Origin of the sequence: Pseudomonas sp. B8(2017), assembly GCF_002113575.1 — a bacterium.
Classification (GTDB): Bacteria; Pseudomonadota; Gammaproteobacteria; order Pseudomonadales; family Pseudomonadaceae; genus Aquipseudomonas; species Aquipseudomonas putida_Z.
This window is the reverse complement of sequence record NZ_NEIO01000003.1, coordinates 1-115,343: the sequence shown is the minus strand read 5'-3', so window position 1 is coordinate 115,343 and position 115,343 is coordinate 1. Positions and strand designations below refer to the sequence as shown.

85 protein-coding genes (1 of these 85 running past the window's edge) are annotated in these 115,343 nt (G+C 64.5%); 34 read left to right on the top strand and 51 right to left on the bottom strand.

All coding sequences use genetic code 11. From position 1 onward, the window contains the following. A protein-coding gene (locus CAG22_RS06535) for an AraC family transcriptional regulator (protein WP_085704998.1) crosses the window boundary here: on the bottom strand, positions 1–389 show its 5' portion. It extends 673 nt beyond the left edge of the window; 389 of the gene's 1,062 nt are visible here — the first part of the coding sequence; its start codon is at positions 387–389; the stop codon falls past the left edge of the window. 152 nt (positions 390–541) lie between these two features. On the opposite strand from CAG22_RS06535, the gene CAG22_RS06530 reads away from it, so the two are divergent. Beyond that, positions 542–853: a DUF962 domain-containing protein gene (locus tag CAG22_RS06530; protein WP_025340141.1), complete on the top strand. Its 312-nt coding sequence runs from the start codon at positions 542–544 to the stop codon at positions 851–853. An 82-nt stretch (positions 854–935) separates the two neighbouring features. Here the strand turns inward: CAG22_RS06530 and CAG22_RS06525 are convergent, their stop codons facing one another. Beyond that, on the bottom strand, positions 936–1,748 hold the full coding sequence (locus CAG22_RS06525) for a UDP-2,3-diacylglucosamine diphosphatase (RefSeq protein ID WP_085704996.1): 813 nt from the start codon (positions 1,746–1,748) through the stop codon (positions 936–938). 131 nt (positions 1,749–1,879) lie between these two features. On the opposite strand from CAG22_RS06525, the gene CAG22_RS06520 reads away from it, so the two are divergent. Together CAG22_RS06520 and CAG22_RS06515 are read left to right on the top strand one after the other, a co-directional pair. Further along, a complete protein-coding gene (locus tag CAG22_RS06520; protein WP_085704994.1) occupies positions 1,880–2,647 on the top strand; it encodes an AraC family transcriptional regulator in 768 nt (255 codons plus the stop codon). Between the two features lie 184 nt (positions 2,648–2,831). Further along, entirely contained in the window at positions 2,832–3,722 is an 891-nt protein-coding gene (locus CAG22_RS06515) for a DMT family transporter (RefSeq protein ID WP_085704992.1), read from the top strand. A gap of 1 nt (position 3,723) precedes the next feature. Here the strand turns inward: CAG22_RS06515 and CAG22_RS06510 are convergent, their stop codons facing one another. Further along, on the bottom strand, positions 3,724–4,005 hold the full coding sequence (locus CAG22_RS06510) for a SelT/SelW/SelH family protein (protein ID WP_025340145.1): 282 nt from the start codon (positions 4,003–4,005) through the stop codon (positions 3,724–3,726). 67 nt (positions 4,006–4,072) lie between these two features. Here CAG22_RS06510 and CAG22_RS06505 point away from each other — a divergent pair, with 67 nt between their 5' ends. Continuing rightward, positions 4,073–6,259, top strand: coding sequence for a patatin-like phospholipase family protein (locus CAG22_RS06505; protein ID WP_075045975.1), 2,187 nt, complete (start codon positions 4,073–4,075; stop codon positions 6,257–6,259). 122 nt (positions 6,260–6,381) lie between these two features. Here the strand turns inward: CAG22_RS06505 and CAG22_RS06495 are convergent, their stop codons facing one another. Together CAG22_RS06495 and recQ are read right to left on the bottom strand one after the other, a co-directional pair. Next, the gene (locus tag CAG22_RS06495; protein ID WP_013973685.1) at positions 6,382–6,819 is read right to left on the bottom strand and encodes a MarR family transcriptional regulator; all 438 of its coding nucleotides are present in this window, start codon (positions 6,817–6,819) and stop codon (positions 6,382–6,384) included. Between the two features lie 150 nt (positions 6,820–6,969). Continuing rightward, positions 6,970–9,117, bottom strand: a complete 2,148-nt coding sequence (gene recQ / locus CAG22_RS06490) for a DNA helicase RecQ (RefSeq protein WP_025340147.1) — start codon at positions 9,115–9,117, stop codon at positions 6,970–6,972. Positions 9,118–9,363: 246 nt separating this feature from the next. Between recQ and CAG22_RS06480 the strand changes: the two genes are divergently transcribed. The 3 genes from CAG22_RS06480 (at position 9,364) to CAG22_RS06470 (ending at position 11,994) form a co-directional block, all read left to right on the top strand. Next, a complete protein-coding gene (locus tag CAG22_RS06480; RefSeq protein ID WP_025340148.1) occupies positions 9,364–9,951 on the top strand; it encodes a YecA family protein in 588 nt (195 codons plus the stop codon). A gap of 7 nt (positions 9,952–9,958) precedes the next feature. Beyond that, a complete protein-coding gene (locus tag CAG22_RS06475; RefSeq protein WP_085691674.1) occupies positions 9,959–10,324 on the top strand; it encodes a YbaN family protein in 366 nt (121 codons plus the stop codon). Between the two features lie 311 nt (positions 10,325–10,635). Beyond that, positions 10,636–11,994, top strand: a complete 1,359-nt coding sequence (locus CAG22_RS06470) for a TolC family outer membrane protein (protein ID WP_075045977.1) — start codon at positions 10,636–10,638, stop codon at positions 11,992–11,994. Positions 11,995–12,164: 170 nt separating this feature from the next. Here CAG22_RS06470 and CAG22_RS06465 read toward each other — a convergent pair whose 3' ends face one another. From CAG22_RS06465 to CAG22_RS06455, 3 genes are all read right to left on the bottom strand, one after another. Then, positions 12,165–12,764 carry a tRNA-uridine aminocarboxypropyltransferase gene (locus CAG22_RS06465; RefSeq protein WP_085704990.1) on the bottom strand — a complete coding sequence of 200 codons (600 nt, stop codon included), beginning with the start codon at positions 12,762–12,764 and terminating at the stop codon, positions 12,165–12,167. Positions 12,765–12,928: 164 nt separating this feature from the next. Next, positions 12,929–14,494 carry a PAS domain-containing methyl-accepting chemotaxis protein gene (locus CAG22_RS06460; protein WP_085704988.1) on the bottom strand — a complete coding sequence of 522 codons (1,566 nt, stop codon included), beginning with the start codon at positions 14,492–14,494 and terminating at the stop codon, positions 12,929–12,931. Between the two features lie 139 nt (positions 14,495–14,633). Next, positions 14,634–15,527 carry a LysR family transcriptional regulator gene (locus CAG22_RS06455; protein ID WP_025340153.1) on the bottom strand — a complete coding sequence of 298 codons (894 nt, stop codon included), beginning with the start codon at positions 15,525–15,527 and terminating at the stop codon, positions 14,634–14,636. 225 nt (positions 15,528–15,752) lie between these two features. Here CAG22_RS06455 and speB point away from each other — a divergent pair, with 225 nt between their 5' ends. Together speB and CAG22_RS06445 are read left to right on the top strand one after the other, a co-directional pair. Next, positions 15,753–16,703 carry an agmatinase gene (gene speB, locus CAG22_RS06450; protein ID WP_025340154.1) on the top strand — a complete coding sequence of 317 codons (951 nt, stop codon included), beginning with the start codon at positions 15,753–15,755 and terminating at the stop codon, positions 16,701–16,703. A gap of 266 nt (positions 16,704–16,969) precedes the next feature. Further along, on the top strand, positions 16,970–18,349 hold the full coding sequence (locus CAG22_RS06445; RefSeq protein ID WP_025340155.1) for a sodium:solute symporter: 1,380 nt from the start codon (positions 16,970–16,972) through the stop codon (positions 18,347–18,349). A gap of 183 nt (positions 18,350–18,532) precedes the next feature. On the opposite strand, the gene CAG22_RS28720 is transcribed toward CAG22_RS06445, so the two are convergent. Both CAG22_RS28720 and CAG22_RS06440 read right to left on the bottom strand, forming a co-directional pair. Further along, a complete protein-coding gene (locus tag CAG22_RS28720; protein WP_009683677.1) occupies positions 18,533–18,661 on the bottom strand; it encodes a PA1414 family protein in 129 nt (42 codons plus the stop codon). Positions 18,662–18,785: 124 nt separating this feature from the next. Then, positions 18,786–19,679 (bottom strand): LysR family transcriptional regulator, encoded by an 894-nt coding sequence (locus tag CAG22_RS06440; RefSeq protein ID WP_015271294.1) that lies wholly within the window; start codon positions 19,677–19,679, stop codon positions 18,786–18,788. A gap of 106 nt (positions 19,680–19,785) precedes the next feature. Here CAG22_RS06440 and CAG22_RS06435 point away from each other — a divergent pair, with 106 nt between their 5' ends. Next, the gene (locus CAG22_RS06435; protein ID WP_085704986.1) at positions 19,786–20,958 is read left to right on the top strand and encodes an MFS transporter; all 1,173 of its coding nucleotides are present in this window, start codon (positions 19,786–19,788) and stop codon (positions 20,956–20,958) included. A 127-nt stretch (positions 20,959–21,085) separates the two neighbouring features. Here the strand turns inward: CAG22_RS06435 and CAG22_RS06430 are convergent, their stop codons facing one another. The 5 genes from CAG22_RS06430 to CAG22_RS06410 all read right to left on the bottom strand — a co-directional run bounded on the left by CAG22_RS06430 (position 21,086) and on the right by CAG22_RS06410 (position 25,830). After that, positions 21,086–22,012, bottom strand: a complete 927-nt coding sequence (locus CAG22_RS06430) for a DMT family transporter (RefSeq protein WP_085704984.1) — start codon at positions 22,010–22,012, stop codon at positions 21,086–21,088. A gap of 106 nt (positions 22,013–22,118) precedes the next feature. After that, positions 22,119–22,514, bottom strand: coding sequence for a hypothetical protein (locus CAG22_RS06425; protein ID WP_013973698.1), 396 nt, complete (start codon positions 22,512–22,514; stop codon positions 22,119–22,121). 334 nt (positions 22,515–22,848) lie between these two features. Then, positions 22,849–23,649, bottom strand: a complete 801-nt coding sequence (locus CAG22_RS06420; RefSeq protein ID WP_025340162.1) for a LuxR family transcriptional regulator — start codon at positions 23,647–23,649, stop codon at positions 22,849–22,851. Positions 23,650–23,734: 85 nt separating this feature from the next. Further along, a complete protein-coding gene (gene eutH / locus CAG22_RS06415) occupies positions 23,735–24,967 on the bottom strand; it encodes an ethanolamine utilization protein EutH (protein WP_085704982.1) in 1,233 nt (410 codons plus the stop codon). A 98-nt stretch (positions 24,968–25,065) separates the two neighbouring features. Continuing rightward, positions 25,066–25,830: an SDR family NAD(P)-dependent oxidoreductase gene (locus CAG22_RS06410; RefSeq protein WP_085704980.1), complete on the bottom strand. Its 765-nt coding sequence runs from the start codon at positions 25,828–25,830 to the stop codon at positions 25,066–25,068. 156 nt (positions 25,831–25,986) lie between these two features. Here CAG22_RS06410 and CAG22_RS06405 point away from each other — a divergent pair, with 156 nt between their 5' ends. Beyond that, entirely contained in the window at positions 25,987–26,259 is a 273-nt protein-coding gene (locus CAG22_RS06405) for a hypothetical protein (RefSeq protein WP_085704978.1), read from the top strand. 125 nt (positions 26,260–26,384) lie between these two features. Here CAG22_RS06405 and CAG22_RS06400 read toward each other — a convergent pair whose 3' ends face one another. Next, a complete protein-coding gene (locus tag CAG22_RS06400; RefSeq protein WP_039612590.1) occupies positions 26,385–27,746 on the bottom strand; it encodes a DEAD/DEAH box helicase in 1,362 nt (453 codons plus the stop codon). 103 nt (positions 27,747–27,849) lie between these two features. Here CAG22_RS06400 and CAG22_RS06395 point away from each other — a divergent pair, with 103 nt between their 5' ends. Beyond that, the gene (locus CAG22_RS06395; protein WP_085589141.1) at positions 27,850–29,151 is read left to right on the top strand and encodes a mechanosensitive ion channel family protein; all 1,302 of its coding nucleotides are present in this window, start codon (positions 27,850–27,852) and stop codon (positions 29,149–29,151) included. A gap of 144 nt (positions 29,152–29,295) precedes the next feature. Here CAG22_RS06395 and CAG22_RS06390 read toward each other — a convergent pair whose 3' ends face one another. From CAG22_RS06390 to CAG22_RS06375, 4 genes are all read right to left on the bottom strand, one after another. Then, positions 29,296–30,672 carry a cytosine permease gene (locus tag CAG22_RS06390; protein ID WP_085704976.1) on the bottom strand — a complete coding sequence of 459 codons (1,377 nt, stop codon included), beginning with the start codon at positions 30,670–30,672 and terminating at the stop codon, positions 29,296–29,298. Positions 30,673–30,744: 72 nt separating this feature from the next. After that, positions 30,745–31,626 carry a carboxylate/amino acid/amine transporter gene (locus tag CAG22_RS06385; protein ID WP_025340169.1) on the bottom strand — a complete coding sequence of 294 codons (882 nt, stop codon included), beginning with the start codon at positions 31,624–31,626 and terminating at the stop codon, positions 30,745–30,747. Positions 31,627–31,950: 324 nt separating this feature from the next. After that, on the bottom strand, positions 31,951–32,550 hold the full coding sequence (locus CAG22_RS06380) for an FMN-dependent NADH-azoreductase (protein WP_085704974.1): 600 nt from the start codon (positions 32,548–32,550) through the stop codon (positions 31,951–31,953). A gap of 110 nt (positions 32,551–32,660) precedes the next feature. Then, positions 32,661–32,975 (bottom strand): hypothetical protein, encoded by a 315-nt coding sequence (locus CAG22_RS06375; protein WP_012051530.1) that lies wholly within the window; start codon positions 32,973–32,975, stop codon positions 32,661–32,663. 48 nt (positions 32,976–33,023) lie between these two features. Between CAG22_RS06375 and CAG22_RS06370 the strand changes: the two genes are divergently transcribed. From CAG22_RS06370 to CAG22_RS06355, 4 genes are all read left to right on the top strand, one after another. Continuing rightward, positions 33,024–33,947, top strand: a complete 924-nt coding sequence (locus CAG22_RS06370) for a LysR family transcriptional regulator (protein WP_012273620.1) — start codon at positions 33,024–33,026, stop codon at positions 33,945–33,947. Positions 33,948–33,960: 13 nt separating this feature from the next. Then, positions 33,961–34,773 (top strand): alpha/beta fold hydrolase, encoded by an 813-nt coding sequence (locus tag CAG22_RS06365; RefSeq protein ID WP_085704972.1) that lies wholly within the window; start codon positions 33,961–33,963, stop codon positions 34,771–34,773. Then, on the top strand, positions 34,767–35,324 hold the full coding sequence (locus tag CAG22_RS06360) for a peptidylprolyl isomerase (RefSeq protein WP_025340172.1): 558 nt from the start codon (positions 34,767–34,769) through the stop codon (positions 35,322–35,324). Before CAG22_RS06365 ends, CAG22_RS06360 begins: the two co-directional genes overlap by 7 nt. A 62-nt stretch (positions 35,325–35,386) precedes the next feature. Then, the gene (locus CAG22_RS06355) at positions 35,387–37,219 is read left to right on the top strand and encodes an ABC transporter ATP-binding protein (RefSeq protein ID WP_075045990.1); all 1,833 of its coding nucleotides are present in this window, start codon (positions 35,387–35,389) and stop codon (positions 37,217–37,219) included. A gap of 126 nt (positions 37,220–37,345) precedes the next feature. On the opposite strand, the gene CAG22_RS06350 is transcribed toward CAG22_RS06355, so the two are convergent. Then, the gene (locus CAG22_RS06350; protein ID WP_085589207.1) at positions 37,346–38,473 is read right to left on the bottom strand and encodes a GNAT family N-acetyltransferase; all 1,128 of its coding nucleotides are present in this window, start codon (positions 38,471–38,473) and stop codon (positions 37,346–37,348) included. Positions 38,474–38,736: 263 nt separating this feature from the next. On the opposite strand from CAG22_RS06350, the gene CAG22_RS06345 reads away from it, so the two are divergent. Continuing rightward, a complete protein-coding gene (locus tag CAG22_RS06345) occupies positions 38,737–39,981 on the top strand; it encodes a putative porin (RefSeq protein WP_025340175.1) in 1,245 nt (414 codons plus the stop codon). Between the two features lie 199 nt (positions 39,982–40,180). Here CAG22_RS06345 and CAG22_RS06340 read toward each other — a convergent pair whose 3' ends face one another. Both CAG22_RS06340 and hrpA read right to left on the bottom strand, forming a co-directional pair. Beyond that, the gene (locus tag CAG22_RS06340; RefSeq protein ID WP_085704970.1) at positions 40,181–41,302 is read right to left on the bottom strand and encodes a beta-ketoacyl-ACP synthase III; all 1,122 of its coding nucleotides are present in this window, start codon (positions 41,300–41,302) and stop codon (positions 40,181–40,183) included. 237 nt (positions 41,303–41,539) lie between these two features. Beyond that, complete coding sequence (hrpA, locus tag CAG22_RS06335) at positions 41,540–45,445, bottom strand: ATP-dependent RNA helicase HrpA (protein ID WP_085704968.1); 3,906 nt, start codon at positions 45,443–45,445, stop codon at positions 41,540–41,542. 534 nt (positions 45,446–45,979) lie between these two features. Between hrpA and CAG22_RS06330 the strand changes: the two genes are divergently transcribed. Beyond that, positions 45,980–47,344 (top strand): glutamine synthetase family protein, encoded by a 1,365-nt coding sequence (locus tag CAG22_RS06330; protein ID WP_075045994.1) that lies wholly within the window; start codon positions 45,980–45,982, stop codon positions 47,342–47,344. Between the two features lie 24 nt (positions 47,345–47,368). After that, on the top strand, positions 47,369–48,676 hold the full coding sequence (locus CAG22_RS06325) for an FAD-binding oxidoreductase (protein WP_085691686.1): 1,308 nt from the start codon (positions 47,369–47,371) through the stop codon (positions 48,674–48,676). Between the two features lie 103 nt (positions 48,677–48,779). Here CAG22_RS06325 and fadD1 read toward each other — a convergent pair whose 3' ends face one another. Both fadD1 and fadD2 read right to left on the bottom strand, forming a co-directional pair. Next, positions 48,780–50,477 (bottom strand): long-chain-fatty-acid--CoA ligase FadD1, encoded by a 1,698-nt coding sequence (gene fadD1 / locus CAG22_RS06320; protein ID WP_025340179.1) that lies wholly within the window; start codon positions 50,475–50,477, stop codon positions 48,780–48,782. Between the two features lie 357 nt (positions 50,478–50,834). Further along, positions 50,835–52,523 carry a long-chain-fatty-acid--CoA ligase FadD2 gene (gene fadD2, locus CAG22_RS06315; protein ID WP_085691687.1) on the bottom strand — a complete coding sequence of 563 codons (1,689 nt, stop codon included), beginning with the start codon at positions 52,521–52,523 and terminating at the stop codon, positions 50,835–50,837. 219 nt (positions 52,524–52,742) lie between these two features. Between fadD2 and CAG22_RS06310 the strand changes: the two genes are divergently transcribed. Together CAG22_RS06310 and CAG22_RS06305 are read left to right on the top strand one after the other, a co-directional pair. Then, complete coding sequence (locus tag CAG22_RS06310) at positions 52,743–53,687, top strand: alpha/beta hydrolase (protein ID WP_085704966.1); 945 nt, start codon at positions 52,743–52,745, stop codon at positions 53,685–53,687. A 34-nt stretch (positions 53,688–53,721) separates the two neighbouring features. Then, positions 53,722–54,192 carry a MaoC family dehydratase gene (locus CAG22_RS06305; protein WP_012273633.1) on the top strand — a complete coding sequence of 157 codons (471 nt, stop codon included), beginning with the start codon at positions 53,722–53,724 and terminating at the stop codon, positions 54,190–54,192. A gap of 126 nt (positions 54,193–54,318) precedes the next feature. On the opposite strand, the gene CAG22_RS06300 is transcribed toward CAG22_RS06305, so the two are convergent. The 6 genes from CAG22_RS06300 to CAG22_RS06270 all read right to left on the bottom strand — a co-directional run bounded on the left by CAG22_RS06300 (position 54,319) and on the right by CAG22_RS06270 (position 57,878). Beyond that, positions 54,319–55,557: an RNA polymerase sigma factor gene (locus tag CAG22_RS06300; RefSeq protein ID WP_085704964.1), complete on the bottom strand. Its 1,239-nt coding sequence runs from the start codon at positions 55,555–55,557 to the stop codon at positions 54,319–54,321. Continuing rightward, the gene (locus tag CAG22_RS06295) at positions 55,557–56,042 is read right to left on the bottom strand and encodes an SRPBCC family protein (RefSeq protein ID WP_015271313.1); all 486 of its coding nucleotides are present in this window, start codon (positions 56,040–56,042) and stop codon (positions 55,557–55,559) included. The genes CAG22_RS06300 and CAG22_RS06295 overlap by 1 nt, the downstream gene beginning before the upstream one ends. Positions 56,043–56,063: 21 nt before the next feature. Next, on the bottom strand, positions 56,064–56,408 hold the full coding sequence (locus CAG22_RS06290; protein WP_046614687.1) for a YciI family protein: 345 nt from the start codon (positions 56,406–56,408) through the stop codon (positions 56,064–56,066). 44 nt (positions 56,409–56,452) lie between these two features. Beyond that, positions 56,453–56,878: a nuclear transport factor 2 family protein gene (locus tag CAG22_RS06285; protein ID WP_085589164.1), complete on the bottom strand. Its 426-nt coding sequence runs from the start codon at positions 56,876–56,878 to the stop codon at positions 56,453–56,455. 157 nt (positions 56,879–57,035) lie between these two features. Continuing rightward, a complete protein-coding gene (locus tag CAG22_RS06280) occupies positions 57,036–57,368 on the bottom strand; it encodes a type II toxin-antitoxin system HicB family antitoxin (RefSeq protein ID WP_015271315.1) in 333 nt (110 codons plus the stop codon). A gap of 252 nt (positions 57,369–57,620) precedes the next feature. Then, positions 57,621–57,878 carry a DUF2790 domain-containing protein gene (locus tag CAG22_RS06270; RefSeq protein ID WP_004375752.1) on the bottom strand — a complete coding sequence of 86 codons (258 nt, stop codon included), beginning with the start codon at positions 57,876–57,878 and terminating at the stop codon, positions 57,621–57,623. A 354-nt stretch (positions 57,879–58,232) separates the two neighbouring features. Here CAG22_RS06270 and CAG22_RS06265 point away from each other — a divergent pair, with 354 nt between their 5' ends. Beyond that, positions 58,233–58,601 (top strand): GNAT family N-acetyltransferase, encoded by a 369-nt coding sequence (locus CAG22_RS06265; RefSeq protein ID WP_085691690.1) that lies wholly within the window; start codon positions 58,233–58,235, stop codon positions 58,599–58,601. On the opposite strand, the gene def is transcribed toward CAG22_RS06265, so the two are convergent. The 3 genes from def to CAG22_RS06250 all read right to left on the bottom strand — a co-directional run bounded on the left by def (position 58,556) and on the right by CAG22_RS06250 (position 60,386). After that, a complete protein-coding gene (gene def / locus CAG22_RS06260) occupies positions 58,556–59,092 on the bottom strand; it encodes a peptide deformylase (protein WP_013973724.1) in 537 nt (178 codons plus the stop codon). The two genes, CAG22_RS06265 and def, sit on opposite strands and share 46 nt — an antisense overlap. Further along, complete coding sequence (locus CAG22_RS06255; protein ID WP_025340186.1) at positions 59,089–60,048, bottom strand: YihY/virulence factor BrkB family protein; 960 nt, start codon at positions 60,046–60,048, stop codon at positions 59,089–59,091. The genes def and CAG22_RS06255 overlap by 4 nt, the downstream gene beginning before the upstream one ends. Positions 60,049–60,206: 158 nt before the next feature. Next, complete coding sequence (locus tag CAG22_RS06250; protein WP_015271319.1) at positions 60,207–60,386, bottom strand: CsbD family protein; 180 nt, start codon at positions 60,384–60,386, stop codon at positions 60,207–60,209. 186 nt (positions 60,387–60,572) lie between these two features. On the opposite strand from CAG22_RS06250, the gene CAG22_RS06245 reads away from it, so the two are divergent. Then, the gene (locus CAG22_RS06245) at positions 60,573–60,953 is read left to right on the top strand and encodes a hypothetical protein (protein ID WP_013973727.1); all 381 of its coding nucleotides are present in this window, start codon (positions 60,573–60,575) and stop codon (positions 60,951–60,953) included. Here CAG22_RS06245 and CAG22_RS06240 read toward each other — a convergent pair whose 3' ends face one another. Next, on the bottom strand, positions 60,954–61,790 hold the full coding sequence (locus CAG22_RS06240; protein WP_013973728.1) for a S1 RNA-binding domain-containing protein: 837 nt from the start codon (positions 61,788–61,790) through the stop codon (positions 60,954–60,956). A gap of 130 nt (positions 61,791–61,920) precedes the next feature. Here CAG22_RS06240 and CAG22_RS06235 point away from each other — a divergent pair, with 130 nt between their 5' ends. Next, the gene (locus CAG22_RS06235) at positions 61,921–62,781 is read left to right on the top strand and encodes a DUF6279 family lipoprotein (protein WP_075046003.1); all 861 of its coding nucleotides are present in this window, start codon (positions 61,921–61,923) and stop codon (positions 62,779–62,781) included. 127 nt (positions 62,782–62,908) lie between these two features. On the opposite strand, the gene aceK is transcribed toward CAG22_RS06235, so the two are convergent. Further along, positions 62,909–64,624, bottom strand: coding sequence for a bifunctional isocitrate dehydrogenase kinase/phosphatase (gene aceK / locus CAG22_RS06230; RefSeq protein WP_085589175.1), 1,716 nt, complete (start codon positions 64,622–64,624; stop codon positions 62,909–62,911). A 248-nt stretch (positions 64,625–64,872) separates the two neighbouring features. On the opposite strand from aceK, the gene CAG22_RS06225 reads away from it, so the two are divergent. Together CAG22_RS06225 and CAG22_RS06220 are read left to right on the top strand one after the other, a co-directional pair. Next, a complete protein-coding gene (locus CAG22_RS06225) occupies positions 64,873–65,748 on the top strand; it encodes a DMT family transporter (protein WP_025340189.1) in 876 nt (291 codons plus the stop codon). Between the two features lie 13 nt (positions 65,749–65,761). Beyond that, positions 65,762–66,220 carry a DUF4265 domain-containing protein gene (locus CAG22_RS06220; protein WP_025340190.1) on the top strand — a complete coding sequence of 153 codons (459 nt, stop codon included), beginning with the start codon at positions 65,762–65,764 and terminating at the stop codon, positions 66,218–66,220. A 3-nt stretch (positions 66,221–66,223) separates the two neighbouring features. Here the strand turns inward: CAG22_RS06220 and CAG22_RS06215 are convergent, their stop codons facing one another. Then, positions 66,224–67,105 (bottom strand): DMT family transporter, encoded by an 882-nt coding sequence (locus CAG22_RS06215; RefSeq protein ID WP_041505660.1) that lies wholly within the window; start codon positions 67,103–67,105, stop codon positions 66,224–66,226. Between the two features lie 639 nt (positions 67,106–67,744). Between CAG22_RS06215 and CAG22_RS06200 the strand changes: the two genes are divergently transcribed. Together CAG22_RS06200 and CAG22_RS06195 are read left to right on the top strand one after the other, a co-directional pair. Then, complete coding sequence (locus CAG22_RS06200; protein WP_085704962.1) at positions 67,745–68,605, top strand: formylglycine-generating enzyme family protein; 861 nt, start codon at positions 67,745–67,747, stop codon at positions 68,603–68,605. A gap of 126 nt (positions 68,606–68,731) precedes the next feature. Continuing rightward, the gene (locus tag CAG22_RS06195) at positions 68,732–71,191 is read left to right on the top strand and encodes a TonB-dependent receptor (protein ID WP_085704959.1); all 2,460 of its coding nucleotides are present in this window, start codon (positions 68,732–68,734) and stop codon (positions 71,189–71,191) included. 209 nt (positions 71,192–71,400) lie between these two features. Here the strand turns inward: CAG22_RS06195 and CAG22_RS06185 are convergent, their stop codons facing one another. The 5 genes from CAG22_RS06185 to CAG22_RS06165 all read right to left on the bottom strand — a co-directional run bounded on the left by CAG22_RS06185 (position 71,401) and on the right by CAG22_RS06165 (position 100,369). Then, positions 71,401–79,896, bottom strand: coding sequence for an amino acid adenylation domain-containing protein (locus CAG22_RS06185; protein WP_371916849.1), 8,496 nt, complete (start codon positions 79,894–79,896; stop codon positions 71,401–71,403). An 85-nt stretch (positions 79,897–79,981) separates the two neighbouring features. Continuing rightward, positions 79,982–92,308: a non-ribosomal peptide synthetase gene (locus CAG22_RS06180; protein ID WP_085704955.1), complete on the bottom strand. Its 12,327-nt coding sequence runs from the start codon at positions 92,306–92,308 to the stop codon at positions 79,982–79,984. A gap of 1 nt (position 92,309) precedes the next feature. Continuing rightward, positions 92,310–98,777: a non-ribosomal peptide synthetase gene (locus tag CAG22_RS06175; RefSeq protein WP_085704952.1), complete on the bottom strand. Its 6,468-nt coding sequence runs from the start codon at positions 98,775–98,777 to the stop codon at positions 92,310–92,312. 274 nt (positions 98,778–99,051) lie between these two features. Beyond that, entirely contained in the window at positions 99,052–99,267 is a 216-nt protein-coding gene (locus CAG22_RS06170) for a DUF3077 domain-containing protein (RefSeq protein ID WP_085704950.1), read from the bottom strand. Between the two features lie 118 nt (positions 99,268–99,385). Beyond that, complete coding sequence (locus tag CAG22_RS06165) at positions 99,386–100,369, bottom strand: TauD/TfdA family dioxygenase (protein WP_085665293.1); 984 nt, start codon at positions 100,367–100,369, stop codon at positions 99,386–99,388. Between the two features lie 181 nt (positions 100,370–100,550). Between CAG22_RS06165 and azu the strand changes: the two genes are divergently transcribed. Then, the gene (azu, locus tag CAG22_RS06160; RefSeq protein WP_085704948.1) at positions 100,551–101,000 is read left to right on the top strand and encodes an azurin; all 450 of its coding nucleotides are present in this window, start codon (positions 100,551–100,553) and stop codon (positions 100,998–101,000) included. A 34-nt stretch (positions 101,001–101,034) separates the two neighbouring features. Then, positions 101,035–102,687 carry a cyclic peptide export ABC transporter gene (locus tag CAG22_RS06155; protein ID WP_085704946.1) on the top strand — a complete coding sequence of 551 codons (1,653 nt, stop codon included), beginning with the start codon at positions 101,035–101,037 and terminating at the stop codon, positions 102,685–102,687. A gap of 245 nt (positions 102,688–102,932) precedes the next feature. Here the strand turns inward: CAG22_RS06155 and CAG22_RS06150 are convergent, their stop codons facing one another. Further along, positions 102,933–103,868 carry an aspartyl/asparaginyl beta-hydroxylase domain-containing protein gene (locus CAG22_RS06150; RefSeq protein ID WP_015271337.1) on the bottom strand — a complete coding sequence of 312 codons (936 nt, stop codon included), beginning with the start codon at positions 103,866–103,868 and terminating at the stop codon, positions 102,933–102,935. A 172-nt stretch (positions 103,869–104,040) separates the two neighbouring features. Beyond that, a complete protein-coding gene (cysK, locus tag CAG22_RS06145; protein WP_013973746.1) occupies positions 104,041–105,015 on the bottom strand; it encodes a cysteine synthase A in 975 nt (324 codons plus the stop codon). A 147-nt stretch (positions 105,016–105,162) separates the two neighbouring features. Between cysK and CAG22_RS06140 the strand changes: the two genes are divergently transcribed. The 3 genes from CAG22_RS06140 to CAG22_RS06130 all read left to right on the top strand — a co-directional run bounded on the left by CAG22_RS06140 (position 105,163) and on the right by CAG22_RS06130 (position 108,503). Beyond that, a complete protein-coding gene (locus CAG22_RS06140) occupies positions 105,163–106,236 on the top strand; it encodes a DUF748 domain-containing protein (protein WP_085704944.1) in 1,074 nt (357 codons plus the stop codon). 229 nt (positions 106,237–106,465) lie between these two features. Continuing rightward, positions 106,466–107,311: a MoxR family ATPase gene (locus CAG22_RS06135; RefSeq protein WP_013973748.1), complete on the top strand. Its 846-nt coding sequence runs from the start codon at positions 106,466–106,468 to the stop codon at positions 107,309–107,311. A gap of 13 nt (positions 107,312–107,324) precedes the next feature. Then, positions 107,325–108,503 (top strand): VWA domain-containing protein, encoded by a 1,179-nt coding sequence (locus tag CAG22_RS06130; RefSeq protein WP_013973749.1) that lies wholly within the window; start codon positions 107,325–107,327, stop codon positions 108,501–108,503. A 114-nt stretch (positions 108,504–108,617) separates the two neighbouring features. On the opposite strand, the gene CAG22_RS06125 is transcribed toward CAG22_RS06130, so the two are convergent. The 4 genes from CAG22_RS06125 to CAG22_RS06110 are packed head-to-tail and all read right to left on the bottom strand — an operon-like array spanning position 108,618 to position 112,290. Further along, entirely contained in the window at positions 108,618–109,535 is a 918-nt protein-coding gene (locus CAG22_RS06125; RefSeq protein WP_085704942.1) for a biotin-dependent carboxyltransferase family protein, read from the bottom strand. Beyond that, entirely contained in the window at positions 109,532–110,218 is a 687-nt protein-coding gene (gene pxpB, locus CAG22_RS06120; RefSeq protein WP_085704940.1) for a 5-oxoprolinase subunit PxpB, read from the bottom strand. The genes CAG22_RS06125 and pxpB overlap by 4 nt, the downstream gene beginning before the upstream one ends. Then, positions 110,215–110,994, bottom strand: coding sequence for a 5-oxoprolinase subunit PxpA (locus CAG22_RS06115; protein WP_085593339.1), 780 nt, complete (start codon positions 110,992–110,994; stop codon positions 110,215–110,217). Before CAG22_RS06115 ends, pxpB begins: the two co-directional genes overlap by 4 nt. Before the next feature lie 9 nt (positions 110,995–111,003). Beyond that, a complete protein-coding gene (locus tag CAG22_RS06110) occupies positions 111,004–112,290 on the bottom strand; it encodes an MFS transporter (protein ID WP_061552661.1) in 1,287 nt (428 codons plus the stop codon). 128 nt (positions 112,291–112,418) lie between these two features. On the opposite strand from CAG22_RS06110, the gene CAG22_RS06105 reads away from it, so the two are divergent. After that, positions 112,419–113,330 carry a LysR family transcriptional regulator gene (locus CAG22_RS06105; protein WP_015271343.1) on the top strand — a complete coding sequence of 304 codons (912 nt, stop codon included), beginning with the start codon at positions 112,419–112,421 and terminating at the stop codon, positions 113,328–113,330. Positions 113,331–113,464: 134 nt separating this feature from the next. Here the strand turns inward: CAG22_RS06105 and CAG22_RS06100 are convergent, their stop codons facing one another. From CAG22_RS06100 to CAG22_RS06090, 3 genes are read right to left on the bottom strand one after another with little or no spacing between them, the layout of a single operon-like run. Then, a complete protein-coding gene (locus CAG22_RS06100; protein WP_015271344.1) occupies positions 113,465–113,986 on the bottom strand; it encodes a DUF2937 family protein in 522 nt (173 codons plus the stop codon). A gap of 9 nt (positions 113,987–113,995) precedes the next feature. Beyond that, positions 113,996–114,769 (bottom strand): class II glutamine amidotransferase, encoded by a 774-nt coding sequence (locus CAG22_RS06095; RefSeq protein ID WP_013973756.1) that lies wholly within the window; start codon positions 114,767–114,769, stop codon positions 113,996–113,998. A 14-nt stretch (positions 114,770–114,783) separates the two neighbouring features. Further along, positions 114,784–115,290, bottom strand: a complete 507-nt coding sequence (locus CAG22_RS06090) for a hypothetical protein (RefSeq protein WP_025340210.1) — start codon at positions 115,288–115,290, stop codon at positions 114,784–114,786. Between the last annotated feature and the right edge of the window lie 53 nt (positions 115,291–115,343).

Sequence of the window (115,343 nt, the reverse complement as noted above, 5' to 3'; positions counted from 1 at the left end):
CCGTGTACGGTCAGTATCAGTGAATAGCCCTCGGGGCCGAGGACGAAGCTGAGGTCGGAGCTTTCGGCGATGATGCGCTGGTAACGCACCAGGCGCTCGAAGCCTTCGGCCAGGGTGCGGCTGGACATCAACGCATAGCCCACCACATGGAACGACGCCGGGCGCACCACCCGCGCCATGTTCAGGCCTATGGCCTCGTTGCCCGACAGTTCCACCGCCAGTTGCCACAGCCGGGTCATGGAGTCCTGGGTGAAGCGCGCGTCGGGGTCGTCGAGGGCAGCGAAATCCAGCCCCAGCTGCTTGAACATGGCCCGGCAGTCCAGCCCTTCCAGCTCGAGTGCCTTCACGATCCCTGATGCCCAGCTGGCTGACGTGGTTCTTTCGCTCATGACAGGCATTTATGCTGACCGCTCCTGCGGTGAACCCCAAGGATATTCAATTGGCGCCTATTGTCACTGATAGGCTTCGCCAGTCACTCTAGACTCGATTCAGGCTCCACGCCGTGCATCTTGTCCAGAAGTATTAATCCCGGAGCACTGTCATGAACCGCACAGCGCAGTTTCGCAGTTTTGCCGAGTTCTACCCTTACTACCTGGGGGAGCACAGCAACCCCACCTGCCGCCGCCTGCACTTCGTCGGCACCAGCCTGGTGATAGCCCTGCTGGCCTATATCATCGGCAGTGGCAAATGGTTGTTGCTGCTGGCCTTGCCCGTGTTCGGCTACGGCTTTGCCTGGGTCGGGCATTTCTTTTTCGAAAAGAACCGGCCTGCGACCTTTACCCATCCGCTGTATAGCCTGATCGGGGATTTCGTGATGTTCAGGGATATCCTGCTGGGCAAGATCAGCCTGTAGATTTTTTGGGGCCGCTTTGCGGCCGTGGGAGCGGCCTTGTGTCGCGAAAGGGCTGCAAGGCAGCGCCCTTGGCCCTCAACCCCTACGCCGGTTCGCGCACCGCCGCTGCTGTTTGCGCCTCCCGCGCCTGTGCCTCGGCCAACCGGTACAGCTCGATCGTGCCATCCCAATGCTCGATCAGCGCCGTGCACGACTCCACCCAATCCCCGCAATTGAGGTACTCCACCTCCCCCACCTGGCGAATCTCGGCATGGTGGATATGCCCACACACCACACCATGAAAGCCGCGGCGGGTGCACTCGTGGGCAATGGCATCCTCGAAGTCGCTGATGAAGTTCACCGCGCCTTTGACCTTGTGCTTCAGGTATGCCGACAGTGACCAATAGCCGTATCCATAGCGGGCACGCCAGTGGTTGAGCCAGCGGTTGAGCACCAGGGTGAACTCGTAGGCACGGTCACCGAGGAACGCCAGCCAGCGGTGGTAGCGGGTAATCACATCGAACTGGTCGCCATGGATCACCAGCAGGCGGCGGCCATCGGCGGTCAGGTGCTCGGCCTCGTCCACCAGCTGGATGTTGCCGAGCATCAGCTTGGAGTAACGGCGCAGAAATTCGTCATGGTTGCCGGTGACGTAGATCACCTCGGTGCCGCGCTTGCTCATGGTCAGCAGGCGGCGGATCACGTTGGTATGGGCTTGAGGCCAGTAGATTCCGCCGCGCAGCTTCCAGCCATCGATGATATCGCCCACCAGGTAGATGCGGTCGGCCTGGTAGCCCTTGAGGAACTGCGACAGGTGTTCGGCCTGGCAGTCGCGGGTGCCCAGATGCACATCGGAAATCCACAGGGTACGCACGCGTTGCTTGCGCGAGGGACGGGACAGTTCGGCATGGGTCATGGGCAGGCTCCGGCGCAGTTTGCTGGAGACTGGCAGGCGCGGATGACAGCGCAGTGGCAAAACCGTTACGAGTGATGGACTGCAGGGAATGAGGCACAATGCGGTTCTGCCCTGCGAGGACGACTCTCCCCATGACCGCCGGCCCGATCCTCTCGCTGCGCCATTACCGCAACAGCCTGATCGCCCACAGCCACGAACACCCGCAACTGGTGTTCGGCCTGCGCGGGCGCCTGGAGTTCGAGGTGCAGGGGCATGGCGCCGGGATCGATCGACAGGGGCTGATCGTGGTACCGGCGGGCGCCCATCACACCTGCACCAGCGATGGCGGCAGCGATTGCCTGGTGCTGGATGTACCAGGGGATCACTGGTTGCGCGAGCAACTGGGCGAACATGCCGACGCCAGCCGCCGCCTGCTCGACCGCCCCGCTGCCCTGGGCCTGGACGAGCGCCAGCAGCAATTGGTGGACTGGCTGGCGACCAGCCCCATGCACGACCCGCTGATTGCCCGGCAAGGGGCAGCGCTGCTGCTGGCCAGCCTCAACCCCACGGCGGCAGCCAGCGTCGCAGCCAGCCAGCGCCTGCCCTATGCCGCCTTCGATGCGCATATCGAGCGGCATGCCGCCTACCCGCTGCAAGTGGCTGACCTGGCGCGCATCGCCGGGTTGTCCAGTGCCCGCCTGCATGCGCGCTTTACCGCGGAATGCGGGATGACGCCGATGGACTACATTCGCCAGCGGCGCTTGCTCAAGGCGCGGCGGCTGGTGATGCAGACCTTGCTACCGATGGGGGAGATTGCGGCGCAGGTGGGGTACAGCTCGCAGAGTGCGTTTTCGGCGGCGATGTTGCGGGCGTTCGGGTGTACGCCGTTGGCATTGCGGCGAGAGTCTGGCGACAATTGACGCCAGTCTTGCGACAGACCGCCTTTGCCTGCGCCTATACACTTTGCCTGTGCCGGCCCTTTCGCGGGTAAACCCGCTCCCACAGGTACTGCGCAGGCTTCAAAAGCGGTGCAGTAACTGTGGGAGCGGGCATGCCCGCGAAGAGGCCGGCACAGCCAGTAGAGATCTTGAGCAAGGACCACCCATGAACCACCGCACCGCCCTCGGCGCCCTGCACATCGGCGCGCTGTTCTTCGGCCTCACCGGCGTCTTCGGCAAACTGGCCGCCAGCGCCAGCCCGGCGATCATCGTGTTCGGCCGCGCCGCCTTCGCCGTGCTCGCCCTGGCCCTGTTCGCCAGCATGACCGGGCCGGGCTGGCAACGCCTGAGCGGCCAGGACGCCCGCCGCCTGCTGCTCGGCGGCGTGCTGCTGGCCGGGCACTGGGTCAGTTTCTTCATCGCGGTAAAGGTCGCCGGCGTGGCCATCGCCACCCTCGGCTTCGCCAGCTTCCCGGCCTTTACCGTGATCCTCGAAGGCCTGCTGTTCCGCGAACGCATCCGCCGCAACGAGGCTTTGCTGGTGTTGTTGGTCAGCATCGGCCTGGTACTGGTCACACCGGCATTCGACCTGGCCAGTGAAGCCACCGGCGGCCTGCTCTGGTCATTGCTGTCGGGGCTGCTGTTCTCCCTGCTGTCACTCACCAACCGCGCCGGCTCCGGCCGCCTGCCTGCAGTGCAGGCGGCGCTGTGGCAGAACCTGGTGGTGGGCTTGTGCCTGCTGCCGTTCGCGGCACCGGACCTGGCCGGCGTAGCCACCATGGACTGGCTGTGGATCGCCCTGCTCGGCATCTTCTGCACCGGCGTGGCGCACAGCCTGTTCGTCGCCAGCCTGTCGGTGATCAAGGCGCGCACCGCCGCCGTGGTGTTCGGCATGGAACCGGTCTACGGCATTGCCGTGGCCTGGGTGGTGTTCGCCGAAACCCCGACCCTGCGCATGCTGCTGGGCGGCGCGCTGATCATCTTCGCCATCGTGCTGTCCAGCCGCCTGGCCGCCGAGCAACCGCCCAGGCAGCGGCCGCTGGCCGAGGGCGCCTGATTCAGCGGTCGTTGTGGCCCAGGTCGCGCTGCGGGTCGATCTGGTCGCGCACCCGCTGCTTCAGCACCTTGGCCTCGGGGAAACCACCGTCGGCCTTGCGCTCCCAGATCTGCACGCCATTGCAGGTAATGCGGAAGATACCGCCGGTGCCAGGCTCCAGGGCCACCCGGCCAAGGTCGTCGGTGAAGGTGCTGAGCAGTTCCTGGGCCAGCCAGGCGGCACGCAGCAGCCATTGGCACTGCGTGCAATACGTGATGACGATTTCCGGTTTGCTGTCGGCCATGGTGAGGCATCTCCAGGTAAGGGGCCGCTTATACTAGCGGTCTTTAGCCCACGGTTTGAGACTCACGATGCGCCGTTTGCTGTTCTGTTTCCTGCTCACCCTCACCTCCCTCACGGTATTCGCCGCCGAACCGGCCAGGCCCAAGGTTGGCCTGGTGCTGTCGGGGGGCGCGGCCCGTGGCCTGGCCCACATCGGTGTGCTCAAGGCCCTGGAGGAACAGGGCGTGCGCATCGACGCCATCGCCGGCACCAGCATGGGCGCGGTGGTCGGCGGCCTGTATGCCTCGGGCTACAGTGTCGAAGAGCTGGAAAAGCTTGCCACCACCCTCGACTGGCAACAGGCGCTGTCCGATGCCCCGCCGCGCAAGGATGTGCCGTTCCGGCGCAAGCAGGATGACCGCGACTTCCTGGTCAAGCAGAAGCTCAGCTTTCGCGACGACGGCAGCCTGGGCCTGCCGCTGGGGGTGATCCAGGGCCAGAACCTGGCGCTGCTGCTGGAAAGCAAGCTGGCGCACACCGCCGACACCCGTGACTTCGACAAGCTGCCCATTCCCTTCCGCGCAGTGGCCACCGACATCGCCAGTGGCGAAAAGGTGGTGTTCCGCCGTGGCCACCTGCCCCAGGTGATCCGCGCCAGCATGTCGATCCCGGCGGTGTTCGCCCCGGTCGAACTGGACGGCCGGCTGCTGGTGGACGGCGGCATGGTCGACAACATCCCGGTGGACGTCGCCCGCGAAATGGGTGTGGACCTGGCCATCGTGGTCGACATCGGCACCCCGCTGCGTGACCGCAAGCAGCTGGCCACGGTGGTCGATGTGCTCAACCAGTCGATCACCCTGATGACCCGGCGCAACTCGGAAGAACAACTGGCCAGCCTGCACCGCGACGACATCCTCATCCAGCCACCGCTGACCGCCTTTGGCGTCACCGATTTTGGCCGCGCCCGGGAAATGATCGAAGCCGGCTACCGCGCCACCCGCCTGCTCGACCCTCGCCTTGCCGCCCTGCGCCAGCCCGAAGGTGACAGCAGCCTGGCCGTGGCCCGCTCGCCGCGCCAACGCACGCCGACGATCACCGCGATCAGGATCGAAAACGACTCCAAGGTCAGCGACGAGGTCATCCGCTCGTACATCCGCCAACCGATCGATGCGCCGCTGGAGCTAGGCCGCCTGCAGACCGACATGGGCACGCTGTACGGCCTGGACTACTTCGACCGGGTGCAGTACCGCGTGGTGCACAAGGGCGACGACAACACCCTGGTGATCAACGCCCGCGGCCGACGCGGTGGCACAGACTACCTGCGCCTGGGCCTGAACCTGTCGGACGACCTGCGCGGCGACAGCGCCTTCAACCTGGGCGCCAGCTACCGGGTCAACGGTATCAACAGCCTCGGTGCCGAATGGCTGACCCGTGGCCAGATCGGCGACCAGCAGGAGTTGTACAGCGAGTTCTACCAGCCCCTGGACGTGGGCTCGCGCTACTTCATCGCGCCGTACCTGGACTTCAGCTCGCAGAACATCGAAGCCACCCTGGACAACGACCCGGTGGCCGAGTACCGCCTGGAGCGTTACGGCTTTGGCCTTAACGTGGGGCGGCAGATCGGTACCAACGGTGAAGTGCGCCTGGGCGTGGGCAAGGCCTGGGGCGAGGCCGAGGTACGCATCGGCGACCAGGACCTGCCCAAGGTCAGTTTCAACGAAGGTTTCTACGAGCTGAAGTACTCGTTCGACACCCTCGACAACGTGTACTTCCCGCACAGCGGCGAGGATATCGGCCTGACCTTGCGCAAGTATGACCAGTCGCTGGATTCCGACCAGGATTACCGGCAGTGGATGTTCAACCTGGACAAGGCCCTCAGCAGCGGGCCGAACACCTTCGTGCTGGGCGGGCGCTACGGGCGCACGCTGGATGATACCGAAGTGGTGACGTCGAGCTTCGTGCTGGGTGGCGCGCGGGAGCTGTCAGGCTTCCGCCAGGACTCGGTGTCGGGGCAGAACGTGAGCCTGATGCGCATGGTCTACTACCGCCGCCTGACACCACGGGCCTACGTTCCGCTGGACTTCCCGCTGTACATCGGCGGGTCGCTGGAGCGAGGGCGGGCGTGGAACAACGACAACGAGTTCGACAGTGGCTACATCAATGCGGCGAGCATCTTCCTGGGGCTGGAGACGCCGTTGGGGCCGTTGAACCTGAGCTACGGGGCCAACAGTGCGCATGAGCAGGCGGTGTACCTGAACCTTGGGCATACCTTCTAGGTGCCGGACACATTGTGGGAGCGGCTTTAGCCGCGAACACCGGCGAAGCCGGTGCCATACACCGCGTTGCATTCTTCGCGGGTAAACCCGCTCCCACAGGCCGCAAAGCGGCCCCAGGCCCCTCAGGATTTCTCCAGGTTGGCCAGAATCTTGGCATGCACCCGCATGCACACCTGCAGCTCCGCCTCGTCCACCCCGGTGAACAGCTCAACCCGCAGTTGATTGGCAATGGTCTCGATCTGGTCGATCAGCGGTTTGGCCGGCGGGCACAGCACAATCTTCTTGGCCCGCCGGTCTTCCAGCACCGCCTGCCGGCGTACCAGCCCCTGCGCCTCCAGGCTGTCGAGCAGGCGCGCCAGGGTCGGGCCTTCGACGCCCACGCTCTGGGCCAGCTCACGCTGGGTCGGGGCCTCTTCGAAACGGGCCAGATGCAGCAACACCAGCCAGCGCGCCTGGGACAGGTTGAGCCCGGCCAGGCGGCGGTCCAGCTCGGCACGCCAACCCCGGGACATCTGGGCCAGCTGCATGCCGAAGCGGTGTTGGTTGTCGGTCAGGGGCATAAGCAACTCATTGAACAGATCTAATTATTAGGCAGCTAACCATGGCCCGCCCCACGAGGCAAGGCTCGGGCACCCTGGAATGTTCGATAATCGTCAAAAAACATGACAAAGGTCAGCAGATGGCAGTTCTGCCTTCGATCCTGTCGTCACTTACAGCTCGAACTCGGCCGCCAGCGCAGCCCGCACGCAGTACAGCACGCCCTCCGGCACCCGCGCCCCGAACAGCGGCGCAATCGCCGATACCGGTGGCAGCTCGCCCTCGCCATCGAGGAAGGCATCCTGCACTTCCATCAACAGGTCTTCCGGCAGGTCCAGGGCCTGTTCCAGGCTCAGTTCCTGGCGGCCCAGCGCCTCGGCCAGCAGGCTGTAGACGTTCTTCTCGCTGCAGTTGAGCTGCCCGGCGATCTGCGCCGGGGTCATGCCGGCACGGGCCAGGCTGACCAGTTCGTGGCGCAGGTCGAGTACCACTTTCGGCGCTTCGTCGGTGCCGCCGCTGTTGTTCAGCACCTCGAGGAAGGCCTGGCCATAACGCTCCAGCTTGCGCGCACCCACGCCGCTGACCTGGGCCATGTCGCTGAGGCTGGCCGGCTGGCTGCGCAGCATCTCCAGCAGCGTCGAGTCGGGGAAGATGACGTAGGGCGGCACGCTGTGCTCCTCGGCCAGCTTGCGCCGCAGGGTACGCAGCGCTTCCCACAGTTCGCGCTCTTCGGCACGCACCAGCTGGCTGGCCGGGCTGCCGCCACTGGACGACGAAGTCCTGGCGGTGGTCTGCGGCTTGAGGTCACGGCGCAGCTGCAAGGTCACTTCGCCACGCAGCAGCGGCCGGCAGCTGTCGGACAGGCGCAGGCCGCCGTAGCCTTCCAGGTCGATGTCGACCAGGCCGCGCGCCACCAGCTGACGGAACAGCGAACGCCACTCGACTTCGGCCAGCCCCTTGCCGACGCCAAACACCGAGAGCTTCTCGTGGCCGAAATTGCGCACCTTCTCGGTGTCCTTGCCCAGCAGCACGTCGACCAGGTGACCGACGCCATAGCGCTGGCCGGTGCGGAACACCGCCGACAGCGCCTGGCGGGCCGGCTCGGTGGCGTCCCAGGTCTGCACCTGGTCGACACAGTTGTCACAGTGCCCGCACGGTTGCTCGAGGGTTTCGTCGAAATAGGCCAGCAGCGACTGGCGGCGGCAGCGGGTTTCTTCGCACAGGGCCAGCATGGCGTCGAGCTTGTGCTGCTCGATGCGCTTGTGGCGCTCGTCACCTTCGGAGTTCTGCAGCATCTGCTTGAGCATCACCATGTCCTGCAGCCCGTAGGCCATCCAGGCATCGGACGGCAGCCCGTCACGGCCGGCACGGCCGGTCTCCTGGTAATACGCCTCGAGCGACTTGGGCAGGTCAAGGTGGGCGACAAAGCGCACGTTGGGCTTGTCGATACCCATGCCGAAGGCGATGGTGGCGACCATGATCAGCCCTTCCTCGTTGAGGAAGCGGTGCTGGTTGGCTGCACGCGTCTCGGCAGCCAGGCCGGCGTGATACGGCAGCGCGGGGAAGCCCTGGTCACAGAGGAATGCGGCGGTTTCGTCGACTTTCTTGCGCGACAGGCAATAGACGATACCGGCGTTGCCGCGGCGCTCGCCGAGGAACGCCATCAGCTGCTTGCGCGGCGCCTCCTTGGGCACGATGCGGTAGAAGATGTTGGGCCGGTCGAAACTCGACAGGAAGCGCTCGGCGCCTTGCAGGTGCAGGCGCTGGACAATCTCCTCGCGGGTGCGCATGTCGGCGGTGGCGGTCAGCGCGATGCGCGGCACATGCGGGAACAGTTCGGCCAGCTGGCCCAGTTGCAGGTATTCGGGGCGGAAATCGTGGCCCCATTGCGACACGCAGTGGGCCTCGTCGATGGCGAACAACGAGATATCCAGGTCGCGCAGGAAGTCGAGCATGCGCGGCTGCACCAGGCGCTCCGGCGCCAGGTACAGCATCTTCACTTCGCCACGGCGCAGGCGCCCGGCCAGGTCACGCTGCTGCTCCGGGGTCAGCGTGGAGTTCAGCGCAGCGGCCGGCACACCCAGTTCGTCTAGCGTGGCGACCTGGTCGTCCATCAGTGCGATCAGTGGCGAAACCACCACCGTCAGGCCCGGGCGCAGCAGCCCCGGCACCTGGAAACACAACGACTTGCCGCCGCCGGTGGGCATCAGCACCAGGGCATCGCCACCATTGGCCACGCAGTCGATGATCGCTGCCTGGCGCCCGCGGAAACTGTCGTAGCCGAAGACGTCCTTGAGAACGCGCTGAGCCTGTTCGAGCATGTGCAACTCCACAAATCGCCGTACCATCCCGGATACAGGCTGGACGAAAAACCCGCCCCGCACACGCCAAATGCGTAAGCGGTTTTTGCCAGGTAGCCGGCAAACCCTGCCCCTGGATGAAAAATCGCGGAGTATACCGCAGCACCGCCCCGCGCAGGACACCACGGCGATAGACGTTCCCTTTACCCCGCCGCCGTCGCAAGGTGCTAGAATTCGTTATCGTTTATTCCCCAAGGTAGCCCTGTAATGTCCTTCGCCGAGCAACTGACCCGCCTGCAAGCCTTCCTCGACGCCGACGAGCTGCATGAGGAAGCGCTGGACTATGTCGCCGCCCACGGCTACCTCACCGCCCTTTCGATCAATGCCGAGGAAGTGCCCGAGCGCGAGTGGATCGACGCCCTGTTCGCTGAAGAGCCGCACTACGCCAGCGATGCTCAGCGCACCGAGATCGAGGCCACCCTGGTGGCGCTGAAAGCGCACATCGCCCGCCAGCTGGCCAGCGACGACGAGTTCGAGCTGCCATGCGACCTCGACCTGACCGACGAGCCGGACGATTCCGACCTGCGCGGCTGGTGCATCGGCTTCATGGAAGGCGTATTCCTGCGTGAAGAGGCCTGGTTCGAGAACGCCGAGGAAGAAGTCAGCGAGATGCTGCTGCCGATCATGGTCGGCTCGGGCCTGTTCGACGAGCAGCCGGAGTTCGCCGACATCGCCAGCAACGCCAACCTGCAGGACGACATGATCGTACAGATCCCCGAAGCGCTGACGGCGCTGTTCCTGCTGCTGCATGCCCCAGACGAAAAACCGGCGCTGCTCAAGCCACGCCACCACTAAGTCGCCTGTGCGCTACCTGCTGCTGGCCACCGGCTGGCTCAGCGTCGCGTTGGGGGTGTTGGGGATATTCCTGCCGGTATTGCCCACCACCCCGTTCCTGCTATTGGCGGCCGCCTGCTTTGCCCGCAGCTCGCCGCGCTTTCACCACTGGCTGGTCCATCACCCCAAGCTCGGGCCATGGATCCGTGACTACCTCAGTGGTGAGGGCATCCCCCTCAAGGGCAAGGTCTACGCCATCGGCCTGATGTGGGCCAGCATCGGCCTGTCGTGCTATCTGGTGCCTCTGTTCTGGGCGCGCGCCTTCATGTTGACCAGCGCCGTACTGGTAAGCCTGTACATCCTCAGCCAGAAAACTTTGCACAAGCCAAAGTGACAATATTCTGTCGCCAAATATCAATTTCGCCTAACGACTATTCTCCTTATCCGAAATGATTCTGGAACTCTGCTAAACCCCCGTATTAATTGGCTTTCATGGACTTTCCGCTGCCATTCCCCTGGGTCCTCCTGCGGGCCTATTAGACAATTTATATATTATATGGCAATTTGATATGAAGAAATCTTCTTATCTATCGCGTTGAATGTACTTAGCTGTGTTATTAAAAACCTGCAACACTATATACAATAACTTTATCGTCATTTTTTTGGCGAGCAGCAGGATAAATTCCAGGATCAGGGAGATGTACCATGCGCGTTTTGAACCCCATCACCAGTGCATTACTGTTGGCCCTGGCGAGTGCCAACGTACAGGCGATGTCGATCACCGAGGCTGTCCAGAGCGCCGTGGACTACCACCCGCAGGTCAGCTCCAACCGCAACAGCAAGCTGTCGGCCGATGAAGATGTGAAGTTCGCGCGTGGTGGCTACTACCCTTCCGTGGATCTGGTCGCCGGCTATGGCCGCCAGCGTTCGGACAACACCACGACGCGTGCCGAGGGCAACCACAACAAGGAAACCCTCAACTACACCCAGTCCGAACTGCGCCTGCGGCAGATGATCTTCGACGGCTTCAACACCTCGAATGAAGTGGGCCGCACCGAGGCAGTCTCCACCTCCCGCGCCTACTACACCCAGGCCGTTGCGCAGGATGTCGCCCTGCGTGCAGTCGAGGTGTACCTGGAAGTGCTCAAGCGCCGTGAACTGGTGACCCTGGCCAGGAACAACCTGCAAGCCCACCTGCGAGTCAACGACCAGATCGGCCTGCGCAACGAGCGCGGCGTCGGCAGCACCGCCGACCTTGACCAGTCCCGCGCACGTCGCGCCCTGGCGGAAAACAACCTGGATACCGCCGAAGTCGACCTGGCCGATGCCGAGGCCAACTTCTTCAGCGTCGTCGGCCGCATGCCGGACGAGCTGGAAAGCCCGCAGACCATCAAGGGCGAGGTGCCTGGCACCCTCGACGAAGCCCGCGACGGCATGCGCCAGAACAACCCGTACATCAAGTCTGCCCAGGCTGACGTGAATGCTGCCGAGCAGCAATACGAAGTGGCCAAGTCGACCTTCTACCCACGCTTCGACGCCATTCTGGCCACCGGTGCCAACAACAACACCGGCGGCGAGAAAGGCCATAACAACAACGACTGGCAAGCTGGCGTGGAGATGAACTACAACCTGTTCCGCGGTGGCAGCGACAAGGCTCGCCTGCAGTCCGACGCGCACAAGATCAACCAGGCCCTGGACATCCGCAACAACGCCCTGCGTGAGCTGACCGAAAACCTGAGCCTGGCGTGGAACGCCATGAACAACGCCAGCAAGCAGCTGCCGACTGCGCGTGAATACGCCGAGACCACCAAGCGCGTGCGTGCTGCCTACCAGGACCAGTTCGGCCTGGGCCAACGTACCCTGCTCGACGTGCTCGACAGTGAAAACGAGCTGTACAACGCCGACCGCCGCTACACCGAGGTGCGTTATACCGAGGAGTTCTCGCGCTACCGCGTGCTGGCGACCATGGGCGAGCTGTTGACCAAGCAGCGTATTTCGCTGCCGCCGGAAGCGCTGGCTACCACCGAAGTACGCACCGAGGCACGTTTGCCTGATATGCGTTGATCGGGTTCGAGAGAGCCGGGGCCGCTTTGCGGCCCATCGCCGGCAAGCCAGCTCCCACAGGTACAGCACAAGCTTCACCCTTTGTGTTCCAGCTGTAGAAACCCAAACTTGAGCCCTGCCGCTGCGCCTGTGGGAGCTGGCTTGCCGGCGATAGGGCCCTCACTGCCACCTCACCCCGCACCATGGTTACGCTGGAACGTCTCCAAACCCATGGCCCTGATCTGCCCCTCGATCAACGCCTCGAACGGTGCCAGCAGCGCATCGAAACAGGCAGGCTGCTCCAACGCGTTCAGCGCTCCCACCACCGCCTCGATAGTCGATAACGCCCCCGCCTCCGGCGCCTTGCGCAAGCGGTAGCGTGAAGGCGCGACAGCCCCCAGCGTCACCCGCGGCAACGCCTCCAGCAATGGGTTCAGGTACAACAGCTTGCGCGCCTTGCGCCAGGTGCCATCGGGTACGATCAACAGCAAGGGTTGGTCGTCTGTCTCGCCATAGGCCACCAATTCCCGGGCGTCGTCACCCGGGAACAGCAGGGCTGGCCGGTAACCGGGGGTCGCCAGCAATTCATTCAGGTCATCGAATACCTCGCCTACCCGCAACTCGGCATTGTTCAGGCCAAGGGCGGCCAGGCGGGCGGTATTCAAGGCATGGGCGGTTTCACTGGGGTGCTGCAGCAGGATGACGCGGGTGCGGCTGTCGAGTGCGGGGATCAGTGGGCAGAGGCAATGGTCGAGCGGGCGCTGGCAGCGCTCGCAGCGGGGTCTGGGCATGGGGTTCTCCTTGGCGGGAACAGTTTGCCACAGAACCGGGGCCCGCTTTGCGGGCCATTCGCCGGCAAGCCAGCTCCCACAGGATCACCACAGACCTGGGCCTTGTGCAATACCTGTGGGAGCTGGCTTGCCGGCGAATGGGCCGCAAGGCGGCCCCGGCAATCTCAACGATTGAACCGCTCCGCCAGGCTATGCAGGTACTCCGCCATGCGCTCCAGGTCCTGGCTGATTTCCGCGCCCTGCCTGGCCTGCCCGGCACTCTGGTCGCACAGGTGGGCTATGCGCACGATCTGCTGGTTGATGTCCTCGGCCACATGGCTCTGCTGCTCCGACGCCGTCGCCATCTGCTGGCTCATGCCGGTGATGCGGCTGACCGCCTGGGCAATCCCGCTCAACGCTGCCTGCACCGCCTCGACACTGTGCACGCTGTCCCGAGATATCTGCTCGCCGCGGCTGGCGGTGCTCACCGCGCGCTCTGCCCCGGCGCGCAACGAGGCGATGATCTGGTGGATCTCCTCGGTCGAGGCACGGGTGCGCTGGGCCAGCGATCGCACTTCATCCGCCACCACGGCAAACCCGCGCCCCTGTTCGCCGGCACGCGCCGCCTCGATCGCCGCGTTGAGCGCCAGCAGGTTGGTCTGCTCGGCGATCGAGGTAATCACATCGACCACGCTGCCGATCGACTGGGTCTGCTCGGCCAGGGCATTGACGGCCTGGCCGATGTCGTTGACCGCATTGCTCATGCTGCCCATGGCTTGCAGGCTCTGCATCGCCAGCTCGCTGCCCTGCTGCGCCAGCTGGTCGGCATCGCCCGCTGCGTGCGCCGTGCTCTGCACGTTATGGGTAACCTGCTGAATGGTCGCCGCCATCTGCGCGATGGCGGCGGCGGACTGGTCGGTCTCGCTGCGCTGGCGGTCGAGCATCTGTGCCTGGGCATCGGACAAGTCGGAGGACTGCGCCGCCCGCGACTTCACCCCGACCCCGGCATCCACCAGGCGGGTCAAGGCCGTTTGCAGGCGTGCTTCCTCGCTGATGATGGCAAGATCCAGCTGGCCCTGCAGGCCTGGGTTATCGCTGTAGGTCAGTGCCACCAGCGGGCTGGTGAAGGCCTTGGGGTGCTCGGCCAGCGTGCGGCGGATGGCCTGGTTCTGCCGGTGCTCGACCAGATACCAGGCCAGCAGCAGGCTGGCCATCAGCACCCCGAGCGCCGCGTAGGGCGGTAGCCACAGGTAGCCCGCCGCCGACAGCAGGCCCGCACCGATCAATGGCCAACCGTGACCCAAGCCATGCCCCAGACGGGCCGCCCACGGCACCGGCGCGCTGCCAGCCCGCAAGCGCGCGTACAACGCCTCGGCGCGGCGGATCTGCTCACGGGTGGGCACCGAGCGCACCGACTCGTAGCCACTGATGCGGCCCTGCTCGTAGACGGCCGTGACATAGGCGCTGACCCAGTAGTAATCACCGTTCTTCGCCCGGTTCTTGACTACGCCCATCCACGGTTTGCCTTGTTTGATGGTTTCCCACATGTGGCCGAACACGGCCGGAGGCATGTCCGGATGGCGCACCAGGTTGTGGGGTTGGCCGACCAGCTCGTCGTAGGTGAACCCGCTGATCGCCACGAAAGCGTCGTTGCAGTAGGTGATGCGGCTGTTGAGATCGGTGGTGGAAATCAGGCGCTGATCGTTGGGAAAGGTTCTTTCGTGCTCAGTGACGGGCAAATTCATGCGCATCTTGGGCAATCCTTGCAGGATTAAAGGGAGGAAGTCAGCAGCACACACTGATTTGATATATAGCAGGGCGCCATTATGTTGTCGGTCAGCGGCACCAACAATTTAACGGGGGCCGACGAAATACAGCATGTGCCGGACTTCAACCCACGTTGAGCTGGCTTTTCAGCAGGTCGCGGAAAGTCTGGATCAACGGTTCGCGGCTGCGCCCGCGGCGAATGATCAGCGAGAACGGTGCCTGGTAGCCAAAGGTGGACGGCGACAGCACGCGCAAGTCGCCCTTGTCGACCCAGGCCTGGGCATAGTGCTCGGGCAGGTAGCCGATGTAGGCCCCGGAGAGAATCAGGATCAACTGCGCCTCCATGCTCTCCACCGTCGCCGCGCTGTGCTTGAAGCCATGCCGGGCCAGTTCGGCCTGGCTCCAGTAGCCACGCCCGACCATGCGCTGCTGGGTCACCACCTGCTCGGGGATGCGCCGTTCGGCATACAACGGGTGGCGGCTGCTGCAGTACAGCCAGTGCTGCTCACGGTACAGCGGCTGGTAGAGCAGCCCGCTCATGCGCGAGGAAAACGCCCCGATCGCCAGGTCCAGGCGGTTGTCCTGCACGCCCAGTTGCAGCTCGTAAGGGCTGGACACCGACAGGTGCAGGTGCACCGCCGGGTGTTCCTGGCTGTAGGCGCCGATGGCTTCGGCCAGCGGCAAGGCCTGGTCACCGACCGTGGAGTCGATCACCCCCAGGTTGAGGGTGCCGCGCAACTCGCCCTTGAGGGCGGCGGCGTACTGTTCGAAACCGTCCAGCTCGGCCAGCAGGCGCAGGGTTTCCTGGTGGAACAGCTCGCCCTTGCTGGTGAGGCTGAAGCCGCCACGGCCGCGGTGGCACAGTACGATCCCCAGGGCACCTTCCAGCTGGCTCATGTAGGTGCTGATGGCCGAAGTCGACAGGTTCAGCTCGCGCTGGGCATTGGCAAAGCCCTGGTGGCGCACCACGCTGACGAAGATGCGCAGCAGTTTCAGGTCGGGCAAGGTTGAGGCCATGGTGCAACGGTTCCGCAAGGGTGTTTGCGCGCAGTCTAACCGCTCTGCCGGCCTTTAGTTCAGAAATTCCTGAACTAAGTATTTGCCGGTAGCGATTTTTCCCCGGCACTACCTTCAGCAGACTTGGCCGAAATGTCCCTGCCCGCCGGCAAGACCACACCTGGAAGGCGCGCGGCGGCACAGGTTCGAACAAACAGAACAATCGACCGACTGATGAGGCCCACCGTGGACAAGATCCTCCACCAACCACTGGGCGGCAACGAAATGCCGCGTTTCGGCGGCATCGCCACCATGCTCCGTCTCCCCCACCTGCAAAGTGCCCAAGGCCTGGACGCCGCCTTCATCGGCGTGCCACTGGACATCGGTACCTCGCTGCGCTCCGGCACCCGCTTCGGCCCGCGGCAGATCCGCGCCGAATCGGTGATGATCCGCCCGTACAACATGGCCACCGGGGCTGCACCGTTCGACTCGCTGTCGGTGGCCGACATCGGTGACGTGGCGATCAACACCTTCAACCTGCTGGACGCCGTGCGCATTATCGAAGAAGCGTATGACGAGGTCCTCGAGCACAACATCATCCCGCTGACCCTGGGTGGCGACCACACCATCACCCTGCCGATCCTGCGCGCGCTGCACAAGAAGCACGGCAAGATCGGCCTGGTGCACATCGATGCCCATGCCGACGTCAACGACCACATGTTCGGCGAGAAGATCGCCCACGGCACCACCTTCCGCCGCGCCGTGGAAGAAGGCCTGCTCGATTGCGAGCGCGTGGTGCAGATCGGCCTGCGCGCCCAGGGCTACACCGCCGATGACTTCAACTGGAGCCGCCGCCAGGGCTTCCGTGTGGTCCAGGCCGAAGAGTGCTGGCACAAGTCGCTGGAACCGCTGATGGCCGAAGTGCGCGAAAAGGTCGGCGGTGGCCCGGTGTACCTGTCGTTCGACATCGATGGCATCGACCCGGCCTGGGCGCCTGGTACCGGCACCCCGGAAATCGGCGGCTTGACCACCATCCAGGCGATGGAGATCATTCGCGGCTGCCACGGCCTGGACCTGATCGGCTGTGACCTCGTCGAAGTCTCCCCGCCTTACGACACCACCGGCAACACCTCGCTGCTCGGTGCCAACCTGCTGTTCGAGATGCTCTGCGTGCTTCCAGGCGTAGTGCGCCGCTAAACGAGAGCAACACCGTTCCCTGTGGGAGCGGGCAAGCCCGCGAAGGGGCCAGCACTGACAACCCCTGTGCATGGCAAGGGCTGTGCCCTTGTTCGCGGGCACGCCCGCTCCCACAGGGGACCAGTGCAAGCCTCTAGAAAGTACCCCGGCAGGAGCCATATGGGAGGGCCATTGAGGCCCGCCAACAACACGACAAGACCGCCGGGCGCCGTGAACCCGCCCGCGTGGTCGATCTCGCCATAATAAAGATAATCGGGAGACCCCCAATGGCCTTGGACATCATTGTTGTAATGATCTATACCGCCGGCATGCTCGGGCTTGGCTGGTATGGCATGCGGCGCGCGAAAACCCACGAGGACTACCTGGTGGCCGGGCGCAACCTCGGCCCGGTCCTGTACATGGGTACCATGGCCACCACCGTGCTCGGTGGCGCTTCCACCGTCGGCACCGTGCGCCTGGGCTACGTCCACGGCATCTCCGGCTTCTGGCTGTGCGCAGCCCTGGGCCTGGGCATCATCGCCCTCAACCTGTTCCTCGCCAAACCCTTGCTGCGCCTGCGCATCTTCACCGTGACCCAGGTGCTGGAGCAGCGCTACAACCCGGCCGCACGCCAGGCCAGCGCCGTGATCATGCTGGCCTACGCACTGATGATCGGCGTCACCTCGACCCTGGCCATGGCCACCGTATTGCAGGTGCTGCTCGACCTGCCGTTCTGGGCCTCGCTGCTGCTGGGCGGTGGTGTGGTGGTGCTGTACTCGACCATTGGCGGCATGTGGTCGCTCACCCTGACCGACATCGTCCAGTTCGTGATCAAGACCGTCGGCCTGATGTTCATCCTGCTGCCAGTGTGCCTGTACAAGGCCGGTGGCTGGGACACCCTGGTGGCCAAGCTGCCGGCGGCCAGCTTCCAGCTGACCACCATTGGCTGGGACACCATCATCACCTACTTCCTGATCTACTTCTTCGGCATCCTCATCGGCCAGGACATCTGGCAGCGGGTGTTCACTGCCCGTGACGAGAAGGTCTGCCAGCGCGCCGGCACCACCGCCGGTGTGTACTGCGTACTGTACGGCCTGGCCTGCGCCGCGATCGGCATGGCCGCGCATGTGCTGATGCCCGACCTGGCCAACCCGAACAATGCCTTTGCCGAGATGATCAAGACCACCCTGCCCGATGGCATCCGTGGCCTGCTGATGGCAGCGGCGCTGGCCGCCATGATGTCCACCGCCAGCGCCGGCCTGCTGGCTGCGTCGACCACCCTGACCGAAGACCTGCTGCCCAAGCTGCGTGGCGGCAAGGCGTCGAGCCTGGGCGTCAGCCGCCTGTTCACCCTGCTCACCGGCCTGGTGGTGCTGGGCATCGCCCTGGTGGTGAACGATGTGATCAATGCCCTGACCCTGGCCTACAACCTGCTGGTCGGCGGCATGCTGATCCCGCTGATCGGCGCGATCTTCTGGAAGCGCGCTACCACCGCCGGGGCTATCGCCAGCATGTCGCTGGGCTTTGCCACCGCGCTGCTGTTCATGTTCAAGGATGGGCTGGAGGCCAATACGCCGATCTACTACAGCCTGGCGGTTGGTCTGGTGAGCTTTGTGGTGGTCAGCCTGATGTCGCGTAAATCGGTGGCGGCGGTGAAGCTGGCCTGACCTACAGCCTGGACTGGCCTCTTCGCGGGCTCGCCCGCTCCCACAGGGATACCACAAGCCTTGAAATTCATGGGGTACCTGTGGGAGCGGGCAAGCCCGCGAAGAGGCCGGTACAGGCAACACACAATTGGCAGACACAAAAAGGCCGCTGCACCCACCCAGATGCAGCGGCCTTTGTCTGTATCAGCGACGACGCGGTTGGCGTTTGCGCTGCTCTTCATCAGTCGGGATCGGCACCGGCTGCAAGGGTGGTGGAATCAGCCCCAAGGCGACAGCCAGGTCGTGGAGCCAGTTGGACAGTGGTTTATTCATAATGCCCCCTTGACGGGTCAGCCTCACGGCAATTCAATCCTGCGATGTTTCATACAGATCATAGCCCTATGTCCTGTATTACGCATGCCTCTAAACCTACAGATACGGGCCATTTTGATACGGATCAAGCCGTAACGGCGCATTCCGACGACTGGTTAATCGTTTCGCTTTGTTGCAGGTCGATCCAGGCCTGCAAATTTGCCCCGCGCATCCCCTGGCGCCACATCAACCAGGTGACCGCCTGATCGAACGGCGCCTGCAACTGGTGCACCCGCACCCGGTCGCGCCCGGGCAGGCTGTCGAGCATCGACCTGGCCATCATCGCCACACCCGCGCCGGCGATCACGCAGGCCAGCATGCTCTGGTACGACTCGATTTCCATCACCCGGCCCATTGGCGTATGGGCATGGGCATACCAGGCCTCCAGGCGCATGCGGTACGAGCAGCCCTGGCGGAAGGTGAACACCGCCTTGCCGGCCACATCCTTGGCAGTGTGTACCGCCGGGTGCTCGGGGCTGGTGATCAGCACCAGTTGCTCATCGCACAGCGGCACGCCATCTAGCCCGGCCAGGCTTGGTGGCCCGTCCACCAGGGCCGCGTCCAAGGTGTGGTTGAGCAGGCCTTCCAGCAGCTCGCCACTGGGCGCCGCACGCACCTGCAGGTTAACCGCCGGGTAGGCCTGGTGATAACGCGCCAGCAACCCCGGCAAATGGGTCGCCGCCGTGCTGTACATGGTCCCCAGCACGAAGTCCCCGGCCGGTTGGCCGCCACGCACGGCGGCCAGCGCCTCGTCGCGCAAGGCTGACATGCGGTTGGCGTAATCCAGCAGCACCTTGCCCGCCGGCGAAAGCTGCAGGCGCTGGCGCTCGCGCAGGAACAGCTCGACACCCAGTTGCTCTTCAAGCTGGCGCAAGCGCGTCGACAGGTTCGACGGCACCCGATGCAGGCGCTCTGCGGCACGGGTGACCGAACCTTCCTCGGCCACGGCCTGGAAGATTCGCAGTTGGCTGAATTCCAAGGCATTCTCCAAAACAGAACAACTTGATCATCATTATTCAATTTTATTGAAAAAGAAACCGCCCTAACCTGCCAGCCATCGCTTACATCCGTGCAGGAGACTCGTCATGTCGCCACTCATTCAACTGCTTGCCAGCGCCGTGGCGCTGATGATGGCCATGGGCATCGGCCGTTTCGCCCTGACCCCGCAGCTGCCGCAACTGATCGCCGAAGGCCAGTTCGACCTGACGGTCGCCGGGCTGGTGGCAGCGGCCAACTACCTGGGTTACTTCATCGGCGCGGTCGATGCCATGTTCGCCCGCTCGCCGGGCCAGGTGCGCCTGCGCCTGCACGGTGGGCTGTGGTTGTGCGTGCTGTTGACCCTGGCCTCATGGGCCGCAGACGGGTTCTGGAGCCACCTGCTGCTGCGCTTCGGCACCGGCGTGGCCAGCGCCTGGGTGCTGGTGATGATCACCAGCCTCAGCCAACAGGTGGCCAATGCAAACAACCGCCAGCGCCTGGGTGCCCTGGTGTTCGCGGGGCCCGGCCTGGGCATTGCGCTGACGGGTTTGCTGGCGCTGGTGGCGCATTTGTGGGGGCTGGGCTCGGCAGCACTGTGGCTGATCTATGCCGTGGCCGCGCTGGTGATGCTGCTGGCGGTCCGGCCTTGGCTGCCAAGGGCGCTGCAAGCGGCGCCGGTGCCGTCGGCTGCACGCCAGGGCCACACGCGCAGTGTCGGCATCGGCCGCCTGGGGCTGGTGTATGCGCTGTATGGCGTGGGTTACATCCTGCCGGCCACCTTCCTGTCGCAGATGGCCAACCAGCAGTTCCACGGGCAGTGGCTGGCCGACCTGTTCTGGCCGGCGTTCGGCCTGGCGGCGGCGCTGGGGGTGCTGCTGGTGAGCCTGCGGCGTGGCGGCCGCACCTCGGCCTGGCTCACCGCCACCCTGTGGCTGCAGGGGCTGGGTGTACTGGCCTGCCTGATGGGCGGGGGTGTCGGGCTGGCGTTGGGCGTGGTGCTGTGTGGTGGGCCGTTCCTGGCCTGCATGCAGCTGGTGATGCAACGTTCGCGGGAGCTGGCGCCGCATGCCACGCAGCGCAATGCCGGGCTGCTGACAGCCTGCTTTGCCCTCGGGCAGTTGAGTGGGCCATTGCTGGCGGCGGTCAGCAGCCATTACAGCGGCGGGCTGCAGCCGGCGCTGATGGTGGCTGCGGGTGGGTTGGTAGTGGCTGGGGGGCTGGTGCTGTTTGGTAGCTCTGCACAGCAGGGCAACGCCTGTCAGGCCAAGGCGGCATCCTGAATCGTGGCTGCCTGTGCCGGCCTCTTCGCGGGCTCGCCCGCTCCCACAGGGGCCGCACAGTCTTCAAGACCTGTGCAGCACCTGTGGGAGCGGGCAAGCCCGCGAAGAGGCCGGTACAGGTTATCGATCATCCCACAATCCGCCGCAACTGCTGCTTCACCCAAGGCTCGGCACTCACCAGGACCACCCCCAGCAGCACCATCAACGCGCCAACCACAAAGTTCAGGCTCAGCGGCTCATCCAGCAACAACACGCCGAAGGTCACCCCGAACAGCGGGGTGATGAACGAGAACACTGCCAGGTTCGACGCCAGGTATTTGCGCAGCAACCAGAACCAGGTCAGGTAGCTGATGAACGACACCACAATCCCCTGGAACAGCACGCTGCCCATCGCCAGCGGCGTCAGCGTCACCGCGCCGATCTGGCCGCTGAGCAAGGCAATCAGCAGCAACCCGGCAAAGCCCACCGCCAGCTGATAGAACAGGGTCAGGGTCGCCGGTGCTTCCGACAGCCGCGAGCAACGCACCACCACCGTGGTCGCCCCCCAGGCCAGCCCGGCGATCACGCCAAAGGCATCCCCCAGCAGGGTGCGGCCATCCATGTGCTCGAACGACATGCCGCCGGCAAACGCCATGGCAATGCCGCCGAAGGCCAGCAGGATCCCCAGCCATTGCAGCAGCCGCAGGCGTTCGCTGGGCAACCTGAAATGCAGGCCCAACGCGGTAAACACCGGCGCGGTATAGAGGAACACCGACATGTGCGCCGCCGAGGTCAGCTTCAGCCCCTCGGCAATGAACAGGAACTCCAGGCCGAACAGCCCGCCCGCCACCACCCCGGCACGCCAGGTGCTGCCGACCTGCTCCCAGCCTCCGCGCCAGCACAGCATCAGGCCCACCAGCACGGCGGCGATGCCGTTGCGCAGGGCCGCCTGCATCACCGGCGCGATATCGATGGCGGCAGTCTTGATCAACACCTGCTGGCAACCCCAGATCAGGCACAGCCCCAGCATCACCTGCAAGGCAAAGGCATCGGGGTTCTTGCGGACCGCGCTCATAGGCGGGCCTCTGCGGTGGTCATTGGCATGGGCAAGGGCTCGGCAGTGTTCAGGAACTACCGATTATCGGGTTTCCATGGCCGCCCTTGCCAGCCTCAAAACGACCTCAGGCGATCTGTGCCTTCGCCGACACCTGCTCGAAGGTGGTTTCGTCCAGCGCATCCTCCTGCTCGTCCAGCACCTGGCGCGGGTGCTCGAAGCCGGGAATGCTGCTGTCGATCAGGCTCATCAGCCGCGAACCGCGCTCGGTCAGCACGAAGTTCTCGCCATTGCCGCCATCCTCTTCGGGCCGGGTTTCGATGAAACCACGCTCGAACAACAACCTTTCGTACTCGCAGGCACGGGTTTTCAGGTGGTCCAGGTCGCCCACCGGCTCCCCCTTGGCAGCCAGTGCCGCAGCGTGCTGCTCGGCATAGGGGCGTGGCGTGAAGCTGTGACCGGCGCCGTTCTGCACCTCGTGCAGCAAACGCTCGATCAGGTCCCAGTCGTAGGCGATGCTCATGGCTACGGGCTCCTGCTGTGGACGGAAGGGGTACACAGGTTGGGACCTGCCGAGGTTGCCCGGCGTTCCGAAATATCTCAGCACGCCATGAGCGAGCTGGCTGATAAACGAACACGCCGGCTCTCAGCTGATCGGTTACCGCGCTCAGGTGTAGGAGCGGCCTTGTGTCGCGAAAGGGCTGCGAAGCAGCCCCGGGGTTTCAGCGTAAATGCACAAATTGCTGGGGCTGCTTTGCAGCCCTTTCGCGACACAAGGCCGCTCCTACAAGGGCCCGCACAGGCCGGGAGAAAAGATGTTAGCGCTGGCGCCCAGGCAACCGGCCTGCGCGGCTCGGTTACTGCTTGACCAGATAGTTGATGAACAATCGAAACAGCTCCGCATTACCGGCAATCCCCAGCCGCTGCCAGATGTTGTGCCGGTGTACTTTCACCGTGCCTTCCGAGATGCCCAGCTCGCGGGAGATCGACTGGCTGCTGTGCCCTTGCAGGATCAGCTTGGCCACATGCCGCTGGGTTTCGGTCAGCTGGCCCTGGAGGATATCGACGAAAGCATCTTCCAACTGGCTGTCGGACTCCTGCGGGTCGGCCAGGTCATCGGCATGTGCCAGGCGCAGGTGCTGGCTGAAAATGGCATCGATGACCGGCGTCAACGCTGCCAGCCGCTGCGCTTCCTCGGCCTCGAACGCGCCCTTGTCCAGGCCACGCATCAGCGAATACACCAGGGCGGTCCGTGGCCTTACCGGCACGATGAAACCGATCTCTTCGATCAGGCTGCCGTGGTGCGACGAGACGCAGGGGTGGATGTCGTGGGAGATGGAAAAGCCCGAGGCGAAGAAGCTGTCCGGGGCCAGTTCGCGCATCCGCCACAGGCCACCTGGGTGGTTGTTGGTACAGGCGACGTAGAACGGGTCGAGCAGATAGCCGCCGCGCAGGTAGGCTTTCAGCGTACGTTCGGCGACTCGCTGGTTGTAGCCGTCATGAATCAGCAGCGCGGGTTGGTTGAAGCGAAACAGGTAGGCGCAGCTCATGTCGAAATCGACCACGCCCTTGAGCGCGGTGTCGAGGGCCGGGCCCAGTGCATCGCTGCCGATGCTGCGAATGACCGCACCCAGGCGGTTGGCGTTGTCGCTGTTCATTGCGGAGGCCCGTGCGGTGTGGGAGAAGGCGCAAATGCCGCCCGGCTGTGCAAGCCCGAACGGCATTGAACGATGCCTGGCCCTGTCAGTGCAACGGTGCACTGGCGGGCAGCAGGCCGGCCTCTTCTTCCTGGCGGCCCAGCTCCAGTGCCTTGGGCACCGCCAGCCAGTAGGCCAACAGCATGCCCAGCAGGCCACCGGCGAGCTTGCCGATGATCAGCGGCCCGATCAGCGTGGGCTGGAAGTTGGCCGAGTAGGCCAGGTGATCACCAAAGGTGAAGGCGGCGCACACGGCAAAGGCAATCACCAGCACCTTGTCTTTCGGCGGCATGTCGGCCACCAGGCGGAACATCGCCAGGATGTTGGCCGAGGCCGCGAGGATACCGGCCGCGCCCACCGGCGACAGGCCGAGTTTCGACGCCACCTTTTCGATCGGCTGCGACAGGAAACGCTTGATCAGGTAAACCATCGGGAACGCACCGCACAGCATGATGCCCACGTAGCCGGCAATCTCCAGCGCCCGGAATTGGTCGTCCTTGTCGGCGATGATCGGGGCAAAGCCCCAGCCACCGAACAGCGAAGTGAACGCACCGGTGAAGTACTCGACGATCGACGCCACCAGCACCAGCGTCACGGCGGCATACATCAACTGCCCCAGCTTGAGGAACAGGCTGACCATGAAGTTGGGGAAGTAGCGCAGCGCCGCCGCCAGTGCCACGCAGAACAGGATCAGCGGCGACAGGTTGCGCAGCAGGGTCGGCAGGGTGAAGTGCAGCGCCTGGGTCGCAGCGCCCGCCGTGGCGATGTCCGGGCGCACGCCCAGGCCCATGGCCTGCATGCCCATGGCGATCAACACGATGCTGATCGGGATGCTCAACAACCCGGCCATGATGCCCAGCGCCATGTACTTGTGGTCGGCCTTGTTGAGCATTGCCAGGCCCACCGGGATGACGAAGATCACCGTCGAACCGCACTGGAAGCCAGTGATAAGGCCAAGGATCCAGCCTTCGGGGCTGTGCGACAACGCCTGGGCCAGCTGGTAGCCGCCCAGGTCCGAGGCGATGAAGATCGGCCCGGCGATGCCGGCATCGGCGCCCATGGCCAGGAACAGCGGGCCGATGAACTGGCTGATGAAACTGGAAATGAACGGGATGGCGGCCATGATCCCGGCCACCGGGATGAAGATCGGGCCAATGCTGTGCAGGCCGGCGGTGAACTCCTTGGCCAGCTCGGATTCCGCATTGACGATCGATGCGATCGCGCCGATCACGGCGCACACCATGATCACGTAGATGACGTAAGTGCCTATGTTTTCCATCTGCTGCCTCTGTCTTGTTGGAATTGGCTTTGTGGGCAGAATTGAAGGGTGCTGCGTGTTGTTCTTGTTGGTGCCGGCAGGGTACTGCCGGCCGGGCATTACATGGCGGTGTAGGCGTTGTCGACGAACAGGTGCGAGCCGCTGACGAAGCTCGACTCGTCACTGGCCAGGAACAACGCGGCGTTGGCCACTTCGGCCGGGTCGCACAGGCGCCCCTGCATGGTCTTGATTGCTTCGTCGGAAGCGTCCACGCCAAAACCGCGCAGCAGGTCGAGCTCGCGGCGGCCATGGGCGGTGCCGATGAAGCCTGGGCAAATGGCGTTGCTGCGGATGTTCTGGTCGCGGTATTCCACGGCCAGGGCGCGGGCGAACATGTGGCAGGCGCCCTTGGTGGTGCAATACAGCACCTCCATTGGCGTGCCGACCACCGCCGAGATCGACGAGGTGCAGATCACGCTGCCGCCGCCGGCGGCGAGCATGCTAGGCAACACCGCCTTGGTGACCAGGAACATGCTTTTCACGTTGACGCTCATCAGCCGGTCCCATTCCGCTTCGCTGGTTTCGAGGAACGGGCCGGCGGCGATGATCCCGGCGTGGTTCATCAGCACGGTGATCGGGCCGAAGTGCACCTGGGCCTGGGTTACGGCGCGGTGCACCTGGTCGGCCTGCGACACATCGGCGGCGACGAACAGCGCCTGGCCGCCGTCCGCGTTGATGCGCGCCGCCACGGCTTCGCCCTGGCTGGTCGGCAAGTCGAGGATCACCACCTTGGCGCCCTCGGCGGCGAACAGCTCCGACGCGGCCAGGCCACAACCGCCTGCGCCGCCGGTAATCAGTGCCACCTTGCCTTTCAATCGATCCATGGGTGTGTTCCTCGGTTGTCATGTTTGTGGCTTCAAACTAGAGCCGAGGATGAGCGCGGTAAATATACCCAGGGGTATAGCCACCGGTCGAAGGCGCTGAACTAACGGCCAGGCACATGCCTCCACCGGGCATCACCACCGCCGGAGGTAGGAAGGATGAAACTGCTGCTGCCCATTGCCTGCGCCACCGCCCTGTTCTGCGCCCTGCCCACCTGGGCCTGCACACCGGAAGAAGCAATGCAGAAACGCGAAGAGCTGGCCGGGTTGGTCACCCAGTTGACCGAGCAGAACCCGCAGAAGGCCAAGGAGATCAATGACGAGCTTCAAGGGATGGAGCTGGGGACGGCGAGCAAGGACTTGCCCGACAAGTGTCAGCTGATCGACAAGCGGATCAAGGAGTTGAAAGAGGCGGAGAAAAAGGCTGAATAGTGGTCGCCTGTGCTGGCCCCTTCGCGGGCACGCCCGCTCCCACAGGGATAACACAGCCTTCGATATCTGTGATTATCCTGTGGGAGCGGGCGTGCCCGCGAAGAAACCAACAGCGCTACTGAAGGTTACTCAGCCGCAGGCTTGCGCTTCTTCAGCGGCGCCAGGCCGTCGGCGCTGGCCAGCGGTGCATTGGCCTTCGGCTTGGCGGTTGGCTTGCGCTTGGCGGCCGCCTTCTTGTCACCGGTCTTCTTCTCGACCTTTTTCTTCTTGCTGCCAGCCGCCTTGCCCGAGGCCTTGACCTTCTTCGGCCCGTTGTAGGTGCCCTTCACTTCCTTGATCACCCGGCGCTCGAACTGCTGCTTGAGGTAGCGCTCGATGCTCGACATCAGGTTCCAGTCGTTGTGGGTGATCAGCGAGATCGCCAGGCCTTCGCCACCGGCACGGCCGGTACGGCCCACGCGGTGCACGTACTCGTCACCGCTGCGCGGCATGTCGAAGTTGATCACCAGGTCCAGGCCGTCGATGTCCAGGCCACGGGCCGCAACGTCGGTAGCCACCAGCACCTTGGAGCTGCCCTGCTTGAAGCGGTCCAGGGCCAGCTTGCGGTCCTTCTGGTCCTTCTCGCCGTGCAGCACGAAGGCCTTCACGTCCTTGGCCACCAGATGGCCGTAGATGCGGTCGGCCAGGGCGCGGGTGTTGGTGAAGATGATCGCCTTGTCGAAGGTTTCGTTGGCCAGCAGCCACTGCACGATCTGCTCTTTGTGCTGGTCGTGGTCAGCGGTGATGATCTGCTGGCGGGTGCCTTCGGCCAGCTGCGAGACGCTGTTGAGCATCAAGTGCTCTGGGTCTTTCAGCACCTTGCCGATGATGTCGCGCAGGGCTGCACCACCGGTGGTGGCGGAGAACAGCAGGGTCTGCTGGCGGTTCTCGCACTCCTTGCACAGGCGCTCCATGTCTTCGGCGAAGCCCATGTCGAGCATGCGGTCGGCTTCGTCGAGGATCAGCACCTGTACGTGAGACAGGTCGAGGTTGCCGGCATTGAGCTGCTCGAGCAGGCGGCCCGGGGTGCCGATCAGCACATCCGGCACCTTGCGCAGCATGGCGGCCTGTTCCTTGAAGTCTTCACCGCCGGTCACCAGGCCCGACTTGATGTAGGTGAACTGCGAGAACAGCTGTACCTGCTTGAGGGTCTGCTGGGCCAGTTCACGGGTCGGCAGCAGGATCAGCGCGCGGATCTCGACGCGGCGTTCGCGCAGGTCGACCAGGCGGTTGAGCAGCGGCAGCACGAAGGCCGCGGTCTTGCCGCTGCCGGTCTGCGCGGTCACGCGCAGGTCACGCCCTTGCAGGGCCAGGGGGATGGCCGCGGCCTGCACCGGGGTTGGCTCGACAAAGTTAAGCTCGGCCACGGCTTTAAGCAGGCGTTCATGCAGGGCGAATTGGGAGAACACGGAGGTAACCTCAGGCAAGTGCGGAAAATTCAGTTGCATAGGGTAACGTTTTCTGCCGCCTTAGCCGAATTTCTTTTGGCAACTTTGTCGCCATCCGCGCTCTAATGGCGCTTCGTTTGGCAACAAGACTGTACGCAAGCCCATGGATATCCAACGAATCTGGCGTGACTCCCTCGACCTGTGGGGCACACTTGACCAACATCCGATGCTGCACGCGGCCATTGGCCTGGCGGTGCTGCTGCTCATTTCCCTGGTCATCGGCCGCCTGGCACGCTTCCTGGTGCTGCACGGCGCCCGCCTGCTGGCCCGCCAGCCAGCGCTGAAGTGGCTGGACGACCTGCGCAACAACAAGGTTTTCCACCGCCTGGCACAGACCACGCCGTCACTGGTGCTGCAGTTCGGCCTGAAACTGGTGCCCGAGCTGTCCGACACCGCCCAGCACTTCCTCGGCAATGTCGCCCTGGCCTTTACCCTGCTGTTCATGACCATGGCGCTGTCGTGCCTGCTGGATGCCCTGCTCGACATCTATGCCCGCACCGAACACGCCCGCACCCGCTCTATCAAGGGTTACGTGCAACTGGCCAAGATGATGCTGTGGATCTTCGCCTCCATCGTCATCGTCGCCACCCTGATCGACCGCTCGCCGCTGTTGCTGCTGTCGGGCCTGGGCGCCATGTCGGCGGTGCTGCTGTTGGTGTACAAGGACACCCTGCTGTCGTTCGTCGCCAGTGTGCAGCTGACCAGCAACGACATGCTGCACGTGGGCGACTGGATCGAAATGCCCCAGGTGGGCGCCGATGGCGACGTGGTGGACATCACCCTGCACACGGTGAAGGTGCAGAACTTCGACAAGACCATCGTCTCCATCCCCACCTGGCGCCTGATGAGCGAGTCGTTCCGCAACTACCGCGGTATGCAGCAGTCTGGTGGCCGACGCATCAAGCGTAGCCTGTTCATCGATGCAGCCGGCGTACGGTTCCTGACTCGCGAGGAAGAACAGCGCCTGAGCCAGGTCAGCCTTCTGCGCGATTACCTGGCGGGCAAGCGCCAGGAACTGCAAAGCTGGAACGAAGCCCTGGGGCCGGTGGCCGAGCTGTCGGCCAACCGCCGCAAGCTGACCAACATCGGCACCTTCCGGGCGTTTGCCCTGGCCTACCTGAAGAACCACCCCAACGTGCACCCGAACATGACCTGCATGGTGCGGCAAATGCAGACCACCGCCGAGGGTGTACCGCTGGAAATCTACTGCTTTACCACCACCACGGCGTGGGCTGAGTACGAGCGGATTCAGGGGGATATCTTCGACTACCTGCTGGCGGTGTTGCCGGAGTTTGGCTTGAGCCTGTATCAGCAGCCAAGTGGCAACGACATGCGGGTAGGGTTGAGCGGGCGTGTATCGCAAGAGCCTGTGCCGCGTCGGCTGGAAGACATGAGCGAGGCTTGATATTGCCGGGGCTGCTTCGCAGCCCATCGCCGGCAAGCCAGCTCCCACAGGTACTGCAAACGTCTCGAATTTTGCGCGGTGCCTGTGGGAGCTGGCTTGCCGGCGATGGGCCGCAAAGCGGCCCCTTTCCGTGTCAGGACCGAGTCAGGGGTGCGCATTCATGGTTGTCGAAAGCCGGTTGCTCTCGCGCCCATGGACCATGCAATACAGCGCACCGGCCAGGATCAACCCCATCGCCCAACTGATGTCTGCCCCCAGCCACTCGGCCACGAAGCCCGTGTAGAACGACAGCTTCATGAACGGGATGGTACCGATGATCGACACGGCGTACACCGCCAGGCTTCGACGATTGAAGCAGCCATAACGCCCCTTGGAGTCATACAGCGCCCCCACATCATAGTGGCCTCGGCATACCCAGTAGTAATCCACCAGGTTGATCGCGCTCCATGGGATCAACAGGTACAGCTGGCCGATCAGGATGTCGGCAAAGAATGTATCGAAATTGTACTGGGTGGCGATGGCGATCACCGTTGCCGCTGCGGTCAGCCCAGCCATCACCAAGGCCTTGGCCGTCGCGGTCACGCGCCGGATAGTCTTGAAGGCACCAAAGATCGTGACCGACGACATGTAGGCGCTGTACAGGCACAGGACGTTGTACTGGATCACCCCCAGTGCAATCACTGCCAGCGCCAGCGGCGCCCACGGGCCGAACAACGCGGCAATGGCTGTGGCCGGGTCATGCCCCAGTGCGGAGGGCAATTCCACCGCCACCAGCGCGCCGAGCGCCATCATGGCGAAGGAGCCCAGCGCACAACCGCAATAGGTGGCCCAGAAGGTGGCGCGTGGGTTGACGTTGGCCGGGAGGTAGCGCGAGTAATCGGCTACATAGGGGCCATACCCCAGCGTCCAGGAGGCCGACTGGGCCACGATCAGGTTGAAGGCGGTGAACGAGAAGCCGGTACTCACTGCCGTTGTGGTTGCCATGTCGCCGGGGTGCAGCAGGATCAGCACCAGGGCGCCGGCAAAAACCAGCGTGGACAACAGGCTCATCCATGCCCCAAGGCGGTGGATGAGTTCGTAGCCGACAAAGCCGATGACAAAAGTCAGCAAGCCGACCACCACGATGGCCTGGTCATCGCTCATGGGCACCAGCGCCTGCAGGGCATTGCGCATCAGCACGCCGCTGGCGGCGAGGAACAGGACTGCGGCCGTGACCATCACCAGCAGAGGGAGCGCGGCACCATGGACACCGAACTGGGCCCGGCTCTGGATCATCTGTGGCACGCCCAGGTGGGGCCCCTGGGCAGAATGCGCGGCCATGAACACGGTGCCGATCAGGTTGCCGACCAACAGGCCCAGCAAGGTCCAGCCCAGACTTAGCCCCGACGCAGCACCCAGGGTGCCGACCATCAGGGCGGTTATCTGGAAATTGGAGCTGAACCAGATGGTGAACAATCGTTTAGGCGTGCCATAACGCTCGGCGTGTGGGACAAATTCGATACTTCGCGTTTCTAGCTTCACGCCGGTCTCCCGATTTTGTTTTCATGATTATCGGGTAGGTACCGGCGGGATTTGGGTTCAGTAACGAACGCGTCATAGCTGGCTGCGCCATGGCTTGCTTGATAACGTCAGGGTACCCAGGCGGCTCATCCACACCGACGCCAGGATCACTGCCCCGCCGATGAACAGCCTGCCCAATGGCTCGTCCTGGTTCCAGATCAGCAAATTGAGCAGCAACCCTACCGGCACATGCAGGTTGTTCATCACCGCCAGCGTCCCGCCCGAAACCAGGCAGGCGCCCTTGTTCCACCAGTACAGGCCCAGCGCCGTCGGGCACAGGCCCAGGAACAGCAGCACCAGCCACTGCACATCGGTGGTCGGCAGGTGCTGGGCGTTGCCAAACAGCAGGAAGGCCGGCAATACCACGATCAACGCGCCCAGGTAGAAGTAGCCAAAGCGCTTGTAGTGCGGCAGGTCGCTGGGGTGGCGTGCAACCAGGTGGCGGTACAGCACCTGGCCGGCGGCGTAGGTGAAGTTGGCCAGTTGCAGCAGCAGGAAGCCGATGAAGAACTCGCCGCTGATGGTGTCGAAGCGGATCACCGCCGCGCCGGCCACCGCCACCAGCGCTGCCAGCAGCGCCCACGGGTTGAAGCGCCGGTTCATGGCGTCTTCGATCAGCGTCACATGCAACGGCGTGAGAATGGTGAACAGCAGCACCTCCGGCACGGTGAGCACGCGAAAGCTCAGGTACAGGCAGACGTAGGTGATGCCGTACTGCAGCGCGCCAATCAGCAGCATCGAGCGCATGAAGCGCGGCTCGACCTGGCGCCAGCGGGTCAGCGGCAGGAATACCAAGCCAGCCAGCACCACGCGCGCGAGCACGGCAAAGTAGCTGTCGACGTGCCCGGCCAGGTACTCGCCGATCAGGCTGAAGGAAAACGCCTGGATCAGCGCGACGATTATCAGGTAGCCCATGGTTGCCTCTCGTGGATCAAGGCCGCGACCTTAGCGGGTTGCGGCAAATGAGTTCAACCATGAGGAATGTAAGGACGGCAGCGCACGCGGTCTATGTAGGAGCGGCCTTGTGTCGCGAAAGGGGTGCGAAGCGCCCCCGGGATCTCAGCACAGCAGCACATATTGCCGGGGCTGCTTTGCAGCCCTTTCGCGACACAAGGCCGCTCCTACACAGAGCAAAAGCAGACCGCATGCGCACAAATATAAAAAAGCCCGGCCATGCAGGCCGGGCAGGTACACCCAAAGGAGCAACAACAGGTGTCAGGGTTGGGAATTCGCTAAGCCTCAGGCCACCGCCGCCAGCTTGGCCTTGGCCTGGTTGACGCCCTTCTCGTGGAAGTCAGGGCTCATGTTCAGGCCTTCGGCATGGATGAAGTCGACATCGTGAATGCCGATGAAGGCCATTACCTGGCGCAGGTACGGTTCCTGGTGGTCGCTGGTGGCACCGGCGTGGATGCCGCCACGGGCAGTCAGGACGATGGCGCGCTTGCCAGTCAGCAAGCCCTGCGGGCCGGTGGGGGTGTACTTGAAGGTGATGCCGGCACGCAGCACGTGGTCCAGCCAGGCCTTCAGGGTGCTGGGGATGGTGAAGTTGTACATCGGCGCAGCCATCACCAGCACGTCGGCGGCGAGCAGCTCATCGGTCAGTTCGTTGGAGCGGGCCAAGGCGTCCAGTTCGGAAGCACTGCGCTGTTCTTCGGGCTTCATCCAGCCACCCAGCAGGTTGGCGTCCAGGTGCGGCACCGGGTTCACGGCCAGGTCGCGCACACTGATCTGATCGGCCGGGTGGGCGGCCTGCCACTGCTGGATGAAATCACGGGTCAGCTGACGGGAAACGGAATCCTGCTGGCGGGCGCTGCTTTCGATGATCAGTACGCGGGACATGGGGGGGCCTCCATCGGCAAAAAGGGTTGCGATTCGATGGAGGTGAGATTACGGCTTGACCTATCGATAAAAAAGCGTAAAAAGTGGGTTCAATCTATCGATTTATCAGTTTATTCTGCACTGCAGTTCAAGGCGATCCGTAATTTGATGATCTGCCGGTTGAACTTGGCAGTGACATCGACGCTTTTACCGGCCGGTACGTTCACCCGGCGCACCCGTGGTGCCTCGGGGCCATTGCGGAAAGTCACCTTGCACGCGGCCGGTACCTGCCCATAGTTGTTGAGGGTGATGGCGCCAATGTCATAGGCCGTGTCATAGGCGGTGTAGTCGAGCTTTACCCCGGTCAGTTCCTTCTCAACGTCGATGGGATAAGCCATGGCCCCGAGGGGCAGGCACATCAGTATTGCCGCACAACATTTCTTCATGGGCCGCTCTCCTTGAAAGAGCGCAGCTTAGGACAACAGGAGCGAAAGATGAAAGCGCCGCGCGTAACCCTTGACCAGTGGCGAACCCTGCAGGCAGTGGTCGATCACGGTGGGTTTGCCCAGGCCGCCGAGGCACTGCACCGCTCGCAGTCATCGGTCAGCTACACCGTGGCCCGCATGCAGGAGCAACTGGGCGTGCCGCTGCTGCGCATCGACGGCCGCAAGGCGGTGCTCACCGAGGCCGGCAATGTCCTGCTGCGCCGTTCGCGCCACCTGGTCAAGCAGGCCAGTCAGCTCGAAGACCTTGCCCACCACATGGAACAGGGCTGGGAGGCCGAGGTACGGCTGGTGGTCGATGCCGCCTACCCCAGTGCCCGCCTGGTACGCGCCCTGGCCGCGTTCATGCCGCAGAGCCGTGGCTGCCGGGTGCGCCTGCGTGAAGAAGTGCTGTCTGGCGTCGAGGAAGTGATGCACGAAGGTATCGCCGACCTGGCCATCAGCAGCTACAGCATCGGCGGCTACCTGGGCGCCGAACTGAGCGCGGTGGAGTTCGTCGCCGTCGCCCACCCCGAACACAGCCTGCACCGCCTGGGCCGCGAACTGACCTTCCAGGACCTGGAAAGCCAGTTGCAGGTGGTAATCCGTGACTCCGGCCGCGCCCAGCCGCGCGATGTCGGCTGGCTGGGTGCCGAGCAACGCTGGACCGTCGGTAGCCTGGGCACCGCCGCTACCTTCGTCAGCAGTGGCCTCGGCTTTGCCTGGCTGCCCCGCCACATGATCGAGCGCGAGCTGCGCGAAGGCGTGCTCAAGCCGTTGCCGCTGGATCAGGGTGGCAGCCGCCACCCACTGTTCTACCTTTATTCGAGCAAAGAGAAGACCTTGGGCCCGGCTACGCAGATTCTCATCGACCTGCTGCGCAATTTCGACACCGCGCCACTGGACGTGCCCTTCGCAGCCCCCCCACAAGCCTGAGAGGACCGCGCCCATGGCCTATTTCGAACACGAAGGATGCGCACTGCATTACGAGGAATATGGCCAGGGCGAACCCCTGGTATTGCTGCATGGCCTGGGCTCCAGCTGCCAGGACTGGGAGCTGCAGGTACCGGTGCTCAGCCGCCACTACCGGGTAATCCTCATGGACATCCGCGGCCACGGCCGCTCCGACAAGCCACGCGACGGCTACCAGATCGCCACCTTCAGTGCCGACCTGCTGGCCCTGCTCGAACACCTGCACACCGGCCCGGTGCACTTCGTCGGCCTGTCCATGGGTGGCATGGTCGGCTTCCAGTTCGCCGTCGATCACCCGCAGTGGCTGCGCAGCCTGTGCATCGTCAACAGCGCCCCCGAGGTCAAGCGCCGCACCCGCAGTGACTGGGTGTGGTGGCTCAAGCGCTGGGGCCTGGCGCGCCTGCTCAGTGTCGAAACCGTCGGCAAGGGCCTGGCCGAGCGGCTGTTCCCCAAACCGCAGCAGGCCGAACTGCGGCACAAGATGGCCCAACGCTGGGCACGCAACGACAAGCGCGCCTACCTCAAGAGTTTCGATGCCATCGTCGACTGGGGCGTGCAGGAACGCATCGGCCAGATCCACTGTCCTACCCTGGTGATCGCCGCCGACCACGATTACACCCCGATACAACTGAAAGAACGCTACGTCGCCCTGATGCCCCACGCCAGGCTGGTGGTCATCGACGATTCCCGGCACGCTACACCCCTCGACCAACCCGAGGTCTTCAACCAGACCCTGCTGCAGTTCCTTGCAGCCGCTTCCACCTCTCAAGGATCTTTGAGCCCATGCTGAAAAAACTCCTGCTCACCGCCTGCTCGGTCGCCTTCGCCACCAGCGTCATGGCCTCCGACAAGACCCCGCACGTACTGCTGGACACCAGCTTCGGCCAGGTCGAAATCGAATTGAATGCCGAGAAGGCGCCGGTCAGTACCAAGAACTTCCTCGAGTACGTCGACAGCGGCTTCTACAACAACACCATCTTCCACCGGGTGATCCCGGGCTTCATGGTCCAGGGCGGCGGTTTCACCGAGCAGATGGTACAGAAGCAGACCCGTGACCCAATCCAGAACGAGGCCGGCAACGGCCTGCAGAATACCCGCGGCACGCTGTCGATGGCGCGCACTTCCGACCCGAACTCGGCCACCAGCCAGTTCTTCATCAACGTTGCCGACAACGACTTCCTCAACCCGGGCCGCGACCGTGGCTACGCGGTGTTCGGCAAGGTCACCAAGGGCATGGAGGTGGTCGACCAGATCGTCAACTCGCCAACTACCATCAAGAAAGGCATGCGCGATGTCCCGGCAGACCCGGTGTTCATCAAGTCCGCCAAACGCATCGACTGACCGCAGGTTTCACAGGGACGTGAAACCTTCCGGGGTCGGGTAGCACAGGAGTCTTGTCACCCATGCTGTACCGCCGTTTCGAGCAACTGATCGACATCTTCCGCGACGCGCCCAGCGAGTCGCCACCCGGCCAGGTGTGGCCGTTCTACCTGTACTACCTGCGCCAGGTGTGGCCGAGCTTTGTCGCCCTGCTGGTGGTAGGCCTGGTCGCCTCGCTGATCGAGGTGGCGATGTTCAGCTACCTCAGCCGCATCATCGACCTGGCCCAGGGTACGCCCAATGCCAGTTTCTTCAGCGAACACAGCGGCGAGCTGATCTGGATGCTGGTGGTGATCCTGCTGCTGCGGCCGGTATTCTTCGGCCTGCACGACCTGCTGGTGCACCAGACCATCAACCCCGGCATGACCAGTCTGATCCGCTGGCAGAACCATACCTATGTGCTCAAGCAGAGCCTTAACTTCTTCCAGAGCGACTTCGCCGGGCGCATCGCCCAGCGCATCATGCAGACCGGCAACTCGCTGCGCGACTCTGCGGTGCAGGCGGTGGATGCGCTATGGCACGTGCTGATCTACGCCATCACCTCGCTGGTGCTGTTCGCCGAGGCCGACTGGCGCCTGATGCTGCCGCTGCTGTTGTGGATCGCCGGCTACATCGCCGCGCTGTTCTACTTCGTCCCCCGGGTGAAGGAGCGTTCGGTGATCTCCTCCGACGCCCGCTCCAAGCTGATGGGGCGCATCGTCGACGGCTACACCAACATCGCCACCCTCAAGCTGTTCGCCCACACCGACTTCGAACAGCAGTACGCCCGCGAAGCGATCCGCGAGCAGACAGAGAAAACCCAGCTGGCCGCACGCGTGGTCACCAGCATGGATGTGGTCATCACCACCCTCAATGGCCTGCTGGTGGTCGCCACCACCGGCCTGGCGCTGTGGCTGTGGAGCCAGTCGCTGATCACCGTCGGCGCCATCGCCCTGGCCACCGGCCTGGTGATCCGCATCGTCAACATGTCGGGCTGGATCATGTGGGTGGTCAACGGCATCTTCGAGAACATCGGCATGGTCCAGGACGGCCTGCAGACCATCGCCCAGCCGGTCACCGTCACCGACCGGCCCAACGCACCGGCGCTCAAGGTAAGCCGCGGTGCGGTGCGTTTCGATGACGTGGACTTCCATTACGGCAAGGCCGCCAACGTGATCGAAGGGCTCGACCTGGACATCCGCCCGGGCGAGAAGATCGGCCTGATCGGCCCGTCCGGGGCAGGCAAGTCGACCCTGGTCAACCTGCTGCTGAGGCTGTATGACGTGCAGGGCGGGCGCATCCTCATCGACGGCCAGGACATTGCCGAAGTGAGCCAGGCCAGCCTGCGCGCGCAGATCGGCATGATCACCCAGGACACCTCGCTGCTGCACCGCTCGATCCGTGACAACCTGCTGTATGGTCGCCCCGGTGCCAGCGAGGCGGCGCTGCATGAAGCGGTGCGCCGGGCCCGCGCCGACGAGTTCATCCCGCAGTTGTCGGACGCCCAGGGGCGCACCGGTTTCGATGCCCATGTGGGCGAGCGCGGGGTCAAGCTGTCGGGTGGCCAGCGCCAGCGCATCGCGATTGCCCGGGTGCTGCTGAAAAATGCTCCGATCCTGATCATGGACGAGGCCACTTCGGCGCTGGACTCGGAGGTGGAGGCAGCGATCCAGGAAAGCCTGGAGACGCTGATGCAGGGCAAGACTGTGATCGCCATTGCCCACCGGCTTTCCACCATTGCGCGGATGGACCGGCTGGTGGTGCTGGACAAGGGGCGGATTGTCGAGAGTGGCAGCCACAGTGAACTGCTGGAACAGCAAGGCTTGTATGCCCGGTTGTGGCATCACCAGACCGGGGGGTTTGTCGGGGTCGACTGATTTCCTGTGCCGGCCTCTTCGCGGGCTTGCCCGCTCCCACAGGATCACCACAGGCCTTGAAAACTGTGCCGTACCTGTGGGAGCGGGCAAGCCCGCGAAAAGGCCGGCACAGCCAATATGAATGGATCAGTCCCGGCGATAGGGCAACATCCCTCTGGCCTCCTCGGCATACGCCCGCACCCCTTCCCGCTCCTGCGCCAGAAAATCCTCCACGGCCCGCCGCAGCCCCGGGTGCAGCAGGTAGTGCCACGACCGCGTCAGCACCGGCTCGAAGCCGCGAATCAGCTTGTGCTCCCCCTGCGCCCCGGCATCGAAACGCTGCAGCCCTTCGGCGATGGCAAAGTCCATGCCCTGGTAGAAACAGGTTTCGAAATGCAGCCGGTCGAATTCGTCCAGGCACCCCCAGTAGCGGCCAAACAGGCTGTCGCCCCCCACCAGGCTCAGGGCCATGGCCACATCACGGCCACCCTGCCGCGCCATCACCACGCGCAAGGCCTCGGGCATGCGCTCGGCCAGCAGGCTGAAGAACTCGCGTGTCAGGTAGGGCGCACGGCGGCGCACCGCGTAGGTATTGGCGTAGCAGCGGTAGACGAAATCCCACTGCGCCTCATCCAGTTCACCCCCACGGTACCAGCGGAATTCAATACCGTGCCCGGCCACCTGTTCACGCTCCTTGCGCATCTGCTTGCGCTTGCGCGAACTCAGGCTGTCGAGAAAATCCTGGAAGTCACGGTAGCCGTGGTTGCGCCAATGAAACTGGCAGCCCAGGCGCTCCATCCAGCCCGGCAGGCCGGCCAGCTGGTCGTCCAGCGCCGGCTCGGTGAAATTGATGTGCGCACCAGACAGCCCGCCCTTGCCCAGGTACTCCGGCAACGCCTGCAGCACCAGCAGGCCATCGGCTGGGTCGGCGGCGAGCAGGCGCGGGCCGCTGACCGGGCTGAACGGCACGGCACCGAGCAGCTTGGGGTAGTAGGCAATGCCGGCCCGCTCACAGGCATCGGCCCAGCCATGGTCGAACACGTACTCGCCAAACGAGTGCCATTTGCGGTACGCCGGCAGCAGCGCCCGTACCTGCCCGTCACGTTCCAGCACCAGGTGCTCGGCGGCCCAGCCGGTGTTGCGCGCGACGCTGCCGCTGTCCTCCATGGCGCTGAGAAACGCATGGCGCAGGAACGGTTGGCCGGCCGGCACCAGGGCATCCCAGGTGGCCGCCGGTAAATCACGCAGATGGGCAAGGCTGTACAGGCTGGTCACGGTTTCGGCTCGCTGTTTCAAGGTACCCAGTATCCCCAAGGAAGGCCCGCCACTCAAATCACGATAGCCGGGACAGATCCTTTTATTCTCAATTACTTAACCGCAGTGCCACTAATTCGACATTAATCTGTCATTCGCCCCCGCAATACTTGCGCCTGTTTTCCGGAACCCCAGAACCTGTCTATTCAGGCCCTTTCCGAAGACATGCCAACACAGGGGCGGGCGCTTGAGCCTCCCCCATCTTATTCAACAGGGAGAACCTTATGCGTCTTGTTTCTACACTTACCGGAGTGAGCCTCACCGGCATGATGCTGGCTCTGAGTACTCCGGCCAGTGCAGCTGTCGACGCCAAGCTGCTCGAAATGCTCCGCGCCAATGGCTCGATCAACCAGGCGCAGTACAACGAACTGCAGGCGGACCTGGCTCAAGAAACCAAGGAAAAGGCCGCTCAGAAAGCTCAGTCCGAACGGATGAGCTCCTTTGAACAGAAAGTGGCATGGGCCGCCAAGACCCAGATCAAGGGTGATGTGCGCCTGCGTTACGAAGACGTCAACGTCGACGACCCGATCGCTCGCAGCGGCAACCAGGACCGTGAACGTGTACGTGCCCGTGTCGGCTTCTACAGCGAGATCAACCCGCAGGTCGACGCCGGCGTGCGTGTGGCCACCGGCAGCAGCGCCGATGCCCGCTCGACCAACCAGAGCCTGGACAACTACTTCGAGAAGAAATCGCTGTGGGTCGACCTGGCCTACCTCGACTGGCACCCGACTGCCGTCCCGAACCTGCACCTGATCGGCGGCAAGATGCTGCAGCCATGGGTGAGCATGGGCGACATCATCTGGGACAGCGACATCAACCCGGAAGGCCTGGCCGCTACCTACAAGACCAACCTCGGCCCGGCCGAAGTGTTCGGCAGCATCGGCCACTACAACCTGAAGGACAACGTCGACGGCGACGGCGTGCAGTTCAAGCACGACGCACAGCTGTACGCGGCCCAGCTGGGTACCAAGTTCAACGCGGCTGACACCGTCAAGGTCACCGTCGGCGGCAGTATCTACGGCTACGACAACGACAAGGAATCTGCTGCCCTGCGTTCACTGGGCAACACCACCAACGAGTTCCAGCTGGTAGAAGGTTTCGGCCAGGTCGACTTCACCGGCTTCGCCATCCCGCTGTCGGCCTACGGCCAGTTCGTCAAGAACACCGAAAGCACCGATGGCAAGGACAAGGCCTGGCTGGCTGGTTTGAAGAGCAAGATCGGTGCCTGGAGCCTGGACTACAACTACCGCGACGTGCAGCGTAACGGTGTAGTCAGCCTGTTCACCGACTCTGACTTCGGTAACGGCTTCACCGGTTCCCGTGGCCACAAGTTCAAGGTGGGTTACGAAATCGACAAGAACTTCGCCCTCGGCGCGGCCTACATGATGGCCAAGACCGACTTCTCCAACCTGCCGAACAGCGATGCTGACGTAGACACCCTGCAGGTAGACCTGGAAGCCAAGTTCTAAGCGACACCCTGCACTGCTTCACCTGAAGCGGGAAATGCCGACCCCATCCGGCGTTTCCCGCTTTTTTTGCCTGGCAAAAATGCGCCGGCCCTATCGCCGGCAAGCCAGCTCCCACAGGGACCCCACAGATCTCAGGGCCTGTGGAGTACCTGTGGGAGCTGGCTTGCCGGCGATAGGGCCGGTACAGGCACCACAAGAATCAGCGCTTGCGCAGGATCACGCTACCAATCGAATACCCCGCACCAAACGAGCTCAACACGCCCAGCGAGCCCTTGGCCAGGTCGTCCTGGTACAGGTGGAAGGCAATCACCGACCCCGCCGAACTGGTGTTGGCATAACGGTCGAGAATCACCGGTGCATCTTCCTCGGCCACTTCACGCCCCAGCAGCTTCTTGACGATCAGGTGGTTCATGCTGAGGTTGGCCTGGTGCAGCCAGAAGCGTTTCACATCGCTTGGTTGCAGCCCGTTTTCCTGCAGGTGCTCACCGATCAGCTCGGCCACCTTCGGGCACACCTCGCGGAACACCTTGCGGCCTTCCTGGATGAACAGCTTGTCCGCCGCGCCCTCGCCCTCTTCCGCCGCGCGGTTGAGGAAACCGAAGTTGTTACGGATGTTGTTGGAGAACTCGGTCCACAGCTTGCTGCTGACGATGTCGAACTGGTATGCCGAGGTGGCCTTGTCGGCACGCTCGAGCAGCACCGCAGTGGCAGCATCACCAAAGATGAAGTGGCTGTCGCGGTCACGGAAGTTCAGGTGGCCGGTGCACACCTCCGGGTTGACCATCAGCACCGCGCGCGCCTGGCCCAGGGCCACGCTGTTGGCGGCGGTCTGGATGCCGAAAGTGGCCGACGAGCAGGCCACGTTCATGTCGAAGGCAAAGCCCTGGATGCCCAGCGCCTGCTGCACTTCGATGGCGATGGCCGGGTACGGGCGCTGCAGGTTGGAGCAGGCGACGATCACCCCGTCGACATCGGCCGCCGTGCGACCGGCGCGCTCCAGGGCCTGGCGGGCAGCGGCCACGGCCATTTCGCAGAGCACCGAAGGTTCGTCGTTGGAGCGCTCGGGCAGGCGCGGCTTCATGCGCTGCGGGTCGAGGATGCCGGCCTTGTCCATGACGAAGCGGCTCTTGATGCCCGAGGCCTTTTCGATGAACGCGGCATCGGACAGCGGCGCCGCCTCGACTTCACCGCGCTCGATGGCGGCGGCGTTGTCCTGGTTGAACTGCTGCGACCAGGTGTTGAAGGACGCCACCAGTTCTTCGTTGGAAATGCTCTGGGCCGGGGTGTACAGGCCGGTGCCGCTGATCACGACGTTATGCACGGTCGTTCCTCTGGTCAAAGGCCATCGCCACGGGGCGCTGGCTGGAAACATGACAGGTTAATGGCACTTTAGTACCAATTTATAGGCGAGGGCTGCGCCCTCGTTCGCGGGCACGCCCGCTCCCACAGGTACAGCACAGGCAGCAAACCTTGCACATCACCTGTGGGAGCGGGTTTACCCGCGAAGGGGCCGCCAGGCGACCCCAAATTGCATCAATATTGCCACAACTGTGGAAGTTTAGCCCTCCACCTGGCTCCATTGCTTGCTCAATCGCTTGTCGGAAATCGGCACCTTGGTCCCCAACTGCTGGGCAAACAGCGAAACGCGATATTCCTCCAGCCACCAGCGGTACACCGTCAGTTGCTCATCACGCTTGCCTTCCTGGGCATGCTTGTCGGCACGTGCCTTGTACTGCGCCCACAGGTTGGCCAGCTCACCGCTCCACACCCGGTCCTTCTGCACCTGCGAACCCAGCTTCTCCAGGCGCAGTTCCACCGCCTTGAGGTAACGCGGCAGCTCCTTGAACCAGCCCCCGGGGGTTTCGCGCACGAAGCCCGGGTACACCAGGTTGCCGAGTTGTTGCTTGATGTCGTTCAGCGCCACCGCCTGGCTCAGGTCGATCTTGCCCTTGAAGCGCTTCTGCAGCCCATGCCACAGCTTCAGCACTTCCAACGTCTGCCGTGCCAGGCGCTCGGCATGCTCGGCCCAGCTGCCGCGCTTGCGCTCGGCCAGGCCAGCCAGGGCCGCACCATCGCGTGGCAGCGGCTGTTCGCCTTCGAGGATGCAGCTGTCCAGGCTGGCCAGCAGAATGTCCTCGACCAGCGCCTCGACCCGGCCCATTTCACGGTACAGCAGGCCCAGCTCGGTCAGCCCCGGCAGCTTGCCGCGCAGGTACTTGGCCGGCTCGGCCAGCTGCTGCAGCAACAGGCGCTGCAAGGCGCGGCGGTGCTGGAACTCGGCCTCGGCCTGGGTCGAGAAGCGCCCTTCGCGTACGGTGCCGCCCTCTTCCACCAGCGCCGGGTACACGGTCATCGACAGGCCGGCGATCTTCTGCTGCGCGGTCTGCTTCACCTCGCTGAAAGCCTTGGCCTGCACCGGCTGCTCGCTCTTGGCGTCACGCGGCACGGCCAACGCTGCCTGGCTGGCTGCTGCAAAGCGCGCGGTCAGCTCGGCCAGGTCGCGGCCTTCACCCAGGAACTTGCCCTGGCCATCGACCACTTCGATGTTCATGCGCAGGTGGCCTTCGACCAGGTTGACCGACTCGTCCCATGCCTCGTCGGGCACACGGGCGCCGGTCATGCGCAGAAGTTCCTGGCCCAGGGCTTGCGGCAATGCGCCCTGGCCGAAGGTCATGCGTGCCAGCGAGGCCTTGACGAAGTCCGGCACCGGCACGAAGTTCTTGCGCAGGGCCTTGGGCAGGTTGCGCACCAGCGCCACGCACTTGGCTTCCAGCAGGCCGGGCACCAGCCACTCCAGACGCTCGCCCGGCAGGCTCGGCAACAGCGGTGCCGGCACCCGCACGGTCACGCCATCGCGGGGGTGACCGGGCTCGAAGTGGTAACTCAGCGGCAGGCGCAGTTCGCCCACCTGCAGGCTGTCGGGGTACTGCGCGGCGGTGACTTCGCTGGCCTCGCGGGCCAGCACATCTTCCTCGCGCATGATCAGCAGATTGGCGTCCTTCTGGCTGCCCATGCGGTACCAGCTGTCGAAGGTCGCGGTCTGGTGGATTTCCGCCGGCAGACGCGCTTCGTAGAAGGCGTACAGCGTCTCTTCGTCGGCAAGGATGTCACGGCGGCGGGCCTTGGCCTCCAGCTCGTCAAGCTCTTCCAGCAGGCGCTTGTTGGCCGCCAGGCACTTGGCCCGCGACTGGATTTCGCCACCCACCAGGCCTTCGCGGATGAACAGCTCGCGCGAGGTGACCGGGTCGATCGGGCCGAAATGCACCGGCCGACGGCCGACCAGGATCAGGCCGTACAGGGTGATCTGCTCGTAGGCCACCACCTGCCCGCGCTTCTTCTCCCAGTGCGGCTCGAAGTGGTTCTTCTTGACCAGGTGGCCGGCCAGCGGCTCGATCCAGTCCGGCTCGATCCTGGCCACCATGCGTGCGTACAGCTTGGTGGTTTCGACCAGTTCGGCAGCCATCACCCACTGCGGGCGCTTGCGCCCCAGGCCCGACGACGGGTGCACCCAGAAGCGCCGCTGACGGGCGCCCTGGTAGTCGCCCTCTTCGGTCTTCTGGCCGATCTGGCTGAGCAGGCCACTGAGAATGGCCTTGTGCATTTTCGGGTAGTCGGACGGTTCCTTGTTCACTGTCAGCTGCAGGTCACGGCAGATGAGCGCCAGCTGGCGATGGGCATCGCGCCATTCGCGCAGGCGCAGGTAGTTCAGGAAGTTTTTGCGGCACCAGTTGCGCAGCGGGTTGGCGGTCAGCGCCTGGCGCTGTTCCTCGAAGCCACGCCACAGGTTGACCAGCGCGGCGAAGTCGGAATCCACGTCCTTCCATTGCGCGTGCGCCTGGTCGGCGGCCTGCTGGCGCTCCGGCGGGCGTTCGCGCGGGTCTTGCACCGACAGCGCACTGGTGACGATCAGCACTTCCTGCAGGCTGCCCAGGCGGGCGCCTTCGAGCAGCATGCGGCCCAGCCGCGGGTCGATCGGCAGGCGCGCCAGCTGGCGGCCGATCGGCGTCAGCTGGTTTTCGCGGTTGACCGCCGACAGCTCCTGCAGCAGGTTGAAACCATCGCTGATGGCCTTGCCATCCGGCGGCTCGATGAACGGGAAGGCGTCGATTGCGCCCAGGCGCAGGTGCAGCATCTGCAGGATCACTGCCGCCAGGTTGGTGCGCAGGATCTCCGGGTCGGTGAACGCTGGCCGGCTGTTGAAATCCTCTTCGCTGTACAGGCGCACGCAGATGCCCGGCTCGACCCGGCCGCAGCGGCCCTTGCGCTGGTTGGCACTGGCCTGCGACACGGCCTCGATGGGCAGGCGCTGCACCTTGGCGCGGTAGCTGTAGCGGCTGATGCGCGCGGTACCGGTGTCGATCACATAGCGGATGCCCGGCACGGTCAGCGAGGTTTCCGCAACGTTGGTGGCCAGCACCACACGGCGCCCGGTGTGTGGCTGGAAGATGCGCTGCTGCTCGGCCGGCGACAGGCGCGCGTACAACGGCAGGATCTCGGTGTGGCGCAGTTGCGCCTTGCGCAAGATCTCGGCGGCATCACGGATCTCGCGCTCGCCCGGCAGGAAGATCAGCACATCGCCGGGGCCCTTGCCCTCACTTCGCTCGTGGTGCGCAAGCTCGTCCAGCGTGGCGAGGATGGCCTGGTCGACGGTGAGGTCGTCCTCGATCTGGTTGCCCTCCTCGTCCTGCTCGCTGGTCAGTGGGCGGTACCAGGTTTCCACCGGGAAGGTACGCCCGGACACCTCGATGATCGGCGCGCCGCCGAAGTGTTTTGAGAAGCGCTCCAGGTCGATGGTCGCCGAGGTGATGATCAGCTTCAGGTCCGGGCGTCGGTGCAGCAGGGTCTTCAGGTAGCCGAGCAGGAAGTCGATGTTCAGGCTGCGCTCGTGGGCCTCGTCGACGATGATCGTGTCGTAGCGCTCGAGGAAACGGTCGTGCTGGGTTTCGGCCAGCAGGATGCCGTCGGTCATCAGCTTGACCAGGGTGTTGGCGTCGCTCTGGTCTTCGAAACGCACCTGGTAGCCGACCAGCCCGCCCAGGGGCGTGCCCAGCTCTTCGGCGACCCTCGCGGCAACGCTGCGGGCGGCGATCCGGCGTGGCTGGGTGTGGGCGATCAGGCCATGGCTGCCACGGCCCAGTTCAAGGCAAATCTTCGGCAACTGGGTGGTCTTGCCCGAGCCGGTTTCGCCGGCGATCACCAGCACCTGGTGCTCGGCCAGGGCCTTCTTGATTTCGTCACGCTTGGCAGCGATGGGCAGGCTGTCGTCGTAGCGCACGGTCGGCACGCTCTGCTGGCGCGCGGTGACCTGGGCGCAGGACGCCTGGACCTTTTCCACCCACTGCGCCAGCTTCGCCTCGTCGGGGCGCTTGCGCAGTTCGTGCAATTGCCGGCGCAGGCGATGGCGGTCGGCGATCATGGCGTGGTCGAGGTTTTGCAGCAGGTTGTCGATGGCGTGGTCAGTCATGGGGCTTTTTAGTGATGCAGGTGAGCCTGCTTTTTCATGATCGGCATTCGGAAAGTTGGGCGATTGTCGCAGATTTGCCGGTTCTCTGCTGCCTGTGCCGGCCTCTTCGCGGGCTTGCCCGCTCCCACAGGGGTCACCACGTGCCTGAAGATTGTGCGGAACCTGTGGGAGCGGGCAAGCCCGCGAAGAGGCCGGCACAAGCAACCAAATGTTTAGCCATAAGCGATGTAAAGGTTGCCATTCACTGCTTTAATCAACCTTACGCCGCATGTGAGTATCAAAGGCATGACTCCCGTCCAGCCCATCGCCCCACCGTCGTCCCGCCCTTCGCAAGCGAAGGCCCGGCGCCGTGCCGGTGAGAATCCGCTGGTCCATATCATCCTCGCCTTCTGGGCCCTGTGGCACTGCCGTCACGCACGCCCACCGGATTTCTCGCTCACGCCGTTGTGACCAGACCCGGCCGTCTTCCGGCCATTTGACTCAGCCGGGCCGCCAGCATGCGCGGTGGCCCGTGCGCCCGTGAGCGAATCCATCATGCACTTTGCACCTGTAGAGCAGGCCAGCCGTTTTCTGGCCGACAACCCCGATATCGAGCTGTTCGAACTGTTCATCCTCGACGCCAACGGCGTGCCGCGCGGCAAGCTGCTGCACCGCGAGGAACTGCTGGCCGTGTACCAGACCGGCCGGCCGCTGCCCAGCACCATTCTCGGCCTGACCCTGAACGGCGACGACGTGGAAAACTCCGGCCTGGTGTGGGACGTGGGCGATATCGACTGCCGCGCCTACCCGCTTGAAGGCAGCCTGGTACGCCTGCCCTGGCGCCGGGTGCCGACTGCCGCGGTGCAGGTGAGCATGCACCCGAACGAGGGCCTGCCGGCCAGCATCGCCGACCCGCGCCATGTGCTGCTGCGTACCATCGAGGCGTTGAAGGCCGACGGCTACCATCCGGTGATGGCCTGCGAACTGGAGTTCTACCTGCTCGACCAGCAACGTGATGCCCAGGGCCGCCCGCAACCGGCGCTGGACAACGACGGCGGCCGCCCACGCACCACCCAGGTGTATGGCCTGCGCGAACTGGAGCAGATCGAGCCGTTCCTCGCCGACCTCTACGCCGCCTGCAAGGCCCAGGGCATCCCGGCCCGCACGGCGATTTCGGAATACGCCCCCGGCCAGGTGGAAATCACCCTCGAGCACGGCGACGCCCTGCAGGCGATGGACCAGGCCGTGCGCTACAAACGCTTGGTCAAAGGCATTGCCCACGCCCATGGCATGCAGGCCTGCTTCATGGCCAAGCCGTTCGCGCAACTGGCCGGTACCGGCATGCACATGCACCTGAGCCTGGCCGACAGCGCCGGCAACAACCTGTTCGCCAGTGAGGACAAGGCCGGCACCCCGCTGCTGCGCCAGGCCGTGGCCGGCATGCTGCGCCACCTGCGCGACTCGCTGTTGCTGTTCTGCCCCAACGCCAACTCGTTCCGCCGCTTCCAGGCCAACAGCTATGCCCCGCTGGCACCAACCTGGGGCGTCGACAACCGTACCGTGAGCCTGCGCATACCGGGCGGCCCGGCCAACAGCCGGCATGTGGAGCACCGCATCTGTGGCGCCGACGCCAACCCCTACCTGGCCGCTGCGGCGATCCTTGCCGCCAGCCACCGGGGCATCCGCGAACAGCTGGACCCGGGGGCACCGGTGGAAGGCAACGGCTATGCCCAGGCCACCGAACACCTGCCCACCGACTGGCTGACTGCCCTCGACGCCCTGCAGCATTCCAGCTGGGCTCGCGAAGCACTGGGCGAGGACTTCCTTGGCGTGTACCTGAAGGTCAAGCGCGCCGAGTACCGCCAGTTCATGGCCGAAGTCAGCGAGCAGGACTGGCGCTGGTACCTGCACCAGGCCTGAGCCCCCAGATAACAAGGAACCCCCATGAACGCAGCATTGAACAAGGGCCCGGCGCAGCGCGCGCCGTCCTATTACAGCGCCACCCTCAACGACCACACCGAGTACCCGCAGCTCAAGGGCACGGTACAGGTGGATGTGGCGATCATCGGCGGCGGCTTCACCGGCGTGGCCACGGCGGTGGAACTGGCCGAGCGTGGCCTGAAGGTGGCCATTGTCGAAACCAACCGCATCGGCTGGGGTGCCAGCGGGCGCAACGGCGGCCAGGTCACCGGCAGCCTGTCGGGCGACGAAGCCATGCGCACGCAGATGCGCAACCGCCTGGGTGCCGAGGTCGATGACTTCATCTGGCACTTGCGCTGGCGCGGCCACCAGGTGATCGAGCAGCGCGTGGCGCGCTACGGCATCGACTGCGACCTCAAGCGCGGCCACCTGCACGCGGCCATGAAGCCCTCGCACATGGACGAGCTGCGCGCCTTCGAAGCCGAGGCCCGGCGGCGCGGCATGGGCGAGCAGGTGCAATTGCTGGACCGCGAAGCCATGGCCGAGCACCTGCAAAGCCCGCTGTACCTGGGCGCGCTGAAGAACCTGCGCAACCTGCACCTGCACCCGCTCAACCTGTGCCTGGGCGAGGCCCGTGCCGCCCATGGCCTGGGGGCGCTGATTTTCGAAAATTCCGAAGTGCTGGACATCGTCCACGGCCCGCGCCCGGCGGTGGTCACCGCCCACGGGCGGGTCGAGGCGCGCCAGGTGATGCTGGCCGGCGATGTGTACCACAAACTGGAAAAGCGCCAGCTCAAGGGCAAGATCTTCCCGGCCATGGGTGGCATCGTCACCACCGCACCGCTGGGGGAGCTGGCCGAACAGATCAACCCGCAGGACCTGGCGGTATACGACTGCCGCTTCGTCCTCGATTACTACCGCCTGACCGCCGACAAGCGCCTGCTGTTCGGCGGCGGCGCCAACTATTCCGGCCGTGATTCACGGGATATCGAAGGCGAACTGCGCCCGTGCATCGAGCGCACCTTCCCGGCGTTGAAAGATGTGCCGATCGAGTTCCAGTGGAGTTGCGCCATGGGCATCGTGGTCAACCGCATCCCGCAGCTGGGCAAGCTGTCGGACAACGTGTGGTATTGCCAGGGTTATTCGGGGCACGGCATTGCCACCAGCCACATCATGGGCGAGATCATGGCCGAGGCGTTGACCGGGACGCTGGAGAAGTTCGACACCTTTGCCCAGTGCAAGCATGTGCGGGTGCCGATGGGGGACTTGCTGGGCAACCCGCTGCTGGCGGCGGGAATGTGGTACTACCAGATGCTGGAGAAACTGCGCTGAAGCATTCGCGGGCACGCCCGCTCCCACAGGTACAGCGCAGCCCTCTGGCTCGGCGCTATACCTGTGGGAGCGGGCGTGCCCGCGAAGAAGCCAGTGAGGTCGATCAGGCGATCTTCTTCAAACCCTGTTTCTTCAGCTCTTCATCGCGCAGCTCGCGGCGCAGGATCTTGCCCACGTTGGTGGTCGGCAGCGCGTCGCGGAACTCGATCTGGCGCGGGACCTTGTAGCCGGTGACGTTGGCACGCATGTGCTCCATCACTTGTTCCTTGGTCACGGTCATGCCCGGCTTGACCACGATGAACACCTTGATCACTTCACCGGACTTCTCGTCCGGCACACCGATGGCCGCGCACTGCAGCACGCCCGGCAGGGCCGCCAGCACATCTTCCAGCTCGTTGGGGTACACGTTGAAGCCCGACACCAGGATCATGTCCTTCTTGCGGTCGACAATGCGCATGTAGCCGTCCGGCTGGATCACGGCGATGTCACCGGTCTTCAGCCAGCCATTGCTGTCGAGGATCTCGGCAGTGGCCTCTTCGCGCTGCCAGTAGCCCTTCATCACCTGCGGGCCCTTGACGCACAACTCGCCCACCTCGCCCAACGGCAGTTCGTTGCCGTTGTCGTCGATGACCTTGCACAGGGTGGACGGCACCGGAATACCGATGGTGCCGACCTGGTTGGCCTCCGCCGGGTTCACCGCAGCCACCGGGCTGGTCTCGGTCATGCCATAGCCTTCGCAGATGGCGCAGCCGGTCACGGCCTTCCAGCGCTCGGCCACGCTCAGTTGCAGGGCCATGCCGCCGGACAGGGTGATCTTCAGCGCCGAGAAGTCCAGGGCACGGAACGCCTCGTTGTTGCACAAGGCAACGAACAGGGTGTTGAGGCCGACGAAGCCGCTGAACTTCCACTTGCCCAGCTCCTTGACCATGGCCGGCAGGTCACGCGGGTTGCTGATCAGCACGTTGTGATTGCCGATCAGCATCATTGCCATGCAATGGAAGGTAAAGGCGTAGATGTGATACAGCGGCAGCGGGGTGATGAGGATTTCGCAGCCTTCGTGCAGGTTGGAGCCCATCAGCGCCCGGCACTGCAGCATGTTGGCCACCAGGTTGCGGTGGGTCAGCATCGCGCCCTTGGCCACGCCGGTGGTACCACCGGTGTATTGCAGCACCGCCACGTCGTTGGCCTGCGGGTTGGCCTCGGTCACCGGCTGGCCCTTGCCCAGCGCCAGTGCGTCGTTGAAGCGTACGGCACGCGGCAGGTTGTAGGCCGGCACCATCTTCTTCACGTACTTGATCACGCTGTTGATCAGCAGGCGCTTGAGCGGCGGCAGCAGGTCGGCCACTTCGGTGACGATGACGTGCCTGACCTGGGTCTTGGGCACCACCTTCTCGGCCAGGTGGGCCATGTTGGCCAGGCACACCAGGGCCTTGGCGCCGGAGTCGTTGAACTGGTGTTCCATTTCCCGTGCGGTGTACAGCGGGTTGGTGTTGACCACGATCAGCCCGGCACGCATGGCACCGAATACCGCCACCGGGTATTGCAGTACGTTAGGCAGCTGCACGGCAATGCGGTCACCCGGCTTGAGGTCGGTATGCTGCTGCAACCAGGCGGCAAACGCCCCCGACAGCGCATACAGCTCGCCATAAGTGATAGTCTTGCCCAGGTTGCTAAAGGCCGGTTTGTCGGCAAAGCGTTGGCAGGATTGCTTGAGTACCGCCTGGATATTGGGGAATTCGTCAGGATTGATTTCCGCCGTAATCCCGGCTGGGTACTTATCCTTCCAAAAATGTTCGATCATGGAAGCCCACTCCTTCAGCAACAGCGAAGTTCGATTCACGCGTCGATGCGCTTATTATTGATATGAGATGACGGCTCGTTGCAAACCGGATCATCTGAAAGCGGGCCGAGAGTAACAGCTTTGCCTGGGGTCGCCTAGAGGCCAAAACAGGCCTCACGGTCACAAAAATGACTCAATGAACAATACAGGTCATTTTTAGAGTAATTATCCAAAATGTCGCAGATCGGGCTATAAATAGCCTGTTAGAGCGGTTCACGGCGTTCGCGGGCTTGCCCGCTCCCACAGGGACCTCACAGTTCTCGAATGCTGTGCAGTACTTGTGGGAGCGGGCAAGCCCGCGAAGAAGCCAACCCGGTATCAAGCTATGTCGCGCAGCTCCCGCCGCAGGATCTTGCCCACCGGCGTCATCGGCAACGACTCGCGCAGCACGATGTGCTTGGGTACCTTGTAGCCGGTGAAGTTGGCCTTGCAGTAGGCCTTCAGCTCATCCACGCTCAGCCCGCCCTCGCGCGGCACCACGAACAGCTTCACCGCCTCGCCGGAGCGCTCGTCCGGCACGCCGATGGCCGCGCAGTTGGCAACCTTGGGATGGCCCATCACCACATCCTCGATCTCGTTGGGGTACACGTTGAAACCCGAGACGATGATCATGTCCTTCTTGCGGTCGACGATGCGGGTGAAGCCGTCCGGGTCGATCACCGCGATGTCGCCGGTCTTGAACCAGCCTTCCGTATCCAGGGCCTGGGCCGTGGCCTCCGGCTGCTGCCAGTAGCCTTTCATCACCTGCGGGCCCTTGATGCACAGCTCGCCCCGCTCGCCCAGCGGCAACTCGTTGCCGTCATCGTCGATCACCTTGAAGGCGGTGCCAGCCACCGGGATGCCCACCGTGCCCAGGCGCGCCAGCTGGCCATAGGGGTTGGTGCTGGCCACTGGCGAGGTTTCGGTCAGGCCGTAGCCTTCGACGATGCGGCAACCGGTAAGCGCCTCCCAGCGCTCGGCCGTGGCCTTGACCAGTGCGGTGCCGCCGGAGTTGGTGACCTTCAGCGCCGAAAAGTCGAGCTGGCGGAAGCCCGGGTGGTCCATCAGCGCGACGAACAGCGTGTTCAGGCCCAGCAAGGCGGAAAAACGCCATTTGCCCAGCTCCTTGATGAAGCCGGAAATATCCCGCGGGTTGGTGATCAGCACGTTGTGGTTGCCGGTGACCATCATGCACATGCAGTTCGCGGTAAAGGCATAGATGTGGTACAGCGGCAGCGGCGCGATCATCACTTCCTGGCCGTCCTTGATCAGCTTCTGCCCGTCCGGCCCGTGCTGCGAGAAGCAGGCCAGCACCTGCAGCATGTTGGCCACCAGATTGCCATGGGTGAGCATGGCGCCCTTGGCCAGGCCGGTGGTGCCACCGGTGTATTGCAGCACGGCAGTATCGTCCAGGCTGAGCGGCACCGGCTTGTGCGACAGCTCGCGGCCCTGGCGCAGCACGTGCTTGAACGACACCGCCTGGGGCAGCTGATAGGCCGGCACCATCTTTTTCACCTTGTCGACCACGGTGTTGACCAGCCAGCCCTTGGCGGTGGGCAGCATGTCGCCCATCCTGGCCTCGATCAGGTACTCGATGCCGGTATCGGGCAACACCTCCTGCACGCGCTTGCCGAACATGTTCAGGTATACCAGCGCACGCGCGCCGCTGTCCTTGAACTGGTGGCGCATCTCGCGCTCGGTGTACAGAGGGTTGGTGTTGACCACGATCAGGCCTGCGCGCAGGGCACCGAACACAGCGATGGGGTATTGCAGCACGTTGGGCATCTGCACTGCGATGCGGTCGCCCGGCTTGAGGTCTGTATGCTGCTGCAACCAGGCGGCGAAGGCCGCCGAGTGGCGCTCCAGCTCCGCGTAGGTCAGGGTCACGCCCAGGTTGCTGAAGGCCGGGCGGTCGGCGAAACGTTTGCAGGAGCGCTCGAACACCTCGACGACCGAGGTGTAGGCATTGATATCGATGGTGGAAGGCACGCCCGCCGGGCGCTTGTCATTCCAGAAGTCGGCTTGCATTTATTATTGTTCCTCTGCCTGGACCTGCTGTAAGTCCTGTAGTCCTTTCACCTGCCCGCTTGAAAGCGAAAAGGCGTTGATCCGACGTTAGCAGGTAAGCCCAAGGCGGCATATACGCCAAGTGCCGCCATTAACATTGTGAATCTTATTTGTGCCCTTCCTGCAATCCGGTCGGTTGTGCATACACTGTTCGGGTACCTGTGCGCACAAGGACCCGCCATGCCTCACGACGCCTTCTGGCTGCCCGCCAGCGAGCACTGCAGCCTGTACGTGCACCAATGGTTGCCGGCCACACCGGTAAAAGCCGTGGTGTTGCTGGCCCATGGCATGGCCGAGCATGCCGGGCGCTACCAGCACCTGGGCCATGCCTTGAGCGAGGCCGGCTTCGCCCTGTTCGCCGCCGACCAGCGCGGCCATGGGCGCACCGCCGAACTGGGCAGCCTCGGCCTGTTCGCCCGCCATCATGGCTGGAATGCCGTGGTCAACGACCTCGGGCTGCTGGCCCAGCACATCGGCCAGCAATACCCCTGCACGCCGCTGTTCCTGTTCGGCCACAGCATGGGCAGCTACATCGCCCAGGCCTACCTGCTGCACCACAGTGGCAGCCTGCATGGGGCGATCCTCAGCGGCTCCAACTACCAGCCGGCGGCGCTGTACCACGTGGCGCGGCTGATTGCCCGGCTGGAAGCCTGGCGCCAGGGGCCGCTGGGCAAGAGTGCACTGATCGAGTGGTTGTCGTTCGGCTCGTTCAACAAGGCCTTCAAGCCCAACCGCACGGCGTTCGACTGGCTCAGCCGCGACCCGGCGCAGGTCGACCTGTACGTCAACGACCCGCTTTGCGGCTTTCGCTGCAGCAACCAGTTGTGGCTCGACCTGCTGCAAGGCTTGGCGCAGATCAGCCAGCCGAGTAACCTCGCGCAGATCGATCCGAACCTGCCGCTGCTGGTAATCGGTGGTGAATGTGATCCGGTCAGTGCCGGCAAGCGTCTCACCCACCTGGCCGACGCCCTGCGCGCGACCGGCAATCGACATGTACAGCTGCGCGTCTATCCTGAGGCGCGGCACGAAGTACTCAACGAAACCAACCGTGACGAGGTCGCCGCCGATATTCTCGGCTGGCTTGAACAGGCGCTGGCCCTTGGCCGCCCTGTGCGCAGTGAATGACAGCCGCCCTCGCCTACCGCTTAAGGAAGCCCCGATGTCCCAGGTCACCAACACGCCTTACGAAGCCCTCGAAGTCGGCCAGAAGGCCGAGTACAAGAAGTCCGTCGAAGAACGCGACATCCAGTTGTTCGCCGCGATGTCCGGTGACCACAACCCGGTACACCTGGACGCCGAGTTCGCTGCCAAGAGCATGTTCCGCGAGCGCATTGCCCACGGCATGTTCAGCGGCGCGCTGATCAGTGCTGCAGTGGCCTGCACCCTGCCTGGCCCCGGCACCATCTACCTGGGCCAGCAGATGAGCTTCCAGAAGCCGGTGAAAATTGGCGATACCCTGACCGTGCGCCTGGAAATCCTGGAGAAGCTGCCCAAGTTCAAGGTGCGCATCGCCACCAATGTGTACAACCAGAATGATGAGCTGGTGGTCCAGGGCGAGGCCGAGATCCTCGCACCGCGCAAGCAGCAGACCGTCGAGCTGGTGTCGCCGCCGAATTTTGTGGCTAGCTGAAAAGTGATGTAGGCAGTACCGGCCCTTTCGCCGGCAAGCCAGCTCCCACTGGATCACCACAATGTTCAAGCCTGTGGTGACCCTGTGGGAGCTGGCTTGCCGGCGATAGGGCCAGTAAAGCAAACATCATTCGATAGCCTGCAACCGCCGCTCGATATGCCTGCGCTCCGGCTCCTGCCGGGTCAGCGCCAGCGCCTGCCGCCAGGCCGCCCGGGCCTCTTCCATATGCCCCAGCTGGAAATGCAGCTCACCCCGCGTCGCATGCGCCAGGTGATAGTCCAGCAACTCTCCCCTCGCCAGAATCCCTTCGACTTCCCGTAGCCCAACCTCCGGCCCATCCAGCTTCGCCAGCGCCACGGCCCTGTTCAGCTCTACCACTGCTGACGGCCAATACCGCTGCAGCACGTCATACAGCCCGACGATCTCCGCCCAGTCGGTCGCTTCGGCCGTAGCCGCCTCGGCATGCACCGCCGCAATCGCCGCCTGCACGGTATAGGCACCGAACGCCCGGCTTTGCAGGGCCTGGCGCACCAGTTCGCAGCCTTCGGCAATGCGTTGCCGGTCCCACAGGCTACGGTCCTGCTGCTCCAGCAACACCAGATTGCCCCGGCCATCGGTACGCGCGCGCTGCCGGGACGCCTGCAGCAACATCAGGGCCAGCAGGCCGACCGCCTCCGGGTCGGGCAGCAACTGCACCAGCAGGCGCGCCAGGCGAATGGCTTCATCGCTCAGCTCCTGCTGCAACAACGCCTCGCCCGACGACGCCGAATAGCCCTCGTTGAACACCAGGTAGATCACCCGCAGCACACTCTCCAGGCGCTCGGGCAGTTCGTTCAGCTCCGGCACCTGATAAGGGATGCCGGCATCGCGGATCTTGGCTTTGGCGCGCACGATACGCTGGGCGATGGTGGCCGGGCTCTGCAGGAAAGCGCGGGCGATCTGCTCGGTGGTCAGGTCGCAGACTTCACGCAGGGTCAGCGGAACCTGGGCGTCGGCGGACAAGGCCGGGTGGCAGCAGGTGAAGATCAGCCGGAGGCGGTCGTCGGCCAGCAGTTCTTCCTCGCTGGGGTCCTGCGCCTGGCCGTCGAGCAGCATGCTCAGGTCCGCCTGGGAACGGTCGAATCGGGCGCGCCGGCGCAGCGCATCGATGGCCTTGAAGCGGCCGGTGGACACCAGCCACGCCCGCGGGTTATCGGGGATACCGTCGCGCTGCCAGCGCTCGACGGCGATGAAGAAGGCATCGTGCATGGCCTCCTCGGCCAGGTCGAAATCACCCAGCAGGCGGATCAGCGTCGCCAGGATGCGCCGTGACTCGCTCCGGTAGACCGCCTCGACCTCGGCGCGCACCTGCGCCAGTGCCGTCATCAGTCGGGCATCCGCTGGGTCACCACCTCCACCAGGCGGTCCAGGCTTTCTCCCCACCCCTGGTGGAAGCCCATTTCCTCATGGGCGCGGCAATCGGCGGCATTCCAGTGCCAGGCGCGGGCGGTGTAGCGGGTTTTGCCCTGCTCCTCGTCAAAACTGATCACGGCAGTCATGAAGGCCTTGTCCGAAGGTACCCAGCCTGGGCCGAAGGCATCGGTGAACACCAGCCGCCGCGGCGCGGCGATCTCCAGGAACACGCCCTGGTTCGGGTACTCGCTGCCATCCGGCGCGCGCATCAGGGTGCGGAACAGGCCACCGATCCACAACTGCATCTCGCACTCCGGGGTGGTCATGCCGTGCGGCCCCCACCACTGCATCAGCCACTGGGGCTCGGTCCAGGCGCGGAACACCTTGGCCGGTGGCGCGTCGATCAGGCGGCTGATGGACAACTCGTGTTGCGCTTGCGCGGGGTGTGCAAGGCTCATGCTGGTAGGTCTCCATTGCTGTCAGGGTTGCAGTTCGCGCACCGGCCGCACCTCGACACTGCCGACCCGCGCGGCGGGGATGCCCTTGGCGATGTTCAGCGCCTCGTTCAGGTCGCGGGCTTCCACCAGGTAGAAGCCCGCCAGTTGCTCCTTGGTCTCGGCGAACGGGCCGTCGGTCAGGCTCATGTGCCCGTTGCGCACGCGCACTGTGGTGGCGGTCTGCACCGGCTTCAGCGCCTCGGCCGCCAGCATTCGCCCGGAGCCTTGGATGGATTCGGCATACGCCATGCATTCGGCGTCTTCCGGGCTGTCGGGCAGGCTGTGCAACAGCCCCTCGTCACAATAGACCAGGCACAGGTATTTCATGGTCGCCTCCAGGGCATTGGCAAAGTGCGTTTGGCGATAACGGCTCAGGGCTTGAGATCGAACAGGGCTTTCTGGGTTTCCATGTCGAATGGCGCCGACCAGTGTTCGTGGATTACCTGCCACTGGCCACCTTGACGACGATAGCCCACGGTGGCGCGCATGAAGCCGCACTGGCTTTCGTTGTCCGCGGGGCCACAGCGGTTAAGCCAGTGGACCAAGGCCAGGTCGCCAGCGGCATGCACGGTAAGTTCGGCGAATTCGAAAACCATCGGGCCGGGGCACATGCCCATGCACATTTCCCAGTGCGCCTGGTAGGTTGCCTTGCCTTTGAATTGCAGGGCCTGGATGGCATCGAAGGCGACGATGTCGTCGGCATAGGGAGCGACGATGTTGGGGATGTCGCGGTCGCGCACGGCCTGCATCCAGCGCTCGATCAATTGGCGAATCTCGGTTTCGGCTGCGGTGCTCATCGGGGGTTCCTCCGACAGGTCATGGGTGATTGGGCACGGGGTGCAACGTGCTCTCACCTATTGGTCGAACGGGAACTGGAGGAATCGACAGGCAACGGAAACTATTCTGCATGGGTAATTGCAGAATACCCGCGAGAAACAACGAAAGCAGGCTTGTTCAGGCCATTGCGGCTTGTTCGAAGACCTCGTCGGCCCACTGGTTGAGGCTTTTGCCGGCAGCACGGGCGGCAACACTCGCGGCAGCATGAACTTCGGGTCGGATACGCAGCATTACTTTGCCCGAGGCAGGCTTTTCCGGCGCAATGCCCTGCTCTGCACAATCGGCCAGGTAATCCTCCAGCGCATCGCGAAACGCCTCATGCAGCTCGGGCACCGAGCTTGCGTGAAAACTGATGATGTCACGCATACCAAGCACACGGCCGACGAAGATATCGTCACGCGCGTCGTACTCGATACGGGCGGCGTAGCCTTTGTAGCGCATGCAACTCATATCCTGACTCCTGCCCGCAAGAGGAATTCACGGGCTTCTTCAATCTGATACCGCTTGGCTTCCTTGCCTGGATGAGGCCGATGGCATCTCCAGCATTGGCCACCCGCTCATCAAAAAATGCTATCAAATTAAGATAGCACTTTTTCCTCGATATTCATTCAGGATTTTTCTGTAGCTCGAACTGCAAGACGGTTGATGGCCCCGTCACCCGCAGGCCGGCGAAAGGGCCATCAACACCAGGCAAGAGCCTGATCAACCCTGCTGGCACCCCTCACCCATGGCCCGGTACTGGATGGTGTGCACCTGGCCCTGGTGGTCTTCGTAGGTCATGGTCGCAGGTACCACTTCGCAGACGTTGGGGATGGTCGACAGGTTGATCACCCGCTTGATGTCCAGGTTCATGGAGTAGTCGTACTGCTGGGCGACGGGCTCGCTGGAGACGGGTCTGGCCTCATCGGCGAGGGCGAACGAGGACATACCGACCAATGCAAGAATCAGTAATGGTTTCATGTGAGTTTGCCTTTTGAGCATTCAAGCTGATCGATTGACTTCTATTGCCGTGCCCGGCGCGGAGAAGTTGCCATCTGCGGTGAAGATGGCACGAAGTACCGATCCCGCTTCGTACTGCCAGTGGGGATGGCTAAAAGTCTACTCCCGGCCTGGAATAGTTGAACCCCGAACTCGGACATTCACCCTTGCCAGATATGCAACAATCTGCGACAAGTTCACCGCAAAACATCGGGCCAGAGCCTCTGGCCACCTTTCAGGGCAGGGCGCGCAATTTCTGAAAATTTGTACTGTTCGAAACTTTCGGCCCCGGAACGCCGGCTGCTGGACCACTTTTACCGCCAGCACGGCTCACGCATGCGTGCTGCGGGCGATGCTGAGCTGTGGGTGGCGCGGGGCCCCGGCATCATCGCGGGCTTGAGCCTGAGCCCGGTGGGCGATGGCTTTTGGCTGACCGGGTTGTTCGTCGATCCGCAGCGGCGCAGCCAAGGGGTGGCCGGGCGGTTGGTCGAGGCGGCGCTGGCGCAGGCTGGCGGGCCCACCTGGCTGTTCTGCCACCCGGACCTTGCACCCTTCTACCAGCGCCTGGGCTTCGACATCGCCCAGCAGCTGCCGCAAGCCCTGGCTGGCCGCCTGCAGCGCTACCAGCGCAGCAAGCGCCTGGTGGCACTGCAACGGGGTCAGTCGTCGCTGGCGTCGAGCCCGGGGAACAGCACCTCGGTGTAGCCGAACCGGGAAAAGTCCTGGATGCGTGACGGGTACAGCCGACCGATCAGGTGGTCACATTCATGCTGCACCACCCGCGCATGGAAGCCGTCGGCAAAGCGATTGATCGGGTTGCCCTGGGGGTCGATGCCTTCATAGCAGATGTGCTTGAAACGCGGCACCACGCCGCGCAGGCCGGGTACCGACAGGCAGCCTTCCCAACCGTCCTCGATCTCGCTGGACGTCGGCGTGATGACCGGGTTGAGCAGGATGGTCTGCGGCACCGGTTCGGCATCCGGGTAACGCTCGCTGCGCTCGAAGCCGAAGATCACCAGCTGCAGGTCGATGCCGATCTGCGGTGCGGCCAGGCCCACGCCGCCCACATGGCGCATGGTTTCGAACATGTCGTCGATCAATTGCTGCAGTTCGGCACTGCCGAGCATGTGCTCGGGCACTGGCGGGGCGATGCGCAGCAGGCGTTCGTCGCCCATCTTGAGAATGTCACGGATCATCGGGGGTTCGGCTCGGAAGATTGCTGCTCGCTCGGTACAGGGTGCTCATGGCCCAGCACGGTAATGGTTTCGCGGGCCTTGTGCTCATCGGCGTCCTTCTCGCCAGGGTTCTTGCCCTCGCTCGACATGTGCTCGATCACTGCGTTCATCTCCGCGCCCAGCAGCAAAACGGCGGCGGAGATATAGAAATACAGCAATAGCACGATGATTGCACCGATACTGCCGTACATGGCGTTGTAGTCGGCAAAGGTCTTCACATAGTAGGCAAAGCCCAGCGAGGCCAAGATCCACACCACCACCGCCAGCACCGAACCCGGGGTGATGAAGCGGAACTGCTGCTTCACATCGGGCATCACGTAGTAGATCAGCGCCACCGCCACCATCATCAGGATGATGATCGCCGGCCAGCGCAGGATGGTCCACACCGTGACGATCACCTCCTGCATGCCGACCTGGGCGGCAATCCACTCCATCACCTGCGGCCCCAGCACCATCAGCGCCGCAGCCACCAGCAACATACCAGCAATGCCCACGGTGTAGATGATCGACAACGGAATGCGCTTCCACACCGGGCGGCCCTCGGGCACATCGTAGGCAGCGTTCATCGCGCTCATCATCAGGCGCACACCGGCCGATGCGGTCCACAAGGCAATCACGATACCCACCGACAACAGCCCGCCCTTGGACTGCTGCAACTGGTCGATCACCGGGTTCACCTGCTCCAGCGCCTGGGGTGGCAGCACCAGTTCCGATTGCAGGCGCAGCCAGGAGAAGAAGTCCGGCAGGTGCAGGAAACCGATCAGGGCGATCAGGAACAGCAGGAACGGGAACAACGAGAACAGCATCTGGTAGGCCAGTGCGGAAGCGTAGGTCGACATCTCGTCGTCGAGGAATTCCTTGACGGTGCGTACCAGCACGCGGTGCAGGGGCAGGCCGCGCAGGTCGGGGAAAATCATAGCGTCTCCTTTCGCCGCTCGATTCGTGTGTACCACGGTAAGTCTAATAGACCATGCCGCTGCTGTGCTGATCCCGGCCATGCTGCAAGAATTTGCTTACGCCAGTACCGACTTCTTCGCGGGCATGCCCGCGAAGAGGCCGGGACAGGCCACTCACATCAAGGCTTTTTCACCGCGTCCTTCACGTTGCCCTTGATCTGTTGCCCCTCGCCCTTGAGCTCCTGCGCTTCACCCTCGGCCCGCAGCCGCTCGTTGTCGGTCACTTTGCCGACACCCTGCTTGACGTTGCCGATCGCTTCGTTGGCCAGGCCTTTCGCTTTGTCTTTGGTACCGCTCATGGCAAAACTCCTGCAATTGGGGGCACGTGGACCGTGCCGACAGTCGGTGGACCCGACGTCTTCGCCAAGCGTTCCAACAGTTTTTTCGCCCTCGAGCCGAACGGCAAGGCGGTTGGCAAACCTTGCCCCGCTACCCGCCACCCCTCACAATGCAGGCCTTCATAGCGTCAACCCGCAGGAACCTGCATGAAACTCGACAAACCCGCCGCCATCGCCCGGCGTAACGAAGCACTGGCCCGCCCGGTGCTGACCAGCAGCAACACCCTGTTCGCCATCCTCGACCGCAAGCGCAACCTGTGGTGGTTCGAGGTGCCAGTGGCGCTGCTGCGCAAGGGCCAGCCCGACTGGGTCAACCTGCTGCTGCACACCCCGGAAAGCGACGAGCTGCAGCACCTGAAGGTGCCGACCAACTTCCTGCGCGCTCACCAGGAACAGATGGAAGTGCGCAACCCCGGCAAGCGCCGCTCGACCATCAGCCTGGCCCTCAGCGCCGACCGCGACTCGCTGCTGCGCGACACCCGCCCGGGTGGCGAGCAGCTGGACTTCCGTACCTTCGTGCAGGCCTGATCAGGCCTTCTCGATGCGATCGTCATGGATGACGATGCGGCCCTGCTTGAACAAACCGCCAATGGCCTTCTTGAAGTTGCCCTTGCTGACGTTGAACAGCTTGCTGATCAGCGCCGGGTCGCTCTTGTCGCACACCCCCAGCACCCCGCCTTCGGCCTCCAGGCGCGCCATGATCTGCTCCTGCAGGCTGTCGGCCAGGGCAGCACCCACCGGTTGCAGGCTCAAGGCGATCTTGCCGTCCGCGCGCACTTCCTTGATGAAGCCCTTCTCGTGCATGCCCGAGCGCAGGAACTTGAACACCTCGTTCTTGTGGATCAGGCCCCAGTGGCGGTTGTTGATGATCGCCTTGAAGCCCATCGGCGTCTCGCCGGCCACCAGCAGCTCGACCGGCTGGCCTACCTGGTAGTCCGCCGGGGTGCGGTCCAGGTAACGGTCCAGGCGTGAGGTGGCGGTGATGCGGCGGGTGCGCTTGTCGAGGTACACGTGCACCACGCAGTAGTCGCCGATCTTCAGCGGCCGCGCCTCTTCCGAGTACGGCATCAGCAGGTCCTTGGACAGGCCCCAGTCGAGGAAGATGCCGGCACCGTTGATGTCCTTGACCTTGAGGCTGGCGAACTCGCCAACCTGCACCTTGGGCTTCTCGGTGGTGGCGATCAGCTGGTCTTCGCTGTCCAGGTAGATGAACACGTTCAGCCAGTCATCCACTTCGGTTTCGGCGTTTTTCGGGATGTAGCGCCCGGGCAGCAGGATCTCGCCGTCGGCGCCGCCGTCCAGGTACAGGCCGAAGTCCACGTGTTTCACGATTTGCAAACTGTTGTAACGCCCAAGCAGAGCCATTTCCGATGTTCCTCAAGACAAGGCGGCTATTCTACACCTGAAGCCAGCGCGCCGCCCGACCGCTGATGCAGTGGAACCGTCAGCGTCCCTCTTGCGTCTACCGTCTGGCCAGCACCGCAAGGAACAGCCCATGCCGCTACGCCTGTCCAAAGCCCTGCTCGTCGCCATCGGCTGCGCCCTGGCCCTGGCCGCCTGCAGCCGTATCGACCTGGCCTACCGCAACCTCGACCGCCTGGTGCCGTGGTCGCTGGGCGACTACCTGGCCATGAACAGCGAGCAGAAGGCCATGCTTGACGACCGCCTGCGGGAGCACCTGGCCTGGCATTGCAAGACCCAGCTGCCTGGTTACCTCGACTGGCTGGACCGGGTACGCGGCATGGTCGCCGACGACCAGGTGACCGACCAGGCCCTGCAGCAGCGTACCCGCGAAGCCCGCGAGGCGATTGGCCGGGTAGCCGAGGAAATCACCCCTTCGGCCACCGAGTTGCTGCGCGGCATGAGCGATAGCCAGGTGGCGGAGATGCGCGAGGCGTTCCGCGAGGACATCAGCGAACGGCAGAAGAAGTATGTGGATACGCCGCTGGACAAGCAGATCGCCCGCCGTACCGAACGCATGGAGAAACGCCTGACGCCGTGGTTTGGCGAGCTGACCGCGGTACAGAAGCAGCGCGTGCAGGCCTGGTCCCAGGCGCTGGGCGACCAGAACCGCGAATGGATCGCCAACCGCGCGCACTGGCAGCAGCAATTGCTGCTGGCGATGAACCAGCGCAACGACGCCAGCTTCGAGCCGCGCCTGGCGACGTTGTTGCAGCGCAAGGAGAGTTTATGGACGCCGGAGTACCGGGCGGCGTATCAGAATACCGAGCAGCAGGCGCGCAGCTTGCTGGTGGACCTGGTGCACCAGAGTACCCCGCAGCAGCGGCGGTTCCTGCAGGAACGGTTGGGCAAGGTGCGTACCGATTTCAGTGAATTGAAGTGTTTGAAGGGGTAACTGGGGAAAGCAGGCCCGGCCTCTTCGCGGGCTTGCCCGCTCCCACAGGAACCCACTGCCCTCGAGACCTGTGATGTACCTGTGGGAGCGGGCGAGCCCGCGAAGAGGCCAGGCCTGCCAAAGACAGTCACCGCCCCTTGCGCCGATACGGAAACACATCGATCACCTTCCCGTCACGAATCGCCGCCTGCAGCCCCTTCCAGTAATCCGCGTCGTACAACTCCCCATGCAGCCGGCTGAACAAGCGCCGCTGGCCGATATCGGCAAACAGGAACGGCGGAAACTCCTCGGGGAACACGTCATGCGGCCCGATCGAGTACCACGGCTCGCCCGACATTTCGTCTTCCGGGTAACGCGGCGGCGGGATATGGCGGAAGTTCACCTCGGTCAGGAAGCTGATCTCGTCATAGTCATAGAACACCACCCGGCCATGGCGGGTAACGCCAAAGTTCTTCAGCAGCATGTCGCCAGGGAAGATATTCGCCGCCGCCAGCTGCTTGATGGCCAGGCCGTAATCCTCCAGGGCCTCCAGCACCTGGCCCTCGCTGGCGTGCTCCAGGTACAGGTTCAGCGGCGTCATGCGCCGCTCGGTCCAGCAATGGCGGATCAGCACCGTGTCACCCTCCAGCGCCACGGTCGAAGGCGCCACCTCCAGCAGTTCGGCCAGGCATTCCGGCTCGAACTTGCTGCGCGGGAAGCGAAAATCGGCGAACTCCTGGGTATCGGCCATGCGCCCGACGCGGTCGACGCTTTTCACCAGCCGGTACTTGTCGATCACCGTGGCACGGTCGACCGTCTTCGACGGTGAAAAGCGGTCCTTGATGATCTTGAACACGGTGTTGAAGCCCGGCAGGGTGAACACGCTCATGACCATGCCGCGTACCCCGGGCGCCATGACGAAGCGGTCGTCGCTGCTGGCCAGGTGGTTGATCAGCGCCCGATAGAACTCCGACTTGCCGTGCTTGTAGAAACCGATGGAGGTGTACAGCTCGGCTACGTGCTTGCCAGGCAAGATGCGCTTGAGGAAGTTGACGAACTCCGCCGGCACCGGCACATCGACCATGAAGTACGAGCGGGTGAAGGAAAAGATGATCGACACCTCGGCCTCGTCGGTGATCAGCGCATCGGCCTCGATACCGTGCCCTTCGCGGTGCAGCAGCGGGATTACCAGCGGCCACTGCTCGTCGCTGTTGAACAGCCGGCCGACCAGGTAGGCGCCCTTGTTGCGGTACAGCACCGGCACAAACAGCTCCAACGCCAGTTTCGGATCCTTGCATACCCAGTCCGGCAGGCACTCGCGCAGCTGATCCTCCAGGCGCGCCAGGTCGCCTTCCAGGTCGCCGTACGGCACTTCGAACGGGTAATCGCTGAACACCGCCCGCAGCAGGCTCTTGAGCCCAGCGTCAGGCCGATAGGTACGGGTTTGCGCGGCGCGCTCACGGCTGCGCATGGACGGTCGGGTGGTGTGGATGAACATGCAGCCGTCGCTGATCAGGTCATGGCTGAACAGGCTGCAGAACAGCGAGTTGTACCAGGTCTCGGACAGCTCGTCGTCCAGCCTTGGGTCGATCAGGTGGATATAGGCGTTCTTTACCAACGGCCATTGTTCCACATCCAGCAGCACGTCCTCGGCAAAGCCCTGGCGCAGCCAGCCATTGACCTCGGCGACCTTCTCTTCATAGAGATTGATGCGGGCGGCGGAGGCACGCTGGATATCCTGCCAGCGCGCCTGCTCGAAGCGCTTGCGGGCACCGAGGGTGATGCGCTGGAAGTGGTCGCGGTAGTTGTCGAAGCCGGCGAGGATCATCCGGGCGATTTCGACAGCGGGCCAGGGCTGGGGCATGCGAGGACCTCGGTGCGGTGTTGAGTTACAGAGCTTAGTCGCCTCTTGGTTTTTGCGGAGCCTGTGCCGGCCTCTTCGCGGGCTCGCCCGCTCCCACAGGATTACCACAGGGCCGAGCATTGCAGAGAACTTGTGGGAGCGGGCGTGCCCGCGAAGAGGCCGGCACAGGTTTACACCGCAAGAAAGCACAAGAATCCCCAGCCCCCCTGGCGTACACTCGCGCCCCTGCCCTGCCTCCGGAGACCGTTGTGAGCCCCATCGCCCTAGCCCGCCTGCTGACCCTTGCCGCCGTCTGGGGGGCGAGCTTCCTGTTCATGCGCATCATCGCCCCCGAGCTGGGCACGGTGCCGACGGCGTTCTTCCGTGTCTCCATCGCCTGCCTGGGCCTGGTTGCACTGCTCGCCGCCGCCCGCGTGCGCTGGGACTTCCAGGGCAAGCTCGGCGCCTGCCTGGTGCTGGGCATGATCAACTCCGGTATCCCCGCCACGTTCTACTCCGTGGCCGCCCAGGTGCTGCCCGCCGGCTACTCGGCAATCTTCAACGCCACCACGCCGCTGATGGGTGTGCTGATCGGCGTGCTGTTCTTCCGCGAACCGATGACCCTGGCCAAGCTCTGCGGCATCTTCCTGGGCCTGTTCGGCGTCGGCATCCTCAGCGGCGCCGGCCCGGTGGCCCTGGACCTCGCTCTGCTGCAAGGCGCCCTCGCCTGCCTGGCGGCCACCACCTGCTACGGCTTTGCCGGCTTCCTCGCCCGCCGCTGGGTCAGCGGCCTGGACAGCCGCCTGTCGGCACTGGGCAGCATGCTCGGCGCCACCCTGATGCTGAGCCCACTGTTCGCCTGGAGCGCGCTGAGCCAGCCACCTGCCAGCTGGGGCGGCTGGCAGGTGTGGCTGTCGCTGCTGGGCCTGGGCCTGCTGTGCACAGCGTTCGCCTACATCCTGTACTTCCGCCTGCTGGAGGAGATCGGCCCGGTCAAGGCCAGCACCGTGACCTTCCTGATCCCGGTATTCGGCGTATTGTGGGGGGCGTGGCTGCTGGACGAACCGTTGTCGATGGCGCACCTGTACGGCGGCCTGCTGATTGGCCTGGCATTGTGGCTGGTGCTGCGCCCGGCACGCAGCTGAAACGGGGTACAGGATGAACGACGCGTACAAGAAGGTCCTGTTCCGCCTGGAGCAGGACGAAAACGGCTACCCGCCCGCCTCGGTCGAGGGCCTGTGGGCCAAGGCCGTGGAAGGCGGCTATGCCGTCGACAACATTCCCTTCCATGTCTACGGCATCGCCCCGGGCGACGTGATCGGCACCCGTGAGGAAGCCGGCGAAACCTGGTTCGCCGAACTGCGCCACAGCAGCGGCAGCTCGGTGTTCCGGGTTATCGTCAAGCCCCCGGAAACCCTGGACCAGGTACGCGCGGCCTTGCACGACTTCGGCTGCAACTGCGAAACCGAGCAGGCGGTGAAGATGCTGGCGGTCGAGGTCCCGCCGCAGCGCTCGCTCGACACCTTGCTCTACTACCTGCTCACCCAGCGCGAAGCCGGCCTGCTGGACTTCGAGGAAGGCGTACTGCGCCACGCCATCCCCGAAGAGTTCCGCTAGGGCCTACGCCTCGGCCAGGCGCGCGGCGGGCTTGCGGAACACGAACAGCAAGCCCACCACGATCAGCCCCATGCCCAGCAGGCTGAGCGGCGCCAGGCGGTTGCCGAAGATCAGCAGGTCCATCACCGCGGTCACTGCCGGCACCAGGTAGAACAGGCTGGTGACATTGACCAGGTTACCCTTGGCGATCAGCCGGTACAGCAGCAGGGTCGCCAGCAGCGAGACCACCAGCCCCATCCACAGCAGCGCGCCGACGAAACCGCCAGTCCATTCCACATGCAGCGGCTGCAGCGGCGCGAACAACGCGCACATGGCAAAGCCGGCCAGGTACTGCAGCGGCAGCGTGCCCATGGGGTTGTCGGTGATGCGCTTCTGCAGGATCGAGCCAAAGGTCATGCTGGCCAGCGCCAGCAAGGCGAACAGCATTCCCGCCAGCGACACCCCGCCCAGGTTGATGCCCTGGTAGACCACCATGATCAACCCGCCAAGCCCCAACCCCAGGCCGAACAAGCGGCTCCAGGAGCGCTGGCGCTCCATCAGCACCACGGTCAGGATCGGTTGTACCCCCATCACCGTGGCCATGATGCCGGGGGTGACATGGGTATCGAGCGCCAGCAGGTAGAAGATCTGGTAGGCGCCGAGCAGCACACAGCCGGTGCCCAGGGCCCGCAGGATGGCCCCGCGACTGCGCGGCCAGCGCAGCCCCAGCAACGGGCCGATCAGCAGCAGGCCGGCCAGGGCCAGCGCCGAGCGCAACAGCAGGAAGGCAAACGGGCTGGCATGCGCCAGGCCGAGTTTGGAGACGATTGCCCCGCTGCTCCACAGCAGGACGAACAGGCTGGTAGTGGCCGCCGAGGCCACGGATGCTTTGCTAAAGACAGACATGTATTGCCACCTGATTCAAGGCGAATAAGCCAGACGGACGGCGTGCGCTTCAGCGTGGGAAGTCGCCGACCGTGTTCAGTAGGTTGCGTGTGCGAAGGGATGCGGCCAGAAGCCGATCAGCCCAGCACGACCACGCAAGGAGGCGGAGCTACGCCGCCTACGACGCCACTGACAGGTGGTGGTGGATAGTGACTGATCATCGCCGGCTGCTGGCAGCCACGCACGACCATGCCCGCGACTGGCGCGATGGCAAAGCTTGTGGTGGATGGGCTGGCTGGCATGAACAGGTCTTCGGGGAGAATGCAGTGGGCTGGACTATAGCCCGGTGCCAGGCAGCTGGCAACCTCCCCAAACTCAACTTTGCGCATATCACAGTGGGGCAACTGTCCTGCTCAATCTCGAAGCTTCCGCGATCCCTGTGGGAGCGGGCGCGCCCGCGAACACCGGCGAAGCCGGTGCCATACACCGCGTCGCCTGCTTCGCGGGCATGCCCGCTCCCACAGGGGTTTACGCAACCTTCAAGTTTTGAGCAAGCCAGCCGCGACCATAGGGGCCGCGTCTCTATTGGTTAATTTCTCACCACCCCGATTCGTCTGAATGCGAAACGCAGCCCGCATTCACCCGTTTCGAGGACCACCGATGAACGTATCCGCCTGGCTCTACCGGCCAGCCCAGATCACCTGCCTGCTGCTGGTCAGCGCCTACGCCCACGCCGCCAAGCCCGGCGACGTGTTCAAAGACTGCAAGGACTGCCCCGAGATGGTCGTGCTGCCCGCCGGCAGCTACGTCATGGGGGCCCCCGACGACGAAGTCGGCCGCCAGCCCGACGAGGGCCCGCTGCACACCGTGACCTTCGCCAAGCCCTTCGCCATGAGCCGCTATCAGGTAACCGCCGGCGAGCTGGACGCCTATATCAAGGCCACCGGCACCGTCATCAAGAGCGGCGACGACCGCCCCGGCCGCTGGTGCGAAGCCAGCAAGCCCAGCTACAAGCAAGGCCCCCGCCAGCCGGCGGTGTGCGTCGACTACGACGAAGTGCAGGCCTATACCCGATGGCTGGCGAAAACCACCGGCAAGCCATACCGCATGGTCAGCGAAGCCGAACGCGAATATGCCGCCCGTGGCGGCTCCAGCGGCCCGTTCCCCTTCCCCTTCGACGAACCGGGCAAGTACGAGATCAGCAAGCACGCCAACACCTATGGCCCCAAGGACGGGCATACCTTCACCGCCCCGGTGGGCAGCTACCCGCCCAATGCCTTCGGCATGTATGACATGCACGGCAACGTCTACGAATGGGTCGCCGACTGCTACCACGACAGCTACGAAGGCGCCCCCACCGACGGCAGCGCCTGGATCCAGGACCCCAAGTGCATCCGCGCGCACATGCGCGGCAACGACTGGGGCGAGCCGCCGATCTTCTCCCGCTCGGCCAACCGCAACGACCGCCTCAAGACCACCCGCGGTGACTTCCTCGGCTTTCGCATAGCACGCGAACTGTGAAGTTGTGACGCGGTTAACGCAGCACCGGCCAAAAAAATCGCCAATAAGAATCGTTCCGGTTTTTCACAGGTGCTGCGTCCTATAGCTGACATAGAAAAAAACCCTCTGCCAACGAGACCGCAATAGATGTCCAAGTCCCTCCCCGGCCCGCTCAATCCGCTTGCCAAAGCATTACTGATCCGTCATTCCCTTCGTCCCCAGCGCGCGCTCACACGCATCGGCCTGGGCCTGGCGATATCCGCTGCGATGGTTGCCCAGGTGCAGGCACAGGAGTGGACCCTGGATATTCCTGCGCAGTCGATGAATTCGGCGTTACAGGCACTGGCCAGGCAGACCGATACCCAGTTGCTGTACAGCCCGGAAGATATCGGTGGCCTGCGCTCCTCCGCACTCAAAGGGCGCCACGACCTCGCTTCGTCCCTGCGCATCCTGCTGGGCGGCAGCGGGCTGCGTTATCAGATCGACGGCAACACCGTGACGGTAACAGCGGGTTCGGCCGCAAAGGACGGCCAGGTCGAGCTTTCGGCGACCAACGTCAATAGCGTGGGCCTGGGGGCCACTACCGAAGGCACGGGTTCCTACACCACCGGCGTGACCAGCACGGCCACCCGCATGAACCTGTCGATACGCGAAACACCGCAAAGCATCAGCGTCATCACCCGCCAGCAAATGGACGACCAGCACCTGGCGACCATTACCGACGTGCTGAAGCAGAACCCGGGCATCACCATGTCCCAGGACGGTGGCGAGCGCTTTCATATCTATTCGCGCGGCTCGGAAATCAGCACCTACCAGCTCGATGGCGTGAACACCGCGCAGGACTACCTGACGCGCAACATGCCCAACACCCTGATGGACATGGCAATGTTCGACCGCATCGAGATCGTCCGCGGCGCCACTGGCCTGATGACCGGTGCGGGCGAACCCAACGGTGTGGTCAACATGGTACGCAAGCGCCCCACGCGTGAATTCCAGTCGTATGTGCAGGCCGGTGTGGGCTCGTGGGACTACTATCGCACCGAGGCCGACGTGTCCGGCCCACTGATCGAAAGCGGCAAGCTGCGCGGCCGCCTGGTGGCCGCCAAGCAGAGCAACCAGAGCTACATGGACTGGTACAGCCAGGACCGTGACCTGGTCTACGGCGTGCTCGAAGCAGACCTGACCGATACCACCACCGTGCGCTTCGGCATGGACTACCAGACCTACGACGCCAATGGCGCGCCAGGTGTGCCGCTGTTCTTCAGCAATGGCCAGCCCACCAACTTCTCCCGCTCGACCAGTTCCGGGCCGCGCTGGATGTATGAAGACTACACCACCAAGAACTACTCCTTCGGCCTGGACCAGGAGCTTGGCAATGGTTGGCAGTTGAAGATGGCCGGCAACTACATGGATGTCGATCGCGACTCGCTGTCGGCGTTCTATCGCACCGGTGCCGGGGTATCTACCCTTGATCAAGCCACCGGCAACGCCAAGTCCGACCTGCTGCAAGTCGATGCCCACCAGGTTCAGCGGGGCATGAACATCACGCTGCAGGGGCCTTTCGAGCTGTTTGGCCAGACCCACGAACTGGTTACCGGCTTCGACTACATGGATTACGAGAACAACCACTTCACCGGCAGAGCTGGGGAAGCCACATTCAACTTCTACACCTGGGGCAACCGCATACCGCAACCTGGCAACTATTCGCCACTGCTGGACTACGACCTGACCATCCGCCAGACCGGTTACTTCATTGCCACCCGGCTCAACTTCACCGACGACCTGCACATGATTCTCGGTGCCCGTACAACCAACTACCGTTCGGACTCGAACCAGGTGGTATTGACCACTGGCACTGGCAACCCCACGCAACTTAAGGAGCACGGAGAGGTAACACCGTACGCCGGCCTGATCTATGACCTGACCGATGAGCAATCGGTGTACGCCAGCTACACCGATATCTTCAAGCCCCAGACCAGCCGCGACCGTACCGGCAAGGTGCTGGACCCTGTGATCGGCAAGAACTATGAAATGGGCTGGAAAGGTGAATTCTACGATGGCCGCCTGAACGCCAACGCGGCGATCTACCTGATCAAGCGCGACAACTTCGCCGTGACCGACACCGATTTCGAGGCACCCCAAGAAGTAACCTGGACGGTTTCCAAGGCTGTGGACGGTGCCGAGACCAAAGGTATCGACCTTGAACTGTCCGGCGAAGTAGCGCCTGGGCTGGAAGTTCACACCGGTTATAGCCATTCGCGCACAGAGGACTCCAGCGGCACTCGCCAGACACCTCAGCTACCACTGGACACCTTCCGCCTGTGGACCACTTACCGCATGCCCGGCGAATGGGACCGCCTGACCGTAGGTGGGGGCGTGAACTGGAACTCCAAGCAATCCTTGGTCACCAGCTACAAGACTCGCATCACCCAGGAAGACTACGCCGTGGCCAGCCTGATGGCCCGCTACAAGATCAGCGAGCACCTGGCCGCCACGCTGAACGTGGACAACCTGTTCGACAAGAAGTACTACGCAGGCCTGGCCGGCAACTATGGCCACTATGGCGCGCCGAGAAACGCGACGCTGAACCTGCGCTACGATTTCTGATCAGCAGAACGAAAAAAGGCGACCCTGGAGGTCGCCTTTTTCATGCCTGCATGGTCTTCGCGTCGGTACGCGGTCCGTTGTAGGAGCGGCCTTGTGTCGCGAAAGGGCTGCAAGGCAGCCCCGGCAATTCCTGCATCACTGCTGAGCCCCCGGGGCCGCGTTGCGGCCCTTTCGCGACACAAGGCCGCTCCTACACAGAGTGAGCAGGTTTACTGGCTGATCGTATCTGCCAGCAACAGCCTGGCAATCATCCCCTCAAGGACATCCACCTGCTCAAGGATGTCATAGTGCCCGGCATCAACAGCAATGTCCTGGCAGCTACCCGAGATGCCACCCGCGTGCGCGCCCTCCCCCGCCCACCAGCAACTTGCCGCTGCCTCGGTAGACGGTAGCTGGCGCAACTGACGCGAAAGCGCCTTGAGTTTCATGGCCACGACAAAGGTCTGCGCCAGATCAGCGTTGCCGATTTCGGCATAGGCCGACTGTGCAGCCTGTGCGGTCCGTGCCGTTTCGATCACGCGCTCCAGGGCATCCTGAGTACTGCCGGCCGGCACGACCGGCAGCACCAGTGCATCGGCCGAAACCCCGAGAATCACCGCCAGGAAGCCACGCAGGTCGGCGCTCCAGTCACTTTCCTGCACGGCTTGCCTGGCCGAGGGCACGAAGCTGTCGACCAAGGCCAGCACCGCAACCCGCTGCCCCTGGCTTTCCAACTCCTTGGCCACCAACACCGCCAGGGTGCCGCCCAGCGACCAACCTGCCAGCTGATAAGGGCCTTCAGGTTGCTTCTGGCGAATGTACTGTGCGTAATCGATAGCCATCGTTTCCAGCGAATCATCCACCCAGGCGTGATCCAGCAGCATCCGGCATTGCAGGCCATAAACCGTGCAACGGCCTTCCAGCCGGCGCGCCAATGGCTCGTAATCGAACACCGTGCCAAACCCGGCATGCAGGCAGAACAGCGGCGTACTCGCGTTCACTCGGCTGTTCAGCAACAACAGCGGGTCCAGGCTGGCATCGTCGGGTGCATAACCCGACAACTCGGCGATGGTCGGCCGGGCAATCACATCACGCAGTTTCAGTTCGATAGGCAAATCCTCGCGGGCACGGACCTTGGACAGCATCTTCAGCACACGCAGCGAGTCACCACCCAGTTCGAAGAAGTTGTCATCGACACCGACCTGCTCGACTTGCAGCACTTCCTGCCAGATCGCTGCCAGCGCCTGCTCGATTGCATTACGCGGGGCAACCCATGCCCGGCCTGCGGCAAACTCGGGTGCAGGCAGGCCATTGCGGTCGATCTTGCCATTGGGGGTGAGCGGCAGCGCCGGCATCAGTACAAGCTGTGCCGGCACCATGTGATCCGGCAGGTCGGCGCGCAGGGCATCACGTAATTGCTCGGCGCGGGTATCGGCATTGTCCGTCACCACGTAGCCGATCAGTTGCTTGCCCGTGCTGATGTCACGCGCCACCACCACGGCATCGCGCACGCCAGCCAGGTTGCGCAGGCGTGCCTCGATTTCTCCCGGCTCGATGCGGAATCCGCGAATCTTCAGCTGGTTGTCCAGGCGCCCGAGGAAGTCGATGACACCATCGGCGCGGCGACGCACCCGGTCACCGGTGCGGTACAGGCGGCCCCCCGTGGCAAACGGGTCGGCCACGAAGCGCTCGGCCGTGAGAGCAGCCCGCTGGTGATAGCCACGCGCCACGCCCTCTCCGCCGATGTAAAGCTCACCGGCCACACCATCGGGCAGCGGGTTGAGGTGCTGGTCCAGCACGTGCAGCGTGCGCTCGCCCACGCGGTCGCCGATCGGCGCGTACACAGCCTCACAGGTTCGTTGCACCGGCACTTTCCATAGCAGAGGCGTAACCACGGTTTCCGTCGGCCCATAGCCGTTGGTCAACCAGCGCGGACGCAGCGTGCGCTTGACGTGCTCGAACAGGGCGTCCGGTACCGCATCGCCGCCAAAGCAGTACACCCGCACCGCTGGCGCAGGCTGCTGCTGGCTGTCGGCGAATTCGGCCAACTGTTGCAGGTAGGCCGGCGGGAAGCAGGCGATGTCGATACGCTGGGCATGCAAGGTCTGCCAGGTTTCTTCTGCCGTCCACAGCCGGTTGTCACGCACCACCAGGCAACCACCCGAGGACAACGTCGACAGCCAGCGTTCCTGCGCCCCGTCGAAGGCGAACGACATGAACAGCAGCTCGCGGGTCTGCAGGTCCATCTCGTACAGCCCGGCGATGGCCTGGCAGTGCATGCGAATCTGGCCGTGGCTCACCGCCACACCTTTGGGCTTGCCGGTGGAACCAGACGTGTAGATCAGATAAGCCAGGTTATCCGCGCACGCGCGCTGTTCAGGTGCAGTAGCAGGCAGATGGTCCAGCGCTTGCTGGTCGAGCTCGACGCACCGCGCTACCTGGGTAAAGCGCTGGCGCAGGCCACTGCTGGTGACCAGCAGGTGCATTGCCGAGTCCTCGACGATCCACTGCAGGCGCTCTTGTGGGTAGTCGATATCCAGTGGCACATAAGCTGCGCCGGTCTTCATCACCGCCAGGAAGGCCACGATCACCTCCACCGACCGCTCCAGGGCAATGCCCACGCAGCTTTCCGGGCGCACGCCCTGCGCGATCAGGTGGTGGGCAAGGCGGTTGGCGCGCGCGTCCAGCTGGGCATAGGTCAACTGTTGGCCGCCGCAGACTACCGCCATGGCCTCGCCACGCTCACGGGCATGCCCGGCGATACGCTCGGCGAGCAGCGGCTGCTCGCGCCCAGGTGCCGCAAGCTGGTTGCGCAGGTCGGCGTGCCTTGCCTGCGCCGGCGTCAGCATGCCCAGGCTGCCCAGCGTGGCCTGGGGATTGTCCAGCATGGCGCTCAGCAGGCTTTCGAAACTACCGCGCAGGCACTCGACAGCGGCTTCGGTAAAGCGGTTGCGCAAGTACAGGAACTCTACCGAAAAGGTTTCGCCCAATTGCACGGCCAGGTCCATGGCATAGTTGGTGACGTCGCGGTTACGGACTTCGCCAAAGCGTAACGTTCCGCCGCCGCCCTCGCGCAGGCGGTCGTCAACCGGGTAGTTCTCGAACACCACAATGCTGTCGAACAGCGCTTGCCCTGGCCGCCCGGCCCAGCGTTGCACATCGGCCAGCGCTGCATGCTCGTGGTCGCGCAACTCCAGGTTGTAGTGCTGCAGCTGGTGCAGCCAGTCGCTGACAATGTGCTGGGGTTGCGGCGCCTGCACCACCGGTAGCGTGTTGATGAACAGCCCCAGCATCTCGCCTGCACCGGCCAGGCTGCTGGGGCGCCCGGCCACTGTGGCGCCGAAGCACACGCTGGCCTGGCCGGTGTAGCGTTGCAGCAGCAACAGCCAGGTGGCCTGGACCAGGGTATTGGGCGTGACCCTCAGGCGCCGGGCCTGGTCACGCAGGTGTTGCGTGCGCTGCGCATCCCAATGCAGATACAGCGCATGGTGCCCGACAAGCTTGCCGTCCGCCTGCGGCGCAACACTGTCGGCCAACAGCGTCGGCCCCTCCAGGGCACGCAGCTTCTCGCTCCAGAACTGCTCCAGCTTGCCCATCGGCTGCTCGGCGAGCCAACGGATGTAGTCACCGAAGCGCCCCCCCGCATGGCTGGCAGGCCGGCCGTGATAAACCTGCAACACCTCGCCCAGCAACCGTGAATTGCTCCAGCCATCCATGAGGATGTGGTGGCGCGACCAGATCAGGTGCAGGCGTTGCTCATCCACTCGAACCAGCGTCAGCCGCATCAGGGGGGCACACGCCAGGTCGAAGCCTTCGGCAGCCTCCTCGGCTGCCAGCGCCTGCAAGGCGTCGCTGGTCACCTCACGCCCACGCCAGTCGAGCACGCGCAGCGGCAAGCTGGCCTGACGCTGCACCACCTGCAAGGGCTCCGCCCACCGGGCCGATGACAAGAAGACCGTGCGCAGGATGTCGTGGCTGGCGATCACCTGGTTCCAGGCCGCGACGAAGCGGTCGATGTCCAGGCCGTGCACATCGACCGCAGTCTGGTTGATGTACAGCGCGGCGTCGCTCTCCTGCAGGGTATGGAACAGCATGCCCTGTTGCATCGGCGACAGCGGGTAGATATCGGCAATCTGAGCAGCAGGTACCGGCAGGTCGTCCAGTTGCGCCTGGTTCAGACGGGCCAAGGGGAAGTCCGATGGCGTGAGGCCTTGGGTGTCATCCTGGCAGCAATGGTTGATCAAGGCCTTGAGTTCTTCTGCATAGGCATCGGCCAGTTGCTGGATGGTCGAGGTATCGAAGACTTCACGGCTGAACGTCCAGCCCAGTGTCAGCTCGCCGCCGTACACCTGGCCATTGAGCGCCAGCAGGCTGCTCAATGGCGCGTCCTCATCCTGGTTCAGCCCGGCATTCTCGCTGGCCGGTTTGAACAGGCTCGCCTGCTGGTCGAAGCTGCCATCGAACTGCCCCAGGTAGTTGAAGATGATCGCCCCCTGGGCCAGCGCCGCCAACGTCTGCCGAGCTTCACCAGCCCCCAGGTAACGCAGCACACCATAGCCAAGACCCTTGTGGGGCACCGCGCGCAGTTGCTCCTTGATGGTCTTGATCGAGCTGGCCAGCTCGGGCTGAGGGCTGAGGTTGACCGGGTACATGCTGGTGAACCAACCCACCGTGCGGCTCAGGTCGATACCGTCGAACAGGTCTTCGCGGCCATGACCTTCCAGGCGCACCAGTACCTGCGGCTGCGCGGTCCAACGGCTGACCACACGGGCCAATGCCGTCAACAACAGGTCGTTGATCTGCGTGCGATAGGCTGCCGGTGCCTGCTGCAACAGCTTGCGGGTCCAGAGCGGGTCCAGGCGAGTGCTGACCGACGTTGCATGCTTCTGCCGGTTTTCGCCCTGGGGATGATCGCAAGGCAAAGCATCGCTGGCGCCTTGCAGTTGATCACGCCAGTAGTGCAGTTCATGTTGCAGTGCCTGGCTGCTGGCATAGGCCTGCAGCTGTTCGGCCCAGACCTTGAACGCGCTGGTCTTGGCCGGCAACTTCAGCGGCTGGCCGAGGGCAAGCGCCTGGTAGGCCTGTTGCAGGTCTTCCAGCAGGATCCGCCATGACACGCCATCGACCACCAGATGATGAATGACCAGCAGCAGCCGCTGGCTGCCGTCTGCCAGCGTTGCCAGCACGGCGCGCAACAGTGGCCCCTGAGCCAGGTTGAGGCTGCGCTGGGCCTGATCAGCCAAGCGTTGCAGCGCCTCTGCATCAACGCATTCGCGTACCCACAGCAGCTCGGTCGATACCGGCGCGCCGATCGCGGCCTGCCAGCGCTCGGCACTCTGCCAGACATTGAGCCGCAGCAGGTCGTGATGGGCATGCAGGTTGCCCAGCGCCATGCTCAACAGGTGCGCATCCAGTGCCTCACCAGGCTCGAGCAACACCGACTGGTTCCAGTGGTCACGTACTACAAGCGCTTGCTCGAAGAACCAGTGCTGCACCGGAACAAGTGGCAGAGGCCCGGTGACCACGCCCTGCTCCAGTGCTTGTGCTTCGCTGCGCCGGGCAACCGAGGCCAGCCCCTGCACGGTCTGATGCTGCAGCAACTCCTTGGGGGTGAACTGGATATCCACCTGGCGCGCACGGCTGACCACCTGCAGCGAAATGATCGAATCGCCGCCCAGCTCGAAGAAGTTGTCGGTCAGGCCGACCTTCTCCAGCTTCAGCACATCCGCCCAGATCGCCGCGATCTGCTGTTCCAGATCACTCTGCGGCGCGATGTACTCGCCCTGCGACTGGCTGGCATCCGGCTGCGGCAGGGCCTTGCGGTCCAGCTTGCCGTTCGGCGTCACCGGCAGCTTGCCGAGCAGCAGCAGGTGCGCCGGCACCATGTAGTCCGGCAAACCGGCCTTCAGCGCCTCGCGCAGGCTGTCGCGCAACGCGCCTTCGTCTTGCGTGCTGTCGGCAGGCACCACATAGCCCACCAGCTGCTTGCCGCTTGGCCCGTCCTGGGCCAGCACCACGGCTTCCTGCACACTCGGCAGCTCCAGCAAGCGCGCCTCGATCTCGCCCAGTTCGATGCGCAGGCCACGGATCTTCACCTGGTGGTCGATGCGCCCGGCGTAGTCGATCACACCATCGGCGCGGTAGCGCGCCAGGTCGCCGGTGCGGTACAGGCGCCCACCGTTTTCGCTGAACGGGTCCGGCACGAAGCGTTCGGCGGTCAGCGCCGGGCGCTGGTGGTAACCACGGGCCAGGCCGACACCACCGAGGTACAGCTCGCCGGCACTGCCGCGCACCGCCGGTTGCAGGCTGCCTTCGAGGATGTGGGTCTTGAGGTTGTCGATCGGCTGGCCGATCGGCACGCTGATGTTTTCGTCCGGCTGGCAGGTCCAGTGGGTCACGTCGATCGCCGCTTCGGTCGGGCCGTACAGGTTGTACAGGCCCGCCGCCGGCAGGCGTTGCAGGGTCTGGCGGGCCAGCTCGGCCGGCAACGCCTCACCGCTGCACACCACGCGCTTGAGGCTGACGCAGCTCTCGACCGCTTCGTGGGTCATGAACGCCTGCAGCATCGACGGCACGAAGTGCAGCGTGCTGATGCCGTAATGGTTGATGGCTTCGACCAGCAGTTGCGGATCGCGGTGCGCGCCGGGCTGGGCCATGACCAGGCGTGCCCCGGTCATCAGCGGCCAGAAAAACTCCCACACCGATACGTCGAAGCTGAACGGGGTTTTCTGCAGCACGCTGTCGCTGGCGTCCAGCCCGTAGGCCTTCTGCATCCAGCACAGGCGGTTGACCAGCGCCTGATGGCTGTTGCCAGCACCTTTCGGGCGACCGGTTGAGCCGGACGTGTAGATCACGTAGGCGAGGTTCAGCGGGGCCACATCGACATGCGGGTTGGCATCGCTGTAGCCATCGAAGTTCTCGGTGTCCAGGTCCAGGCTGCGCAGGCCGGCCGGGATCGGCAGGGTCTCGCGCAAGTGCGACTGGGTCAGCAGCAAGGCGATGCCGCTGTCCTCGAACATGTAGCTCAGCCGGTCCTGGGGATATTCCGGGTCCAGCGGCACATAGGCGCCGCCGGCCTTCACGATGCCCAGCAGGCCGATGACCATCTCCAGGCTGCGCTCCATGGCGATGCCCACCAGCACGTCCGGGCCCACGCCCTGCTCGCGCAGCTTGTGCGCCAGCTGGTTGCTACGGCGGTTGAGCTCGGCATAGCTCAGGGTCTGCTCGCTAAAGGCCAGCGCCGGGGCATCCGGGGTGGCGATTACCTGGGCCTCGATCAGCTGGTGGATGCCGGTTTCGCCTGGGTAATCGGCTTGCGTGGCATTCCAGCCATGCACGATCTGCTGCCGCTCCCCGTCATCCAGCAATGGCAGCTCAGCCACTCGCTGGCCTGGGTTGGCGACGATGCCGTGTAGCAGGTTCAGCCAGTGTCGCGCCATCTGCTGTATGGTCGAGGCATCGAACAGGTCGGTTGCAAAGGTCAGCGTGGCGCTGATGCCTTGCTCATGTTCGAAGCTGTCCAGCGTGAGGTCGAACTGCGCCGCGTGCACGTTCCATTGCAGGCCCTCCACCTCCAGGCCGGGCAAGCTGCGGTGCTCGCCCTTGCCCCGGGTCTGGTGGTTGTACATCACCTGGAACAACGGGCTGTGGCTCAGGCTGCGTTCAGGCTGCAAGGCATCGACCAGCTGTTCGAATGGCAGGTCCTGATGCACCTGTGCGCCCAAGGCTCGTTGCCGCACTTGCGCCAACAGCTCGGTGAAGGTCAGTTGCGTGTCGAACTCGGCACGCATCACCTGGGTATTGACGAAAAAGCCGATCAGCCGCTCGGTCTCTACGCGGTTACGGTTGGCGATGGGCACGCCCACGCGCACATCGGCCTGCCCGGAGTAGCGGTGCAACAGTACCTGGAAACTCGCCAGCAGCAGCATGAAGGGTGTCGCCCCCTGGAGCTGCGCCAGCTGTTTGAGTGACAGGCTCAACGCTTCGCCCAGGTCAACGTCGATCCGCTCACCGCGGTAGCTTTGCAGCGCCGGGCGTGGCCTGTCGGTGGTCAGTTCCAGCACCGGGTGGTCGTCGCCCAGCTGCGCCATCCAGTACGCCAGCTGACGCTCACGCTCGCCAGCGTCCATCCAGGCACGCTGCCAGATCGCATAATCGGCGTACTGGATCGGCAGCTCGGCCAGCGCCACCTCCCGACCTTGGCTATAGCCCTCATAAAGCTGTACCAACTCATCGATGAGCAAGGGCATCGACCAGCCATCGGCGACGATATGGTGCAAGGTGAGCACCAGCACGTGCTCGCCCTGCGCCAGTTCCAGCAGTTTCACCCGCAGCAGCGGCCCATGGACCAGATCGAACGGCTTCTGGACCTCAAGCGCGACCTGCGCCTGCAAAACCTGCTCCTCCACGGCCCCCAAGGCCTGGCGGGCCAGCTGGAAAGGCTGGTCCGGGTGGATGACCTGCATCAGCTGGCCATCTTCCTCGGCGATGGTCGTGCGCAAGGCTTCATGACGCTGGATCAGCGTCGCGAAGCTGCGCTGCAGGGCTGCCAGGTCGAGCTGCCCCCTGAACCTGAGCGCGGTCGGAATGTTGTAGGCCGAGCCGGTGGGCTCCAGTTGCCAGAGAAACCACTGGCGTTGCTGGGCATAGGACAGCACAGGGCGTTCGACATCGTGCCTGGCCACCGGGATGGGCAGTTGCGCGAGCGTGACGCCCTTGGACGCCAGTTTTTCGAGAAACAGCTTCTGCTGCGCCAGGGGCAGACGGATAAAGCGATAAACCAGGTCTGCGTTTCTGTTGTCCGTGTGCATCTCAAACCGCCTCGAGCTCTGCCATGAAGTCCTGGAGCTCATCCAGGTCTCCGTCGTTTCGGGTACCGAGACTGCCGACCTCTTGTGCAAAGGCCTGCAGGTTCTCTGTCTGGAACAACAACGCGAGTGGCAGGTTCGTACCCAGTTCGATCTGCAGTCGTGCTACCGCCTGGGTTGCCAGCAAGGAGTGGCCCCCCAGCTCGAAGAAGTTGTCGGTAAGAGATACGTTTTCCAGGCCAAGAACTTCAGCCCATACCGCTGCGATCCGCCGCTCAAGCTCCGTTTCCGGCGCCACATGGGCCGCCCGGCGCAGGTTGCCGTCAGGCTGTGGCAGGGCCTTGCGGTCCAGTTTGCCGTTCGGTGTCAGTGGCAGGCGTTCCAACAGCAACAGGTGCGCGGGCACCATGTAGTCCGGCAGGCTGGCCTTCAGCCTGGCGCGCAGGGTGTCAAGCAGCGCCGCCCGGGCTTCCTCGCTGGCAACCGACGCTGCATCGGCTGGCACCACGTAGCCCAGCAGTTGCTTGCCGCCCGGCGCATCCAGCGCCAGTACCACGGCTTCGCGGACTGCGTCCTGTTGTTGCAGGCGCGCCTCGATCTCGCCGAGTTCGATACGGAAGCCGCGAATCTTCACCTGATGGTCGATACGCCCGACATATTCGATGACCCCGTCGGCGTCATAGCGCGCCAGGTCGCCGGTGCGATACAGGCGGCCACCCTGCCCACCGAACGGGTCGGGGATGAAGCGTTCGGCGGTAAGCCCAGGGCGCGCCAGGTAACCACGCGCCAGGCCCGCACCCGCCATGTACAGCTCCCCCACCACCCCTACCGGCAGCGGCGTTCCGGCCTCGCTCAACAGGTACACGGCACTGTTGGAAAGCGGCCGGCCGATATTGGCCTGGCCACCTTGGGTGCGCAGGGTGAAGGTCGAGTAGGTGGTGTCCTCCGAAGGCCCGTACAGGTCGTATACCTTGAGCACATGGCCAGTGCCGTACAGCGCGTCGACCAGCCCCTGCTTGAGGGCCTCCCCCGCCAGGTTGATGATGCGTACACCGGACGGCAGCTGGCCGGTTTCATGCAGCACCTTGATGGCCGATGGCACAGTGTTGACCAGGCGTACCTGGTCTTTGGCCGGCAGGTGCGGCAGCTCCAGGGCATTGGCCGCCAGTACCGCATAACCACCCGAGCCCAGGGTCACGAACAGCTCCCAGACCGACAGGTCGAAACAGATCGATGTGGACGCCAACACGCCACACAGGTCCTGCTGGCTGTACACCGACTGCGCCCAGCCGATCATTGCCACGGCATTGCGATGCTCGATCTGGACGCCCTTGGGTTTGCCGGTGGAGCCTGAGGTGTAGATGCAGTACGCCAGGTTGTCCGGCGTGCTCACGCACACCGGGTCGGCCGCTTCGTAGCCGTCGAGCAGCAATTGGTCCACCAGCAGCGTGCGCGCCTGGAAGCTGGCCGGCACACGCTCCAGCAGGTGCGACTGCGACAGCAGCAGGATCGACTGGCTGTCTTCGAGCATGTACACCAGGCGGTCCTGCGGGTAGCCAGGGTCGAGCGGCACGTAGGCGCCGCCCGCCTTGAGAATGGCCATCAGCGCGACCACCATGTCCAGGCCACGCTCCATGGCGACACCTACCAGCACCTCCGGGCCCACGCCAGCCTCGCGCAGTTTGTGGGCCAGCTGGTTGGCCCGCACATTGAGCGCGGCATACGTGAGCGTCTGCTCGCCGTGGATAAGTGCCACTGCACCTGGCGCAGCAACCACCTGCGCCTCGAACAGCTGATGGATACAGCGGTCGGCCGGGTAACTGGCCGCCGTGCGGTTCCAGTCCTGCACGATACGCTGATGCTGTGCGGCATCGAGCAGCGGCAGGTCGCCGAGTGCAGCACACGGGTCACTCACCAGCGCGTCAAGCAGCGTACCGAAGTGATGGGCCAGTTGCTCGATCGCCTCGCTGCTCCAGTGCGCACGGTCATGCCGGTACTGGATAGCCAGGCTGTCGCCAAGGCTCACCAGCACGGTCAGCGGATAGTTGGTCTGCTCGCGCACCTGCACTGGGCCAAACTGCAAGCCACTCGGTGCACCCTGCCGAAGGGCCTCGGACACCGGGTAACTTTCGAACACCACCAGGCTGTCGAACAGGGCTTCACCGCCAAGCCCGGCCCAGCGCTGCACATCGTACAGCGGCGTATGTTCGTACTCACGCATGGCCAGGTTGCTGGCCTGCACCTGCCCGATCCATTGCGCGACGCTTTGCTCGCCTTGCGGTGTTCCAACCACCGGCAGGGTGTTGATGAACAAGCCGATCTGCGCCTCCACGCCCGCCAGCTCCGCTGGCCGGCCGGCGACCGTGGCCCCGAAGCAGACCGACGACTGCCCGGTATAGCGCTGCAACAGCAACAGCCAGGTAGCCTGTACCAAGGTGTTGACGGTGACACGCTGGGCACGGGCAAAGGCTTCAACCCGCTCGGTACGCCCTGCATCGAATGCCTGGTGATGAACGTGATGGCCCTGGCCATCAGACACACCTTTGCGCACGGCCTGGGCCAGGCGCGTCGGCTCGTTGAAGCTGGCCATCTGGCCCTGCCAGAACCGCTCTGCCGCCGCCCCATCCTGGCGCTGCAACCAGGCGATGTAGTCACGGTAGCTGCCCGCCGCTGCCACCACAGGTTTACCGGCATGACGCTGCAACACCTCACCCAGCAACTGCGAGGTGCTCCAGCCATCCATCAGGATGTGATGGCAGGTGAAGATCAGGTGGTGACGTGCCTGCGCCGTACGCACCAGCACCAGGCGCAACAAGGGTGCCTCGACCAGGTCGAAGCCACGCTGCCGGTCGGCATCCGCCAGGCTGTCCAGCGCCCGCGCCAGCTCATCCTCGGCACGCCAGTCATATTCGCTGAACGGCAGTGTCACCTGCTTGTGCACGACCTGCACCGCCTGGCCCAGGTCCCCCTGCCAGATGAAGCTGCTGCGCAGGATTTCGTGGGCCTGCAAGGCAGCACCCCAGGCCTGCCGGAAGGCTTGTACATCCAGGCCATCCACATCCACGCGCATCTGGTTGATGTAGTTGCCGCTGCCTTGCTCGTAGATGCTGTGGAACAGCATGCCCTGCTGCATCGGCGACAGCGGGTAGACGTCGGCGATCTGCGACACGGCAACCGGCAGCTGGTCGAGCTGCGCCTGGGTCAGGTCGGCCAACGGGAAGTCGGACGGGGTCAGGCCACAATGTCCACCCTCACAGCAATGCTCGATGATTTCAGCCAAGGCCTGCTGGTAAGCCTGGGCCAACTGCTCGATGGTTTCGCGGCGATGAATGTCCTGGCTGAAGGTCCACTCCAGGCGTAGCTCGCCGCCATATACCTGACCGTTGACGGTCAACAGGCTGGCCAACGGTGCTTCGGCATCCTGCCTGGCGCCATCGTTCTCCTTGGCGGGGGTGAACAGACCTGCTTCGCCATCGAAGCTGCCGTCGAACTGCCCGAGGTAGTTGAAGACGATCTGCCCTTCAGGCAATGCTGCAAGGGCCTCGCGGCTCGCGGCATCACCGAGGTAGCGCAGCACGCCATAGCCCAGGCCTTTGTCAGGCACGGCGCGCAGCTGTTCCTTGATGGTCTTGATCGAACTTGCCAGGTCTGCCTGCGGGCTCAACTTTACCGGGTACAGGCTGGTGAACCAGCCCACCGTACGCGTCAGGTCGATACCCGCGAACAGGTCTTCACGGCCATGCCCTTCCAGGCGCACCAGCACTTCGGGCTGGTCGCTCCAGCGGCCAACTGCTTGCGCCAGGGCCGTCAGCAGCAGGTCGTTGATCTGCGTGCGATAAGCCACCGAGCAATCCTGCAACAGCCGTCGGGTGCTTGCCACGTCGAGGCGCGTGCTGACCGAAGCCGCATGCTTCAGTTGCCGGCTGCCTTGCGGGTTGTCGCAGGGCAGCATTTCGCTGGCCCCTTGCAACTGCGCCTGCCAGTAGCCCAGTTGCTGTTGCAATGCGGGCGCGGCGGCATAGGTTTGCAAACGCTCGGCCCAGGCTTTGTACGAAGTGGTCTTGGCCGGAAGCTGCAGTGGCTGCCCGGCAGCCAGGGTCTGGTAGGCCTGCTGCAGGTCTTCCAGCAGCACACGCCACGACACACCGTCTACCGCCAGGTGATGGATGACCAAAAGCAGTCGCTGGCTACCGTCAGGCAGCGCAGCGAGCATGGCACGCATCAACGGCCCATGCTCGAGGTCAAGGCTGCGCTGGGCTTCACTGGCGGCTTGCTGCAACTGCTCGACGCTGGCGAAATCGCGATGCCACAGCAACTGGGAGTAGCCTGCATCGGCAAATTCAGCCTGCCAGCCCACCCCATGGCCGAACACGCGCAAACGCAGGGCATCGTGATGTTCGAGCAATGCCTGCAATGCCGCATCGAGCGTCGCCGGGTCTAGCGCTTCACCGGGCGTGAGCAGCACCGACTGGTTCCAGTGATGGCGCACGACAATGGGCTGCTCGAAGAACCAGTGCTGGATCGGCGTGAGCGGCGTCACGCCCGTTACCGCACCCTGATCGATCGATACACTGTCGCCGCGGTTGGCGAGCCGGGCCAGTGCCTGCACCGTCTGGGCCTCGAACAGGTCCTTGGGCGTGAACTGGATATCCACCTGGCGCGCACGGCTGACCACCTGCAACGAGATGATCGAATCGCCGCCCAGTTCGAAGAAGTTGTCGGTCAGGCCGACCTTCTCCAGCTTCAGCACATCCGCCCAGATCGCCGCGATCCGCTGTTCCAGGTCGCTCCGCGGCGCAACGTACTCGCCCTGCAACTGGCTGGCATCCGGCTGCGGCAGGGCCTTGCGGTCCAGCTTGCCGTTCGGCGTCACCGGCAGCTTGCCGAGCAGCAGCAGGTGCGCCGGCACCATGTAGTCCGGCAAGCCGGCCTTCAGCGCCTCGCGCAGGCTGTCGCGCAATCCGCCTTCGTCTTGCGTGCTGTCGGCAGGCACCACATAGCCCACCAGCTGCTTGCCGCTTGGCCCGTCCTGGGCCAGCACCACGGCTTCCTGCACACTCGGCAGCTCCAGCAGGCGCGCCTCGATCTCGCCCAGTTCGATGCGCAGACCACGGATCTTCACCTGGTGGTCTATGCGCCCGGCATAGTCGATCACACCATCGGCGCGGTAGCGCGCCAGGTCGCCGGTGCGGTACAGGCGCCCACCGTTTTCGCTGAACGGGTCCGGCACGAAGCGTTCGGCGGTCAGCGCCGGGCGCTGGTGGTAACCACGGGCCAGGCCGACACCACCGAGGTACAGCTCGCCAGCACTGCCGCGCACCGCCGGTTGCAGGCTGCCTTCGAGGATGTGGGTCTTGAGGTTGTCGATCGGCTGGCCGATCGGCACGCTGATGCTTTCGTCCGGCTGGCAGGTCCAATGGGTCACGTCGATCGCCGCTTCGGTCGGGCCGTACAGGTTGTACAGGCCCGCCGCTGGCAGGCGTTGCAGGGTCTGGCGGGCCAGCTCGGCCGGCAACGCTTCACCGCTGCACACCACGCGCTTGAGGCTGACGCAGCTCTCGACCGCTTCGTGGGTCATGAACGCCTGCAGCATCGACGGCACGAAGTGCAGCGTACTGATGCCGTAATGGTTGATGGTTTCGACCAGCAACTGCGGGTCGCGGTGCGCGCCGGGCTGGGCCACGACCAGGCGCGCGCCGGTCATCAGCGGCCAGAAGAATTCCCACACCGACACGTCGAAGCTGAACGGGGTTTTCTGCAACACGCTGTCGCTGGCGTCCAGGCCGTAGGCCTTCTGCATCCAGCACAGGCGGTTGACCAGCGCCTGATGGCTGTTGCCAGCACCTTTCGGGCGACCGGTGGAGCCGGAGGTGTAGATCACGTAGGCGAGGTTCAGCGGGGCCACGTCGACATTCGGGTTGGCATCGCTGTAGCCGTCGAAGTTCTCGGTATCCAGGTCCAGGCTGCGCAGGCCGGCCGGGATCGGCAGGGTCTCGCGCAAGTGCGACTGGGTCAGCAGGAAGGCGATGCCGCTGTCCTCGAACATGTAGCTCAGGCGGTCCTGGGGATATTCCGGGTCCAGCGGCACATAGGCGCCGCCGGCCTTCACGATACCCAGCAAGCCGATGACCATCTCCAGGCTGCGCTCCATGGCGATGCCCACCAGCATGTCCGGGCCCACGCCCTGCTCGCGCAGCTTGTGCGCCAGCTGGTTGCTACGGCGGTTGAGCTCGGCATAGCTCAGGGTCTGCTCGCCAAAGGCCAGCGCCGGGGCATCCGGGGTGGCGAACACCTGTGCCTCGATCAGCTGGTGAATGCTGCGCTCGTCCGGGTACGTCGCCTGGGTTTCGTTCCAGCCTTCGACCATCTGTTGCTGTTCTGGCAAGCCCAGCATTGGCAGCTCGCCAATCACCGCGTCAGCATTCTCCACCAGCGCCTGCAGCAGGTTGGCAAAGTAGCCAGCCAGGCGGCCAATGGTCTCGTCGCTCCACAGCGCACGGTCATGGCTGTACTGCATCGACAGCGTGGTGCCCAGTTCCACCACCAGGGTCAGCGGGTAGTTGGTCTGCTCCTGCACGGCCACATCGCCGAAGCGCAGGCCACCGGGCGCGCCCTGTTGCAGCGCCTCGGCCACCGGGTAGTTCTCGAACACCAGGATGCTGTCGAACAAGGCGTCACCGCCCTGCCCCGCCCAGCGCTGCACATCGTACAGCGGGGTGTGCTCGAACTCGCGCACGGCCAGGTTGCCGGCCTGCACGTGGCCGACCCACTCGGCCACGGTCTGCTCGGCACGCGGGGCGCCGATCACCGGCAAGGTGTTGATGAACAGGCCGATCTGTTCCTCTACCCCCGGCAGGTCCGCCGGGCGGCCGGCGACCGTGGCGCCGAAGCACACGTTGGCCTGGCCGGTGCAGCGCTGCAACAGCAGCAGCCAGGCCGATTGCACCAGGGTGTTGACCGTGACCCGGTTGGCCCGGGCGAAGGCTTCGATGCGCGCAGTCTGCTCAGGGTCGAAGGCCAGGCGGTGGTCGCCATGACCGCTACCGCTTGCGCCTGCACTGCCGGCGATGGCCTGGGCCAGGCGGGTCGGCTCGTCCAGGGCCGCAAGCTGGGCTTTCCAGAAGGCTTCGGCAACGGCCGCGTCCTGGCCCTGCAGCCAGGCGATGTAGTCGCGGTAGTGCGTGGCCGGTGCCTGCGGCGCCAGGCCGGCATAGCGCTGCAGCACTTCGCCCAACAGGCGCGAGGTGCTCCAGCCGTCCATCAGAATGTGGTGGTTGGTGTAGATCAGGTGGTGGCGGGTATCGCCCGTGCGTACCAGTACCAGGCGCAGCAGCGGCGCGGCAGCAAGGTCGAAGCCGCGCTGGCGCTCACCCTCGGCCAGGGCCTGCAATGCCTGCTCCAGCGCCGGCTGGCCACGCCAGTCATGCTCGCTGCACGGCAATTCGACGGCCTTGCGTACCAACTGTGCGGCCTGCTCCAGTTCGCCCTGCAGGATGAAACCGCTGCGCAGGATGTCGTGGGCATCGAGCGTGGCCTGCCACGCCTGGCGGAACCGCTGCACATCCAGCCCCTCCACATCCACGCGCAGCTGGTTGATGTAGTTGCCGGCCTGCTGGTCGTAGAGGGTGTGGAACAACATGCCCTGCTGCATGGGTGACAGCGGGTACACATCGGCGATCTGCCCGGCCTCCAGCGGCAGGCTGTCCAGTTGTGCCTGGGTCAGCGCGGCCAGCGGGAAGTCCGACGGCGTCACGCCCTGGTGCCGCGCATCGCAGCAGTGCTCGACCAGCTCTGCCAAGGCCTGCCCGTAGGCCTGGGCCAGCTTCTCGATGGTGGCCGGGTGATGAACGTCGGCGCTGTAGGTCCACTCCAGGAACAGCTCGCCGCCGTACACCTGGCCGGTGATGCTCAGCCAGTTGCCCAGTTGTGCGCCGGCACATTGGGTACGGCCTGCGCTTTCCCCGCTTGGGGTGAACAGGGCGCCGGCCTCGGCATCGAAGCTGGCATCGAACTGGCCCAGGTAGTTGAAGGTGACACGGGCCTGGGCGGCACGCTCGAGCCGGTCACGCACTTCAGCATCGCCGAAGTAACGCAGCAAGCCGTAGCCGAGACCTTTGTCCGGCACGCCGCGCAGTTGCTCCTTGATCGCCTTGATCGACTGGCCAAGGTCCTGGCCGGGTGTGAGGCGCACCGGGAACAGGCTGGTGAACCAGCCCACGGTGCGGCTGAGGTCGAGGTCGTCGAACAGGTCTTCGCGGCCATGGCCCTCCAGCAGTACCTGCACGTTGTCCTGTGCGCTCCACTGGCATAGGGTGCGCGCCAGCGCGGTCAGCAGCAGGTCGTTGATCTGCGTGCGGTAGGCCGCCGGGGCCTGTTTCAGCAGCTTGGCGGTGCGCTCGGCATCCAGCCGTGTGGCGGCGGTACGGGCATGGGTGTTGGCCAGGCTGCCCTGCGGGTTGTCACGCGGCAGTTCGGCGTGGTCGCCGCCCTGCGCCTGCAACCAGTAGTCGTGCTGTGCTTGCAATGTGGGGCTGCCGGCATGGCTGGCCAGGCGCTCGGCCCAGGTCTTCACCGAGGTGGTCTTGGCGGGCAGGCTCACGGCCTGACCGTTCAGCAATTGCCGGTAGGCCGCTTGCAGGTCTTCCAGCAACACCCGCCACGACACACCGTCGACCACCAGGTGATGGACCACCAGCAGCAGGCGCTGCTGGCCATCGGCGAAATCGAACAGTTCGGCACGCAGCAGCGGCCCGTGCTCCAGGTTCAGGCTGGCCTGCACCTGGTTGCCGGCGGCGTCCAGCTCACTCAGTGCGGCCAGGTTGCGCTGGTGCAGCAGTGGTGCATTGTCCAGCGGCTGGAAGCCCGCCTGCCACTGGCTTTCGCCACGGCTGAAGCGCAGGCGCAGGGCATCGTGCTGCTCGACCACGGCGCGCAGGGCTGCCTCCAGGTGTTGCACCTGCACCGGGCCGGCCGGCTTGAGCAGTACCGATTGGTTCCAATGCGCCGGCTGGGCGATCTCCATCTCGAAGAAACGCGCCTGGGCCGGCAGCAATGCCAACTCGCCGCTGGTGGCGGTGTCCACGGCTGCGGCCGCAACCGCTTGCTTGGCCTCGATGCGCTTGGCTACCTGGGCCAACTGGGCGATGGTCTGTTGTTCGAACAACTGCTTGGGGGTGATCCTGATGCCCTGGCGTTTGGCCCGGGCGATGATCTGCAGGCTGAGGATCGAGTCGCCGCCCAGTTCGAAGAAATTGTCGGTGCTGCCGACCTGCTCCAGCTTGAGCACATCGGCCCACACTGCGGCCAGCTTTTCCTCGATATCGCCTTGCGGCGCCACATAGCCACGGCTGACCGCACCTGGTGCCGGCAAGGCACGCTTGTCGAGCTTGCCATTGGCTGTCAGTGGCAGGCGCTCCAACAGCAGTATCTGCGCCGGCACCATGTAGTCCGGCAGGCGTGCCTGCAATTGCGCCTGCAGTTGCTGCACGGTCACGCCTGCGTCTGCCACACCGTAGGCCACCAGTTGCAAGCGCTCGGCATCGCCCTCCAGTGGCAAGGCCAGTACCACGGCCTCGCTGACACCGGGCAGGCCGGCCAGCACCCGGCCGACTTCACCTGGCTCCACGCGATAGCCACGGATCTTCACCTGGTCGTCGGCACGGCCGATGAACTCGACCAGGCCATCGGCAGTCAGCCGCGCGCGGTCGCCGGTGCGGTACAGGCGGGCACCACCCTCGGTCGGCACGAAGCGTTCGGCGGTCAACGCTGGCTGGCCCAGGTAGCCCTGGGCGACGCCTTGCCCGCCCAGGTAAAGCTCACCGGGCACCTGCGCCGCCAACGGGTTGAGGTAGCCATCCAGCACCTGGGCGCAGGCGTTGCCCAGCGGGCGCCCGACCGGCACCGTGCGGCAACCTGGCAGCGGCTGCCCCGGCTCGAAGGTGAGCACGCCGACAGTGGTTTCGGTCGGGCCGTAGTGGTTGATGACCCGGCAGGCCGGGCGCAGTTCGCGGATTTTTTCCAACAGGCCCCAGCTGCATGCCTCACCACCCAGGATCAACGCCTCGGTGGGCAGCACATCGGCGGCGCGGGCCGCTTGCAGCAAGCCTTGCAGGTGGCTCGGCACCAGCTTGAGCACGCCGACCTGGTGCTGCGCCATGTAGCTGGCGAAGCCATCCGGGTCGAACGCAAGTTCATGTGGCAACAGGTGCAGCAGGCGGCCCGAGGCCAGGGCACCGAACAGCACGGTGTGGCCCAGGTCGGCCGCGGTGGTGGACACCATCGCCATGCTTGCCGCGGCCGGCAGTTGCAGGCGCTCCAGCACCGCCTGGGTGTAACTGGCCAGCGCCCCGTGGCTGACCACCACGCCTTTCGGCTGGCCGGTCGAGCCCGAGGTGTAGATCAGATAGGCCGGTTGTTCGGCGGCGATGGCCACCTCGACCGGGCTGTCGCTACAGGTTGCCCAGGCGGTGTGATCGCAGGCAATCAGCTGCACGCCGTCCAGGCCGGCGAAGCGCCGGTCGCCCGGCTCAAGCAGCAGTACGGCGGCGCCACTGTCGGCAATCAGTTGTTGCAGGCGCTCCTGCGGCTGCTGGGTGTCCAGCGGCAGGTAGGCGGCGCCGGTCTTGAGCACTGCGAGCAAGGCGCCGACCCACTCGATGGAGCGCGGCAGGCACAGGGCAACGATGCTGCCGGCACCGACGCCGTGCTGGCGCAGGTAGTCGGCCAGGCGGTTGGACGCTGCCTCCAGCCCGGCCTGGGTCATGAACCGGTCACCGGCACGCACACCGCCGTGGGCCTGGCCTTGCGCCATTGCCTGGCGCCACAAAGCGAGGAAGTTGCCGTGCGGGTAGGCCTGCGTGGCCGCCGGCAGCAGCGTCGCCACTTGCGGGCTGTCGACGATCGCCTGCTGCGGGTCACGGATCAGCGCATCCAGCACCTGGCGCAGCGAAGCGGCCATGCGTTCGATGGTGGCCTGCTCGAACAGGTCGGTGGCGTAGGTGAAGTAGCCTTCGATGCCGTCGGCCTTGTCGGAGAAGTCGAACGCCAGGTCGAAGCGGGCATCGCCGCCGTCACGGGCAAAGCCTTCCACCTCCAGCGCGCCCAGGCGCTTGCGCCCTGCATCGCTGGCGGCCACGTGCTGGTTGATCTTGAACTGGAACAGCGGGTTGTGGGCCAGGTTGCGCTCCGGCAGCAAGGCATCGACCAAGTGCTCGAACGGCAGTTCCTGGTGCGACTGGGCGCCGCCGATCACGTCTTTTACCTGCTCCAGCAGCGCGGCGAAGGTGGCGCGCTCGTCCACCTGCACGCGCAGCACCTGGGTGTTGATGAAGAAGCCGATCAGGCCTTCCAGCTCCTTGCGGTTGCGCCCGGCGTTCGGGGCGCCGATGCGGATGTCGGCCTGGCCGCTGTAGCGCGACAGCACCACCGCCATGGCCGCCAGTACCAGCACGAACAACGTGTGGCCACCCTTGCGCGCCTGGCTGCGCAAGGCCTCGGCCTGTTCGGCGCCAATGTCCACGCGCACCACCGCGCCACGCTGGCTGGGCGTGGCCGGGCGCTCGAAGTCCAGCGGCAGGCTCAGCACCGGCTGCTCGTCGCCCAACTGGGCCTGCCAGTAGGCCAGCTGGCGCTGCGCTTCACCGGCCTCGAGCCAGGCGCGCTGCCAGATGGCGTAGTCGGCGTACTGGATCGGCAAGGCCGGCAACTCGGCCTGCCGGCCTTCGGCCAGGGCGCTGTACAGCTGGATGAATTCCTGCACCAGCACATCGCTGGACCAGCCGTCGGAGATGATGTGGTGCATGCTCAGCGCCAGCACGTGGTGATCGGCGGCCACGCGCAGCAGGGTCACCCGCAGCAGCGGGCCGGCCAGCAGGTCGAAGGGCTGCTTGAGGGCGGCGTCCACGGCCACGCTCAGCGCTGCCTCGTCGGCGGCACCGTCGAACATCACCCGTTCCAGCGCCAGCGGGCAGTGCTCGAGGATTTCCTGGTAGAACTCGCCCTCCTCCGAGGCGAAGCGCGTGCGCAGCGACTCGTGGCGTTGCACCAGCGCATCCAGCGCCTGCTGCAGCACCGCCTGGTCCAGCGCGCCCTTCAGGCGTACCGCCATCGGCACGTTGTAGGCCGGGCTGTCGGGCTCCAACTGCCAGAGAAACAACAGGCGTTGCTGGGCGTACGACAGCGGAATGCGCGCCAGGCCCTGGCGCGCGGGCACGATGGGCAGCAGGCGGAAGCTCTGCCCGGTGGCCTGCATCTTTGCCAGGATCTGCTGGCGTTGCTCCACGGGGAGGCCAACGAAACGTTGGGCGATGCGTTGTGCGGCAGTGAGTTCCATGTCAGGCCTCTGTGAATGCATTCATCATTTGTTCGATATCGCTCAGGCCATCGTCGGAGAGCGACAGGCCCTGCTCGTCCAGTGCCTGGGCGAACGCGCGTAGTTCGGGGTGGCTGAAGATCAGCCGAAGGGGTATGTCCAGCCCCAGCTCGACGTTGATCCGCGACACTGCCTGGGCCGCCAGCAAGGAGTGGCCGCCCAGCTCGAAGAAGTTGTCGTTCAGGCCGACCCGGGCAACGTTCAGCAACTGCGCCCAGATGTTCGCCAGCTGCTGCTGCCGCTCGCTCTGCGGCGCCTGGTAGTCATGCTGCGGCTGGTTCGGGTCGGGCAGTGGCAGGGCCTTGCGGTCGAGTTTGCCGCTGGGGGTCAGCGGCATGCTCGGCAGTGTCACCAGGTAAGCCGGGATCATGTAGTCCGGCAGGCTGGCCTTGAGGTACTGCTTCAGGGCCTGGCGCAGATCGCCGCGGTAGCCTTCGGCCGGAACCGCATAGGCGCACAGCTGCTTGCCACCGGGCAGGTCGATGGCCACTACGGTGGCTTCGCGAACGTCCGGGTGCGCCCGCAGGTACTGCTCGATCTCGCCCAGCTCGATACGGAAGCCGCGCACCTTCACCTGGTGGTCGACCCGGCCGCGATAGGCCAGCTGGCCGTTTTCGTCGTAGCAGCCGAGGTCGCCGGTGCGGTACAGGCGGCCACCGCCAACCGGGTCGAACGGGTCGGGGATGAAACGCTCGGCGGTGAGTGACGGCCGCTGGTGATAACCGCGTGCCAGGCACCCTGCCCCGCCGATGAACAGCTCGCCGGGCACGCCCACCGGTGTCGGCGCCAGGCCATCGTCCAAGGCATGCAGGGTACGCCCCGGCAAGGCACGCCCGATCGGCACGCCGCCCTGGCTGATCTGCTCCACGGTCATCTGCGAGCAGTCGTAGGTGGTGGCGACCACGGTGGCTTCGGTCGGGCCGTAGGTGTTCAGCAGGCGCACCGCTGGCGGGCCGTCGGCCAGCCAGGCGCGCAGGGCATCTTCCGGCACCGCCTCTCCCCCCACGTGAATCTGCTTCAGCCGGCCATAGGCCTCGGGGGCGCGGCGCTCCAGCGCCAGCAGGCGCCAGTAGGCCGCCGGCAGGTCGGCCACAGTCACGCCGTGGCGGTTGATCTCGTCCAGCAGGGTGGCGGTGTCCCACAGCCGCAGGTCGCGCAGCACCACACAGGCGCCCTGGGCCAGCGGCGGGAAGAACTGCTCGATGAAGCCATCGAAGCTGATGGTGGCGAACTGCAGCACGCGATCGCCTGGGCTGAGGTGCGAATAGTCGCCGGCCACCTGGCAGAACAGCGACAGGGCCTGGTGGTCGATGGCCACGCCCTTGGGCATGCCGGTGGAGCCGGAGGTGTAGATGACGTAGGCGAGGTTGTGCGGTGCCGCCAGGTTGGCCAGCGGTTCGGCGGGCCAGGCTTGCAGCCACTCGGTGCCCGGCTCCAGTACCACGCAGGGCAGTTGCTTGCCCAGTTGCAGGCGCTCACGCGAGGGCGCGTCGGCCAGCAGCAGGCCGATATTGCTGTCCTCGACCATGTAGGCCAGGCGTTCTTGCGGGTAGTCCGGGTCCAGCGGCACATAGGCGCCACCCGCCTTGTGAATGGCGATCAGCGCCAGGGCCATGCCCAGACCGCGCTCGACAGCCACGCCAACCAGGCAGTCCGGCCCCACGCCCAGCGCCCGCAGGCGGTGGGCCAGCTGGTTGCTGCTGCGGTCCAGTTCGGCGTAGGTCATCTGCTGGTCGTCGAAGATCAGCGCCAGTGCATCCGGCCGCTCGTGGGCCTGGAGTGACAGCAGTTGGTGCGCGCACAAGCCGCTGCCAGCCTGGGGCGCCGGGTTCCAGCCGTGGGACAGCTGCTGGCGTTCGGCACTGCCAAGGAAGTCCAGCTCGGCAATGCAGCGCTGTGGCTCGGCGCAAATGGCTTCCAGCAGTGCTTGCCAATGCCCGGCCATGCGCTCGATACGTGCGGCATCGAACAGGTCGGTGGAATAGTTGAACGAGGCAGTCACGCCGTCGGAGCGCTCCAGGGTATTGAGCGAAATGTCGTACTGCGCGCCCGGCTCCAGCAGGTCCACTTCCTTGACCTGCAGGCCGTGCAGGGCATCGCTGGACACCTGCTCGCCAAGGTCGCGCAGGTGGTTGTACAGCACCTGGAAGAACGGGTTCACACCTTGGCCACGGTCGGGGTACAGCGCCTCGGCTACCTCGAGGAACGGCACGTCCTTGTTGGCCTGGGCCTGCAAGGTGGTTTCCTTGATTGCCGCCAGCAACTGCGCGAAAGGCTGGCTGCCATCGACACTGATACGGGCCACCACCACGTTGATGAAGAAGCCGATCAGCCCTTCAAGCTCCAGGCGGTTGCGGTTGGTGACCGGCACACCGATGTTGAGCGTGCCCTTGCGGCTGTAGCGCGAAAGCACGATGGCATAGGCCGCCAGGAACACATGGAACAACGTGGCGTTGGATGCCACCGCCAGTGCCCGCAGGCGCTCGGTGAGGGCCTGTGGCAGGCGCACGTCGAAGCGGCTGCCCTGGTAGCTTTTGACCTGCGGGCGAATGCGGTCGGCAGGCAGTTCCAGCACTTCGAAGTCGTCTTCCAGGCGGGCCTTCCAGTAGTCGATCTGCGCCTGCATCTGCCCCTCGGCCAGCCACTTGCGCTGCCAGGCGGCGAAGTCGGCGTACTGCACCGGCAGTGGCTCGATGGTTTGCGCCTGGCCCGTGGCGGCGGCGTTGTAGGCGGCGGCGAACTCGCGCACCAGCAGGCTCATCGACCAGCCATCGGAGACGATATGGTGCAAGGTCAGCGACAGCAGGTGCTCCTGCGCATGCACCTTGAACAGCCGTGCGCGCAGCAGCGGGCCGTGCTCCAGGTCGAACGGGACGAAGGCTTCGGCTTCCAGCTTGCGCATCTGCGCGGCGTGGTCCTGGCCGCTGAGGTCTTCGAAACCGATCGGTACCGTGGCGGCCGGCAGGATGCGCTGCCAGGGCAGGCCGTCGGCCTCGACGAACACCGTGCGCAACGATTCGTGGCGGGTTACCAAGGCATCCAGCGCAGCCTGCACGGCGCAGTGGTCGAGGTGGCCCTGCATGCGCACGGCCATCGGCGTGTTGTAGGCCAGGCTTTCGGGGTTGAGCTTCCAGAACAGCCACTGGCGGTTTTGCGAGCGGGACACCGGCAGCGGTTGCTGGCGGTCGAGGATCTCGATGTCCAGGCCTGCGCCCTGCTCGCCTTCGGCCACTGCCTGGGCAAAGGCCTGCAGGTCGACGGTGTCGAACAGGCTGCGCAGCGGGATATCCACGCCCAGCTGCTTGCGTATCCGCGATACCGCCTGGGTGGCCAGCAGCGAATGGCCGCCAAGGGCAAAAAAGTTGTCACCCAGGCCTACCTGCGGTACTTGCAGGACTTGCGCCCAGATCTGCGCCAATTGCGTTTGCAGCGGGGTCTGCGGCGCTTGATAGGCCACCTGGGTGGCGACGGGTTCCGGCAGCGCCTTGACGTCGACCTTGCCGTTGACCGTGACTGGCAGGTGCTCCAGCACTATCAGGTGGGTCGGCACCATGTGCTCGGGCAGCAGGCTCTTGAGGCTGGCGCGGACCGACTCCTGCCAGGCCAGGCTGTCGGCCGGCATCTGGCTGGGCACCAGCCAGGCAGCCAGTTGCAGTTGCGGCGCCTGGCCATGCACGCGAACCAGGGCATTGGCGACACCGCCCAAGGCACGCAGCTGGTTTTCGATTTCGGCCAGTTCCACGCGATAGCCACGGACCTTCACCTGGCCATCCATGCGCCCGGCGAACTGCAGGTCGCTACCTTGGCGAACCCAGTCACCGCTGCGGTACAGGCGCTGGCCGTGGCTGCCGTTCGGGTCGGGGACGAAGCGCTCGGCGGTGAGTGCCGGGCGGTTCAGGTAGCCGCGGGCCAGGCCGGCGCCACCGATGTACAGCTCGCCCTTGGCTTTGGCCGGCAGGGGTTGCAGGCAGCGATCGAGCACCGCGACGTGGGTGTTGGCCAGGGGCTGGCCGAGGCTGGCCTGCCCGTTCAGTTCGGCGACCAGCACACCGACGGTGGTTTCGGTCGGGCCGTAGTGGTTGAACACCTTGAGCGCAGGGGCCAGGTTGCGGACCTTGTCCAACAGGCTCGGGCTGATGGCCTCGCCGCCGAGCACCAGGCACTGTGCCGGCAGCGCCGAGCGGCCGGCCACCAACATGGCTTCCAGGTGCGACGGTACGATCTTCAGCGCGTCTACCTGATGCTCGGCCAGGTAGGCGGCGAAGCCTTCGGCATCCAGCACCTGCTCGCGTAGCAGCAAATGCAGGGTATGGCCGCCGCACAAGGCACCGAACAGCATGGTGTGGCCGAGGTCGGCAGCCGGGGTCGAGACCTGGGCCATGCTGCGGATACGCTCGACCGGCAGGCGCGCGGCGATGCCTTCGACGTAGTTGGCCAGGGCGCCGTGGCTGACCGCCACACCCTTGGGCTGGCCGGTGGTGCCGGAGGTGTAGATCACGTAGGCCAGGTTGGCCGGCGCCGGTTCGATACGGGCGGCGCTGCCGTTGCCAGTTTGCGCCCAGTCCAGGCGCTGCACGCCTTCGGGCAGTTCGGCTTGCCAGTTGCCGGGCGCCAGTACCAGGCGCGTGCCGCTGTCGGCAAGCATGTAGGCCAAGCGCTCGGCCGGCTGCTCGGGCTCCAGTGGCAGGTAGGCGCCACCGGCCTTGAGCACGCCGAGGATACCGGCAAGCATGCCAACACTGCGGTCGGCCAGCACGCCGACCAGTGTGTCCGGCCCTGCTCCGGCTTCCACCAGCCGGCCTGCAATGGCCTCGGCGCGGGCATCGAGTTCGGCGAAGCTGGCCTGCTCGCCCGCAGCCATCACCGCCGTGCGTTCAGGGTGGCGGCTGGCGGCGGCGGCAAAGCGCTGGTGGACCAGCAGCGTTGCGTCAGCCTTCGCAGGCGCGCCAATGGCAGGGGCCAAGCCTGGCAATGGCAGCTCGCCGACTGCGCCACCCGCTTCGTCGGCCAATGCCTGCACCAGGGCCAGCCACTGCTCGCCAAGGGCTTCGACGGTGGCCGTATCGAACACGTCGGTCGCATAGGTGAACGCTGCGTGCAGCTGCCCCGCTCGCTCATGGGTGTCCAGCGCGAGGTCGAAGCGGGCGCTGTGCTTTGCCAGCACGACAGGCGCCAGGCTCAGGCCGGAGCGGGTCTCGATGGCCTGCACATCCGCCACCTGTGCCTGGTGGTTGAACAGCACGCGGAACAGCGGGCTCTCGCTGCTGCGCGGCAGGTCCAGGGCTTCGACCAGTTGCTCGAACGGCAGGTCCTGGTGGCTTTGCGCGCCTACGGCGGTTTCGCGCACGCGCTGGAGCAGGCCGGTGATGTCCAGCAGCGGGTCGATTTCGGTGTGCAGTACCTGGGTATTGATGAAGCAGCCGATCAGCCCTTGGCTTTCGGAGCGGTTGCGGTTGGCGATGGGCACGCCGACACGGATCGCCGACTGGCCGCTGTAGCGCTGCAGCAGCAGCTTGAAGGCGGCCAGCAGGACCATGAACAGGGTGACGTTATGCTTGCGTGCCAGGCCGCGCAGCCGTTCGGCGACATCTGCAGCGATGGGGAACTCGTGACGCGCGCCGCGATAGCTGGGGCGGCCCTGGCGGCTGCGGTCCAGTGGCAGCTCCAGCGGCGAATGGTCGTCGCCCAGGCGCGCCTGCCAGTAGGCCAGCTGGCGCTCCTGCTCACCGGCCTGGAGCCAGCTGCGCTGCCACAGGGCGTAGTCGCGGTACTGGATCGGCAGCGGTTCCAGGCGGGCTTCGTTGCCGGCCACGGCGGCATCGTACAGGTGCAGGAATTCGTCGATCAGCACGTTCATCGACCAGCCGTCGGCGACGATGTGGTGCAGGGTGAGCAGCAGGATGTGCTCCTGTGCCGCCAGTTGCAGCAGGCGCACCCGCAACAGCGGGCCGCTGGCCAGGTCGAAGGGGGCCAGGGCTTCGGCTTCGGCGATGGTTTCGATGGCGGCCTGACGGGCGCCCTCCTCCAGGCCGGCCAGGGCATCCTGGTGCAGCTGCAACGGGGCAGCGCTGGCATCGACCTGCTGGCGCACGTCATCGCCGTCGGCGATGAAGCGGGTGCGCAGGGTTTCGTGGCGGGCCACCAGAGCATCGAAGGCGTGCTGCAGGGCTGCCAGATCCAGCGGGCCAGTCAGGCGCACGGCCATGGGCAGGTTGTACGCCGCACCTTGCGGGTCGAGCTGCCAGAGGAACCACATGCGCCGCTGGGCGTACGACAGCTGGTCACGCTCGGCCACATCCACCCCGGGCGCAATCGGCAGCACGGAAAAATCCATGCCCTCGCCCTGCAGCGCCTTGAGGAACAGGCGGCGCTTGTCGGGGCTGAGTTCGATGAAGCGGCGGGCGAGCTTGAGCGTTTGGTCGGCATTCATGTCGAGCGGTGTCCTGGCAGTCGAGCGGTAACTGTCAGACGAAGGTGTGGGGGGTTGATTTAGTGGCGCCAACCTTAGGCCCAACACCATCCCTGTGGGAGCGGGCGTGCCCGCGAATCAGGCGACGCGGTGGCTGGCACCGGCTGCGCCGGTGTTCGCGGGCACGCCCGCTCCCACAGGAGTTGTGCACAGCCTGAGGCATTCTGCATAACCTGAGGCATGCACAATCCCTGTAGGATCAGCCGCGAAAGGGCCAGCCCAGCCAATACAAGGATCAGCGCAGAAAACCCAACTCGGCATCATCCAGCAGCGCCTTGGCCATGGCTGCGAAGTAATGCGAAGCCCAGAGCATCTGCTGATCGCCATCCATCAAGCCGGTCAGTGACAAGTCGCGTGCATAGCCCATCAGCTCCGAGGCTTGCTCCCGGGCGCTGCGGCAGGGGATGCCCTCAGCGTCTCCTGGGAATGGGCGGTGGTTCCAGCGGGCCATGCAGCACCTTGAGGAACAGGCGGCGCTTGTCGGGGCTGAGTTCGATGAAACGGCGGGCGATGTCCTGGCCGCGCTCCTACAAAAACAGCGCAGCTTTCGAGGGCTTGGCCACGCCCTGTCAGCGCAACAACTCGGAATGCCCCTGCGCCATCGCCACCACCACCTTGCGCTTGCCGGTAAACGGCGACCGCGCATGTGCCGCAAGCATGTTGTCCAACATCAACACATCGCTCTCCAGCCACGGAAAGCTGATGGTGCATTCGTCCAGCACCCCGCGCACTTCATCGAGCAGCGAATCTTCGATGGTCGTACCGTCGCCGTAGTACACGTTACGCGGCAAGTCCTCTTCCTCGACGATGTCCATCAACGACTCGCGCACTTCTGGCTGCAGGTTCGACACATGGAACAGGTGCGCCTGGTTGAACCACACATCCTCCCCGGTCACCGGGTGGCGCGCCACCACCTGGCAGCGCTGGCGGGTGCGCAATTCGCCGTCATCCTTCCAGATGCACTCGATGGCATGCGCCCGGCAATAGGCCTCGACCTGGCGCGGGTCTTCAGTGTTGAACACCTGCGACCATTCCACATCAAGGCCGTTGCCGTAGTTGCGCACGTACATCAGCCCCTTCTCCACCAGCCGCTCACGAATGCGCGCCGGCATGCGCCGGTACACCTCGCGGCTGTCGGCAATCGGCGTCTCGCCACCGGTCTCGGCGGGGATCACGCTGTAGAACCAGATCTTCATCGGCCATTCCAGGGTGTAGGCCTGCTCGTTGTGCAGGGGGATGCTCTGGTGCGCCGGGTACTCGGTGGAGGTGTACACGCCCTTGGTCACGTTGCTGCGCGGGGTGGAGCCAAACTCGTAGTTGAGCAGCGGGTGACCGAAGGAAGCGGCGAACTGGCGGAACGCTTCGGCACCACCCACCTCGAAGCCGCGAAACAGGATGCCGCCAGCCTGCAGCAAGTGCCGGTCCACCAGCGGCTGCAACTCGGCAAAGGCTTCCAGCAGGTCGATACCCGGCTCCGGCGCGCGCACCAGCAGTGGCAGGTTGCCGCGTGCGGCGTCCAGGGGTTCGATCGCAAAGCTCAGCAGTTCACTCATGTCCGGTCACCTCAGGCCAGGGCCGCATAGGCGGCGAAATCGGGATGTGCGCCATGTCGGCGCCTGACTGAATGAACGAGCGGGCGATGGGGAAATTCACCTGGGCCGCACACACAGGTAAAGCCGGCGCGCGCCGGTTCGTCTGAACGATGTGCACCCTTCTATCGCCCAGGAACCGTACATGACTCGCCAGCTTCTGCTCCTCGCCCTGCTCGCCGTGGCCCCTGCCGCGTGGTCGGCAGAGCCATGCGCCGTGGAAATCCATGGCACCGACCAGATGACCTTCGACAAGGCCACCATCACCGTGCCCAAGGCCTGCGCCGTGTTCACCGTCACGCTCACCCACCCTGGCGACATGCCGAAGAACGTGATGGGCCACAACTGGGTGCTGAGTACCCAGGCAGACATGCAAGGCGTGCTCGACGACGGCCAGAAAGCCGGCGAGGCACTGGACTACGTGAAGCCCGGCGACACCCGGGTGATCGCCCACACCCGCCTGATCGGCGGCGGTGAAACAGACAGCATCAGCCTCGACGTCCGGTCGCTGAAGGCAGGTACCGCGTACAGCTTCTACTGCTCGTTCCCGTTCCACGGCACCTTGATGAAAGGCTCCCTGACCCTCGGCAGCTGACCCCGCCCCCACCTCTCCAGCGAGATCACGCTTCATGAAAACCTCTTCCCCCGGGGCCATCCGCGAATTGCTGGGCCTGCTGAAACCCTACCGCCCGGCGGTAATCGTCTCGGTGCTGCTGGGCATGCTCGGCGGCCTGGCCGTGACCGCCCTGCTGGCCACCGTCAACCAGGGCCTGCATGCCGCTGACGGCATGAGCCAGGGCGTGATCCTGGCCTTCGCCGGCCTGTGCGTGCTGGCCCTGGTCAGCAGCGTGGCGGCCGACAGCGGCACCAACTACGTTGGACAGAAAGTCATCGCCAGGCTGCGCAAGGACCTCGGCGCCAAGGTGCTGTCGGCGCCGATCGAGCAGATCGAGCGCTACCGCACCCACCGCCTGATCCCGGTGCTGACGCGCGACGTCGACACCATCAGCGACTTTGCCTTCGCCTTCGCCCCGCTGGCCATCTCGCTCACCACCGTGACAGGCTGCATGGCCTACCTGGCCTGGCTGTCGTGGCCGATCTTCCTCATCACCCTGGCAGCCATCGGCATTGGCAGTGGCATTCAATACGTGGCCAGGCAGAAAGGCGTGGCCGGCTTCAACGCCGCCCGCGATGCCGAAGACAACCTGCAGAAGCACTACTCGGCCATCGCCGAGGGCGCCAAGGAACTGCGCATCGACCGCCGCCGCCGCCATGCCATGCTGACCCGCAACATCCAGGGCACCGCCGACTTCATCGCCAACACCCATATCCGCGCCATCAACATCTTCGTCGCGGCCAAGAGCCTGGGGTCGATGCTGTTCTTCGTGGTCATCGGCCTGACCCTGGCCCTGCAATCGCTATGGCCGAGCAACGACCCGGCGGTGATGAGCGGCTTCGTGCTGGTGCTGCTGTACATGAAAGGCCCGCTGGAAACCTTGATCGGCAACCTGCCGATCCTCGGCCGCGCCCAGGTGGCGTTCCGCCGCATTGCCGACCTGTCCGAGCGCTTCTCCTCGCCCGAGCCGCACCTGCTGCTGGAGCCGCCGGTCAAGCGCACCGCCCCGGCCAGCGCGCATCTGGAACTGCACAACGTCGAGTACGCCTACCCGCCGGTGGACGACAACGAGCCGTTCCGCGTGGGGCCGGTGAACCTGAGCATCGAACCGGGCGAGATCCTGTTCATCGTCGGCGAGAACGGCTGCGGCAAGACTTCGCTGATCAAGCTGCTGCTGGGCCTGTACACCCCGCAACGCGGCGAAGTGCGCCTGAACGGCAAGGCCGTCGGCCCGGAGGGGCTGGATGACTATCGCCAGCTGTTCACCACGGTGTTCGCCGACTACTACCTGTTCGACGACCTGCCCGAGCATGAACACAGCTTGCCCAGCGATGCCACGCGCTACCTGGAGCGGCTGGAGATCGCCCACAAGGTGAGCGTGCGCGATGGTGCCTTTACCACCACCGACCTGTCGACCGGCCAGCGCAAGCGCCTGGCACTGGTCAATGCCTGGCTGGACGGGCGGCCAGTGCTGGTGTTCGACGAGTGGGCAGCGGACCAGGACCCGACCTTCCGCCGGGTGTTCTACACCGAGCTGCTGCCGGACCTGAAGCGTTTGGGCAAGACCATCATCGTGATTTCGCATGATGACCGGTACTTCGATACGGCGGACAAGGTGGTGCACCTTAGTCGGGGGAAAGTGGTGGAGGCGTTGGAGCCGGCTTGAGGCAGCAAAGGGGGCTGCGCGCCCCTCATCAACCACAATCTATAATCGCTCTATAGTCTGTCTATAATTCCCTATAAACACCGAACCAGAGTGGTTTCCTGAGAGGACGCCGGGGGGCGCTTTGCGCCCCTATCGCGACACAAGGCCGCTCCCACAGGTTCTGCGCAATTCCAGGGAGTGGCGCGGTAGCTGTAGGAGCGGCCTTGTGTCGCGATGGGCTGCAAGGCAGCCCCAACAGGCAGAAATCAGAACAACCAGTGATACAACAGGTACACCACCACCGCCGCCAGCACCGGCCGCAGCACGCGGTAGGCCTTGGGGTTGGCGCGCTTGAACTGCTTGACCTGGCTACTGATCCGGTTGCTGAAGCGCTTGCTCCAGGCGTAGGCCTGGTTGATCCCGCCCACACGCTCGTCGTCGGTGTTCTGCGGCGCGGTGGCACGGCCGAGGAAGGCGCTGACCTGGCGGTTGATGCGGGTCATCAGTGGGCTGCTCAGCGGGCGTTCGATGTCGCAGAACAGGATCACCCGGGTAACGTCGGTCTCGTTCTTGACCCAGTGCACGTAGGTTTCATCGAACATCACGTCCTCGCCGTCACGCCAGGCATATTCCTCGCCATCGACGTAGATGCGGCAAGCATCGGAGTTGGGGGTGGACAGGCCCAGGTGGTAGCGCAGGGAACCGGCGAACGGGTCGCGGTGCGGGTTCAGGTGGCTGCCGCCGGGCAGCAGGGCGAACATCGCGCCCTTGACGTTGGGGATGCTGCTGACCAGCTCGACGGTACGCGGGCACAGGGTTTCGGCAGAAGGCAACGGTTTGTCGTACCACTTCAGGTAAAAGCGCTTCCAGCCTTTCTTGAAGAACGAACCGAAGCCTGCGTCGTTATCCTTCTCGGCGGCGCGGATGTAGCCCTCGTCGAACAGGCGCATGGCCTCTTCGCGGATTTCCTGCCAGTTGTCCTTCAGAACGTCCAGCTCGGGGAAGCGCTGGCGGTCCAGGTAGGGCTTGGACGGTACGCCGGAGAACAGGTACATCAGGCTGTTATAAGGGGCGAACAGCGCCGAATGGTTGACGAACTGGCGCAACACCGGCAAGCGAGCCTTGCCGCGCAGGTGCACGAACAGCACGCTGCCAAAAAACACCAGCAAGACACCCGCCTTGGCTGCAAAGGAAAAGGTCATGCTTTCACTCCTTGAGGAAGAAACAGGGCTGCGCGCCCTGCACTCCGATAAATCATCCTGCCATCATAAACTGATGCCGCCAGGGTAAAAACAGCCCGGGCAGCAACTCAATCATGAAGATTTTGCAATAAACCAAGCCGCCGAACGTTGCGCGGGATCAGCGGCAAGGCCATTACTGCTGGTTTTCCTGCTCGCTGAACATGTCGCTGAACAGCATGCTCGACAGGTAGCGCTCGCCGGAGTCCGGCAGAATCACGACGATGGTCTTACCCTGCATTTCCGGCTTTTCGGCCAGGCGCACGGCCGCTGCCATCGCCGCACCACAGGAAATGCCACAGAGGATGCCCTCTTCCTGCATCAGGCGGATGGCCATGGCCTTGGACTCTTCGTCGGTCACCGTTTCCACCTGGTCGACGATCGACAGGTCGAGGTTTTTCGGCACGAAGCCGGCGCCGATGCCCTGGATCTTGTGCGGGCTGGGCTTGAGCTCTTCGCCGGCCAGGGTCTGGCTGATCAGCGGCGATGCCACTGGTTCCACCGCCACCGACAGGATCGCCTTGCCCTGCGTATGCTTGATGTAGCGCGAAACACCGGTGATGGTGCCGCCGGTGCCGACGCCCGCCACCAGCACGTCGACCGCGCCGTCGGTGTCGTTCCAGATTTCCGGGCCGGTGGTTTTTTCGTGGATCGCCGGGTTGGCCGGGTTTTCGAACTGGCCCGGCAGGAAGTACTGGGCCGGGTCGGAGGCGACGATTTCGTTGGCCTTCTCGATGGCGCCCTTCATGCCCTTGGCCGGGTCGGTCAGCACCAGCTCGGCACCCAGCGCCTTCAACACCTTGCGGCGCTCCAGGCTCATGGAGGCGGGCATGGTCAGCATCAGCTTGTAGCCACGAGCGGCGGCGACGAAGGCCAGGCCGATGCCGGTGTTGCCCGAGGTCGGTTCGACGATGGTCATGCCCGGCTTGAGCTTGCCGCTGCTTTCGGCGTCCCAGACCATGTTCGCGCCGATGCGGCATTTGACCGAATAGCCCGGGTTACGCCCTTCGATCTTGGCCAGGATGGTCACGCCGCGCGGGGCAATGCGGTTGATCTGCACCAGCGGCGTGTTACCGATGGAGTGGGCGTTGTCTGCAAAGATACGGCTCATGGCAGGGGTCCTTGGCATGAAAAAAAGCAGGGAAAGACCTCAAGGGTAAGCCCGGGCCGGAGGCCCGTAAAGCCTGTTCGAACTCCGTGGCAAAGCCTGCGGTCAACCAAACAAGCGTCTTTATGAGCCCACCTTGGAGAGCCTGCGATGAAAGGTCACTACCGCTGGCCGCTGGTCGCCCTGGCCAGCCTGGTCGTGTTGCTGGTGGCCCTGCACCTGGCCCTGCCCTACCTGGTGCGCGACTACCTGAACGACAAACTTGCCGACATGGGCGACTACCGCGGCCAGGTGGCCGACGTGGACCTGGCCTGGTGGCGCGGCGCGTACCAGATCAATGGGCTGAAGATCGTCAAGACCACCGGCAAGGTGCCGGTGCCGTTTCTCGACGCGCCGCTGATCGACCTGTCGGTGAGCTGGCACGCCCTGTGGTACGACCGCGCAGTGGTTGCCGAAGTGGTGTTCGACCGGCCGGAGCTCAACTTCGTCGATGGCGGCAACAAACAGAACTCGCAGACCGGTCAGGGCACCGACTGGCGCCAGCAACTGGAAAAACTGCTGCCGATCACCCTTAACGAGGTTCGCATCGACAAAGGCGTGCTGACTTTCCGCAACTTCAACTCCAAGCCACCCGTCAACCTGAAGGCCACTCAGCTCGATGCCAGTATTCGCAACCTCACCAACATCCGTGACGAAAAGGGCCGACGTGATGCCAGCTTTGATGGCACGGCGCTGATCGTAGGCGATGCCAAGGTGGAAAGTCGCGCCACCTTCGACCCGTTCAGCGATTTCGACGACTTCGAGTTCCGCCTGCGCGCCACGGGTATCGAGTTGCGCAAGCTCAACGACTTCGCCAGCGCATACGGCAAGTTCGACTTCAATGCCGGGCACGGCGATGTGGTGATAGAGGCCGAGGCGACCAACGGCCGCTTGAATGGGTACATCAAGCCACTGTTGCGGGATGTGGATGTGTTCGACTGGCAGCAGGATGTGCAGGAAAAGGACAAAGGCTTCTTCCGCTCAGTCTGGGAAGCGCTGGTGGGCGCGACCGAGACGGTATTGAAGAACCAGCCGAAGAACCAGTTCGCGACCCGGGTAGAGCTCAGCGGTAGCGTGCACAAGCAGGATATCAGCGCCTTCGAGGCGTTTCTGCAGATCCTGCGCAACGGGTTCATTCAGGCGTTCAATGCGCGATATGAGCGTGACGCGCCGGATTCCGACTAGGATCGAGTGACGGGGCATTCAGGGACTGAATACCTGGTCTGCGTTTCCAGTCGGCGAACCCCGCGTTATAGTCGGTGACAAATCGAAAATATGTACTGCCTGTTCCGGCCCTATCGCCGGCAAGCCAGCTCCCACAGGATCCCCACAGTTCTCAAGACCTGTGCTGTACCTGTGGGAGCCGGCTTGCCGGCGATAGGGCCAGTACAGACTACCCTCAGAGGACAGACCCATGAAGTTCGAAGGCACCCGCGACTACGTCGCCACAGACGACCTGAAACTGGCGGTAAACGCGGCCATCACCCTCGAACGCCCCTTGCTGGTCAAGGGCGAACCCGGCACCGGCAAGACCATGCTCGCCGAGCAGCTGGCAGCCTCGTTCGGTGCGCGCCTGATCACCTGGCACATCAAGTCCACCACCAAGGCCCACCAGGGCCTCTACGAGTACGACGCGGTCAGCCGCCTGCGTGACTCGCAGCTGGGCGTGGACAAGGTCCACGATGTGCGCAACTACCTGAAGAAGGGCAAGCTGTGGGAGGCCTTCGAGGCCGAGGAACGGGTCATCCTGCTGATCGACGAAATCGACAAGGCCGACATCGAGTTCCCCAACGACCTGCTGCAAGAACTCGACAAGATGGAGTTCTACGTCTACGAAATCGACGAGACCATCAAGGCCAGACAGCGCCCGATCATCATCATCACCTCCAACAACGAAAAGGAGCTGCCGGACGCCTTCCTGCGCCGCTGCTTCTTCCACTACATCGCCTTCCCCGACCGCACTACCCTGCAGCAGATCGTCGACGTGCACTACCCGAACATCAGCCAGTCGCTGGTCAGCGAGGCGCTGGACGTGTTCTTCGACGTGCGCAAGGTACCAGGCCTGAAGAAAAAGCCGTCCACCTCCGAACTGGTCGATTGGCTCAAGCTGCTGATGGCCGACAACATCGGTGAAGCGGTGCTGCGCGAACGCGACCCGACCAAGGCCATTCCACCGCTGGCCGGGGCGCTGGTGAAGAACGAGCAGGACGTACAACTACTCGAGCGCCTGGCCTTCATGAGCCGGCGCGGCAACCGCTGACAGGAGCCGGGCCATGCTGCTCAACCTGTTCAATGAAATGCGCGCGGCCAAGGTGCCGGTGTCGGTACGCGAACTGCTCGACCTGCACCAGGCCCTGCAAAAGCGCGTGGTGTTCGCCGACATGGACGAGTTCTACTACCTCGCCCGCGCCATCCTGGTGAAGGACGAGCGCCACTTCGACAAGTTCGACCGCGCCTTCGCTGCCTACTTCAAGGGCCTGGAGAACCTCGACCGGCACATCGAGGCGTTGATCCCCGAAGACTGGCTGCGCAAGGAATTCGAGCGTTCGCTGACCGATGAGGAGCGCGCGCAGATCCAGTCGCTGGGTGGCCTGGACAAGCTGATCGAAGAGTTCAAGAAGCGCCTCGAAGAGCAGAAGGAACGTCACGCCGGCGGCAACAAGTGGATCGGCACCGGCGGCACCAGCCCGTTCGGCTCGGGCGGCTTCAACCCCGAGGGCATCCGCGTGGGCGAGGCCGGCAAGCGCCAGGGCAAGGCGGTGAAGGTGTGGGACCAGCGCGAATACAAGAACCTGGACGACCAGGTGGAGCTGGGCACGCGCAACATCAAGCTGGCCTTGCGCCGGCTGCGCAAGTTCGCCCGTGAAGGCGCCGCCGAAGAGCTGGACATCGACGGCACCATCGACCACACCGCGCGGGATGCCGGGCTGCTGAACATCCAGATGCGCCCCGAGCGGCGCAACACGGTGAAGCTGCTGTTGCTGTTCGACATCGGTGGCTCGATGGACGCCCACGTCAAGGTCTGCGAAGAACTGTTCTCGGCGTGCAAGACCGAGTTCAAGCACCTGGAGTACTACTACTTCCACAACTTCGTGTACGAGTCGGTGTGGAAGAACAACCTGCGCCGCACCTCGGAGCGCTATTCCACCTTCGACCTGCTGCACAAGTACGGCGATGACTACAAGGTTGTGTTCGTTGGCGATGCGGCCATGGCGCCCTACGAGATTACCCAGCCGGGTGGCAGCGTGGAGCACTGGAACGAAGAAGCCGGGTATGTGTGGATGCAGCGTTTCATGGAGAAATTCAGGAAGATCATCTGGATCAACCCGTACCCGAAGCAGGCCTGGGACTACACCGCATCGACCCACCTGGTGCGGGACTTGATCGAGGACAAGATGTACCCGCTGACCTTGCAGGGGTTGGAGGAAGGGATGCGTTACCTGTCCAAGTGATGTTGCCAGTGCCGGCCTCTTCGCGGGCTCGCCCGCTCCCACAGGTCCCCCACAGGCCTCAAGGCTTGCGCGATACCTGTGGGAGCGGGCGAGCCCGCGAAAGGGCCAGCGACCTTACAACCAACGGTCCAGGTAAGCCTGCTGCTCCCGCCACGCCTCATCCTGCACCACCGCCCGGAACCGCACTACCGCCCCCGGCATGCACTGCGCCAGTTGCGCCAGCGCCAACGGCGTCAATGCCCCCAGCCGCGGATAGCCGCCAATGGTCTGCCGGTCATTGAGCAACACGATCGGCTGCCCATCCGGCGGCACCTGCACCGCCCCCAGCGGAATCCCCTCGGAAATCATCGGCGCGCCCTGGTAGACCAGCTGCGGCCCCAGCAGGCGGATGCCCATGCGGTCGGCGCGGCTGTCCAGCGTCCACTCGCGGTTGAACGCCTCGAACAGGCTGGTACCGCTGAAGTCACCGATCTGTGCGCCGATCACCAGGTCAAGCACAGGCTTTTGTGCGTACTGTGGCCGCAGCGCTGCCGGTACCTCACGCAAGGTCGCTGAAGCGCTGGAAAATGCCAGCAGCTGGCCTTTGCCGAGCGCAGAGCCCTGGCCATCGATACCGCCCAGTTCTTCCCGCACGACCGTGGCACGGCTGCCCAGCACATCCTCGCCCAGGAAGCCGCCAGGTGCTGCCAGGTACGCCCGCGCGCCCTGCTTCGGCTGTTTCAGGGTCAACCGCTGCCCCTTGGCCAATGCAAAGCTGCGCCAGGGCGCCAGCGGCTGATCATCGACCCGCGCATCCAGGTCGGCACCGGCCAGGGCCAGCACACAATCCTGCTCTGCGACCACACAGAAACCACCTAGCGCCACCTCGACCACCGGCGCCGCCAACGGGTTGCCCAGCAGCCAGTTGGCCCAGTGCATCGCCACCCAGTCCAGCGCCCCGCCCTGGGTCACGCCCAGGTGGCGTACGCCAAAGCGCCCGGCATCCTGCAACTGGCACAGCGGCGTACTGGCCTCGATCTTCAACTGCCTCATGCTTGTGCCTCCACATCACCGCCCAACGCCACGAACTCGCTGCGCGAAACCGGCACGAAGCGCACCCGGTCACCGGGTTGCAACAGGCTGTAGCCCTCGCGTTCACGGTCGAACAGGCGCACCGGAGTACGCCCGATCAGGTTCCAGCCCCCCGGCGATACCGCCGGATAGGCCGCCGTCTGGCGCTCGGCAATGCCGACGCTGCCGGCCGCCACGCGCTTGCGCGGGGTGCTAAGGCGCGGGCTGGCCAGGCGTTCGTCCACCAGGCCCATGAAGCCGAAACCGGGGGCGAAACCCAGGGCGAACACCGGGTACTCGCGCTCGCTGTGCAAACGGATCACCTCTGCTTCACTCAAGCCACTGCGGGCCGCCAACACCGGCAGCTCCGGGCCGACGCTGGCGTCGTACCACACCGGGATCTCATGGCGGCGGCCACCGCTGCCCGTGTCTGGCTGCAAGCCCTCCAGTGCACGGATGATCAGCGCCCTCGCCTCACTCGGTGGCAGGTCGAACTGCACCATCAGCGTGGTGTAGGACGGCACCAGGTCCAGCAAGTGCTCGCCGAACGCCGCGTGCAAGCGCTGGCTGGCGGCAAGCATCCACGGCATGTTGCCCTCGTCGATGGAATCGAACAGGCGCACCATCAGGCTGTCGATGGCCACAACTTCAATACGCGGCTTCATCGCGACTCCAGGGCATCGAGGGCCTGGCGAATCTGCCGCACCGCCGCCACCGAACTGTCGTTGTCGCCGTGCACGCACAGGGTGCTCGCTGCAAGCGTCAATGCACTGCCATCGTCCGCCACCAGCGTGTCGCCACGGGCCAGGCGCACGGCCTGCTCCACCACCAGCGCCGGGTCGTGGTGCACCGCACCGGGCAGGCGCCGCGACACCAGGCGCCCGCTGGCGGTGTAGGCGCGGTCGGCGAATGCTTCGAACCACAGCGGCACGCCAATTTCATCGCCCAGGGCCTGGGCGGCGCGGTTGTCGGCGGTAGCCATCAGCATCAGCGGCAGGCCGCCGCCATAGGCCGCCACAGCCTCCAGTACGGTACGCAGCTTGAGCGGGTCGGCCATCATGTCGTTGTACAGCGCACCATGGGGTTTCACGTACGCCACGCGGCCGCCCAACACTTTGCAGATGCCGTCCAGCGCACCGATCTGGTAATGCAGCAGGTCGCGGATTTCCTCCGGGCTGCAGGCCATGGAACGGCGGCCGAAGCCGACCAGGTCCGGGTAGGCCGGGTGTGCGCCGATAGTCACGCCGTGCTCCAGCGCCAGGGCCACGGTGCGGCGCATGATGCTGGGGTCGCCGGCGTGGTAGCCGCAGGCGATGTTGGCGCAATCGATGTACGGCATGACTTCGGCATCCAGGCCCATGCGCCAGCTGCCGAAACTCTCGCCCATGTCGCAATTGAGTAGCAGGCGTTCCACCGCACGGCCTCCGTTGTCGTTGTTCATATGCCTACCTTAACGCGCCTGCAGCTGTTTGCCGCGGGTTTCCGGCAGGCTCAGCGCCGCCACGATCACCACCCCGTAGGACACGGCGGAGAACACGCCGATACCCAGGCCCAGCGGTACCTTCTGGCCGAGCACGCCGATCAGCAGCGGGAACAGTGCCGCGATGACCTTGCCGATGTTGTAGCAGAAGCCCTGCCCCGAACCGCGGATACGCGTGGGGAACAGTTCGGTGAGGAACGCGCCCATGCCGCTGAAGATGCCCGAGGCGAAGAAGCCCAGCGGGAAGCCCAGCCACAGCATCACGCCGTCGCTGACCTGCATTTGCGTGTACAGCAGCACGATGACGAACGAGCCCACGGCAAACAGGATGAAGTTCTTCTTGCGCCCCAGCAGGTCGGACAGGTACGCACTGACCACATAGCCGACGTAGGAGCCGACGATCACCATGGCCAGGTAGCCACCGGTGCCCAGCACGCTCAGGCCGCGCTCGTTCTTGAGGAAAGTCGGCAGCCACGAGGTAATGGCGTAGTAGCCGCCCAGCGCGCCGGTGGTCAGCAGGGATGCACGCACGGTGGTCCAGAGCATGCCCGGGGCGAAGATTTCGTAGAACTGCGCAGGTGCCTCGGCGTTTTCCACCGCCTTGGCCTCGCGGTATACCTCGGGGTCCTTGACCAGGCGGCGGACGAAGATCACGAAGATCGCCGGTACCAGGCCCAGCAGGAACAGCGCGCGCCAGGCCTGCTCTGCCGGCAGCCAGGAGAACAGCAGCGCGTACAGGATGGCGGTGAGGCCCCAGCCAAGCGCCCAGCCGGACTGCACCATGCCCACCGCCTTGCCACGGTCCTGGGCGCGGATCACCTCGCCGATCAGCACCGCGCCGGCGGTCCACTCACCGCCAAAGCCGAAGCCCATCAGGGTACGGGCGATCAGCAGCTGTTCGTAGTTCTGGGCGAAGCCGCAGAGGAAGGTGAAGAAGGCAAACCACACCACCGTCAGTTGCAGGGTGCGCACGCGGCCAATGCGGTCGGAGAGAATGCCGGCCACCCAGCCACCCACGGCCGAGGCGATCAAGGTGCTGGTGTGGATCAACCCGGCTTCGGTGGTGGTGATGCCCCACAGCATGATCAGCGTCGGGATGACGAAGCTGAGCATCTGTGTGTCCATGCCATCCAGGCCGTAGCCGATCTTGCAGCTCCAGAACGTCCGGCGCTGCTGTGAGTCGATGTCGCGATACCAGGCGAAAGGCCCGGACGAAGATGGGGAACTGACCTGCTGCTGCACGCCGGTGGGGTTCATGCTTGCCTCGGCTTGTTGGTATTGTTTTATGGGCGACAATGAGTCGCGGCCTGGCTGCCATTGTTCAGACGCCGCGCCATTTGCGTCCAACGAGAAAAACCGCCGGTCTGGAACAAGAAAAACTGATCATGAACCTTCGCTTCCTCGAAACCTTCGTCTGGGTCGCCCGGCTCAAGAGCTTCCGCCTGACCGCGGAAAAGCTGTTCACTACCCAGGCCTCGGTTTCCAGCCGCATCGCCGCGCTGGAGGCCGACCTGGGCGTCAAGCTGCTGTTGCGCGACTCACGTGGCGTCAGCCTGACCCCGGAAGGCGGCAAGGTGCTGGAATATGCCGAGCGCATGCTGGAAACCGCCAAGGCCATGAAGCAGTCGCTGGACAGCGACCGGGCCAAGGTCGGGCGCATCCGTATCGGGGTGATGGACACGGTGATCCACACCTGGATGAGCGCGCTGGTGGCGGAGCTGACCGAGCGTTACCCGCAGGTGGAAATCGAACTGGTGGCCGACACTGCGCTGAACCTTCGCGAGCAATTGCAGAAGGGCTTTCTCGACGTGATCCTGCAGACCGACCTGCTGCGCGAGCAGTCGATCCGCAGCCTGGACCTGGCGCGCTACCCGATGGGTTGGGTGGTGGCCGCCGGCTCGCACCAGCACCGCGACTACGCCTCACTGGCCGAGCTTGGGCGTGAGCGGATCATCACCTTCTCGAAGAACTCGCGGCCGCACCAGGAAGTGCTGAGCCTGCTGCTGAGTGCCGGGGCCGAAACGCCGCGGCTTAACTGCGTGAACTCGGTGGCGGCGATTACCCGGCTGTTGCGCGACGGGTTTGGCATTGGTGCGTTGCCGCCGGCGCTGGTGGATGCCGAGTTGAGCCGCGGTGAGCTGGTATTGCTGCAGGGCCTGCAACCGCCGCCGAGCCTGGAGCTGGTGGTGGCCTGGCAGACCGGGGTGGCGTTGGTGGATGAAGTGGTCGGGGTTTGCCGGCAGGTGCTGGAGCGGTATGCGCGGGATGTGGGTGGGCAGCGTATAGTGTTGGTCTGACTGATTGGCTTTGTCTGTGCGGGCCTCTTCGCGGGCTTGCCCGCTCCCACAGGTACTGCACGGCTCTCAAGGCCCGTGATGATCCTGTGGGAGCGGGCAAGCCCGCGAAAGGGCCGGCACAGGCACAGCAAAAATCAGCGCCAGCTCTCTTTCACCGCCCCACGCCGCCCGCCCAGGATCACCCAGCCAATCGCCAGCAACAGGCTCTCGACCACGAAGGCCAGCACAAACCCTGCACCAAGCCCCCAGCCAACCGCCTCGGGCACCAGCAGGATCTGGTAGCTGTAACCATTGAGGGTTTCCTCGCGCAACTGCGGGTCGGCCTGTACCAGCACGTGCCAGGTACGCTGCGCCCATGGCGCTTGCAGCGCCTGCCATTCGTTTTCCAGCAGTTCGTTGCGGATCATCAGGCTTTCGATGCTGTTGGCATCACTGTTGAACACCGGGTCGTCGCTGCTGCGGTAATGCCGCAGCAGCGCCTGCAGGTCACCACTGAAGAAACGTTCGGCGGTCTGCCGGAAGCCGTCGAGCGCCTCGCGTGATTCGAACAGGTGCGCCTCGACCCGCTGGCTGTAGTCCTTCACCAGCCCCGGGACCTGGATACCGGCCAGCAGGCCGAAGGTAAACAGCAGCAACCGCAGGTAACTTCTGAACATGCCGCGTCCTTAGCTCTGGCCGTGCGCCACGCACTCGCCGTGCCGCCACAGGGCCCACTGACCCGGCTCGTAGCGCTGCCAGGTCTCGTTCTCGGTCAAGGCCTCGGTGGCGATCACCGTGACCACGTCATTAGGGGTCGTTTCGGTGTGAAAATCGACGATCAGGTCGACATCCTTCAACCGCGCCGCACCAAAAGGTGCCCGGCGGGTAATGTGCACCAGCTTGGTCGAACAGAAGCAGAACAGCCAGTCGCCGTCGCTGAGCATGCAATTGAACACGCCCTGGCCGCGGTAGCCAGCACAGGCTTCGACCAGCACCGGCAGCAGCTGTTCCACCGGCACGGGTTCGGGGAAGGCGCTGCGGATGCGGTTGAGCAGGTCGCAGAAGGCCGCCTCGCTGTCGGTGTCGCCCACCGGCCGGTAGAAACTGGCCTGGCCCTTGAAGTCGCCCAGCTGGCCATTGTGCGCGAAGCACCAGTTGCGGCCCCACATCTCTCGCACGAACGGGTGAGTGTTGGAAAGGCACACCTTGCCCACGTTGGCCTGGCGGATATGACCGATGACCACTTCGCTCTTGATCGGGTAACGCTGCACCAGGTTGGCCACTTCCGACTCGCTGCTCGCGGCCGGGTCCTGGAACAGGCGCAGGCCACGGCCTTCGTAGAAGCCGATGCCCCAGCCGTCACGGTGCGGGCCGGTACGGCCGCCGCGCTGCATCAGGCCGGTGAAGCTGAAGACGATGTCGGTGGGGACGTTGGCACTCATGCCCAGCAGTTCGCACATAGGCGTGTCTCCGCTTACAGACGGGGCTCGACCCGGCCGCCGCCTCGGGAGACGGCTGGGGCGGCAGGGGGTGGCGCATCACGGTAACGGTCGCGGCGCTCCGCGGCCAGCGGGCCCTGGGCGCCAAGCTGGTCATCTTCGGCAGCCTGGCGCTGGGCAGCGGCCTCGGCCTGCGCGCGGCGCTCGCGGGCGCGCTTTTCCAGCGGCAAGCGCAGCAGTACGAAAAGGAAATACAGGGAAAACGCGCCCATGCCGTACATGGCGAAGTCGGACACCGCGCGCCAGGCGTTGTTGCCGACCTTGAAGGCGACATCCAGGGCGGTGATGGCAATGGCCGGGGCGAAACTGTCCTTGACCGGGTCGACGATGGTCGGGGTCAGCAGCAGCACCGCCAGCACCACCCGCAGCGGTTCGCGCAGCCAGCGCCACATCCAGCCGGTGAGCTTGAAGCCCACCATCAGGCAGCCCAGGGCGGCAACAGCGTAAAGGCCCCAGGCGAGGGTGTAGTCGTTCTCGGTCATGGTGTTCGTGCAAGCCAGGCAAAGAGATGCCTATGATAAACACTTTTCCGGGC

Excerpts from the sequence above, each read along its gene's own strand:
- CAG22_RS06345 (WP_025340175.1), top strand. The coding sequence starts at position 38,737 with ATGCGTCTTGTTTCTACACTTACCGGAGTGAGCCTCACCGGCATGATG.
- CAG22_RS06105 (WP_015271343.1), top strand. The coding sequence starts at position 112,419 with ATGAACCTTCGCTTCCTCGAAACCTTCGTCTGGGTCGCCCGGCTCAAG.
- fadD1 (WP_025340179.1), bottom strand. The coding sequence starts at position 50,477 with ATGATCGAACATTTTTGGAAGGATAAGTACCCAGCCGGGATTACGGCG.
- CAG22_RS06370 (WP_012273620.1), top strand. The coding sequence starts at position 33,024 with ATGAAAGCGCCGCGCGTAACCCTTGACCAGTGGCGAACCCTGCAGGCA.
- CAG22_RS06215 (WP_041505660.1), bottom strand. The coding sequence starts at position 67,105 with ATGTCTGTCTTTAGCAAAGCATCCGTGGCCTCGGCGGCCACTACCAGC.
- CAG22_RS06330 (WP_075045994.1), top strand. The coding sequence starts at position 45,980 with ATGCACTTTGCACCTGTAGAGCAGGCCAGCCGTTTTCTGGCCGACAAC.
- CAG22_RS06125 (WP_085704942.1), bottom strand. The coding sequence starts at position 109,535 with ATGAGGCAGTTGAAGATCGAGGCCAGTACGCCGCTGTGCCAGTTGCAG.
- CAG22_RS06130 (WP_013973749.1), top strand. The coding sequence starts at position 107,325 with ATGCTGCTCAACCTGTTCAATGAAATGCGCGCGGCCAAGGTGCCGGTG.
- CAG22_RS06375 (WP_012051530.1), bottom strand. The coding sequence starts at position 32,975 with ATGAAGAAATGTTGTGCGGCAATACTGATGTGCCTGCCCCTCGGGGCC.
- CAG22_RS06435 (WP_085704986.1), top strand. The coding sequence starts at position 19,786 with ATGTCGCCACTCATTCAACTGCTTGCCAGCGCCGTGGCGCTGATGATG.
- CAG22_RS06420 (WP_025340162.1), bottom strand. The coding sequence starts at position 23,649 with ATGAACAGCGACAACGCCAACCGCCTGGGTGCGGTCATTCGCAGCATC.
- CAG22_RS06405 (WP_085704978.1), top strand. The coding sequence starts at position 25,987 with ATGAAACTGCTGCTGCCCATTGCCTGCGCCACCGCCCTGTTCTGCGCC.
- recQ (WP_025340147.1), bottom strand. The coding sequence starts at position 9,117 with ATGCTCGAACAGGCTCAGCGCGTTCTCAAGGACGTCTTCGGCTACGAC.
- CAG22_RS06455 (WP_025340153.1), bottom strand. The coding sequence starts at position 15,527 with ATGGCCTCAACCTTGCCCGACCTGAAACTGCTGCGCATCTTCGTCAGC.
- CAG22_RS06135 (WP_013973748.1), top strand. The coding sequence starts at position 106,466 with ATGAAGTTCGAAGGCACCCGCGACTACGTCGCCACAGACGACCTGAAA.
- CAG22_RS06360 (WP_025340172.1), top strand. The coding sequence starts at position 34,767 with ATGCTGAAAAAACTCCTGCTCACCGCCTGCTCGGTCGCCTTCGCCACC.
- CAG22_RS06445 (WP_025340155.1), top strand. The coding sequence starts at position 16,970 with ATGGCCTTGGACATCATTGTTGTAATGATCTATACCGCCGGCATGCTC.
- CAG22_RS06115 (WP_085593339.1), bottom strand. The coding sequence starts at position 110,994 with ATGAACAACGACAACGGAGGCCGTGCGGTGGAACGCCTGCTACTCAAT.
- CAG22_RS06155 (WP_085704946.1), top strand. The coding sequence starts at position 101,035 with ATGAAAACCTCTTCCCCCGGGGCCATCCGCGAATTGCTGGGCCTGCTG.
- cysK (WP_013973746.1), bottom strand. The coding sequence starts at position 105,015 with ATGAGCCGTATCTTTGCAGACAACGCCCACTCCATCGGTAACACGCCG.
- CAG22_RS06270 (WP_004375752.1), bottom strand. The coding sequence starts at position 57,878 with ATGAAACCATTACTGATTCTTGCATTGGTCGGTATGTCCTCGTTCGCC.
- CAG22_RS06460 (WP_085704988.1), bottom strand. The coding sequence starts at position 14,494 with ATGCGCATGAATTTGCCCGTCACTGAGCACGAAAGAACCTTTCCCAAC.
- CAG22_RS06195 (WP_085704959.1), top strand. The coding sequence starts at position 68,732 with ATGTCCAAGTCCCTCCCCGGCCCGCTCAATCCGCTTGCCAAAGCATTA.
- CAG22_RS06305 (WP_012273633.1), top strand. The coding sequence starts at position 53,722 with ATGTCCCAGGTCACCAACACGCCTTACGAAGCCCTCGAAGTCGGCCAG.
- CAG22_RS06290 (WP_046614687.1), bottom strand. The coding sequence starts at position 56,408 with ATGAAATACCTGTGCCTGGTCTATTGTGACGAGGGGCTGTTGCACAGC.
- CAG22_RS06090 (WP_025340210.1), bottom strand. The coding sequence starts at position 115,290 with ATGACCGAGAACGACTACACCCTCGCCTGGGGCCTTTACGCTGTTGCC.
- CAG22_RS06325 (WP_085691686.1), top strand. The coding sequence starts at position 47,369 with ATGAACGCAGCATTGAACAAGGGCCCGGCGCAGCGCGCGCCGTCCTAT.
- pxpB (WP_085704940.1), bottom strand. The coding sequence starts at position 110,218 with ATGAAGCCGCGTATTGAAGTTGTGGCCATCGACAGCCTGATGGTGCGC.
- CAG22_RS06495 (WP_013973685.1), bottom strand. The coding sequence starts at position 6,819 with ATGCCCCTGACCGACAACCAACACCGCTTCGGCATGCAGCTGGCCCAG.
- CAG22_RS06300 (WP_085704964.1), bottom strand. The coding sequence starts at position 55,557 with ATGACGGCACTGGCGCAGGTGCGCGCCGAGGTCGAGGCGGTCTACCGG.
- CAG22_RS06530 (WP_025340141.1), top strand. The coding sequence starts at position 542 with ATGAACCGCACAGCGCAGTTTCGCAGTTTTGCCGAGTTCTACCCTTAC.
- eutH (WP_085704982.1), bottom strand. The coding sequence starts at position 24,967 with ATGGAAAACATAGGCACTTACGTCATCTACGTGATCATGGTGTGCGCC.
- CAG22_RS06285 (WP_085589164.1), bottom strand. The coding sequence starts at position 56,878 with ATGAGCACCGCAGCCGAAACCGAGATTCGCCAATTGATCGAGCGCTGG.
- fadD2 (WP_085691687.1), bottom strand. The coding sequence starts at position 52,523 with ATGCAAGCCGACTTCTGGAATGACAAGCGCCCGGCGGGCGTGCCTTCC.
- CAG22_RS06095 (WP_013973756.1), bottom strand. The coding sequence starts at position 114,769 with ATGTGCGAACTGCTGGGCATGAGTGCCAACGTCCCCACCGACATCGTC.
- CAG22_RS06465 (WP_085704990.1), bottom strand. The coding sequence starts at position 12,764 with ATGCCCAGACCCCGCTGCGAGCGCTGCCAGCGCCCGCTCGACCATTGC.
- CAG22_RS06505 (WP_075045975.1), top strand. The coding sequence starts at position 4,073 with ATGCGCCGTTTGCTGTTCTGTTTCCTGCTCACCCTCACCTCCCTCACG.
- CAG22_RS06140 (WP_085704944.1), top strand. The coding sequence starts at position 105,163 with ATGAAAGGTCACTACCGCTGGCCGCTGGTCGCCCTGGCCAGCCTGGTC.
- CAG22_RS06255 (WP_025340186.1), bottom strand. The coding sequence starts at position 60,048 with ATGATTTTCCCCGACCTGCGCGGCCTGCCCCTGCACCGCGTGCTGGTA.
- CAG22_RS06240 (WP_013973728.1), bottom strand. The coding sequence starts at position 61,790 with ATGGCTCTGCTTGGGCGTTACAACAGTTTGCAAATCGTGAAACACGTG.
- CAG22_RS06520 (WP_085704994.1), top strand. The coding sequence starts at position 1,880 with ATGACCGCCGGCCCGATCCTCTCGCTGCGCCATTACCGCAACAGCCTG.
- CAG22_RS06410 (WP_085704980.1), bottom strand. The coding sequence starts at position 25,830 with ATGGATCGATTGAAAGGCAAGGTGGCACTGATTACCGGCGGCGCAGGC.
- CAG22_RS06400 (WP_039612590.1), bottom strand. The coding sequence starts at position 27,746 with ATGCAACTGAATTTTCCGCACTTGCCTGAGGTTACCTCCGTGTTCTCC.
- CAG22_RS06430 (WP_085704984.1), bottom strand. The coding sequence starts at position 22,012 with ATGAGCGCGGTCCGCAAGAACCCCGATGCCTTTGCCTTGCAGGTGATG.
- CAG22_RS06150 (WP_015271337.1), bottom strand. The coding sequence starts at position 103,868 with ATGACCTTTTCCTTTGCAGCCAAGGCGGGTGTCTTGCTGGTGTTTTTT.
- CAG22_RS06510 (WP_025340145.1), bottom strand. The coding sequence starts at position 4,005 with ATGGCCGACAGCAAACCGGAAATCGTCATCACGTATTGCACGCAGTGC.
- CAG22_RS06220 (WP_025340190.1), top strand. The coding sequence starts at position 65,762 with ATGAACGACGCGTACAAGAAGGTCCTGTTCCGCCTGGAGCAGGACGAA.
- CAG22_RS06100 (WP_015271344.1), bottom strand. The coding sequence starts at position 113,986 with ATGTTCAGAAGTTACCTGCGGTTGCTGCTGTTTACCTTCGGCCTGCTG.
- CAG22_RS06395 (WP_085589141.1), top strand. The coding sequence starts at position 27,850 with ATGGATATCCAACGAATCTGGCGTGACTCCCTCGACCTGTGGGGCACA.
- CAG22_RS06480 (WP_025340148.1), top strand. The coding sequence starts at position 9,364 with ATGTCCTTCGCCGAGCAACTGACCCGCCTGCAAGCCTTCCTCGACGCC.
- azu (WP_085704948.1), top strand. The coding sequence starts at position 100,551 with ATGACTCGCCAGCTTCTGCTCCTCGCCCTGCTCGCCGTGGCCCCTGCC.
- CAG22_RS06525 (WP_085704996.1), bottom strand. The coding sequence starts at position 1,748 with ATGACCCATGCCGAACTGTCCCGTCCCTCGCGCAAGCAACGCGTGCGT.
- CAG22_RS06355 (WP_075045990.1), top strand. The coding sequence starts at position 35,387 with ATGCTGTACCGCCGTTTCGAGCAACTGATCGACATCTTCCGCGACGCG.
- CAG22_RS06235 (WP_075046003.1), top strand. The coding sequence starts at position 61,921 with ATGCCGCTACGCCTGTCCAAAGCCCTGCTCGTCGCCATCGGCTGCGCC.
- CAG22_RS06385 (WP_025340169.1), bottom strand. The coding sequence starts at position 31,626 with ATGGGCTACCTGATAATCGTCGCGCTGATCCAGGCGTTTTCCTTCAGC.
- CAG22_RS06180 (WP_085704955.1), bottom strand. The coding sequence starts at position 92,308 with ATGGAACTCACTGCCGCACAACGCATCGCCCAACGTTTCGTTGGCCTC.
- CAG22_RS06250 (WP_015271319.1), bottom strand. The coding sequence starts at position 60,386 with ATGAGCGGTACCAAAGACAAAGCGAAAGGCCTGGCCAACGAAGCGATC.
- def (WP_013973724.1), bottom strand. The coding sequence starts at position 59,092 with ATGATCCGTGACATTCTCAAGATGGGCGACGAACGCCTGCTGCGCATC.
- CAG22_RS06175 (WP_085704952.1), bottom strand. The coding sequence starts at position 98,777 with ATGAATGCCGACCAAACGCTCAAGCTCGCCCGCCGCTTCATCGAACTC.
- CAG22_RS06265 (WP_085691690.1), top strand. The coding sequence starts at position 58,233 with ATGCGTGCTGCGGGCGATGCTGAGCTGTGGGTGGCGCGGGGCCCCGGC.
- CAG22_RS06165 (WP_085665293.1), bottom strand. The coding sequence starts at position 100,369 with ATGAGTGAACTGCTGAGCTTTGCGATCGAACCCCTGGACGCCGCACGC.
- aceK (WP_085589175.1), bottom strand. The coding sequence starts at position 64,624 with ATGCCCCAGCCCTGGCCCGCTGTCGAAATCGCCCGGATGATCCTCGCC.
- CAG22_RS06310 (WP_085704966.1), top strand. The coding sequence starts at position 52,743 with ATGCCTCACGACGCCTTCTGGCTGCCCGCCAGCGAGCACTGCAGCCTG.
- hrpA (WP_085704968.1), bottom strand. The coding sequence starts at position 45,445 with ATGACTGACCACGCCATCGACAACCTGCTGCAAAACCTCGACCACGCC.
- CAG22_RS06280 (WP_015271315.1), bottom strand. The coding sequence starts at position 57,368 with ATGAGTTGCATGCGCTACAAAGGCTACGCCGCCCGTATCGAGTACGAC.
- CAG22_RS06295 (WP_015271313.1), bottom strand. The coding sequence starts at position 56,042 with ATGAGCCTTGCACACCCCGCGCAAGCGCAACACGAGTTGTCCATCAGC.
- CAG22_RS06245 (WP_013973727.1), top strand. The coding sequence starts at position 60,573 with ATGAAACTCGACAAACCCGCCGCCATCGCCCGGCGTAACGAAGCACTG.
- CAG22_RS06200 (WP_085704962.1), top strand. The coding sequence starts at position 67,745 with ATGAACGTATCCGCCTGGCTCTACCGGCCAGCCCAGATCACCTGCCTG.
- CAG22_RS06425 (WP_013973698.1), bottom strand. The coding sequence starts at position 22,514 with ATGAGCATCGCCTACGACTGGGACCTGATCGAGCGTTTGCTGCACGAG.
- CAG22_RS06110 (WP_061552661.1), bottom strand. The coding sequence starts at position 112,290 with ATGAACCCCACCGGCGTGCAGCAGCAGGTCAGTTCCCCATCTTCGTCC.
- CAG22_RS06170 (WP_085704950.1), bottom strand. The coding sequence starts at position 99,267 with ATGGCCCGCTGGAACCACCGCCCATTCCCAGGAGACGCTGAGGGCATC.
- CAG22_RS06380 (WP_085704974.1), bottom strand. The coding sequence starts at position 32,550 with ATGTCCCGCGTACTGATCATCGAAAGCAGCGCCCGCCAGCAGGATTCC.
- CAG22_RS06365 (WP_085704972.1), top strand. The coding sequence starts at position 33,961 with ATGGCCTATTTCGAACACGAAGGATGCGCACTGCATTACGAGGAATAT.
- CAG22_RS28720 (WP_009683677.1), bottom strand. The coding sequence starts at position 18,661 with ATGAATAAACCACTGTCCAACTGGCTCCACGACCTGGCTGTCGCCTTG.
- CAG22_RS06470 (WP_075045977.1), top strand. The coding sequence starts at position 10,636 with ATGCGCGTTTTGAACCCCATCACCAGTGCATTACTGTTGGCCCTGGCG.
- CAG22_RS06515 (WP_085704992.1), top strand. The coding sequence starts at position 2,832 with ATGAACCACCGCACCGCCCTCGGCGCCCTGCACATCGGCGCGCTGTTC.